At 68.8% G+C, this 113,543-nt stretch carries 107 protein-coding genes, 2 tRNA genes and 3 pseudogenes (2 of these 112 only partly in view); 43 read left to right on the plus strand and 69 right to left on the minus strand.

Features of this window, described 5'->3' with window-relative positions:
• Together OG698_RS17365 and OG698_RS17370 are read left to right on the plus strand one after the other, a co-directional pair.
• Window positions 1-698, plus strand: partial view of a carbohydrate ABC transporter permease gene (locus tag OG698_RS17365; protein ID WP_406111119.1) — the 3' portion only. 208 nt of this gene lie to the left of the window's left edge; only the last 698 of its 906 coding nucleotides appear in the window; its start codon lies off the left edge, out of view; it ends in the stop codon at window positions 696-698.
• Window positions 699-1,529 carry a carbohydrate ABC transporter permease gene (locus tag OG698_RS17370; protein ID WP_399969475.1) on the plus strand — a complete coding sequence of 277 codons (831 nt, stop codon included), beginning with the start codon at window positions 699-701 and terminating at the stop codon, window positions 1,527-1,529.
• Window positions 1,530-1,581: 52 nt separating this feature from the next.
• Here OG698_RS17370 and OG698_RS17375 read toward each other — a convergent pair whose 3' ends face one another.
• Complete coding sequence (locus OG698_RS17375) at window positions 1,582-2,268, minus strand: DUF2848 domain-containing protein (protein WP_329570209.1); 687 nt, start codon at window positions 2,266-2,268, stop codon at window positions 1,582-1,584.
• Between the two features lie 135 nt (window positions 2,269-2,403).
• Here OG698_RS17375 and OG698_RS17380 point away from each other — a divergent pair, with 135 nt between their 5' ends.
• Together OG698_RS17380 and OG698_RS17385 are read left to right on the plus strand one after the other, a co-directional pair.
• Entirely contained in the window at window positions 2,404-3,759 is a 1,356-nt protein-coding gene (locus OG698_RS17380; protein ID WP_406103908.1) for an MFS transporter, read from the plus strand.
• Window positions 3,760-3,807: 48 nt separating this feature from the next.
• Window positions 3,808-4,602 (plus strand): carbon-nitrogen hydrolase family protein, encoded by a 795-nt coding sequence (locus tag OG698_RS17385; protein ID WP_383092198.1) that lies wholly within the window; start codon window positions 3,808-3,810, stop codon window positions 4,600-4,602.
• Between the two features lie 188 nt (window positions 4,603-4,790).
• Here the strand turns inward: OG698_RS17385 and OG698_RS17390 are convergent, their stop codons facing one another.
• Complete coding sequence (locus tag OG698_RS17390; protein ID WP_100595808.1) at window positions 4,791-5,417, minus strand: GntR family transcriptional regulator; 627 nt, start codon at window positions 5,415-5,417, stop codon at window positions 4,791-4,793.
• 129 nt (window positions 5,418-5,546) lie between these two features.
• Between OG698_RS17390 and OG698_RS17395 the strand changes: the two genes are divergently transcribed.
• Entirely contained in the window at window positions 5,547-6,242 is a 696-nt protein-coding gene (locus tag OG698_RS17395) for a helix-turn-helix domain-containing protein (RefSeq protein WP_406103909.1), read from the plus strand.
• A gap of 15 nt (window positions 6,243-6,257) precedes the next feature.
• Here OG698_RS17395 and OG698_RS17400 read toward each other — a convergent pair whose 3' ends face one another.
• Entirely contained in the window at window positions 6,258-7,283 is a 1,026-nt protein-coding gene (locus OG698_RS17400; RefSeq protein ID WP_406103911.1) for an ATP-dependent 6-phosphofructokinase, read from the minus strand.
• Between the two features lie 284 nt (window positions 7,284-7,567).
• Here OG698_RS17400 and pta point away from each other — a divergent pair, with 284 nt between their 5' ends.
• The 3 genes from pta (at window position 7,568) to pyk (ending at window position 12,404) form a co-directional block, all read left to right on the plus strand.
• Complete coding sequence (pta, locus tag OG698_RS17405) at window positions 7,568-9,643, plus strand: phosphate acetyltransferase (RefSeq protein ID WP_399969485.1); 2,076 nt, start codon at window positions 7,568-7,570, stop codon at window positions 9,641-9,643.
• A 23-nt stretch (window positions 9,644-9,666) separates the two neighbouring features.
• Window positions 9,667-10,899: an acetate kinase gene (locus tag OG698_RS17410; RefSeq protein WP_406103913.1), complete on the plus strand. Its 1,233-nt coding sequence runs from the start codon at window positions 9,667-9,669 to the stop codon at window positions 10,897-10,899.
• A 74-nt stretch (window positions 10,900-10,973) separates the two neighbouring features.
• On the plus strand, window positions 10,974-12,404 hold the full coding sequence (gene pyk, locus OG698_RS17415) for a pyruvate kinase (protein WP_399969487.1): 1,431 nt from the start codon (window positions 10,974-10,976) through the stop codon (window positions 12,402-12,404).
• Window positions 12,405-12,529: 125 nt separating this feature from the next.
• On the opposite strand, the gene OG698_RS17420 is transcribed toward pyk, so the two are convergent.
• From OG698_RS17420 to OG698_RS17435, 4 genes are all read right to left on the minus strand, one after another.
• Window positions 12,530-13,789 carry a hypothetical protein gene (locus OG698_RS17420; protein ID WP_406103915.1) on the minus strand — a complete coding sequence of 420 codons (1,260 nt, stop codon included), beginning with the start codon at window positions 13,787-13,789 and terminating at the stop codon, window positions 12,530-12,532.
• Window positions 13,779-14,336 (minus strand): DUF6114 domain-containing protein, encoded by a 558-nt coding sequence (locus OG698_RS17425; protein ID WP_406103916.1) that lies wholly within the window; start codon window positions 14,334-14,336, stop codon window positions 13,779-13,781. Before OG698_RS17425 ends, OG698_RS17420 begins: the two co-directional genes overlap by 11 nt.
• A gap of 136 nt (window positions 14,337-14,472) precedes the next feature.
• Window positions 14,473-15,090: a DUF6230 family protein gene (locus tag OG698_RS17430; protein WP_326774051.1), complete on the minus strand. Its 618-nt coding sequence runs from the start codon at window positions 15,088-15,090 to the stop codon at window positions 14,473-14,475.
• Between the two features lie 627 nt (window positions 15,091-15,717).
• On the minus strand, window positions 15,718-16,686 hold the full coding sequence (locus tag OG698_RS17435) for a tetratricopeptide repeat protein (protein WP_399969493.1): 969 nt from the start codon (window positions 16,684-16,686) through the stop codon (window positions 15,718-15,720).
• A 316-nt stretch (window positions 16,687-17,002) separates the two neighbouring features.
• Between OG698_RS17435 and OG698_RS17440 the strand changes: the two genes are divergently transcribed.
• A complete protein-coding gene (locus OG698_RS17440; RefSeq protein WP_406103918.1) occupies window positions 17,003-17,629 on the plus strand; it encodes a TetR/AcrR family transcriptional regulator in 627 nt (208 codons plus the stop codon).
• Between the two features lie 15 nt (window positions 17,630-17,644).
• On the opposite strand, the gene OG698_RS17445 is transcribed toward OG698_RS17440, so the two are convergent.
• From OG698_RS17445 to OG698_RS17475, 7 genes are all read right to left on the minus strand, one after another.
• Complete coding sequence (locus OG698_RS17445; RefSeq protein ID WP_406103920.1) at window positions 17,645-17,773, minus strand: hypothetical protein; 129 nt, start codon at window positions 17,771-17,773, stop codon at window positions 17,645-17,647.
• Between the two features lie 10 nt (window positions 17,774-17,783).
• Window positions 17,784-17,933: a hypothetical protein gene (locus tag OG698_RS17450; protein ID WP_406103921.1), complete on the minus strand. Its 150-nt coding sequence runs from the start codon at window positions 17,931-17,933 to the stop codon at window positions 17,784-17,786.
• A 105-nt stretch (window positions 17,934-18,038) separates the two neighbouring features.
• Window positions 18,039-19,748 (minus strand): methylmalonyl-CoA mutase, encoded by a 1,710-nt coding sequence (locus tag OG698_RS17455; RefSeq protein ID WP_399969496.1) that lies wholly within the window; start codon window positions 19,746-19,748, stop codon window positions 18,039-18,041.
• Window positions 19,749-19,832: 84 nt separating this feature from the next.
• A complete protein-coding gene (locus tag OG698_RS17460; RefSeq protein ID WP_406103923.1) occupies window positions 19,833-20,171 on the minus strand; it encodes a DUF3817 domain-containing protein in 339 nt (112 codons plus the stop codon).
• A 43-nt stretch (window positions 20,172-20,214) separates the two neighbouring features.
• Complete coding sequence (locus OG698_RS17465; RefSeq protein WP_100595820.1) at window positions 20,215-20,724, minus strand: MarR family winged helix-turn-helix transcriptional regulator; 510 nt, start codon at window positions 20,722-20,724, stop codon at window positions 20,215-20,217.
• Window positions 20,725-20,847: 123 nt separating this feature from the next.
• Window positions 20,848-21,144, minus strand: a complete 297-nt coding sequence (locus OG698_RS17470; protein ID WP_100595821.1) for an MTH1187 family thiamine-binding protein — start codon at window positions 21,142-21,144, stop codon at window positions 20,848-20,850.
• Window positions 21,141-21,485 carry a DUF3817 domain-containing protein gene (locus tag OG698_RS17475; protein ID WP_406103925.1) on the minus strand — a complete coding sequence of 115 codons (345 nt, stop codon included), beginning with the start codon at window positions 21,483-21,485 and terminating at the stop codon, window positions 21,141-21,143. The genes OG698_RS17470 and OG698_RS17475 overlap by 4 nt, the downstream gene beginning before the upstream one ends.
• A 164-nt stretch (window positions 21,486-21,649) precedes the next feature.
• Here OG698_RS17475 and OG698_RS17480 point away from each other — a divergent pair, with 164 nt between their 5' ends.
• The 4 genes from OG698_RS17480 to OG698_RS17495 all read left to right on the plus strand — a co-directional run bounded on the left by OG698_RS17480 (window position 21,650) and on the right by OG698_RS17495 (window position 24,336).
• Window positions 21,650-22,288, plus strand: a complete 639-nt coding sequence (locus OG698_RS17480) for an AIM24 family protein (RefSeq protein ID WP_406103926.1) — start codon at window positions 21,650-21,652, stop codon at window positions 22,286-22,288.
• A 1-nt stretch (window position 22,289) separates the two neighbouring features.
• The gene (locus tag OG698_RS17485) at window positions 22,290-22,973 is read left to right on the plus strand and encodes an AIM24 family protein (RefSeq protein WP_406103928.1); all 684 of its coding nucleotides are present in this window, start codon (window positions 22,290-22,292) and stop codon (window positions 22,971-22,973) included.
• Window positions 22,970-23,743, plus strand: coding sequence for an AIM24 family protein (locus OG698_RS17490; protein WP_406103930.1), 774 nt, complete (start codon window positions 22,970-22,972; stop codon window positions 23,741-23,743). Before OG698_RS17485 ends, OG698_RS17490 begins: the two co-directional genes overlap by 4 nt.
• A 116-nt stretch (window positions 23,744-23,859) precedes the next feature.
• Window positions 23,860-24,336 carry a MarR family winged helix-turn-helix transcriptional regulator gene (locus tag OG698_RS17495; RefSeq protein WP_100595825.1) on the plus strand — a complete coding sequence of 159 codons (477 nt, stop codon included), beginning with the start codon at window positions 23,860-23,862 and terminating at the stop codon, window positions 24,334-24,336.
• Between the two features lie 42 nt (window positions 24,337-24,378).
• Here the strand turns inward: OG698_RS17495 and OG698_RS17500 are convergent, their stop codons facing one another.
• Together OG698_RS17500 and OG698_RS17505 are read right to left on the minus strand one after the other, a co-directional pair.
• On the minus strand, window positions 24,379-25,839 hold the full coding sequence (locus tag OG698_RS17500) for a sensor histidine kinase (protein ID WP_406103932.1): 1,461 nt from the start codon (window positions 25,837-25,839) through the stop codon (window positions 24,379-24,381).
• On the minus strand, window positions 25,836-26,501 hold the full coding sequence (locus tag OG698_RS17505) for a response regulator transcription factor (RefSeq protein ID WP_399969505.1): 666 nt from the start codon (window positions 26,499-26,501) through the stop codon (window positions 25,836-25,838). The genes OG698_RS17500 and OG698_RS17505 overlap by 4 nt, the downstream gene beginning before the upstream one ends.
• Window positions 26,502-26,641: 140 nt before the next feature.
• Here OG698_RS17505 and OG698_RS17510 point away from each other — a divergent pair, with 140 nt between their 5' ends.
• A complete protein-coding gene (locus OG698_RS17510; protein WP_406103934.1) occupies window positions 26,642-27,424 on the plus strand; it encodes a PepSY domain-containing protein in 783 nt (260 codons plus the stop codon).
• A gap of 37 nt (window positions 27,425-27,461) precedes the next feature.
• On the opposite strand, the gene OG698_RS17515 is transcribed toward OG698_RS17510, so the two are convergent.
• The 3 genes from OG698_RS17515 to OG698_RS17525 form a co-directional block, all read right to left on the minus strand.
• Window positions 27,462-28,712: an MFS transporter gene (locus tag OG698_RS17515; protein ID WP_406103935.1), complete on the minus strand. Its 1,251-nt coding sequence runs from the start codon at window positions 28,710-28,712 to the stop codon at window positions 27,462-27,464.
• 182 nt (window positions 28,713-28,894) lie between these two features.
• On the minus strand, window positions 28,895-29,851 hold the full coding sequence (gene meaB / locus OG698_RS17520; RefSeq protein ID WP_116509816.1) for a methylmalonyl Co-A mutase-associated GTPase MeaB: 957 nt from the start codon (window positions 29,849-29,851) through the stop codon (window positions 28,895-28,897).
• 107 nt (window positions 29,852-29,958) lie between these two features.
• Complete coding sequence (locus tag OG698_RS17525; protein ID WP_383092244.1) at window positions 29,959-31,161, minus strand: acetyl-CoA C-acetyltransferase; 1,203 nt, start codon at window positions 31,159-31,161, stop codon at window positions 29,959-29,961.
• 137 nt (window positions 31,162-31,298) lie between these two features.
• On the opposite strand from OG698_RS17525, the gene mce reads away from it, so the two are divergent.
• The 7 genes from mce (at window position 31,299) to OG698_RS17560 (ending at window position 41,101) form a co-directional block, all read left to right on the plus strand.
• A complete protein-coding gene (gene mce / locus OG698_RS17530; RefSeq protein WP_399969513.1) occupies window positions 31,299-31,739 on the plus strand; it encodes a methylmalonyl-CoA epimerase in 441 nt (146 codons plus the stop codon).
• Between the two features lie 247 nt (window positions 31,740-31,986).
• Window positions 31,987-35,976: a polarized growth protein Scy gene (gene scy / locus OG698_RS17535; protein WP_406103938.1), complete on the plus strand. Its 3,990-nt coding sequence runs from the start codon at window positions 31,987-31,989 to the stop codon at window positions 35,974-35,976.
• Between the two features lie 183 nt (window positions 35,977-36,159).
• On the plus strand, window positions 36,160-37,095 hold the full coding sequence (locus tag OG698_RS17540) for a cellulose-binding protein (protein WP_100595833.1): 936 nt from the start codon (window positions 36,160-36,162) through the stop codon (window positions 37,093-37,095).
• A 74-nt stretch (window positions 37,096-37,169) separates the two neighbouring features.
• On the plus strand, window positions 37,170-38,171 hold the full coding sequence (locus tag OG698_RS17545; RefSeq protein ID WP_406103940.1) for an ABC transporter ATP-binding protein: 1,002 nt from the start codon (window positions 37,170-37,172) through the stop codon (window positions 38,169-38,171).
• 3 nt (window positions 38,172-38,174) lie between these two features.
• Window positions 38,175-38,945, plus strand: a complete 771-nt coding sequence (locus tag OG698_RS17550) for an ABC transporter permease subunit (RefSeq protein WP_406103942.1) — start codon at window positions 38,175-38,177, stop codon at window positions 38,943-38,945.
• A gap of 123 nt (window positions 38,946-39,068) precedes the next feature.
• Entirely contained in the window at window positions 39,069-40,247 is a 1,179-nt protein-coding gene (locus OG698_RS17555) for an ABC transporter ATP-binding protein (RefSeq protein WP_398375222.1), read from the plus strand.
• The gene (locus OG698_RS17560; RefSeq protein ID WP_406103944.1) at window positions 40,244-41,101 is read left to right on the plus strand and encodes an ABC transporter permease; all 858 of its coding nucleotides are present in this window, start codon (window positions 40,244-40,246) and stop codon (window positions 41,099-41,101) included. The genes OG698_RS17555 and OG698_RS17560 overlap by 4 nt, the downstream gene beginning before the upstream one ends.
• A 12-nt stretch (window positions 41,102-41,113) precedes the next feature.
• Here the strand turns inward: OG698_RS17560 and OG698_RS17565 are convergent, their stop codons facing one another.
• A complete protein-coding gene (locus OG698_RS17565) occupies window positions 41,114-41,455 on the minus strand; it encodes an ATP/GTP-binding protein (protein WP_399969522.1) in 342 nt (113 codons plus the stop codon).
• A 213-nt stretch (window positions 41,456-41,668) separates the two neighbouring features.
• Here OG698_RS17565 and OG698_RS17570 point away from each other — a divergent pair, with 213 nt between their 5' ends.
• Entirely contained in the window at window positions 41,669-42,697 is a 1,029-nt protein-coding gene (locus tag OG698_RS17570) for an LLM class flavin-dependent oxidoreductase (RefSeq protein WP_406103947.1), read from the plus strand.
• A gap of 99 nt (window positions 42,698-42,796) precedes the next feature.
• Here the strand turns inward: OG698_RS17570 and OG698_RS17575 are convergent, their stop codons facing one another.
• Window positions 42,797-43,189, minus strand: a complete 393-nt coding sequence (locus OG698_RS17575) for an SCO5389 family protein (protein WP_100595840.1) — start codon at window positions 43,187-43,189, stop codon at window positions 42,797-42,799.
• A gap of 243 nt (window positions 43,190-43,432) precedes the next feature.
• Between OG698_RS17575 and nucS the strand changes: the two genes are divergently transcribed.
• A complete protein-coding gene (gene nucS / locus OG698_RS17580) occupies window positions 43,433-44,104 on the plus strand; it encodes an endonuclease NucS (RefSeq protein WP_199841896.1) in 672 nt (223 codons plus the stop codon).
• A 68-nt stretch (window positions 44,105-44,172) separates the two neighbouring features.
• On the opposite strand, the gene OG698_RS17585 is transcribed toward nucS, so the two are convergent.
• The 4 genes from OG698_RS17585 to OG698_RS17600 all read right to left on the minus strand — a co-directional run bounded on the left by OG698_RS17585 (window position 44,173) and on the right by OG698_RS17600 (window position 49,096).
• Complete coding sequence (locus tag OG698_RS17585) at window positions 44,173-46,740, minus strand: ATP-binding protein (protein ID WP_406103949.1); 2,568 nt, start codon at window positions 46,738-46,740, stop codon at window positions 44,173-44,175.
• A 217-nt stretch (window positions 46,741-46,957) separates the two neighbouring features.
• On the minus strand, window positions 46,958-47,281 hold the full coding sequence (locus OG698_RS17590) for an STAS domain-containing protein (RefSeq protein ID WP_100595842.1): 324 nt from the start codon (window positions 47,279-47,281) through the stop codon (window positions 46,958-46,960).
• 168 nt (window positions 47,282-47,449) lie between these two features.
• Complete coding sequence (locus tag OG698_RS17595) at window positions 47,450-48,298, minus strand: 3-hydroxyacyl-CoA dehydrogenase family protein (protein ID WP_406103951.1); 849 nt, start codon at window positions 48,296-48,298, stop codon at window positions 47,450-47,452.
• Window positions 48,299-48,457: 159 nt separating this feature from the next.
• Complete coding sequence (locus OG698_RS17600) at window positions 48,458-49,096, minus strand: TetR/AcrR family transcriptional regulator (RefSeq protein ID WP_398375231.1); 639 nt, start codon at window positions 49,094-49,096, stop codon at window positions 48,458-48,460.
• Window positions 49,097-49,257: 161 nt separating this feature from the next.
• Between OG698_RS17600 and OG698_RS17605 the strand changes: the two are divergent.
• The 3 genes and pseudogenes from OG698_RS17605 to OG698_RS17615 all read left to right on the plus strand — a co-directional run.
• Window positions 49,258-49,959: pseudogene (locus OG698_RS17605) on the plus strand (ABC transporter ATP-binding protein); the annotation flags it as partial.
• Between the two features lie 5 nt (window positions 49,960-49,964).
• Entirely contained in the window at window positions 49,965-50,720 is a 756-nt protein-coding gene (locus tag OG698_RS17610; protein ID WP_406103952.1) for an ABC transporter permease, read from the plus strand.
• Between the two features lie 13 nt (window positions 50,721-50,733).
• Entirely contained in the window at window positions 50,734-51,306 is a 573-nt protein-coding gene (locus tag OG698_RS17615) for a cob(I)yrinic acid a,c-diamide adenosyltransferase (RefSeq protein WP_406103954.1), read from the plus strand.
• A 4-nt stretch (window positions 51,307-51,310) separates the two neighbouring features.
• Here the strand turns inward: OG698_RS17615 and OG698_RS17620 are convergent, their stop codons facing one another.
• Window positions 51,311-51,856 (minus strand): hypothetical protein, encoded by a 546-nt coding sequence (locus OG698_RS17620; RefSeq protein ID WP_406103956.1) that lies wholly within the window; start codon window positions 51,854-51,856, stop codon window positions 51,311-51,313.
• A 170-nt stretch (window positions 51,857-52,026) separates the two neighbouring features.
• Between OG698_RS17620 and OG698_RS17625 the strand changes: the two genes are divergently transcribed.
• The 3 genes from OG698_RS17625 to OG698_RS17635 all read left to right on the plus strand — a co-directional run bounded on the left by OG698_RS17625 (window position 52,027) and on the right by OG698_RS17635 (window position 55,866).
• A complete protein-coding gene (locus tag OG698_RS17625; protein WP_406103958.1) occupies window positions 52,027-53,220 on the plus strand; it encodes a sensor histidine kinase in 1,194 nt (397 codons plus the stop codon).
• Window positions 53,217-53,861 carry a response regulator gene (locus tag OG698_RS17630; RefSeq protein WP_399970344.1) on the plus strand — a complete coding sequence of 215 codons (645 nt, stop codon included), beginning with the start codon at window positions 53,217-53,219 and terminating at the stop codon, window positions 53,859-53,861. Before OG698_RS17625 ends, OG698_RS17630 begins: the two co-directional genes overlap by 4 nt.
• 148 nt (window positions 53,862-54,009) lie before the next feature.
• Entirely contained in the window at window positions 54,010-55,866 is a 1,857-nt protein-coding gene (locus OG698_RS17635; protein WP_406111121.1) for a glycosyl hydrolase family 18 protein, read from the plus strand.
• A gap of 71 nt (window positions 55,867-55,937) precedes the next feature.
• On the opposite strand, the gene OG698_RS17640 is transcribed toward OG698_RS17635, so the two are convergent.
• The 14 genes from OG698_RS17640 to OG698_RS17705 form a co-directional block, all read right to left on the minus strand.
• Entirely contained in the window at window positions 55,938-56,387 is a 450-nt protein-coding gene (locus OG698_RS17640; protein ID WP_100595849.1) for a DUF2550 domain-containing protein, read from the minus strand.
• Between the two features lie 189 nt (window positions 56,388-56,576).
• Window positions 56,577-56,951, minus strand: a complete 375-nt coding sequence (locus OG698_RS17645) for a F0F1 ATP synthase subunit epsilon (RefSeq protein ID WP_362908216.1) — start codon at window positions 56,949-56,951, stop codon at window positions 56,577-56,579.
• Between the two features lie 142 nt (window positions 56,952-57,093).
• Window positions 57,094-58,536 carry a F0F1 ATP synthase subunit beta gene (gene atpD / locus OG698_RS17650; protein ID WP_406103960.1) on the minus strand — a complete coding sequence of 481 codons (1,443 nt, stop codon included), beginning with the start codon at window positions 58,534-58,536 and terminating at the stop codon, window positions 57,094-57,096.
• Entirely contained in the window at window positions 58,536-59,453 is a 918-nt protein-coding gene (locus OG698_RS17655) for a F0F1 ATP synthase subunit gamma (protein WP_406103962.1), read from the minus strand. The genes atpD and OG698_RS17655 overlap by 1 nt, the downstream gene beginning before the upstream one ends.
• 20 nt (window positions 59,454-59,473) lie before the next feature.
• Window positions 59,474-61,066, minus strand: a complete 1,593-nt coding sequence (gene atpA / locus OG698_RS17660) for a F0F1 ATP synthase subunit alpha (RefSeq protein WP_399969546.1) — start codon at window positions 61,064-61,066, stop codon at window positions 59,474-59,476.
• Window positions 61,067-61,186: 120 nt separating this feature from the next.
• Window positions 61,187-62,008, minus strand: a complete 822-nt coding sequence (locus tag OG698_RS17665) for a F0F1 ATP synthase subunit delta (protein ID WP_406103963.1) — start codon at window positions 62,006-62,008, stop codon at window positions 61,187-61,189.
• Complete coding sequence (locus OG698_RS17670) at window positions 62,005-62,553, minus strand: F0F1 ATP synthase subunit B (protein ID WP_329570278.1); 549 nt, start codon at window positions 62,551-62,553, stop codon at window positions 62,005-62,007. Before OG698_RS17670 ends, OG698_RS17665 begins: the two co-directional genes overlap by 4 nt.
• A gap of 41 nt (window positions 62,554-62,594) precedes the next feature.
• Complete coding sequence (gene atpE / locus OG698_RS17675; protein ID WP_329570280.1) at window positions 62,595-62,834, minus strand: ATP synthase F0 subunit C; 240 nt, start codon at window positions 62,832-62,834, stop codon at window positions 62,595-62,597.
• A 75-nt stretch (window positions 62,835-62,909) separates the two neighbouring features.
• Window positions 62,910-63,680 carry a F0F1 ATP synthase subunit A gene (atpB, locus tag OG698_RS17680; protein WP_329581583.1) on the minus strand — a complete coding sequence of 257 codons (771 nt, stop codon included), beginning with the start codon at window positions 63,678-63,680 and terminating at the stop codon, window positions 62,910-62,912.
• Window positions 63,681-63,953: 273 nt separating this feature from the next.
• The gene (locus OG698_RS17685; RefSeq protein ID WP_329570282.1) at window positions 63,954-64,403 is read right to left on the minus strand and encodes a hypothetical protein; all 450 of its coding nucleotides are present in this window, start codon (window positions 64,401-64,403) and stop codon (window positions 63,954-63,956) included.
• 262 nt (window positions 64,404-64,665) lie between these two features.
• Complete coding sequence (locus OG698_RS17690; protein ID WP_406103965.1) at window positions 64,666-66,027, minus strand: MraY family glycosyltransferase; 1,362 nt, start codon at window positions 66,025-66,027, stop codon at window positions 64,666-64,668.
• A gap of 129 nt (window positions 66,028-66,156) precedes the next feature.
• Window positions 66,157-67,425: a serine hydroxymethyltransferase gene (gene glyA / locus OG698_RS17695; RefSeq protein ID WP_406103967.1), complete on the minus strand. Its 1,269-nt coding sequence runs from the start codon at window positions 67,423-67,425 to the stop codon at window positions 66,157-66,159.
• A gap of 112 nt (window positions 67,426-67,537) precedes the next feature.
• On the minus strand, window positions 67,538-68,179 hold the full coding sequence (locus tag OG698_RS17700; protein WP_383092293.1) for a protein-tyrosine-phosphatase: 642 nt from the start codon (window positions 68,177-68,179) through the stop codon (window positions 67,538-67,540).
• Window positions 68,176-68,823: an L-threonylcarbamoyladenylate synthase gene (locus OG698_RS17705; protein WP_100595861.1), complete on the minus strand. Its 648-nt coding sequence runs from the start codon at window positions 68,821-68,823 to the stop codon at window positions 68,176-68,178. Before OG698_RS17705 ends, OG698_RS17700 begins: the two co-directional genes overlap by 4 nt.
• A 37-nt stretch (window positions 68,824-68,860) precedes the next feature.
• Between OG698_RS17705 and OG698_RS17710 the strand changes: the two genes are divergently transcribed.
• Window positions 68,861-68,986, plus strand: a complete 126-nt coding sequence (locus tag OG698_RS17710; protein ID WP_406103969.1) for a hypothetical protein — start codon at window positions 68,861-68,863, stop codon at window positions 68,984-68,986.
• Between the two features lie 10 nt (window positions 68,987-68,996).
• Here OG698_RS17710 and prmC read toward each other — a convergent pair whose 3' ends face one another.
• From prmC to OG698_RS17770, 12 genes are all read right to left on the minus strand, one after another.
• Window positions 68,997-69,836, minus strand: a complete 840-nt coding sequence (prmC, locus tag OG698_RS17715) for a peptide chain release factor N(5)-glutamine methyltransferase (RefSeq protein ID WP_100595862.1) — start codon at window positions 69,834-69,836, stop codon at window positions 68,997-68,999.
• Between the two features lie 81 nt (window positions 69,837-69,917).
• Window positions 69,918-70,994 carry a peptide chain release factor 1 gene (prfA, locus tag OG698_RS17720; RefSeq protein ID WP_406103972.1) on the minus strand — a complete coding sequence of 359 codons (1,077 nt, stop codon included), beginning with the start codon at window positions 70,992-70,994 and terminating at the stop codon, window positions 69,918-69,920.
• 144 nt (window positions 70,995-71,138) lie between these two features.
• The gene (rpmE, locus tag OG698_RS17725; protein WP_100595864.1) at window positions 71,139-71,360 is read right to left on the minus strand and encodes a 50S ribosomal protein L31; all 222 of its coding nucleotides are present in this window, start codon (window positions 71,358-71,360) and stop codon (window positions 71,139-71,141) included.
• Between the two features lie 182 nt (window positions 71,361-71,542).
• On the minus strand, window positions 71,543-72,673 hold the full coding sequence (locus OG698_RS17730; protein ID WP_406103974.1) for an LCP family protein: 1,131 nt from the start codon (window positions 72,671-72,673) through the stop codon (window positions 71,543-71,545).
• A gap of 204 nt (window positions 72,674-72,877) precedes the next feature.
• Window positions 72,878-74,611, minus strand: coding sequence for a trypsin-like serine protease (locus OG698_RS17735; RefSeq protein ID WP_399969565.1), 1,734 nt, complete (start codon window positions 74,609-74,611; stop codon window positions 72,878-72,880).
• 142 nt (window positions 74,612-74,753) lie between these two features.
• Window positions 74,754-76,796: a transcription termination factor Rho gene (rho, locus tag OG698_RS17740; protein ID WP_406103976.1), complete on the minus strand. Its 2,043-nt coding sequence runs from the start codon at window positions 76,794-76,796 to the stop codon at window positions 74,754-74,756.
• A gap of 378 nt (window positions 76,797-77,174) precedes the next feature.
• On the minus strand, window positions 77,175-78,092 hold the full coding sequence (gene thrB, locus OG698_RS17745; protein WP_399969569.1) for a homoserine kinase: 918 nt from the start codon (window positions 78,090-78,092) through the stop codon (window positions 77,175-77,177).
• Between the two features lie 272 nt (window positions 78,093-78,364).
• Window positions 78,365-79,423 carry a threonine synthase gene (gene thrC / locus OG698_RS17750; protein ID WP_399969571.1) on the minus strand — a complete coding sequence of 353 codons (1,059 nt, stop codon included), beginning with the start codon at window positions 79,421-79,423 and terminating at the stop codon, window positions 78,365-78,367.
• Window positions 79,424-79,429: 6 nt separating this feature from the next.
• Window positions 79,430-80,719 (minus strand): homoserine dehydrogenase, encoded by a 1,290-nt coding sequence (locus OG698_RS17755; RefSeq protein ID WP_399970345.1) that lies wholly within the window; start codon window positions 80,717-80,719, stop codon window positions 79,430-79,432.
• A 130-nt stretch (window positions 80,720-80,849) separates the two neighbouring features.
• Entirely contained in the window at window positions 80,850-82,241 is a 1,392-nt protein-coding gene (gene lysA / locus OG698_RS17760) for a diaminopimelate decarboxylase (RefSeq protein ID WP_406103978.1), read from the minus strand.
• Window positions 82,242-82,260: 19 nt separating this feature from the next.
• Window positions 82,261-83,310, minus strand: coding sequence for an ArgS-related anticodon-binding protein NrtL (gene nrtL, locus OG698_RS17765; protein ID WP_406103980.1), 1,050 nt, complete (start codon window positions 83,308-83,310; stop codon window positions 82,261-82,263).
• Between the two features lie 102 nt (window positions 83,311-83,412).
• The gene (locus OG698_RS17770) at window positions 83,413-83,892 is read right to left on the minus strand and encodes a response regulator (protein WP_406103982.1); all 480 of its coding nucleotides are present in this window, start codon (window positions 83,890-83,892) and stop codon (window positions 83,413-83,415) included.
• A gap of 148 nt (window positions 83,893-84,040) precedes the next feature.
• On the opposite strand from OG698_RS17770, the gene OG698_RS17775 reads away from it, so the two are divergent.
• Window positions 84,041-84,112 (plus strand) — tRNA-Arg (locus OG698_RS17775).
• Window positions 84,113-84,339: 227 nt separating this feature from the next.
• A complete protein-coding gene (locus tag OG698_RS17780; RefSeq protein WP_406103984.1) occupies window positions 84,340-85,089 on the plus strand; it encodes a hypothetical protein in 750 nt (249 codons plus the stop codon).
• A gap of 107 nt (window positions 85,090-85,196) precedes the next feature.
• Here OG698_RS17780 and OG698_RS17785 read toward each other — a convergent pair whose 3' ends face one another.
• The 13 genes from OG698_RS17785 to OG698_RS17845 form a co-directional block, all read right to left on the minus strand.
• Window positions 85,197-86,570: a tyrosine-type recombinase/integrase gene (locus OG698_RS17785; RefSeq protein ID WP_406103986.1), complete on the minus strand. Its 1,374-nt coding sequence runs from the start codon at window positions 86,568-86,570 to the stop codon at window positions 85,197-85,199.
• Entirely contained in the window at window positions 86,567-86,737 is a 171-nt protein-coding gene (locus tag OG698_RS17790; RefSeq protein WP_406103988.1) for a helix-turn-helix transcriptional regulator, read from the minus strand. Before OG698_RS17790 ends, OG698_RS17785 begins: the two co-directional genes overlap by 4 nt.
• The gene (locus OG698_RS17795) at window positions 86,734-88,047 is read right to left on the minus strand and encodes a replication initiator (RefSeq protein WP_406103990.1); all 1,314 of its coding nucleotides are present in this window, start codon (window positions 88,045-88,047) and stop codon (window positions 86,734-86,736) included. The genes OG698_RS17790 and OG698_RS17795 overlap by 4 nt, the downstream gene beginning before the upstream one ends.
• Before the next feature lie 153 nt (window positions 88,048-88,200).
• Entirely contained in the window at window positions 88,201-88,500 is a 300-nt protein-coding gene (locus tag OG698_RS17800) for a SpdD protein (RefSeq protein ID WP_406103992.1), read from the minus strand.
• 13 nt (window positions 88,501-88,513) lie between these two features.
• On the minus strand, window positions 88,514-88,708 hold the full coding sequence (locus OG698_RS17805) for a hypothetical protein (protein ID WP_329321222.1): 195 nt from the start codon (window positions 88,706-88,708) through the stop codon (window positions 88,514-88,516).
• Between the two features lie 10 nt (window positions 88,709-88,718).
• Complete coding sequence (locus tag OG698_RS17810) at window positions 88,719-88,910, minus strand: mobile element transfer protein (protein WP_329321224.1); 192 nt, start codon at window positions 88,908-88,910, stop codon at window positions 88,719-88,721.
• Window positions 88,907-89,095, minus strand: a complete 189-nt coding sequence (locus OG698_RS17815; RefSeq protein ID WP_329321225.1) for a hypothetical protein — start codon at window positions 89,093-89,095, stop codon at window positions 88,907-88,909. Before OG698_RS17815 ends, OG698_RS17810 begins: the two co-directional genes overlap by 4 nt.
• Window positions 89,096-89,113: 18 nt before the next feature.
• Window positions 89,114-89,791, minus strand: coding sequence for a DUF2637 domain-containing protein (locus OG698_RS17820; RefSeq protein WP_406103995.1), 678 nt, complete (start codon window positions 89,789-89,791; stop codon window positions 89,114-89,116).
• Window positions 89,792-89,870: 79 nt separating this feature from the next.
• Entirely contained in the window at window positions 89,871-90,986 is a 1,116-nt protein-coding gene (locus OG698_RS17825) for an FtsK/SpoIIIE domain-containing protein (RefSeq protein WP_406111123.1), read from the minus strand.
• Window positions 90,987-91,248: 262 nt separating this feature from the next.
• Window positions 91,249-91,599: a hypothetical protein gene (locus OG698_RS17830; protein WP_406103996.1), complete on the minus strand. Its 351-nt coding sequence runs from the start codon at window positions 91,597-91,599 to the stop codon at window positions 91,249-91,251.
• 162 nt (window positions 91,600-91,761) lie between these two features.
• Complete coding sequence (locus tag OG698_RS17835; RefSeq protein ID WP_406103998.1) at window positions 91,762-92,490, minus strand: GntR family transcriptional regulator; 729 nt, start codon at window positions 92,488-92,490, stop codon at window positions 91,762-91,764.
• 107 nt (window positions 92,491-92,597) lie between these two features.
• Window positions 92,598-93,032: an ATP-binding protein gene (locus OG698_RS17840; RefSeq protein WP_406104000.1), complete on the minus strand. Its 435-nt coding sequence runs from the start codon at window positions 93,030-93,032 to the stop codon at window positions 92,598-92,600.
• Window positions 93,033-93,320: 288 nt separating this feature from the next.
• A complete protein-coding gene (locus OG698_RS17845; protein WP_406104001.1) occupies window positions 93,321-94,061 on the minus strand; it encodes a GntR family transcriptional regulator in 741 nt (246 codons plus the stop codon).
• 80 nt (window positions 94,062-94,141) lie between these two features.
• Here OG698_RS17845 and OG698_RS17850 point away from each other — a divergent pair, with 80 nt between their 5' ends.
• The 9 genes from OG698_RS17850 to OG698_RS17890 all read left to right on the plus strand — a co-directional run bounded on the left by OG698_RS17850 (window position 94,142) and on the right by OG698_RS17890 (window position 108,078).
• Entirely contained in the window at window positions 94,142-95,239 is a 1,098-nt protein-coding gene (locus tag OG698_RS17850; RefSeq protein WP_406104003.1) for a DUF1152 domain-containing protein, read from the plus strand.
• A 1,152-nt stretch (window positions 95,240-96,391) separates the two neighbouring features.
• Window positions 96,392-96,940 carry a pentapeptide repeat-containing protein gene (locus OG698_RS17855; RefSeq protein WP_406104004.1) on the plus strand — a complete coding sequence of 183 codons (549 nt, stop codon included), beginning with the start codon at window positions 96,392-96,394 and terminating at the stop codon, window positions 96,938-96,940.
• 767 nt (window positions 96,941-97,707) lie between these two features.
• Window positions 97,708-98,265, plus strand: coding sequence for a hypothetical protein (locus OG698_RS17860; RefSeq protein WP_406104006.1), 558 nt, complete (start codon window positions 97,708-97,710; stop codon window positions 98,263-98,265).
• Window positions 98,266-98,412: 147 nt separating this feature from the next.
• Window positions 98,413-99,177 (plus strand): hypothetical protein, encoded by a 765-nt coding sequence (locus OG698_RS17865; RefSeq protein WP_406104008.1) that lies wholly within the window; start codon window positions 98,413-98,415, stop codon window positions 99,175-99,177.
• A 242-nt stretch (window positions 99,178-99,419) separates the two neighbouring features.
• Entirely contained in the window at window positions 99,420-100,082 is a 663-nt protein-coding gene (locus OG698_RS17870; protein WP_406104010.1) for a hypothetical protein, read from the plus strand.
• 664 nt (window positions 100,083-100,746) lie between these two features.
• Window positions 100,747-102,219 (plus strand): ATP-binding protein, encoded by a 1,473-nt coding sequence (locus OG698_RS17875; protein ID WP_406104011.1) that lies wholly within the window; start codon window positions 100,747-100,749, stop codon window positions 102,217-102,219.
• 72 nt (window positions 102,220-102,291) lie between these two features.
• Entirely contained in the window at window positions 102,292-105,084 is a 2,793-nt protein-coding gene (locus OG698_RS17880) for a Z1 domain-containing protein (protein WP_406104013.1), read from the plus strand.
• Window positions 105,081-106,085, plus strand: a complete 1,005-nt coding sequence (locus OG698_RS17885; RefSeq protein WP_406104014.1) for a PD-(D/E)XK motif protein — start codon at window positions 105,081-105,083, stop codon at window positions 106,083-106,085. Before OG698_RS17880 ends, OG698_RS17885 begins: the two co-directional genes overlap by 4 nt.
• Complete coding sequence (locus OG698_RS17890) at window positions 106,078-108,078, plus strand: AIPR family protein (RefSeq protein WP_406104016.1); 2,001 nt, start codon at window positions 106,078-106,080, stop codon at window positions 108,076-108,078. Before OG698_RS17885 ends, OG698_RS17890 begins: the two co-directional genes overlap by 8 nt.
• Before the next feature lie 66 nt (window positions 108,079-108,144).
• On the opposite strand, the gene OG698_RS17895 is transcribed toward OG698_RS17890, so the two are convergent.
• Window positions 108,145-110,082, minus strand: coding sequence for a DNA cytosine methyltransferase (locus OG698_RS17895; RefSeq protein WP_406104018.1), 1,938 nt, complete (start codon window positions 110,080-110,082; stop codon window positions 108,145-108,147).
• A gap of 596 nt (window positions 110,083-110,678) precedes the next feature.
• Here OG698_RS17895 and OG698_RS17900 point away from each other — a divergent pair.
• Window positions 110,679-110,772 (plus strand) — tRNA-Arg (locus tag OG698_RS17900).
• Window positions 110,773-110,904: 132 nt separating this feature from the next.
• Here the strand turns inward: OG698_RS17900 and OG698_RS17905 are convergent.
• The 3 genes and pseudogenes from OG698_RS17905 to OG698_RS17915 all read right to left on the minus strand — a co-directional run bounded on the left by OG698_RS17905 (window position 110,905) and on the right by OG698_RS17915 (window position 112,987).
• Window positions 110,905-111,525 (minus strand): tyrosine-type recombinase/integrase, encoded by a 621-nt coding sequence (locus tag OG698_RS17905; protein WP_406104020.1) that lies wholly within the window; start codon window positions 111,523-111,525, stop codon window positions 110,905-110,907.
• A 303-nt stretch (window positions 111,526-111,828) separates the two neighbouring features.
• A pseudogene (locus OG698_RS17910) lies at window positions 111,829-112,185 on the minus strand (ATP-binding protein); the annotation flags it as partial.
• 2 nt (window positions 112,186-112,187) lie between these two features.
• Window positions 112,188-112,987 (minus strand): annotated as a pseudogene (locus OG698_RS17915) (bifunctional DNA primase/polymerase).
• Window positions 112,988-113,351: 364 nt separating this feature from the next.
• On the opposite strand from OG698_RS17915, the gene OG698_RS17920 reads away from it, so the two are divergent.
• A protein-coding gene (locus tag OG698_RS17920) for a creatininase family protein (RefSeq protein WP_406111125.1) crosses the window boundary here: on the plus strand, window positions 113,352-113,543 show its beginning. 549 nt of this gene lie beyond the right edge of the window; the window shows 192 of its 741 coding nt (coding positions 1-192); the start codon lies at window positions 113,352-113,354; its stop codon lies beyond the right edge, outside the window.

Raw genomic sequence — 113,543 nt, forward strand, 5'->3', positions numbered from 1 at the left:
CGGCCGCGTTCAAGGACGACGCGTTCCTGAACGCGGTCTGGCTCACGCTCGTCTTCACGGTCCTGTCCTCGCTCATCGGCCAGAACACGCTGGGTCTCGCCCTGGCCGCGCTCATGCAGCGCGCGTCGAAGACGGTCCGCACGGTCACGGGCGCGGTCGTGGTCTGCGCGTGGGTCCTGCCGGAGGTCGTCGCCGGCTTCCTCCTCTACGCGTTCTTCCGCCGCGAGGGCACGCTGAACGCGATCCTGGACTGGCTCCATCTCCCCACCCAGAACTGGCTGTTCACGCTGCCGATCCTCGCGGTGTCCTTCGCGAACGTATGGCGCGGGACGGCGTTCTCCATGCTGGTCTACTCGGCGGCGCTCGGCGAGATACCCAAGGAGATCACCGAGGCTGCGGAGATGGACGGCGCGGGCGGCTGGCGCCGCATGTGGCACATCACGCTCCCGATGATCCGCCGCTCCATCGGCACGAACCTCATGCTGAACACCCTGCAGACGCTGTCCGTCTTCGGCCTGATCTGGGTGATGACGCGGGGCGGCCCCGGAAACCGCAGCCAGACCCTGCCCCTGTTCATGTACGAGCAGGCCTTCCAGAAGAGCATGATCGGCTACGGCACGGCGGTCGCCCTGCTCCTTCTGGTCGTCGGCTCGCTGTTCTCGCTGGTCTATATGCGCCTGCTGCGCTCGGAGGCCTGAGTGTCCTCACCCCGCACCCTCCGCCACCGCCTCGCGGCCGACGCCGGACTCCTGATCGTCGCCGCGGCGTTCGTCCTGCCGCTGGCGTGGGTGATCCTCTCCGCGCTCGACCCGCACGCGAACCTCCAGGTGAAGATCCCCGACGGGGTCACGCTGGACAACTTCGACGCGGTCCTCACCCCCGACATCACCTTCACGCCGCTCCTCAACAGCCTTCTGCTGTGCGGCGGCGCGACCCTGCTGACGGTGGCGAGCGCGGCGCTCGCGGCGTACCCGCTGTCCCGCTACCGCTCCCGCTTCAACAACCCGTTCCTGGCGACGGTCCTGTTCGCGACGTGCCTGCCCATCACGGCAATCATGGTCCCGGTCTACGCGCTCTTCGTGCAGGTCAACCTGATCGACACCATGCAGGGCACGATCTTCTTCTTCGCGGCGTCCCAACTCCCGTTCGCCATCTGGCTGATGAAGAACTTCATGGACGGCGTCCCGAAGGAACTGGAGGAAGCGGCCTGGACCGACGGAGCGTCCTCGTTCCAGTCCCTGCTCCGCATAGTGCTCCCCCTGATGGGCCCGGGAGTAGCAGTGGTCACGGTCTTCTCGTTCGTCATGATGTGGGGCAACTTCTTCGTCCCCTTCATGCTCCTGCTCACCCCCGAACAAATGCCGGCCTCGGTCAGCATCAACGACTTCTTCGGCAACCGGGGCACAGTGGTCTACGGCCAGCTCGCAGCCTTCTCGATCATCTACTCGACGCCGGTGATCCTGCTGTACGTCCTGGTGGCCCGGCGCTTCGGCGGGGGGTTCGCGCTGGGGGGTGCGGTCAAGGGCTGAACGGCCGCACCCTCGCGCACCGCATTGATCGACCGGCGAACCGGCCGCCCGCTCAGCCGATCGGCACCGGCATCCTCACCACGTCGTACGCCAGGTCGATCGTGTTGCCCGTGGCCGGGTCGGTCAGTTCCACGCGCCAGTGGGGGGCGAACTGGTCGACGCCCTCGGCCATCGGGATGGTGCCCGAGATCAGGACCGTGCCGGGCACCAGGTCGCCGCGCTCCCGGAGGACGTCCGCCCAGTAGGCGGGCGTGAGCAGTTCGGCCAGGGTGCCGTCCTGGATGAGGGTCTCCTGGCCGTCGTGGGTCACCCAGGCGCGCAGGGTCAGGTCGTCGAGGCGCTCCTGCACGTCGGCGAGGCGCCAGGCGCGGCGGGCGAGGACGTCGGGGCTCGCATTCTTGCTCCATGCCACGCCGTGCACCTCCAGCTCGCGGTCGGTGTGGTCGCAGGCGGCCGTCAGGAGCAGGTCGCCGTCCTGGTCGACGACCAGCGCCCACTCGGCCTCGCCCGAGGTGCGGCCGTGCTGGACGCGGACCTGCTCGGTGTGCTGGGCGAGGTAGGGGGAGACGGGGTAGAGCGCGGGGGTCACCGAGGGCGCCGGCACCCCCAGCTCGGCGAGTTCCGCCACGTGGGCGGCCACGTCGTCCTGGCTGCGTCCGGCGTACCCGGCGTTGAGCACCTGCACGACATCGACCTCGCGGGTGGTGCCGTCGGGCAGTTCGAAGGTCAGCAGCGCCATGGGGTTTCTCCACATCGTTCGCGATATCAGGGAGGTTAACTTTGCGCGGAAGGCTTGCGCATACGACCTGTATACAAGAAGTATGCCGGAAGGTCGACAGTTAACCTCACCCAAGGAACCTCAGGGACGGACGTCGTGAACCACACCAGCACGAGCACGGAAAAGACCCCGATCGGTGGGTCCGCGGTCCGCCGCGCCTTCTTCGCCAGCCTGACCGGAACCGCACTGGAGTGGTACGACTTCGCCATCTACTCCGTCGCGGCGGCGCTGGTCTTCGGCGATGTCTTCTTCCCCTCGGAGGACCCCGCCACCGGCACCCTCCTCGCGTTCTCCACGTACGCCGTCGGCTACGTGTCGCGCCCGCTCGGCGGTTTCGTCTTCGGCCGCCTCGGCGACAAGCTCGGCCGCAAGAAGGTCCTGATCGCGACCCTCGTCCTGATCGGGGCCGCGACCCTCGCGATCGGCCTGCTCCCCTCCTACGCGACGATCGGCGTGGCCGCGCCGATCACCCTCGTGATACTCCGCTTCGCCCAGGGCGTCGGCGTCGGCGGCGAGTGGGGCGGTGCGGTGCTGCTGTCCAGCGAGTTCGGCGATCCGCGCCGGCGCGGCTTCTACGCCTCGGCCGCACAGATCGGCCCGCCGGTCGGCAACCTCCTCGCCAACGGCGTACTCGCGGCCCTCGGCGCGCTCCTGACAGAGGCCCAGTTCACGTCCTGGGGCTGGCGCGTGGCGTTCCTGCTCTCCGGTGTGCTCGTCCTCTTCGGCCTGTGGATCCGCGCGAAGCTCGAGGAAACCCCGGTCTTCAAGGCGATGGAGGCCGAGCAGAAGCGCCCCGAGGCCCCGATCCGCGAGGTCTTCACGACGCACCCGCGCGCCCTGGCGGCCGCGATCCTCAGCCGTGTGGCCCCGGACGTCCTGTACGCGCTGTTCACCGTCTTCGTCCTGACCTACGCGACCGGCGAACTCGGCATGTCCCGCGGCTCCGCCCTGGCCGCCGTCCTCATCGGCTCCTCCCTCCAGGTCTTCCTGATCCCGCTCGCCGGCGCCCTGTCCGACCGCGTCAACCGCCGCGTCCTGTACGGGGTCTCGGCCGCGGCGGCCGGCGTGTGGCCGTTCCTGTTCTTCCCGATGATCGGCGGCGGGAGCTGGCCGCTGCTCGCCCTCGGCGTCGTGGTGGCCCTGGTCTTCCACTCCGCGATGTACGGGCCGCAGGCGGCCTTCATCGCCGAGCAGTTCTCCCCGCGCCTGCGCTACACCGGCTCCTCGCTCGCGTACACGCTGGCCGGTGTCATCGGCGGCGCCGTCGCGCCCCTGCTGTTCACGGCGCTGCTCGACGCGTACGACTCGTGGATCCCGCTGGCTCTCTACGTCGCGGGCACCGCGATCGTCACGATCGCCGGACTGTGCCTCGGCCGCGACGGCGACCGGAGCGACGAGGAACTGGTGAGCGGCGAGCCGGTCCGCTCCCCCGCCGCGTCCACGGCGTCCTGACCCCCCGGACCACGCATTCCCGAACCCCCACACGAGGAGGAACGTCTCATGCGTATCGCGCTGAGCCAGATCACCACCGGCCCCCGCCCCGAGGAGAACCTCGCGCTCCTGCGCGAGCAGGCCCGTCTCGCGGCGGACGCGGGCGCCCGCGTCGTCGTCTTCCCGGAAGCCGCGATGGCCTGCTTCGGGACGCCGCTGGCGCCGCTGGCCGAACCGCTCGACGGCCCCTGGGCCACGGCGGTCCGCCAGATCGCCAAGGAGGCCGGACTCGTCGTGGTCGCGGGCATGTTCACCCCCGCCCCGGACGGAAAGGTGGCCAACACCCTGCTCGCCACCGGCCCCGGCGTCGAGGCGGCCTACGACAAGATCCACCTCTACGACGCCTTCGGCTTCGCCGAGTCCGACACGGTGGCGCCCGGGTCCGAGGTCGTCACCTTCGAGGTCGACGGCACCCGCTTCGGGCTCGCGACCTGCTACGACGTCCGCTTCCCCGAGCTGTTCAGGGCCCACGCCGACGCGGGCGCGGTCGTTTCCGTACTGCCCGCCTCGTGGGGCGCGGGTCCCGGCAAGCGTGAGCAGTGGGAGCTGCTGATCCGCGCCCGTGCGCTCGACGCCACGCTCTGGCTCGCCGCCGTGGACCAGGCGGACCCGGCGGCGTCCGGCGTCCCCGCCGCGTCGAACGCCCCCACCGGCATCGGCCACAGCGCCGTCGTCGGCCCCGACGGAACCGTACGGAAGCACCTCGAAGAGGGCCCGGGGCTGCTCATCGCGGACCTGGACCTCGACGAGGTCGCCTCGGTCCGCCGCTCCATCCCGGTACTGGCCAACCGCAGGAGCCTGTGACGGGCGGGCGGGCCACCGGCACGCCCTGGGGGGGCCGGCGGATCAGGGTCGGACAGGTCGCGGCGCCTGGCGCGGTGCATCGCAAGGCTCCGGAGCGTCCTGACAGCGGAGCTGTTCGGACGTTTCGGCAACGCGGCGAGGTGCCGTGCCAGGCGCCGCGACCCCGGCCATGATCCGCCGGACACCCCCTAACCCGCGAGCAGCACCTTGAGCGTCGACTCCAGGTGGCTGTCGATCGCGGTGCACGCGGCCTGCCGGTCGCCGGCGGCGATCGCGTCGAGGATCGCCTCGTGCTCGTGGAGCACGGACTCCTGCCGGCCGTGCTGGTTGAACAGCGCCACCACCCCGGCCCGGATCTGGCGGCTGCGGAGCCCGTCGTAGTGGCGGTCGAGCAGGGCGTTGCCCGCGGCCGCCACGATCGTCGCGTGGAAGAGGTGATCCACGGCGATGAACTCCTTGGCGTGCTCGGCCCCGCTGAGCGTGCGCTGGCGTCCGAGCAGTGCGGTCAGCTCGGACACCGGAGCCTTGCCCTCGGCGATGACCCGCTCCGCCGAGTACCGCTCGACGATGCCGCGCAGCTCCATCAGCTCGGTGATCTCCCGCCCCGACAGCGGCACGACCTGCGCCCCGCGCTTGGGGACCAGCCGCACGAGGTCCTCGGCGGCGAGCAGCAGGAGCGCCTCGCGGATCGGGGTGCGGGAGACGCCGATACGGTCGGCGAGCTCCTGCTCGGAGAGGAACTCCCCTTGCCTGTCCGGGTCGGCGAGCACGTTCTCCTTGAGAAACGCGTAGGCCTTGTCCCGTCCCGACGTCACGACTGCCCCCAGGGTTGCATACAAGGAGTATACGGATCTGGTTACCGGGAGTCCCGTCCCCGTAGCTTCCTACGACAGGTAACGCAGTGCGAACAGACCGTAGCCACCGGCCTCACCCGCCCCTACCGTGTGCCCGTGCACCCAAGCGACTCCGCCCCGCCGTTCAACGCTCCGGCCGCCCGACGCCTCCGCGAGGCCCTGGGCATGGCGCCCGGGCATGTCGCTTACGGCATGCGCGCCTCGTACGGCCAGCATCACGTCACGCCCGACACGATCATCGCCTGGGAGCGTGGTCTCACCTCGCCGACGGCGACGGAACTCACCGCTCTCGCGGGCGCCTTGTGGTGTTCGCCGGGGGATCTCATAGGCACGGCGCGGACGCTGCGCGAACACCGGATGGCCCGCGGCATGGCGCCGGAGGACGTGGCGCGCACGGTGGGGGTGGAGATCCACTCGTACCTGCGGATGGAGGAGACCGGCGAGTGGCACGGCAACGAGCGCCAGTCGGCCACCCTCGCCGAGGTGCTCGGTCTGACGCCGCCCGACTTCGCGACCGTCACCGGCCGCAATGACCAACTGGCGGATCTCCTGCGCAGCGCGGTGACCACGCGCTGGCAGGCCTACACCCGCCCGATCGCCAAGCTCGTCCCCGTACACAAGGGGCAACTGGAGGAGGCGCTCCAGGAGATGCAGCTCGAGTACCAGGCGCTGATGGCCGCGACGCTCAGCTGGGGCGGCGGTTCGGGACGCGAGTCGGGCGAGGCCGGGCGGGAGTTCCTCGACGGGATCCTCGACGAGTTCTGGTCGAGGATGCACACGTCGTAGGACAGGCCGTTCGCCCTAGAACACCGATTCCGCCTCGTCCATGCGGTCCTTCGGCACCGTCTTCAGTTCGGCGACGGCCTCGGCGAGCGGGACCATCTCGATCTCCGTGCCGCGCAGCGCCGTCATGCGGCCGGAGACGCCCCGGTGCGCGGCCTCGACCGCGTGCCAGCCGAAGCGCGTGGCGAGGACCCTGTCGTACGCGGTCGGGGTGCCGCCGCGCTGGACGTGGCCGAGAATGACCGGCTTCGCCTCCTTGCCGAGGCGCCGCTCCAGCTCGAACGCGAGGGCCGTGCCGATGCCCTGGAAGCGCTCGTGGCCGAACCGGTCGATCGCGCCGGTCTGGTAGTCCATCGTGCCCTCGGCGGGGTGCGCGCCCTCGGCCACGCAGATGACGGCGAACTTCTTGCCGCGCGCGAAGCGCTCCTCGACCATCTTGACCAGGTGGGCCGGGTCGAAGGGCCGCTCGGGCAGGCAGATGCCGTGCGCGCCGCCCGCCATGCCGGACTCCAGGGCGATCCAGCCGGCGTGCCGGCCCATCACCTCGACGACCATGACGCGCTGGTGGGACTCGGCGGTGGTCTTCAGCCGGTCCATGGCCTCCGTGGCGACGCCGACGGCGGTGTCGAAGCCGAAGGTGCGGTCCGTGGCGGAGATGTCGTTGTCGATGGTCTTGGGCACACCGACGACGGGCAGGCCCGCGTCGGCGAGCATGCGGGCCGCGGTCAGCGTGCCCTCGCCGCCGATGGGGATGAGGACGTCGAAGCCGATCTCGGTGGCGAGTTCCTTGGCGTTCTCGCAGGCGGCGCGGAAGCGGTCGCGCTCGAGCCGGGAGGAGCCGAGGATGGTGCCGCCGCGGGCGAGGATGCCGCTCACGGCGTTCAGGTCGAGCGTGCGGTAGCGGCCGTCGAGCAGTCCCGCGTAACCGTCCTCGAAGCCGATCACCTCGTCGCCGTGGTGCGTCACGGCGCGGTGCACGACCGACCGGATCACTGCGTTCAGGCCAGGACAGTCGCCGCCGGCGGTGAGAACTCCGATACGCATCGTGCGTGTCTCCTGCTCGCTGTTGAGACTTGTGAGCCATTCCGATTCTTTCACGGCCGTGGGGGCGATGGCGGTCAGCGCCGGGCGCGGGGGCCCGTGCGGCTTGTGTTCCAGGGCCTTTCGCCCCCCGGACCAGGGCCTTTGCCCGGCGGGCGACCTAGCTACCCCCGGAGGTATTGTCAAGGGGGCACGGCTACGACTTTCATCAGAGGCCGGTTCAGCGGCCGAATCACTGCGGCAGAGGCCCCTTCTCTGCGGCCCGTCCAGCGAAAGGGAGAGCACGCGTGACGCGCAGCGTGTACGTGACCGGGATCGACCGGGGTGACGGCCGGCAGGTCGTGGAGCTGGGAGTCATGGAGCTCCTGACCCGGCAGGTCGACCGGGTGGGCGTCTTCCGCCCGCTCGTCCACGACGGTCCCGACCGGCTCTTCGATCTGCTGCGGGCGCGCTACCGCCTCTCCCAGGACCCGGCGACGGTCTACGGCCTCGACTACCACGAGGCGTCGGCCGTGCAGGCCGAGCAGGGCACCGACGAACTGGTCTCGCGCCTGGTGGACCGCTTCCACCAGGTCGCCCGCGACTACGAGGTCGTCCTCGTCCTCGGCACGGACTTCGCCGACACACAGCTCCCCGACGAACTGGCCGTGAACGCCCGCCTCGCCAACGAGTTCGGGGCATCCGTCATCCCGGTGGTGGGCGGCCGCAAGCAGACCCCGGAGTCCGTGCACGCCGAGACCCGCAACGCGTACCGCGCGTACGAGGTCCTCGGCTGCGACGTGCTCGCGATGGTCGTGAACCGGGTGGCGGCGCAGGACCGCGAGGAGATACGCGACCGCCTCGAGGCCCATCTCCCGGTGCCCACCTACGTACTGCCGGACGAGCCCGCCCTGTCCGCGCCGACGGTCTCGCAGATCGCGCAGGCACTCGGCGGCGAGGTGCTGCTCGGCGACGACGCGGGCCTCGCGCGCGACGCGCTCGACTTCGTCTTCGGCGGCGCGATGCTGCCGGCGTTCATCAAGGCGCTGACGCCGGGCTGCCTCGTCGTGACACCCGGGGACCGCGCCGACCTCGTGGTGGGTTCGCTCGCCGCGCACAGCGCCGGCACCCCGCCGATAGCGGGCGTCCTGCTGACCCTCGACGAGCGGCCGGGCGAGGAGATCCTGAGGCTCTCCGACCGCCTCGCGCCCGGCACGCCGGTGGTGGCGGTGCAGGGCGGCTCCTTCCCCACCGCGGGTGAACTGTTCTCCATGGAGGGCAAGTTGAACGCGGCGACGCCCCGCAAGGCGGAGACGGCGCTCGGCCTCTTCGAGCGGTGGGTCGACACGGCCGGCCTGCTGGAGCGCGTCTCGGCGCCGAGCAGCGACCGCGTCACCCCGATGATGTTCGAGCACAAGCTCCTGGAGCGGGCCCGCGCCGACAAGCGCCGCGTCGTGCTGCCCGAGGGCACCGAGGAGCGCGTCCTGCGCGCGGCGGACGTCCTGCTGCGCCGCGGGGTGTGCGACCTGACGCTGCTCGGCCCGGTGGAGCAGATCCGCAAGAAGGCCGCCGACCTGGGCGTCGACCTGGTCGACACGCAGCTCATCGACCCGGACACGTCCGAACTGCGGGACCGGTTCGCCGCCCAGTACGCGCAGCTGCGCGCCCACAAGGGCGTCACCGTCGAGCTCGCGTACGACGTGGTGGCGGACGTCAACTACTTCGGGACGCTGATGGTGCAGGGCGGCCTGGCGGACGGCATGGTGTCGGGTTCCGTGCACTCGACGGCCGCGACGATCCGCCCCGCCTTCGAGATCATCAAGACAAAGCCGGACGCCGACATCGTGTCGTCCGTCTTCTTCATGTGCCTCGCCGACAAGGTCCTCGTGTACGGCGACTGCGCGGTGAACCCGGACCCGGACGCGCAGCAGCTCGCCGACATCGCCGTCCAGGCGGCCGCCACCGCCGAGCAGTTCGGCGTGGACCCGCGGATCGCGATGCTGTCGTACTCGACGGGCACGTCGGGTTCGGGCGCGGACGTCGACAAGGTGCGCAAGGCCACGGAGCTGGTGCGCGAGCGGCGCTCCGACCTGAGGATCGAGGGCCCCATCCAGTACGACGCGGCGGTCGAGCCGTCGGTGGCGGCGACCAAGCTGCCCGGCTCGGAGGTCGCGGGCCAGGCCAGCGTGCTGATCTTCCCCGACCTGAACACCGGCAACAACACGTACAAGGCCGTGCAGCGTTCGGCAGGCGCCATCGCCGTCGGTCCGGTCCTGCAGGGGCTGCGCAAGCCGGTCAACGACCTGTCGCGCGGCGCGCTCGTGCAGGACATCGTCAACACGGTCGCCATCACGGCGATCCAGGCCCAGACGCCGGCCTCCTGACCCCTACGAAGAGGTAAGCACCTGTGACCGCCACGCCCAGCCGAGTTCTCGTCCTCAACTCCGGTTCCTCGTCGCTGAAGTACCAGCTGCTCGACATGGAGAGCGGCGCCCGGCTCGCCGTGGGCCTCGTCGAGCGCATCGGCGAGGAGACGTCCCGCCTCAAGCACACGCCGCTGACCGGGGACGGCGGCGAGGCGCGCGAGGTGAACGGCCCGATCGCCGACCACGACGCGGCCCTGAAGGCGGTCGCCGCGGAGCTGGCCGGCGACGGCATGGGCCTGGACTCCCCCGAGCTCGCCGCGATCGGCCACCGTGTGGTGCACGGCGGCATGTTCTTCACCGAGCCGACCGTCATCGACGACGCGGTCCTCGCGGAGATCGAGCGGCTGATCCCGGTCGCGCCGCTGCACAACCCGGCCAACCTCACGGGCATCCGCACCGCGACGGCGCTGCGCCCCGACCTGCCGCAGGTCGCCGTCTTCGACACGGCGTTCCACACGACGATGCCGGAGTCGGCGGCGCGCTACGCGATCGACGTGAAGACCGCCGACGAGCACCGGATCCGCCGCTACGGCTTCCACGGCACCTCGCACGCGTACGTGTCCCGCAAGACGGCCGAGCTCCTGGGCAAGGCCCCCGAGGAGGTCAACGTCGTCGTCCTGCACCTGGGCAACGGCGCCTCGGCGTCGGCGGTGCGCGGCGGCCTGTGCGTGGACACCTCCATGGGCCTGACGCCCTTGGAGGGCCTGGTGATGGGGACGCGTTCGGGCGATGTGGACCCGGCCGTCATTTTCCATTTGATGCGGGTGGGCAACATGTCCGCCGACGAGATCGACGTACTGCTCAACAAGAAGAGCGGTCTGGTCGGTCTCTGCGGCGACAACGACATGCGGGAGATCCGCCGCCGTATCGACGAGGGCGACGAGGAGGCGCGGCTCGCTTTCGACATCTACGTCCACCGTCTGAAGAAGTACATCGGCGCGTACTACGCGGTGCTCGGCCGGGTGGATGCGGTGGTGTTCACGGCGGGGGTCGGCGAGAACGCGGCGCCCGTGCGCGAAGCTGCCGTGGCGGGCCTGGAGGAGCTGGGTCTCGCGGTCGACGGCGAGCTCAATTCCGTACGTTCCGACGAACCGCGGCTGATCTCGCCGGAGTACGCGCGGGTGGCTGTCGCAGTCGTCCCGACCGACGAGGAACTGGAGATCGCGCAGCAGACCTACGCCCTCGTGCACGACTCCGCGTCCCGCAACGACTGAGCGCATCACCGCCCATTTGTAGATTCCACCAGACGGAATATTCCGTAGCGAAACAAACCGATAGGATCGCCCCCATGCGCCGTTCCAAAATCGTCTGCACGCTGGGCCCCGCCGTCGACTCCGAAGAGCAGCTCGTTGCGCTGATCGAAGCCGGCATGAATGTGGCCCGCTTCAACTTCAGCCATGGCACGCACGCCGAGCACCAGGGGCGGTACGACCGTGTCCGGGCCGCCGCGGAGAGCACCGGCCGCGCCGTCGGCGTCCTCGCGGACCTCCAGGGCCCCAAGATCCGTCTCGAGACCTTCGCCGAAGGCCCCGTCGAGCTGGTGCGCGGTGACGAGTTCACCATCACCACCGACGATGTCCCGGGCGACAAGTCGATCTGCGGCACGACCTACAAGGGTCTGCCCGGCGATGTCTCCAAGGGCGACCAGATCCTGATCAACGACGGCAACGTCGAGCTCCGCGTCATCGAGGTCGACGGGCCGCGTGTGAAGTCGATCGTCGTCGAGGGCGGTGTCATCTCCGACCACAAGGGCATCAACCTGCCCGGCGCGGCCGTGAACGTGCCCGCGCTGTCCGAAAAGGACGTCGACGACCTGCGCTTCGCCCTGCGGATGGGCTGCGACATGGTCGCCCTGTCCTTCGTGCGCAACGCCGACGACGTCCAGGACGTCCACAAGGTGATGGACGAGGAGGGCCGCCGGGTCCCCGTCATCGCCAAGGTGGAGAAGCCGCAGGCGGTCGACAACATGGAGGGCGTCGTCGCGGCGTTCGACGCCGTGATGGTGGCCCGCGGCGACCTCGCCGTCGAGTACCCGCTCGAGAAGGTCCCGATGGTGCAGAAGCGCCTCGTGGAGATGTGCCGCCGCAACGCCAAGCCGGTGATCGTCGCGACCCAGATGATGGAGTCGATGATCACCAACTCCCGCCCCACGCGCGCCGAGGCGTCCGATGTCGCCAACGCGATCCTGGACGGCGCGGACGCGGTCATGCTGTCCGCCGAGTCCTCCGTGGGCGCCTACCCGATCGAAACCGTGAAGACGATGTCGAAGATCGTCGTCGCGGCCGAGGGGGAGCTCCTGTCCAAGGGCCTCCAGCCGCTCGTGCCCGGCAAGAAGCCGCGCACGCAGGGCGGTTCGGTCGCCCGCGCCGCCTGCGAGATCGCCGACTTCCTGGGCGCCAAGGGCCTCGTGGCCTTCACCCAGTCCGGCGACACGGCCCGCCGCCTGTCCCGCTACCGCGCGGCCCAGCCGATCCTGGCCTTCACCACGGACGAGGGCACCCGCAACCAGCTGACGCTGAGCTGGGGCGTCGAGTCGCACATCGTGCCGTACGTCGACAACACCGACGCGATGGTCGACCTGGTCGACGCCGAGATGGTGAAGCTGAACCGCTTCAACGACGGCGACACCGTCATCATCACGGCCGGTTCGCCCCCCGGCGTCCCCGGCACCACCAACATGGTCCGGGTGCACCACCTGGGCGGCGGAGAGCGCGACTGACGCCTCGTCAGGCCCATCAGCCCCTTACGACACACTGAGGGCGCCACCTGAATCAGGTGGCGCCCTCAGTGGTGTGCGGCTCCCGGACGGGTCCGTGGGTGCGCGGGTCGGCAGGCTCGGTCGGCTCAGCCGGTGAGGTACTGGTGGAGACCCGGCACGTGCAGGTCGCCGCCGAACTGACCGGCCTGCTCGACCTTCACGTTCGTGAAGTAGATCAGGGGGATGTTCAGCGGCGGCGGGTGCTCGGCGTCGAACGTGATCGGGATGAGCCCCAGAAGGTTCCCCGAGATCGACTCCGTGTACATCGTGGTCTTGCCGCCCCGGATGGTGGACGTGGTGCCCTTGCCGGCCTGGACGTGGTACGTCTTGCCGTCCGGGCCGTCGACCGTCTGGTGCAGGTCGCCGATGTCGGTGCCGTTCGAGATGACGTACTTCAGGACCTTCTTGACCGTGCCGTTGGGCGTGCGCACGTTCACGACGCCCTGGTAGTCCGCGCCCTTGAGGGTCAGCGAACTGGCCTCAAGACGCCACGAGTCGTTCGGGACCTGAGCGGGGGTCTGCTCGTTGTCCCCCTCGGCGTCCGTGGCGACCGGGCAGTTGTCCGGCACGCCTGTCTCGCCCGACGACGGCGTGGGGACCACCTCGGTGGCCTTGTCCGCGGTGTCGTCGACGGCCTTTCCGGCCTTGTCCACCGTGTCCTTGACCGCGTCCCCGGCCTTGTCCGCCGTGTCCTTGACGGGCTCGGTGACCTTGTCGACGGTGTCCTTGACGGTGCCGCCCACATCCGTGGACTTGGACGCCGAGGCCGAGGGGGTCGGGGTCGCCGACTCCTTCTGATCCGGCGTCAGCAGGTCCTCGAGCGCGTCGCCGACACCCAGCGGGTCGAGCGGGTTCTTGGTCTCGGAGGGCGTCGGGGTCGGCGTGGCCGTCTTGCTGCCGGCCGTGCTGTCACCCGAGGGCGTGTCCGTGGACTTGGACGCGGAGGGCGACGGGGTGGGCTCGGCCTTGTCGCCCGAGTCCTCCTTGCCGTCCGAAGCGTCCTTGCTCGCGGACGCCGAGGGCGACGGCGTCGGGGTGGGCGAGGCGGACTCGTCCCCCTTGCCGTCGGTCGCGTCCTTGCCGTCCTCGGAGGCCTTGATCGCGTCGGCGCACGCCTTGTAGTCGTCCGCCGAGAACTTGGTGGGGTTGTCCTTGGCCTGCGCGAGCGTGGGGGTCAGCCCCATGCCCATGAGCACGGCCGTCGGCATCGCCGCAATGGCGATCGCTTTGCCCGCGGGCATGTGCAGCCTGGTGAACAGCGGCTTTCTGGGGGCTGCATGCCGCGGCCCGGTTCTCTCACGGAACTCTGCCGCAGAGTTCTCGTGGCGCACCTCGTCAGCCGGCACGGTGCCTCCCGTTCGTCCCGTCGTTACCGTTCGGGCTCGTTCCTGACAGATCGTCCGACGCACCGCCGAAGGCGTCGAAGGCTGCAGCCTCGCCCTTCAGGGCATCCGCGTCGTCCACGGACTTCCCGCCGCCCGCCTCCTGCTTCGCGGCCCGTGCGGGCCCCCAGGAGATGCCGAGAGCGCCGCCGAGCAGCGCCAGCAGGAAGCCGATGACAAAGCCACCGAAGTTGGAGACCACCAAGGAGACCAGGGCGAGCAGGATCGCAGCGACGCCCGCGAAGATGCGGGACATCGGCTGGAACCAGAGCGTCAGGCCGAGCACCACAAGCAGGACGCCGATGATCAGCGAACCGGCGCCGGCAGTCGTCGACATCCGGATGGTCATCGAGCCGAGCGTGAGGTTCGCGTACGGGAAGTACATGATCGGAATGCCGCCCAGCAGCGTCAGCAGACCACCCCAGAATGGGCGCTGACCGCGCCACCCTCGGAACGATCGGCGCGTCCGGCCGAGCCTGTCGCCCAGCCCTGCTTGCGCTTCGGCGCTCATGTCGTACAGCTCCTCGGGAATGGCGTTGTTCTGTGGTGATGGTGCGTGTCGGATACGGGCACGGGGACGTCCCGGAGCTTCCCGTTCGCCCCCGCGCCCGGCCGTTCAGCGCTGTGAGTGAACTAGACCCTGGGGCCTAGTAGCACTCGTGTGCGCCCTTCTGCACCTGCATGTGCAGGCCGGAGAGCTTGAAGGTGCCGGCCGTGGTCGCCCACGCGCGCTGCTTGACATCTTCGAAGTGCACCGAGTCGGCCTGCTGCGAGAACGAGTCCGGGACGTACTTGTCGCCCTTGGACGGACCCGGGCCCTTGGTGGTCGAGTCGATACCGACGCCGATGTCGATGTTCTTGAACGTGGCGTTGGTCGACAGGTCGTCGGCGTCGATGTAGAGCTTCTTCGCCTCGACGCGGGGGCCGCCCGCACCGCCCGCGCTGAGCTTCATCGACACGTCACCGAAGACCGGCACCGGCACGACGACCGACTGGCACAGGTTGGTGATCTTCGCCTCGTTGAGGCCGACGACGGCAACCGGGTGCGCACCCGACTTACCGGTGTCGAGCGCCCCGTACTGGACGAATCCCGTACCGTCGAGCGAGTCGGCCGTCACCTTGAACGACTGACCCGAAACACTGAACGATGCCGCAAGCGCACCCTGCGAGAGGGCGACGCCTATCGCGGCAGTCGCCGCGACGCTCGGCACCATGACTACGGCGAACCGCTTCCATCTGGTTCCGCCACGAGCCACGGACTCCATGACTTTCCTCCTTCTCGGACGTACATCTCCGGCCCTGACTGCACCCCTTGGGACGCTCAGCCGGGCAGGGATGGGAGAAGTGCTACGTCCTCGGGAAGGAGAGCGCCCGTATCGGGGGCGCGCAATGGCACCCGATTCACCGGCGATCACCCCCGAGCGACAACCACTGGTCGCACCTGACAGTCACGCGCAACCTGCTGGACAGGCCCTGCGGGAAGCAGAGACCCCCCTGCCCAAGGCCGACGGCACTGCTACCGGCCTGCTCGGTGGGGACCCTGAAACCCCGCGACCCGATTGGCTGTCGGACTGCGGGATGAGGACCGAGCGTCGCCGATCGTGGTGCATTCTCGGCGCGCGCACAAGGGGGTTCGTTACTCGCTAGTAACGGACGGATAACCGAACAACGACCCGATGGTGTCACCCGGCAACACAGGGTGCTGTCAAGCGAGTTACCAAAGCGCAGGAAGAAGGGGCGTAACCGGACAGAAGATGGTCTCTGACTTACTCCAAGTAACAGCGGCCGCCTTTACCAAGTTTTGGTAAAGCGCGACCGCTGTGTACCCGTGGCGACAGAACTTTCACCTGGGCACCACATCGCCCGGCGTTTAGGAACTGGTCAGAAACGGCTCAGAAGAGAACCCGGGCCAGAGCCGCACGGCCCGTAGTCACACGCGGATCGTCGGAGCCGACGACCTCGAAGAGTTCGAGCAGCCGCACGCGCGCGGCGTCCCGGTCCTCGCCCGCCGTGACCTTCACCGTGTCGACAAGTCGGCCGAACGCGTCCGCGACATGGCCTCCGACCAGGTCGAGGTCGGCCGCCGCGATCTGCGCCGCCACGTCGGAGGGCCGGTCCGCGGCGTCCTGACGGACCTTCTGCGGATCGAGATCCTGCACCCGCAGGAGCAACTCGGCCTGTCCCAGGCCCAGCTTGGCCTCGGTGTTGCCGGGGTCGTCGCTCAGCACGTTCTTGTACGCCTGGACGGCTCCGGCGAGGTCGCCGGCGTCAAGAGCCTGGACGGCGGCTTCGAGCAGAGCGTCGTAGGGACCGGCCGGAGCCTCCACGACCGGTGCAGATCCCTCCGCATCGGCGTCGACCGTGATGCCGGTCAGACCGAAGCGCTCCTCGGCGACCTGGATCAACTGGTCGAGCGTCCCGCGGATCTGCTCGACCGGCGCGGCTCCCTGGAAGAGCGGCAGGGCCTGTCCGGCCACCACCGCGAAGACCGCCGGGATCCCCTGGACCCCGAACTGCTGCATCAGCATCTGATTGGCGTCGACATCGATCTTGGCGAGCACGAACCGGCCGTTGTACTCGGCCGCGAGGCCTTCGAGCAGCGGGCTCAGCTGCTTGCACGGCTCGCACCACTCGGCCCAGAAGTCGATGACGACGGGCACCTCGGCCGAGCGCTGCAGGACCTCGCGCTCGAAGCCGGCCTCGTCGACGTCGATAACGAGGCTCGACGGGGAGACGGCCCCGCCGCCGCCCTGCCGCGCGGACTCGGCACGCGCCTGCTCCGCCTTCGCCTTGGCCTCCTGGGCCGCCTTCACCGCGGCGAGGTCGACGACTCCGCTCATGGACATGTTCCGTGGCTGCATGAGTACATCCTCCCCCTTCCGCGGTGCGTTGTGGGCCGGGACCGCCCGTCGCGGCCTCCCGCCGGACTGCGGGCGCCGTCAAGGTCGTGGTCGCGGACTTGGTCCGAGGCCCCGAGAAGGGCCGTTCTGCGGCCCGAAGGGGCCTGTTCGGCGCCGGGTCCCCACCCGGTGCCTCGTGGTTGTCGCAAGGCTCACTGAGCTTTCGCTACAGGTCGTAGCGTAACTCTCGCGCGGGGCGCGTGGGGAGGGGGTTCCGGTGATCTTCGCTGTGGTCTGCCTCACGGCGCTATCCCTACCGGCCGGTATGGTCCTTTTCATGCAGAGCCGCATTCCCCCGCCCCTCCCGAGAACGGGCCGCCCGCGAAGTGCCGCCGCCGACGCGGCGATCCTCGAGGCGACCCGTGCGGCGCTGGTGGACCTCGGCTGGTCCAAACTCACGATGGGGGACGTGGCGACGCGCGCGGGCGTCGCCAAGACGACGCTCTACCGGCGTTGGGCGAGCAAGAACGAGCTCGTCGTGGACGCGGTCGCGGTCCTCTTCGACGAGCTCGAACTCCCGGACAACGGCAGCCTCGCCGCGGACATCGGGGGTGTGGTCCTCGAGTTCGCGGCGCTCCTGAACCGCCCGGAGACCAAGACGGCGCTGATGGCGGTGGTCGCCGAGTCGACGCGTGACGAACCGCTGCGCGAGCGCATCCGCACCTCGATCGTGGACCGGCAGAAGCGCCTGGTCCTGGAGGGCCGCGCCCGCGCCCACGCGCGCGGCGAACTCCCCCTAGAGGCCGACCCGGCCGCCGCGGCCCGCACCGCCGACCTCATCTTCGACGTGGTCGCGGGAGCCGTGGTGCACCGCACGCTGGTGAGCGCGGAGCCGGTGGACGAGGAGTGGGTCGACCGGTTCACGGCGCTGCTCCTGGGCGGACTCGCCTCCGTACAGGCGTAGCCCGCCCAGGTTCTGTCACTTCTGCCAGGCGCAACTGCCCAGCGTGGCACGCTTCTTGGCGACCGGGCGGGCTGCCTCGTCCGCCGGGTGGGCCGTACGTCCGGAGGGCAGCTTCGCGGCGCGTACATCGGGGCCCGGAGGCACCCCCAGGCCCTTAAGGCACTGGCGGAGGGTCGAAGGTGTTCTGCACCTTCGGCTCGGCCGGCGGACTCGCGCTCACCGCCCCGGATCCGCCGAGGACCATCCCGCCGAGCAGGGCCAGGGCGGCGCATCCGACGGTGGTGGTGCGGTTGAGTCCGGACACGCGCACGCGAGCTCCAGGGCAGGCGACGATTGACGTGCCCGCGCCCACCCCGGCCGCACCCGGTGGCACCTGTCGGTCCCCAGGTGCCACCGGCGCGAACTCCCGTCAGAACCCGGCGGGTTCGGTGTACACGCCCCACTCGTCGCGCAGGACCCCGCAGATCTCGCCCAGGGTGGCCTCGGCGCGTACGGCGTCGAGCATGGGCGGGATCATGTTGCCGCCGTTGCGGGCGGCCTTCAGCATGTCGTCGAGGGCGGAGCGCACGCGGGCGTCGTCCCTGGCCGCCTTGCGGACGCCGAGCTCGCGCACCTGCTCGCGCTCGACCTCGTGGCTGACGCGCAGGATCTCCAGATCGCCGGTGACGGACCCGTGGTGCGCGTTGACGCCGACGACCCGCTTGTCGCCCTTCTCCAGCGCCTTCTGGTACTGGAACGCGGACTCGGCGATCTCGCCGGTGAACCAGCCGTCCTCGATGCCGCGCAGGATGCCCGAGGTCATGGGCCCGATGGGGTGCTGCCCGTCCGGGTGGGCGCGCAGGCCGCGCTCCTTGATCTGCTCGAAGATCTTCTCCGCGTCGGCCTCGATGCGGTCCGTGAGCTGCTCCACGAACCACGAACCGCCCAGCGGGTCCGCGACGTTGGCGACGCCGGTCTCCTCCATGAGGACCTGCTGCGTGCGCAGCGCGATCTCGGCGGCCTGCTCGGAGGGGAGCGCCAGGGTCTCGTCGAGGGCGTTCGTGTGCAGCGAGTTGGTGCCGCCGAGCACGGCCGCGAGCGCCTCGACTGCGGTGCGCACGACGTTGTTGTACGGCTGCTGCGCGGTCAGGGAGACCCCGGCGGTCTGCGTGTGGAAGCGCAGCCACTGCGCCTTGTCGGTCTTCGCCCCGTACACGTCCCGCAGCCAGCGGGCCCAGATGCGGCGCGCGGCGCGGAACTTGGCGATCTCCTCGAAGAAGTCGAGGTGCGCGTCGAAGAAGAAGGAGAGGCCGGGCGCGAAGACGTCCACGTCGAGCCCGCGCGACAGGCCGAGCTCCACATAGCCGAAGCCGTCGGCGAGCGTGTACGCCAGCTCCTGCGCGGCCGTGGAGCCGGCCTCGCGGATGTGGTAACCGGAGACCGAGAGCGGCTTGTACGCGGGGATGCCCGCCGCGCAGTGCTCCATGAGGTCGCCGATCAGGCGCAGATGCGGCTCGGGCTGGAAGAGCCACTCCTTCTGCGCGATGTACTCCTTGAAGATGTCGGTCTGGAGCGTGCCGTTGAGGACGGCGGGGTCGACGCCCTGCCGCTCGGCGGCCACGAGATACATGCAGAAGACGGGCACGGCGGGGCCCGAGATCGTCATGGACGTCGTGACGTCCCCGAGCGGGATGTCCTGGAACAGGACCTCCATGTCGGCGGCGGAGTCGATGGCGACGCCGCAGTGCCCGACCTCGCCGAGCGAGCGCGGGTCGTCGGAGTCGCGCCCCATGAGCGTCGGCATGTCGAAGGCGACGCTCAGCCCTCCCCCGCCGGCGGCGAGGATCATCTTGTAGCGCTCATTGGTCTGCTCGGCGTTCCCGAACCCGGCGAACTGGCGGATCGTCCACGTACGGCCCCGGTACCCGGTCGGGTACAGGCCGCGCGTGAACGGGTACTCGCCGGGCCATCCGATCCGCTCGAAGCCGTCATAGGTGTCCCCGGGACGTGGCCCGTAGACCGGGTCGACCGGGTCCCCCGAGAGCGTCGAGAAGTCGGCGTCCCGCTTGCGGGCGGAGTCGTACCGGGCCTGCCAGCGGCGGCGGCCCTCTTCGATGGCGTCAGCGTCCTTGCTTCCCATGCCTTCAAATTTACTTGGACGTCCTAGTAAATGTCGATGGCAAACCGCCCGCACATCGTGCGGGCGGTGGAGTGGCGCGGTCCGTCAGGCCTTGGCGACGGCGGGGGCGCCGTCGGAGACCTTGGAGTCCAGCTCGCGGGAGATCTTCCGCTCGACGAAGAACGCGGCGGTGGGGATCGTGCCGGCGATCAGGACCCACAGCTGCTTGCCGACCGGCCACTTCGCCTTGGAGCCCAGGTCGAAGGCGAAGACCAGGTAGACCACGTACAGCCAGCCGTGCGCGATGGCGACGACGCGCGTGACATCCGCCGCGCCGTCGATGCCGAGCACGTACTTGGCGATCATGCCGAGGCACAGCAGGACCAGCAGGACGCCCGTGACAAAGGCCATCACCCGGTACCGGGTCAGCACGCTACGTTTCATGCATACGAGCGTAACGGCCCGTTTTGCGCGATCTTCGCGCGGGTCAGCCCTCGTCGAAGTCGTGCGCGGCGACCCGCAGCGGCCGCAGCATCGCGAAGATCTCGCCGCACTCCTCGGCGTCGTACGCCCCGAGCCCGAAGTCCATCGCCATCAGGTCGCGGGTGGCGGCGTCGCAGACCTCGCGGCCCTTGGCCGTGATGGAGGCGAGCGTTCCGCGGCCGTCGTTCGGGTTGGGCCGCTTGTCGACGAGCCCGGACCGCACGAGACGGTCGACGGTGTTCGTCACCGAGGTCGGGTGCACCATGAGCCGCTCGCCGATCTTCGACATGGGCAGCTCGCCGGCCTTGGAGAAGGTGAGCAGCACCAGCGCCTCGTAGCGCGCGAAGGTCAGTCCGTAGGGCTTCACGACCGCGTCGACCTCGGCCAGGAGGATCTGGTGCGCGCGCATGATCGAGGTGATCGCACCCATGGACGGCACTGATCCCCAGCGCTGCTTCCAGAGTTCGTCTGCGCGGGCGATGGGATCGAAGGCAAGGCTGAGCGGCTTCGGCACGCCCAAGACCTTACCGGCCGGTCATATGCTGGTCAGCCCCGTCTCGCCCTTCGGTCCCGGCCCACGCGAAAGCCCCGGCCCGCCCGGGCCGGGGCTTTCCACGGAAGACAGTTCGCAGGGGTGTCACTCCCCCGCGAGGTGCCGCTCCACCGTCGCGACCTTCGACGTCATGCCGTCCGTCACACCGGGGCGGATGTCGGCCTTGAGGACGAGCGATACGCGCGGGGCCCGCGCCTCGACGGCGGCGACGGCGCGCTTCACGACGTCCATCACCTCGTCCCACTCACCTTCGATGGAGGTGAACATCGCGTCGGTGCGGTTCGGGAGCCCGGATTCGCGCACGACGCGGACGGCGTCGGCCACGTACTCGCCGACGTCCTCGCCGACGCCGAGCGGGGAGACCGAGAAGGCGACGATCATGCGTTCACGGCCCTCTCCTGGCGGGCGCGGGACGCGATGACCGCGGCCTCCGCCTCACGCTTCAGCTTGCGCTCGGCGAAGAAGCCGCCGGTCGGCAGGACGGAGAGGACGAAGTAGAGGGCGCCGGTCTTGACGCCCCACTTCGTACGGTTCCACGCGTCGAGCCAGAAGAGCACGTAGAGGATGAACAGGACGCCGTGCACCATGCCCATCACCGGGACGGCGTCGAACTCCGTGGTCCGCTTCAGCACCGAGCAGACGAGGAGCAGCAGGAAGGAGACCGCCTCAGGGGCGGAGACCAGGCGGAGTCGGCGGAGTGCGGAGGCGGTCTTGATGTCCACGGGGCACCTTCGGCAGAAGCGGTGAGGGGGGCGGGCGTTCGATCTTGTGAATGCAAGCACAAGCGCTGTCCATTGTGGCATCGGGGATGTCCCGGGGTTCGCTCAGGGTTCGTTCAGGGCCGGGACCCCTGTCCCGGGGGCATCTCGCCCATTACCGTCACATCGTGGCTACGTTCCGGCTTCAAGGCAGCAGAGTGCTCGCCGTCGACATGACGGGCGACAGCGTCAAGGCGAAGAACGGCTCGATGGTCGCGTACGACGGCCGGATGGCGTTCAAGAAGATGACGGGCAGCGGCGAGGGCATCCGCGGGATGGTGACCCGCCGCCTTACCGGCGAGGAGATGACGGTGATGGAGGTGAAGGGGCAGGGCACGTGCTGGTTCGCGGACCGGGCGAGCGAGATCAGCGTCGTGAACCTGCGGGGCGACAAGCTCTTCGTAGAGTCGAGCAATCTGCTCTGCACGGACGCGGGCCTGCGCACCGGCACGTCCTTCACCGGCGTGCGCGGCGCCTCCCAGGGCAACGGCCTGTTCACGACGACCGTCGAGGGCCACGGCCAGGCGGCGATCATGAGCGAGGGCCCCGCCGTCGTGCTCCGCGTCAGCCGGGACCACCCCCTGACCGTCGATCCGGGCGCGTACGTCGCACATCAGGGGAATGTGCGGCAGTCCTTCCAGTCGGGCGTCACGTTCCGCACGTTCATGGGCGAGGGCGGCGGCGAGGCCTTCCAGATCCGCTTCGAGGGCGACGGCCTGGTCTACGTACAGCCCAGTGAGCGCAACACGATCGCGGGGGATGTGTGAGATGCCCTTCCGTGAGATCAACTCGAAGATGGTCGAGGCGACGATCGCCCCCGGGCAGCGGATCTACAGCCAGCGCGGCGCGATGCTCGCCTACAAGGGGGACGTGACCTTCACGCCCAGCATCCAGGGCGGCCAGGGCGGGGTGATGTCGATGCTCGGGCGCCGCGTGGCGAACGAGACGACGCCGCTGATGACCGTGGACGTCCCCCAAGGAATTAATGACCAGGGCGGCGCCCCCGTCGGCACCGTCCTCTTCGGGCACGGCGGCCATCACGTCCAGGTGATAGCCCTCTCCGGAGACACCCTCTATGTGGAGGCGGACCGGCTGCTCGCCTTCGACGGGAGTCTTCAGCAGGGCACGATGTTCATGGGCTCGCAGGGCGGCGTCATGGGGATGGTGCGCGGCCAGGTCACCGGACAGGGCCTGTTCACCACGACCCTCAAGGGACACGGCGCGGTCGCCGTCATGGCGCACGGCGGCGTCATCGAGCTGCCGATCACCCCGGGCCGCCCCGTCCATGTCGACCCGCAGGCGTACGTCGCGCACCACGGCGACGTACGGAACAAGCTGTCCACGGCCCTCGGCTGGCGCGACATGGTGGGGCGCGGCTCCGGCGAGGCGTTCCAGCTGGAGCTCAGCGGCAGCGGCGCGGTGTACGTCCAGGCCTCGGAGGAGAAGCTGTGAGCACCCCGGTGATCTTCGACCCGGCCACCCTGCCCGCCGACGACAACGTGAACGCGTACACGTTCTGTGTGGAGCTCAAGGGCGGCAGCTGGTTCCTGCAGAAGGGCAAGATGATCGCCTACTACGGGCGCATCGACTTCAACGGGATCGGGCACGGCCGCCTGGACCGCCTCGTGCGGACGTCCTTCCACTCCCCGCTGCACGCGAGCGACTGGGTCGTGGCGGAGGGTTCGGGCAAGATGCTGCTCGCCGACCGGGCCTTCGACGTGAATTCGTACGACCTGGAGAACGGGAACCTGACGATCCGCTCGGGCAACCTGCTCGCTTTTCAGCCAACTCTCGCGCTGAAGCAGTCGATCGTTCCCGGCTTTCTGACGCTCATTGGCACGGGCAAATTCGTGGCGGCCTCGAGCGGCCCGGTGGTCTTCATGGAGCCGCCCATCCGCGTTGATCCACAGGCGCTGGTCGGCTGGGCTGACTGCCCGTCACCTTGTCACCACTACGACCACTCCTATCTGACGGGCGTGATCGGCGGTCTACGTGCGATGACGGGCATCGGAGGCGTCTCCGGGGAGGAGCACCAGTTCGAGTTCGTGGGCGCCGGAACGGTATTGCTGCAGTCCACGGAGACGTTGATGGCCGAACAGGCGACGGGCGCGATGCCGCAGCAGGCGGGCGTGCCGGGCGGTCACGGGGCACCCGGACAGCAGCCGGGAGTACCGCGCCTTCCCGGACAGCTCGGCGACCTCCAGCGTCGCTTCGGACTGTGAGCGGTAATCTGCGGAGTGTGACGTCGAACGCGTGACCCCTTTGTGTCACGAGGGGGTGGGAGGCGTCACACTCCCCACTTTCGTTCGCATTTCAACTTCTTAGGTAGAATCAATACATGGAGACCGAGACGGCCACACGCTGGCTGACCGACGAGGAACAGTGCGCCTGGCGCACGCACGTAGAGGTCAACAGAATGCTGACTTACCAGCTCGAGAAGGATCTCCAGCCGTTCGGCCTGACGATGAACGACTACGACATCCTCGTGCATCTCTCCGAGACGGACGACCACCGGATGCGCATGAGCGATCTCGCGACCGCCACCCTGCAGTCCAAGAGCCGGCTCTCCCACCAGATCACCCGCATGGAGAACGCCGGACTCGTCCGCCGCGAGAACTGCGAGTCCGACCGCCGCGGCCTCTACACCGTCCTGACCGAGGACGGCATGGCGACCATGAAGAAGGTCGCCCCTCACCATGTGGCATCCGTGCGGCGGCACTTCGTGGACCTGATCCCCTCCGAGGAGCTCGACGCCCTCCACAAGGCCCTGACCCCGATCGCCGAACACCTGCGTTCGCAGCGCGGCAAACCGTGACCATTGCGAACGGGGAACGCCGACCTTCCCCGTCCGCCGGCCTCAGGCCCCCGGCGCCACCGGCAGTCTGAGTTCGAAGAGCGCTCCGCCCGCGGGCGACGAGCGGACCGTCAGGGCGCCGCCGTGCCGCACGGCGACGTCCCTGGCGATGGCGAGTCCCAGACCCGCCCCGCCGTCGTCCCGGGCCCGCGCGTCGTCCAGGCGCACAAACCTCTCGAAGATGCGCTCCCGCTCCGCCTCCGGCACGCCCGCGCCGTCGTCGCCGACCTCGACGACCGCCCACGGCCCCTCGGCCCGTGCGGCGATGTCCACGCGGGACCGCGCGTGACGCTGCGCGTTGTCGAGGAGGTTCCCGACCACCCGCGCCAGCTGGCTGCGCGAGCCCGCGACTTCGACGGGTTCGAGGCGCGTGCGAACCGCGACGCGGCCCGCCGGGCGCTGCGACAGCTCCTCGCCGGCCAGCGCGGCCAGATCGACCCGCGCCTCCCCCGGCCGCTCCCCCGCGTCGAGCCGGGCGAGCAGCAGAAGTCCCGCGGCGAGCTCCTGGAGCCGCACCGTGTCGGCCACCGCCCCGTCCACGTCGAGCAGTTCGGGGTGGGCGGCACCCACTTCGAGCTGGGTGCGCAGCGACGCGATGGGGCTGCGCAGCTCGTGCGAGGCATCGGCGACGAACCGGCGCTGGCGCTCCACGGACGTCTCCAGCGCGGCGAGCGTCTCGTTCGTCGTCCGCGCGAGGCGCGCCACCTCGTCGTGCGTACCCGGCTCCGGCACCCGGCGCGCCAGGTCCTGCGAGGCCGTGATCGCGGACATCTCGCTCCGGATTCCCTCGACGGGGCGCAGCGCCCTGCGGGTCACCAGCCAGGTGACCGCGGCGACGACACCGAGCAGCACCGGGAAGCCGATCAGCATGACGGTCAGCGCGGTGCCGACGGCGCTCTGTTCGGCGGACAGCGAGGCACCCGCGTACACGGTGAGGTCGCCCTGCCGGGTCTTCTTCACCTCCAGCGCGGCGAACCGGTAGTCCCGGGTCTCCCCGTCGACGGTGGCCGAGCCCTCGCTCCGCTCGGCGTCGTCGGCGATCTCCCCGTACGCGTACGAGTCGTCCTCCGCGCCCTTGCCCCCATGGCGGTCGGAGCCGCCGTCGTCGTCATCGCCACCGTCGTCGTCGACGGGCGGGGTCACCGGCTTGACGGCGGGCGAGCCGGTCCCGCTGATCCGCTCCAGGTCCTCACTGGCCGCCAGGAGCCGGCCGTCGCTGTCGACGACCTGGACCGGGGTGTCGTCGCCGTCCGGGAGGTCGAGGCCGTTGGGCGCGGTGCCCGTCGCGATCGACACGGCGACCTTGCGGGCGGAGGACTCCGCCTCGCTCGACGCCTGGTCGGTGAGGTTGGACCGCAGCGCGAGCAGCACGGAGGCACCGGCGGCGAGGAGCGCCACGGCGACGACGAGGGTCGCGCCGAGCGTGGCTCTGGCCCGTACGGAACCGAACAGCCGCCGCCTCATCGCGGCGCCTCCAGGCGGTAGCCCGCGCCGCGCACCGTCCTGATCAGCCCCGCGCCCAGCTTCCTGCGCAGGGTGCTGACGTACACCTCGACGATGTTCGGGTCGCCCTCGTACGCGAAGTCCCAGACGTGCTCAAGGATCTCCGCCTTCGAGACGACCTCGCCGGGCCGCACCACCAGCTGCTCCAGGACCGCGAACTCCTTTGTCGTGAGCGGCACTTCGGTCTCGCCGTGCAGGACGCGGCGCGCACCGGTGTCGACCCGCAAGGGGCCGAGGGTGTGGACGGACGAGCCGCCGCCGGAGCCGCGCCGCCGCAGGAGCGCCTTCACGCGCGCGACGAGCACGACGTACGAGAACGGCTTGGTGAGGTAGTCGTCGGCGCCCGTGTCGAGCCCCTCCGCCTCGTCGTACTCGCCGTCCTTGGCGGTGAGCATGAGGATCGGCACGTCGTGGCCCGCGGCGCGCAGGGCGGCGCAGACGCGGTAGCCGTTCATGCCCGGCAGCATGATGTCGAGAACGACCAGGTCGTACGCGCCCTCGCCCGCCCGGTGGAGCCCTTCGAGGCCGTCGTGGACGACGTCGACGGCGAACCCCTCGGCGGTCAGGCCCCGGGCGAGGGAGAGGGCGAGACGCTTTTCGTCTTCCACGATGAGCAGGCGCATGGGGGCAAGGGTCGCAAACGGAACCTGAAGAAGTCTTCAGGGTCCTTCAGCGGGGCTTCAGCATCGGTCGGCCACTGTGGTCCTCGTCGAAGCGCACCGGATGTCCGGTGGGCCGGGAATCGTCTCGGGGAGGATCCCTCATGAAGCGCAACATCGTGATCGCCACCATCGCCGCCGTGGCTCTGATCGGCGGCGGCACCGCGACCGCCGTCGCGGTCTCGGGCGGCGACGACAGCACGGCGGCGGGCACGTCGACCGCGTCGCGGGGTACGGGGTCGACGGGGTCGGCCGGGCACGACGACGACCGCACGGAGCGCGTGACCGAGCTGAAGACCGCGAAGGTGACGGCTTCGGACGCCATCGCCGCGGCCCTCAAGTCGGTGCCCGGCACGGCGGTCTCCGCCGAGCTGGACGACGAGAACGACCGGGTGGTCTGGGAGGTCGAGGTCCTGAACGGCACGACGTGGCACGACGTACTCGTCGACCCCGCCTCGGGCAAGGTCACCGGCTCGCACACCTCACGCCACGACGACACGGCCCGCGTCACCACCATCCTGAAGGACGCGAAGACCACGGCGCAGGACGCGGCAAGGGCCGCCGCCGCGAAGGGGACGGTCACCGAGATCGACCTCGACGACGACGGCACGGCCCACGCCTGGGAGGCCGAGACCACGGCGGCCAACGGCACCGACGCCGACTGGCTCGTGGACCTCCGGTCCGGCGCGGTGACCCCGGACCGCTCGTCCCACGACGACGGGGACGACGACGGCCGCGACGACCACGCGACGCGCGCCACGCACGACGCGGGTGACGACCACGGCCGCGACGACGCCGCTACGCACGACGCCGGTGACGACCACGGCAACCACGGCCGGGGGCACGACTCCGACGACGACCACGGCCACCACGGCGACGACGACTGAGGTCCGCGCCCACAAACCCGGCTCGGCGCACGTCAGTTCAGCGCGCCGAGCCCGTCTCCTGAGCCGCGTCCGGGACACCGTCCCCGGGCGCGGCTTCCGGCGTCGTACGGGCGCCGCGCACACTCCGTACGCCCCACACCGCCGCCGCGACCGGTGCCGCCGCGGCCACTGCGAAGCAGGCCGCGAGCGGGAGGCGAGCCACCAGGAGGCCCGCTCCCGCCGTGCCGGCCGAGATACCGGCGTTCACCGCCGTGTTGACCCAGGCCCCGGCCTGAGTGCGCAGCGCCGGCCCAGCCGTCTCGTCCGCCACGAGATACGCGGTCGTCAGGGCGGGCGCGACGAAGAGGCCCGCGACCACGGCCGCCGCGCCGAGCGTCACCAGGCCCGGCGCGAGCGCCGCCGCCCCCAACGCGGCGGCGAGCCCCGCGGCCAGGAACGGCAGCCGGACGCGGGCGGGAGCGGACCAGGAGACGGCGCCGTTCGCGAGGCCACCGACCGCGCTGCCCGCCGAGAGCGCGGCCATCACCCAGGCCACGGCGTCGGCGTGCTGCCGGGCGTCGGCGAAGGCGAGGATGAGCAGGTCAAGGGCGCCGAGGGCAAGTCCGACCCCCACCGCGACGACCACCGGCTGCGCGAGGCCGCGCACCGGCGAGGTCCCGCCGGACCGCCCGCGCCGGACCGCGGCCCGGCCGGCGATGCCCCGTACGGCCGGGGACGCCACGAACGCGGCGGTTCCCACGGCCACCAGGACCGCGCTGATGGCGACGCCGAACGCCGCGGGGGCGAACTGCACGATCACGCCCACGATGAGCGGGCCGGACACGAGCAGCAGCTCCTCGGCCACCCCGTCGAGGCTGTACGCGCGCTGCAGCAACCCCTCGCGCTTGCCGACGAGTTCGCTCCACACCGTCCGCATGGTCGGGCCGAGGGGCGGGGTGCACGCGCCCGCGGCGAGGGCGGCCGCTCCGAGCAGCAGGCCGGAGGCCCCCGGCCGCCAGGTCAGTGCGGCGAGCACGCCCAGCAGGACCGCGTACGCCCCCGTCATCGGCGGGAGCGCGCGCCGCGGCCCGTACCGGTCGATGAGGAGCGCTCTCAGGGGTGAGAGGAAGACGCTCGCGGCGCCGAAGAGCGCCATGGCCGTGCCCGCGACGGCGTACGAGCCGGTGGCGGACTTCACCGCGAGCATCAGGGACAGGGACACGGTCCCGTAGGAGAGCCGCCCGAGCAGGGCGGCGCCGAAGGTACGGCGGGCATGGGGAACGCGCAGAAGCGCTGCGTACGACGACATGGGTGGGAGTTCCTCAGGACGAAGGGCACACGGACGCCGAGGACCGCGGCATCACCGTTCGACGGTGGCCGCGGCCGGGTCGTGCCCTACGCACAGAGAAGGAACATACGTCCAACGTAACAGCGGGGAGCGGGAGTTGGCCACGGATGACACCGTGGCGCGGCCCCGCCCCCACCATCCGCTCAGGCCTCCGTCAGGCCCTCCACCAGGGAGTCCGCCGCCCGATACGGGTCGAGCTCGCCCGCCACGATGCGCTCGGCCAGCGAGCTGAGGCGGCGGTCGCCGTGGAGGTCCGCGATGCGTTCGCGCAGGGCCGTGACGGCGATCGTCTCGACCTCGCGGGAGGCGCGGGCGAGGCGGCGCTCCTGGAGGACACCGTGCTCCTCCATCCACGCCCGGTGCTTCTCGAGCGCCTCGACGACCTCGTCGATGCCCTCGCCGCGGGCGGCGACGGTCTTGACGATCGGCGGGCGCCAGTCACCGGCGCCCCGGGACTCGCCGAGGCCCAGCATGTGGTTGAGCTCGCGGGCCGTCGCGTCCGCGCCGTCACGGTCGGCCTTGTTGACGACGTAGACGTCGCCGATCTCCAGGATTCCGGCCTTGGCCGCCTGGATCCCGTCGCCCATGCCGGGGGCGAGGAGGACCACGGACGTGTCGGCCTGCGAGGCGATCTCGACCTCGGACTGGCCGACGCCGACCGTCTCCACGAGGACGACGTCGCAGCCGGCCGCGTCGAGCACCCGGATCGCCTGGGGCGCGGCCCACGCGAGGCCGCCCAGGTGCCCGCGCGTGGCCATGGAACGGATGTACACGCCGGGGTCGGACGCGTGCTCCGACATGCGGACGCGGTCACCGAGCAGGGCGCCGCCGCTGAACGGCGACGACGGGTCGACGGCGAGCACACCGACCCGCTTCCCGGCCCGCCGGTACGCGCTGACCAGGGCGGACGTGGACGTGGACTTGCCGACGCCCGGCGACCCGGTGAGCCCGACGACGTACGCGTGCCCCGCGAGCGGGGCCAGCGCCGCCATCACCTCGCGCAGCTGCGGGGACGCCCCCTCCACCAGGGAGATCAGCCGGGCCACGGCCCTGGGCCGGCCTTCCCTGGCCTGGGCCACCAGGGTGGAGACGTCCTGCATCACAGCTCCGTTCACTCGGTTTCGTCCGACATACGTACCGACATCCGTACCGACGTACGTACCGGCACACGTACAGATACCCGCACCGGCATCTGTACCCGGAAGGGTTACGCCTTGGGTACGCGCACGATCAGCGCGTCACCCTGGCCACCGCCGCCGCACAACGCGGCCGCGCCGATACCGCCGCCGCGCCGCTTCAGCTCGAGCGCGAGGTGCAGGACGACACGCGCGCCGGACATCCCGATCGGGTGACCCAGGGCAATCGCCCCGCCGTTGACATTCACCTTTTCCGAGGACACGCCGAGGTCCTTCATTGACTGCACCGCGACGGCCGCGAAGGCCTCGTTGATCTCGATGAGGTCGACGTCCTCGACGCCCAGGCCCTCCTTCTTGAGGGCGTGCCGGATGGCGTTCGACGGCTGCGACTGGAGCGAGTTGTCGGGCCCCGCCACGTTCCCGTGGGCGCCGATCTCGGCGATCCACTCCAGGCCGAGCTCCTGTGCCTTCGTCTTGCTCATGACGACGACCGCGGCGGCGCCGTCGGAGATCTGCGAGGACGTGCCGGCCGTGATCGTGCCGTCCTTGGTGAACGCGGGCCGCAGCTTGCCGAGCGACTCGGCGGTCGTCTCGGCGCGGATGCCCTCGTCCTTGCTGAACAGGACCGGGTCGCCCTTGCGCTGCGGGATCTCGACGGGCGTGATCTCCGCCTCGAAGAGGCCGTTCTTCTGGGCGGCGGCGGCGCGCTGGTGCGACTGGGCGGCGATCTCGTCCTGCTCGGGGCGCTTGATCCCGAGGCGGGTGTTGTGCTTCTCCGTCGACTCACCCATCGGGATGTTCTCGAAGGAGTCGGTCAGGCCGTCGTACGCCATCGCGTCGAGCATCTCGACGGCGCCGTACTTGTAGCCCTCACGGGACTTGGGGAGCAGGTGCGGCGCGTTCGTCATGGACTCCTGGCCGCCCGCGACGACGATGTCGAACTCGCCGGCGCGGATCAGCTGGTCGGCGAGCGCGATGGCGTCGAGGCCCGAGAGACACACCTTGTTGATGGTCAGCGCCGGCACGTTCATGGGGATGCCGGCCTTGACGGCCGCCTGGCGCGCGGGGATCTGCCCTGCCCCCGCCTGGAGCACCTGGCCCATGATCACGTACTGCACCTGGTCTCCGCCGATCCCGGCCCGGTCGAGCGCCGCCTTGATGGCGACCCCTCCGAGGTCGGCTCCGGAGAAGGACTTCAGCGAGCCGAGCAGGCGGCCCATGGGCGTCCGCGCGCCCGCGACGATGACTGAGGTGGTACCGGTCGTTCCAGACATGAGGCACGGCCCCTTGGAGATGAGGAGTGAACGAGGGTTTACCCGAATGTACTGAGCAGTACCCCGCACGTCACCGGCCGAACGGTGTGATCGCGCGCACGTTGCGTAACCACCTCCGACCGCGCTGCACTTACAGCATGCTGACGCGAATCGACCACATCGGAATCGCCTGTTTCGACCTCGACAAGACCGTTGAGTTCTACCGCTCCACCTACGGCTTCGAAGTGTTCCACTCCGAGGTGAACGAGGAGCAGGGCGTGCGCGAGGCCATGCTCAAGATCAATGAGACGAGCGACGGCGGGGCCTCCTACCTGCAGCTCCTCGAGCCCACCCGGGAGGACTCCGCTGTCGGGAAGTGGCTGGCCAAGAACGGCGAGGGCGTCCACCACATCGCCTTCGGCACGGCGGACGTCGACGCCGACTCCGCGGACATCAGGGGCAAGGGCGTACGCGTCCTGTACGACGAGCCGCGCATCGGTTCGATGGGGTCGCGCATCACCTTCCTGCACCCCAAGGATTGCCACGGCGTACTGACCGAACTCGTCACTTCCGCACCGGTTGAGTCACCTGAGCACTGACCTCCGTATATCTGGGCCGGTAGGGTTGGGGGCGGCCGTCCGTCACACGGACGGCCGCGGGCCGGGGTCCGGGTTTCGGGGGGCGAGCGACGGGGCAGCAGCCCATGCTCCGCCGTTGATCTGACACCATTCCCCGGGGGCCCCGTTCGGCGGATGGACGGTGCTCGCTTGGAGAGACCTGCGACCAGGAGTGGGGTCTCCCCTGCTCGAACGCAGTTGAGAGCTTGGGGAAGGATGGGACCGCGCAGTGCGGGGCTACGAGAGCCAGGACAGCCGGCGGCCGGCTGAGACCGACCATCTCTCGCGGTTCGAGGCCGAGATGGACCGGCTGAAGACCGAGCGGGAGAAGGCGGTCCAGCACGCCGAGGACCTGGGCTACCAGGTCGAGGTGTTGCGCGCCAAGCTGCACGAGGCGCGCCGCAACCTCGCGTCCCGTCCTGCCTACGACGGCGGGGACATCGGGTACCAGGCCGAGCAGCTGCTGCGTAACGCGCAGATCCAGGCCGACCAGCTGCGCGCCGACGCCGAGCGCGAGCTGCGCGACGCCCGCGCCCAGACGCAGCGCATCCTCCAGGAGCACGCCGAGCAGCAGTCCCGGCTCCAGTCCGAGCTGCACGCCGAGGCCGTCTCGCGCCGCCAGCAGCTCGACCAGGAGCTGGCCGAGCGCCGCCAGACCGTCGAGGCACACGTCAACGAGAACGTGGCGTGGGCCGAGCAGCTGCGCTCCCGCAGCGAGCAGCAGGCCCGCCGGCTCGTCGACGAGTCCCGCGCCGAGGCCGACCAGGCGCTCGCCGCCGCCCGCGCCGAGGCCGAGCGGGTCGCCACCGAGGCCCGCCAGCGCCTGACGTCGGACGCCGAGACGGCCCGCGCCGAGGCCGAGGCCCTGCTGCGCCGCGCCCGCACCGACGCCGAGCGCCTCCTGAACGCGGCGTCGACTCAGGCGCAGGAAGCCACCGACCACGCCGAACAGCTGCGCTCGTCCACGGCCACCGAGTCGGACACGGCCCGCCGCCAGTCCGCCGAGCTGAGCCGCGCCGCCGAGCAGCGCCTGTCCGAGGCCGACACGGCGCTGCGCGAGGCGCGGGCGTCGGCGGAGAAGGTCGTCACCGAGGCGAAGGAAGCCGCGGCCAAGCAGCTCGCGAGCGCCGAGTCGGCGAACGAGCAGCGCACGCGCACCGCCAAGGAGCAGGTCGCCCGGCTCGTCTCGGAGGCCACCAAGGAGGCCGAGTCCACCAAGTCGGAGGCCGAGCAGGTCGTCACCGACGCCAAGGAGCAGGCCGAGAAGATCCTCGCCGAGGCCGGCGAGAAGGCACGCAACGTCACGGCCGAGGAGACCGCCTCCCAGCTCGCCAAGGCCGCCCGTACGGCCGAAGAGGTGCTCAACAAGGCGTCCGAGGACGCCAAGGCCACCACGAAGGCCGCCTCCGAGGAGGCCGAGCGGCTGCGCAGCGAGGCCGAGGCCGAGGCGGACCGGCTGCGTGGCGAGGCGCACGACATCGCGGAGCAGCTCAAGGGCGCCGCGAAGGACGACACCAAGGACTACCGCGCCAAGACCGTCGAGCTCCAGGAGGAGGCGCGACGGCTGCGCGGCGAGGCCGAGCAGCTGCGGGCCGAGGCGGTCGACGAGGGCGAGCGCATCCGCAGCGAGGCGCGGCGCGAGGCCGTCCAGCAGATCGAGGAGGCGGCCAGGACCGCCGAGGAGCTGCTCGCCAAGGCGAAGGCGGACGCGGACGAGCTGCGGGCCGGTGCGCAGACCGAGAGTGAGCGGGTCCGCACCGAGGCCATCGAGCGCGCCACGAACCTGCGCAAGCAGGCCGAGGAGACCCTGGAGCGCACCCGCGCCGAGGCCGAGCGGCACCGCGAGGAGGCCGCCGAGCAGGCCGAGGCCACCAAGGCGGAGGCCGAGCGGGGCGCGCAGGAGCTGCGCGAGGAGACCGAGCGCGCCGTCGCGGCCCGGCAGTCGGAGGCCGCCGACGAGCTGACCCGGCTGCACACCGAGGCCGAGCAGCGCCTGACGGCGTCCGAGACCGCGCTCACCGACGCGCGGGCCGCGTCGGAGCGCATCCGCCGCGAGACCGCGGACGAAACGGAGCGGCTGCGCGCCGAGGCCGCCGAGCGGATCCGTACGCTCCAGGCGCAGGCCGAGACGGAGGCCGACCGGCTGCGCACGGAGGCCGCGGCGGACGCGTCCGGCACCCGCGCGGAGGCGGAGAACGTCGCCGTACGGCTGCGGTCCGAGGCCGCGGCCGAGGCCGAGCGGCTCAAGTCGGAGGCGCAGGAGAGCGCGGACCGGGTGCGCGCGGAGGCCGCGGCCGCGGCCGAGCGGGTCGCCACGGAGGCCGCCGAGGCGCTCACCGCCGCCCAGGAGGAGGCCGCCAGGCGGCGCCGCGAGGCCGAGGAGACCCTCGGTTCCGCCCGCCAGGAGGCCGACCAGGAGCGCGAGCGGGCCCGCGAGCAGAGCGAGGAACTCCTCGCGGTCGCCCGCGCCCGTGTCGAGGAGGCGCAGGCAGAGGCCGTACGTCTGGTGGAGGAGGCCGACCGGCGCTCCACCGAGATGGTCGGCGCCGCCGAGCAGACCGCGCAGCAGGTGCGCGACTCCGTGTCCGGGCTCCAGGAGCAGGCGCAGGAGGAGATCGCGGGCCTGCGCAGCGCCGCGGAGCACGCGTCCGAGCGCACCAAGCGCGAGGCGCAGGAGGAGGCCGACCGGGTCCGCGCCGACGCGTACGCGGAGCGCGAGCGCGCCACCGACGACGCCAACCGCGTGCGCGGCGAGGCCGCCGCCGAGTCGGAGGCCGCCAAGTCCCTTGCGGAGCGCACGGTTTCGGAGGCGATCGCCGAGTCGGAGCGGATGCGGTCCGAGGCGTCGGAGCATGCCCAGCAGGTCCGTACGGAGGTCTCCGAGCGGCTCACGTCGGCCGAGCAGGACGCCTCGCGCACCCGGGCCGATGCCCGCGAGGACGCCAACCGGATCCGTTCGGACGCCGCGACGCAGGCGGACACCCTCATCACGGAGGCCACGAGCGAGGCCGAGCGCCTCACGAACGAGACCAACACCGAGGCGGAGCGCGTCCGGTCCGAGTCCGTCGCGCGTGCCGAGCAGCTCATCGGCGGCGCCACGACCGAGGCCGCCAGGCTGCACGCGGAGTCCACCGCGGCGGCCGAGCAGCTCACGAACGAGACCCGCGCCGAGGCCGAGCGGGTGCGCGCCGAGTCGGTCGCCCAGGCCGAGAAGCTCATCGCGGACGCGGCCGGGGACGCCGAGCGGCTGCGCGCAGAGGCGGCCGAGACCGTCGGATCCGCCCAGCAGCACGCCGAACGGATCCGCAGCGAGTCGGAGCGCGTCAAGGCGGAGGCGGCGGAGGAGGCCGAGCGGCTCACCTCCGCGGCCCGCGCCGAGGCCGAGCGGACCCTCGACGAGACCCGCAAGGACGCCAACAAGCGCCGCTCGGAGGCCGCCGAGCAGGTCGACAAGCTCATCACGGAGGCGAGCGCGGAGGCCGAGAAGCTGACGTCCGAGGCGCAGCAGTCCGCGCTGAAGGCGACCGCGGACGCCGAGTCGCAGGCCGACATGATGGTCGGCGCGGCACGCAAGGAGGCCGACCGGCTGGTCTCCGAGGCGACCGTCGAGGGCAACTCCCTGGTGGAGAAGTCCCGTACGGACGCGGACGAGTTGCTCGTCGGCGCGCGCCGCGACGCGACGGCGATCAGGGAGCGCGCCGAGGAGCTGCGCGAGCGCATCACCGGCGAGATCGACGAACTGCACGAGCGGGCGCGGCGCGAGTCCGCCGAGGCCATGAAGACGGCCGGCGAGCGGTGCGACGCGCTGGTGAAGGCCGCCGAGGAGCAGCTCGCCGAGGCGCAGGCGAAGGCCAAGGAGATGGTCGCGGAGGCGGGTTCGGAGGCGAGCAAGGTCCGGATCGCCGCCGTGAAGAAGGCCGAGGGTCTGCTCAAGGAGGCCGGGGCGAAGAAGACCGAGCTGACCCGCGAGGCCGAGCGCGTCCTGTCCGAGGCGCAGGCGGAGGCGGAGCGCACGGTCGACGAGGGCAAGCGCGAGCTGGAGGTCCTGGTCCGCCGCCGCGAGGACATCAACGCCGAGATCTCCCGCGTCCAGGACGTCCTGGAGGCGTTGGAGTCCTTCGAGGCCCCGTCCGCCGGCGGCGGGACCAAGGAGGGTGCCGTCAAGGCGGGAGCCGCAGCGGGCGCGACCCGATCGGGTGGCAAGGGGTCGGAAGGGTAGCCAGGACGGCAACGGGCGTGCTTGGTAAGGACCTTCGGCGCTGCCGCTGGCAAGCCATCCTGCGGTTAGCCACTCAAAAGGGGTGTCATTCTCCAGATCAAACGGGCATCTGCTCGATGACACGCCGCTTTGACCCCTAGGATTCCCCCTATCACCTCACCGGTCTCATTCGACAGGAACCCCATGAGCGACACTTCCCCCTACGGCTTCGAGCTTGTGCGGCGTGGGTACGACCGCGCTCAGGTGGACGAACGCATTTCCAAGCTCGTCTCCGACCGTGACAGCGCTCTCGCTCGTATCACTGCTCTGGAAAAGCGCATCGAGGAGCTCCACCTCGAGACGCAGAACGCCCAGGCGCAGGTGAACGACGCCGAGCCGTCGTACGCCGGCCTCGGCGCGCGCGTCGAGAAGATCCTCCGCCTCGCCGAGGAGGAGGCGAAGGACCTGCGCGAGGAGGCCCGGCGCGCCGCCGAGCAGCACCGCGAGCTCGCCGAGTCGGCGGCCCAGCAGGTGCGCAACGACGCAGAATCGTTCGCTGCGGAGCGCAAGTCCAAGGCCGAGGACGAAGGCGTCCGTATTGTCGAGAAGGCCAAGAGCGAAGCGGGCACGCTGCGCGCCGAGGCCCAGAAGGACGCTCAGTCGAAGCGTGAGGAGGCGGACGCCCTCTTCGAGGAGACCCGCGCCAAGGCCGCCCAGGCCGCCGCGGACTTCGAGACGAACCTGGCGAAGCGCCGCGAGCAGTCCGAGCGCGACCTGGCCTCGCGTCAGGCGAAGGCCGAGAAGCGTCTCGCGGAGATCGAGCACCGCGCGGAGCAGCTCCGCCTGGAGGCCGAGAAGCTGCGCACCGACGCCGAGCGCCGCGCCCGCCAGACGGTGGAGACCGCGCAGCGCCAGGCCGAGGACATCGTGGCCGACGCCAACGCCAAGGCCGACCGGATCCGCTCGGAATCGGAGCGCGAGCTCGCCGCGCTGACGAACCGCCGCGACTCCATCAACGCGCAGCTCACCAACGTGCGCGAGATGCTGGCGACGCTCACCGGTGCGGCCGTCGCCGCCGCGGGCGCGCCTGCGGAGGACGAGCCGATCTCGCGTGGGGTTCCCGCCCAGCAGACCCGCTGAGCAACCGAAGTCGGACACCGAAGCCCCTTGCCGCTCCAGTGGCAGGGGGCTTTGTCGCGTTCTAGCGTTGCCGCATGATCGAGCTCGAGGGGCTGACCAAGCATTACGGCGAGAAGCTGGCCGTCAACAACCTCACGTTCACCGTCAGACCGGGCATCGTCACGGGGTTCCTCGGCCCCAACGGCGCCGGCAAGTCCACGACGATGCGGATGATGCTCGGTCTCGACAACCCGTCAGCAGGCGACGTACGCATCGACGGGAAGCACTACGCGCAGCTGAAGGACCCGCTGCGGTACATCGGCGCGCTCCTCGACGCCAAGGCCATGCACGGCGGCCGCAGCGCCTACAACCACCTGCTGTGCCTGGCGCAGAGCAACGGCATACCGCGCACCCGCGTCGTCGAGGTCCTCGACACGGTGGGTCTGACGCCCGTCGCCAGGAAGAAGGCGAAGGGCTTCTCGCTGGGTATGGGCCAGCGCCTCGGCATCGCGGGCGCGCTCCTCGGCGACCCGCGGATCCTGATGTTCGACGAGCCGGTCAACGGGCTCGACCCCGAGGGCATCCACTGGATCCGCAATCTGATGAAGTCGCTCGCCGGCCAGGGCCGTACGGTCTTCGTCTCCTCGCACCTGATGAGCGAGATGGCGCTGACCGCGGACCACCTCGTCGTCATCGGCCAGGGCCATCTCCTCGCCGACACCTCGATGTCCGACTTCATCCAGCAGAACTCCCGCTCGTACGTGCGACTGCGCTCGCCGCAGCAGGAGCGGCTCCTCGATGTGCTGCACGAGGCCGGGATCACCGTCGTGGAGGCGGGCAACGGCACGCTCGAGGTGGACGGCGTCAGCCCCGAGCAGCTCGGTGACCTCGCGGCCGCCCACCATCTGGCGCTGCATGAGCTGAGTCCTCAGCAGGCCTCGCTCGAGGAGGCGTTCATGCAGCTCACCGCGGAGTCGGTGGAGTACCACGCGCACACGGACGAGCTAGGGGTGCCGCCGCCCGCCCAGCTGCCGCCACCGACACAGCAGCAGGGCTGGGGCGAGGGCTGGGACCGTACGAGGAACAAGGGAGCCTGACCGATGGCCACGACGCAGGTTCTCCGGTCCGAGTGGACCAAGATCAGGTCCGTCGCTTCGACGGTGTGGACGCTCGGCCTCGCGGCCGTGCTGACGATCGCGCTCGGCGTGCTGATCTCGATCCTGTCGAGGAACGAGTTCAAGAACATGGACCTGAAGGAGCGGCTGTCCTTCGACCCCACGTTCATCAGCTTCGCCGGGATGAGTCTCGGACAGCTCGCGATGATCGTCTTCGGCGTCCTCGTCGTCTCGAACGAGTACAGCACCGGGATGATCCGCACCTCGCTCGCCGCGGTCCCCCAGCGCGGCACGTTCCTGTTCAGCAAGGTCGCCGTGGCCACCGTCCTGGCGTTCGTCGTGGGCCTCGCCACGAGCTTCATCGCGTTCTTCCTCGGGCAGGCCGTCCTCGGCGAGTACCGGGCGCAGATCAGCGACCCGGGCGTCCTGCGCGCGGTCATCGGCGGCGGCCTCTACATGACCCTCATCGCCATGTTCTCGATGGGTGTCGCGTCGATGCTGCGCAGCCCGATGCTGTCGCTCGGCATCCTGATGCCGTTCTTCTTCCTGATCTCCAACATCCTGGGCAACGTGTCGGCGACGAAGAAGATCGGCCGGTACCTGCCCGACCAGGCCGGCAGCAAGATCATGCAGGTGGTGACGCCGATCGACGACGACACCCCGTACGGGCCGTGGGGCGGCCTCGGCATCATGGTGATCTGGGTGGTCCTGGCCCTGATCTTCGGATATGTGCTCCTCAAGAAGCGGGACGCTTAGGGGTTGCGGGCAGGCCCAGGGGCTTTGCCTTGTCTTGGCCGGAACCGTCAGCGCCCCGATATCCTCCTAACCCTTACGGGGGCGTGTGCCCCGATGTCCTGAACCTTTCGATGGGTGCGGAGAATGATCGAGGCAGTCGGCCTGACGAAGCGCTACGGCGCCAAGACAGCCGTGTACAACCTTTCCTTCCAGGTCCGGCCGGGCACCGTGACCGGTTTCCTGGGTCCGAACGGGTCCGGCAAGTCGACGACCATGCGCATGATCCTGGGTCTCGACCAGCCGACGACGGGCCAGGTGACGATCGGCGGCTACCCGTACCGCAAGCTCCCCAACGCCCCGCGCCAGGTCGGCGCCCTGCTCGACGCCAAGGCGGTGCACGGCGGCCGGCACGCCCGTAATCACCTGCTCTGCCTCGCGCAGCTGTCCGGCATCCCGGCCCGCCGCGTGGACGAGGTACTCGGCGTCGTCGGCCTCCAGGACGTGGCGAAGAAGCGCTCCAAGGGCTTCTCGCTCGGCATGGGCCAGCGCCTCGGCATCGCGGCCGCGCTGCTCGGCGACCCGCAGGTGCTCCTCTTCGACGAGCCGGTCAACGGCCTCGACCCGGAGGGCATCCTCTGGGTCAGGAACCTGATGAAGTCGCTCGCCGCCGAGGGCCGCACCGTCTTCGTCTCCTCGCACCTGATGAGCGAGATGGCGCTGACCGCCGAGCACCTGATCGTCATCGGCCGCGGCCAGCTCCTCGCCGACATGAGCGTGCGGGACTTCATCTCGCACAACTCGGCCGACTTCGCGCGGGTGCGCACGCCCGAGACGGAGCCGCAGCAGCGCGAGAAGCTGACGGCGGCGCTGACCGAGGCCGGCGGCCAGGTGCTGCCCGAGCAGGACGGCGCGCTGCGCGTCATGGGCCTGCCGCTCCCCCGCATCAGCGACCTGGCGCACGGCGCCGACGTACGCCTGTGGGAGCTCTCGCCGCACCAGGCCTCGCTGGAGGAGGCGTACATGCGGATGACGCAGGGCGCCGTCGACTACCGCTCGACCGTCGACCAGCGTGCCGGTCTTCAGCAGCAGCTCCCGCCGGGCGCGATGCCTCAGCAGCAGTTCCCCGCGCCCGGCCAGGGCCAGCCGGACTGGTACGCGCCGCCGCCGCCCCAGCAGGGCGGTCAGCCGTTCGCCCCGCCGCAGGCCGCGCCCGGCGGGCCGAACCCGTACGCCGCGCCGCAGCAGCCGCCTGCCGCGCCCGCGGCCCCGGCCCCCGCAGCCCCTGTCCCCGCCGACCTGAACAAGCCCGAGGACCCCCGATGACGACGCCGCCCCCGCAGCCGGCTCCGCAGGCCTACGCCCAGCAGAGCGCGCCCAACTGGCAGGGCGCGCCCGGCACTTCGTACACCTCGCCCATCCCGGTCACCCGCACGCACCTGGGGCACGCGCTCGCCTCGGAGTGGACGAAGATCAAGTCCGTGCGCTCCACGATCTGGACGCTCGGCATCTTCCTGTTCCTGGTCCTCGGCGGCGGCCTGTTCGTCTCCGCGCAGACCGAGGACCTCAACTACCAGGACCTGCCGTTCACGTTCCCGGCCTTCATCGGGCTGCTGCTCGGCCAGATCTGCCTGATCACGCTGGGCGTCCTCGTGACGTCGTCGGAGTACGGCACCGGCATGATCCGCACGACGTTCACCGCGTCGCCGCAGCGCTACCGCGTCTTCGCCGCCAAGATCCTGGTGTTCTTCGCGGTCTCGTTCGTGGTCTCCGCGGGCTCCATCCTCCTGGTGGGCCTGCTCACGTCGTCGATGCACAGCGGCCCCGAGGCGGGCGACGCGAGCTGGGGCGGCACTGTCCTCAAGGGCGGGCTCTACGTGTCCCTGCTCGGCGTCCTCGGCCTCGCCGTGGGCTCCATGCTGCGGCACTCGGCGGGCGCGATCACCGCGATGCTCGGCATCGTGCTGCTGCCGTCGATCCTGCCGGTCTTCCTGATGATCTCGCGCAGCACGCGGACGCTCGGCGAGAAGATGCAGGAGTACAACGCCATCAACGCCCTCGCCAAGATCTTCGGTGCGGACGGCGGGAGCACGGGCGGGTCCCAGGTGTGGCTGCTCGTCGGCGTCACGGCCGCGGCCGTGGTCGGCGCGTTCGTACTGCTGGAGCGGCGCGACGTATAGGGCCGGCAGCCCCTAGTAACGAGGCGCGTTCCTGGACCGCTGCACCCGTGTGGTGCGGCGGTCCTTCGCGTTCCAGCAGGCCTTGTGCCAGTGCCGGCGCTCGTCCACGCCCGAGTGCTCGGGCCAGGCCACCACGTGCGCGACCCCGGAGGGGATCTCCTGGTCGCAGCCGGGGCACCGGTACGTCTTGCCGGCGGCGCTCGCGCCCGCGACCTGGCGCACGCTCCACTCCTCGCCCTGCCATCTCTCCGTACGCTCGAATCCGCCGAAGCGGCTGCCCTGCTCCTCGTCCGGTGCCTGGCTGGACGGTCGGCCGCCGCGACGGGGCGACGACTGGTTTCGGCGCGGGGACACCGGCTCTCCTCTAGGACTTGTACAGGTGCCTGTACAGGGACTGGGGCTCACGTTCAGCCTACGCGGACGCCTCTCGGGTACCCGCACAACGTCACCCTCATGAGTTCTCCGGAAAATCTGCCAATCTCCATGGCAAGCCGTGCCCTTGGCACTTGTCAGCCGTTAATGCCCATGGGGGAGTGCCGCGTCGGTGCCAAGAAAGGCAGGAGTGCGATGCGCGTAGGGACTTTTGTACTGGCGGCCCAGTTCCCCGGCCAGGGGCAGGGGGAGGCGCTGCACCGGGCAGTGCGGTCCGCCGAGGCGGCCGAGGAGGCCGGGCTCGACTCGGTCTGGCTGGCGGAGCACCACTTCGTGCCGTACGGCACCTGTCCGTCCGCGGTGACGCTCGCGGCGTTACTGCTCGGCCGCACCCGGCGCATCCGCATCGGCACGGCGGTCAGCGTGCTGCCGACCGCCCACCCGGTCGCCCTCGGCGAGCAGGCGGCCCTGCTGCACCTGACGTCCGGCGGCCGCTTCTCGCTCGGCGTCGGCCGCGGCGGCCCCTGGGTGGACCTGGAGGTCTTCGGCTCGGGCATCAAGGCGTACCAGGAAGGGTTCCCGGAGTCCCTGGACCTGCTGCTGCGCTGGCTGCGCGAGCCCCGCGTCGAGGCCGAGGGGGAACGGTTCGCCTTCCGCGAGGTCGCCGTGGTCCCGCGCCCCGACGAGGCGCTCGACTCCCCCGAAGGCCCCGAGGTGGTGGTCGCCTGCACCTCACCGAACAGCGTGCGGCTTGCGGCCGAGCGCGGCCTTCCGATGCTGCTCGGCATGCACTCCGGGGACGAGGAGAAGGCCGAGATGGTCTCCCTGTGGCGCTCGCACGCGCGGGCCTCCGGCCGCAGCCCGGAGGAGATCCACGCCGCGGCGCACGTCTCGGCCGGGGTGGCCCAGATCGGCGACCGAACGGCGCAGGCTCGGGAGACGCTCCTCAAGGCGATGCCCGGCTGGCTGAAGCAGGGGCTCGACGCCCATGTGACGGTGGACGGCCGCACGCGGTCCATGCGGGACCCGGCCGCGTACACGGAACTGCTGTGCGGGCTGCACCCGGTGGGGACTCCCGGGCAGTGCGCCGACCGGCTCGCGGCGACCTCGGAGCGCACGGGCATCACGCGCTTCGCGCTGCTCGTCGAGGGCTCCGGAGATCTCGCGGCCACCGAGGAGAACGTGCGCAGGCTGGGCGCCGAGGTACTCCCCCGGCTCCGCTGAGTCGCGTAACGGCCGTGCGGCCCGTAGTCCACCGCTCCGTACTTGTGCACCTCCCGCGTACGGAGCGGCAGACCATCCGATTCCGCCGTCAACCGGCCGTCAGCAGTCCCTGAGTTCCGGGGACTGGTTCAACAGCTGGTTGCGGGCCGAGGTGAAGCGGGCCAGCGTGCCGTCCACCGACGGGTCCTGTGGGAACACCGCCACACGGTGACAGTTCTGGAAGGCCAGGCGTACACCGAAGTGCCGCTGCAGCGCGCCACGAATCGCGTCACTCGCGAGCGCACGCAGCAGCTGCCCACGTGCCTGCTCGTCCGGCGGAGGCGTCTGGTTGTCGGCGAAATCTCCGCCGTCGACCTTCAGCTGGGCCACCAGGGAGCTGATCATCTCCCATGCGTAAGGCAGGGAGGTCCGGACGCAGTCGACGAAGTCAGCTTCGTCGACCTCGCCTCGCTCGGCCTGTTCCAACAGTGCCGGTGAGACGTCGAGCGACATGGGTTCTCCTCTCGCACCCCCGCGGGGAGCGGGGGCTGACGGGCAGGTAAGGAGCGCGCGACGACGTACGACCACGAACACGCTGCGTACAGGCGTCGCGACCTCCCGCTTATACGTTAAGCAACGTCCGGGGCCCGCAACAGGGGATCGCAGGCACAGTCGGTCCACAACCGGCCAATAACGAACCCGGCAGTTCCAGGGCGAATCGCGTGGACCACTGGTCGTCGAGTAGCGTTGCCGACCATGCGTCTCGTCATCGCCCGTTGCTCCGTGGACTACGCGGGCAGGCTCACAGCCCATCTCCCGTCGGCTCCCCGCCTGATCCTCGTGAAGGCGGACGGCAGCGTCTCGATCCACGCGGACGACAGGGCCTACAAACCTCTCAACTGGATGTCCCCGCCCTGCACCCTGAAGGAGGGCACGGGCGACGACAGCGGCATCTGGACCGTCATCAACAAAGCGGGCGAGAAACTCATCATCACGATGGAGGAAGTCCTCCACGACTCCTCGCACGAACTGGGTGTGGACCCGGGTCTCATCAAGGACGGCGTGGAAGCGCACCTCCAGGAGCTCCTCGCCGACAGGATCGACACGCTCGGCGAGGGCTACACGCTCATCCGACGCGAGTACCCGACGGCGATCGGGCCCGTCGACATCCTGTGCCGGGACGGTGACGGCGCGACCGTGGCCATCGAGATCAAGCGGCGCGGCGAGATCGACGGCGTGGAGCAACTCACGCGCTATCTCGAGCTGTTGAACCGCGACCCGCACCTCGCCCCGGTGCGCGGCGTCTTCGCCGCCCAGGAGATCAAGCCGCAGGCCCGCGTCCTGGCCACGGACCGCGGCATCGGCTGCACGGTCCTGGACTACGACGCGCTGCGTGGCATCGAGGACGACAAGCTCCGCCTGTTCTGACCTGTCGGACATGACTGAGGGCCGGGTTCTGGTGAACCCGGCCCTCGGTCATGTGCTGCGTACGGCCGTCAGATCGTCGACGAGGCGTCCGGCCCGCCGGGCGTACCCGGCGCGCTGTCCGCCGGGCTGCTCATCGCGGAGCTGCCGCTCGGCGCCGGACCGCTCGCCGAGTCCGACGTGTCAGGGGACGACGGCGAGGTGGACGGCGTCCCGGACGACGGCGGCGGGGAGCTCGTCGGGGGCTTGGACGTCGGAGGCTTCGACGTCGGGGGCTTCGACGTGGGCGGCTTGGAGGACGGCGGCTTCGACGTGGTCGGCTTGTCCGACGGCTCGTCGGAGGGCTTGTCGCTCGGCTTGTCCGACGGCTTGCCGCTCTCGCCGGTCGACGGCCCGGTGCTGGGCGTCGGGTCGTCCGACGTGTTCGGGATGCCGTCCTTGCCCGGGTCGCCGGGCCGCTGCGTGGAGCCTGCGTCGCCGCCCTGGTCCGCCTGGTCGGCGCCGATGTCGCCGCCGTCCTCGCCCTGCGAGGCCGACGGGTTCACATTGACGCTGTCGGACGGGGTCTCGTTGTTCGACGTGGCGCCGAGCGTCACGACGGTGCCGAGGACGGCCGCGAGGAGCGCTCCGGCACCCGCGGCCACGAGGTTGCGCCGCGTGCCGGTGACGACGGCACGACGGGCCCCGCCGGGCTTGGCGCCGGGGCCGGACCCGGCCTGCCGGGAGACCAGTGTGTCGGGTTCCGGGGGCGGCGCGGGCAGCGCGAACGCGGCCGGCACCCCGCCGGGGGGCGACGCCGACTCCTCGTAGCGCGCGGCGGGGACCTCTTCGCCCGCCGCCGTACGCCCGCCGGGGGGCGCGCTGCCGGAGCGGTCCGCGACCAGGGCGAGGGCGCGGCGGCCCGCGATGGTGCCCCGCTTGTCGGCCAGCGCGCCGCGCAGGGCGATGGAGGCCTCCAGCTCGGCGCGGGCCCGGTCGAGCTGCCCGCCGAGCAGCGCGAGGATGCCCAACTCGTGGTGGAAATAGGCCTCTTCCGCCACGTCGCCGGAGAGCCGCGCGGCCTCCTGGCCGGACCGCAGGCACCGCTCCCACACGGTCCAGCTGAGCCCGGCGGCGAACGCGGGCGCGGCGGTACGGGCGAGCAGCACCGCGACGCTGCCCTCCTCGTCCGGCCCGGCCGGCGTCGTGCCGGGGACGAGTACGGTCAGTGCGGCGAGCAGGGCGTCGGCCTCGGCCGCGACCCGCTCGGGCCCGACCGAGGGATGCCCGGCCCACCACGCGTAGTGCTGCGCGGCGGTGTGCGCGTGGCCGCCGGTGTCGTCGGCGTATCCCGCGGCCGCCAGCTGGTCGTACACGCCGGAGGCCAGGCGGTAGCGGCCGCCGACCGGTGTGACGAGGGCGCAGCCGACGAGTTCGGCGAGGGCCGCGTCGGCGTGGGTGTCGCCCACGAGGGCGGGCAGATGGGCCTGGTGCGGTATCTCGCCGCCGAGCGCGACCGAGAACCGCAGGGTGGCACGGGCCGATTCGCTGAGCCGGGACGCGAGCAGGGCCGCGGGCGCGGCGCCGTCGGCGAGCGAGGGCAGCGGCACGTCGCGGCTGTCCTCGGCGTCGAAGGGCGCGTCTACGGGCGGGGCGCCGGGGCCTCCGAAGTAACCGAACTCGTCGAAGACGTTCGGGTCGGCGCGCAGCTGGTCGCGCTGCCGCAGGAGCGCGCCGGCCTGCACGAAGCGCAGCGGGAGCCCCTCCGACTCGAACCAGAGGTCGCCGGCCCAGTTCGCCTCCTCGTCCGTGAGGACGCGGCCGACGGACCGCTCCAGGAGTTCGAGCCCGCCGCCGCGGCCGAGGCCGCCGAGGAAGACCTCTTCGAGGTGCGAGTCGGCGGACGGCGCGGCGACGTCGGGTGTGGCCGCTACCAGGAAGGCGCACTCCGGCGTCGCTTCGAGGAGCTCGTCGAGCGCGGCGCCGCCGAACTCGAGGTCGTCGAGGACGACGACGGCGCCGATGTCGTGGACGAGTTCGAGGAGCAGGGCCCGGTCGGGCCGGTGCAGCGGCGCGTTGTACACGACCGCGAAGAGGTCGTACAGCAGGTCGTTCGACGAGCGGCGGTGTCCGGAGAGCCGGACGACGCCGTCGGGCGCGACGTCCGCGCAGTCCTCGGCGACCGTGTCGAGCAGCGCGGTGCGTCCGGAGCCCGAGGGTCCGGTGAGCCGCACGGAGCGCCCGCGCGCGAGGAGCCGGACAAGGCGCTCACGCTCCTCCTGACGCTCGAGGAGCGGCAGTCGGGGCAGCGGGGGCCCGGCCGGCAGCGGCGGACGTGCGGCGCGGGCCATCTCGGCGCGTTCCGCCGGTGCGTACTTGACGGGCCGTCCCGGCCGCTCCCCCGGCGGGCACGGCTCGATCTCGCTGCCGTCGACGGGATTGACGGTGAGCAGGGAGTCGCCGGACACGAGCTGCACGGTGCGGGCGAGCCCTTGTGAGGGCTGGCCGAAGTCAGGAGTGAGGGGATCCCTGGGCGGGCGCGGGCGGCTCGCCTGGGTGTCGCTCTCGTCGTCGTGGTGGCCACGGTCCGCGCGGTCGTAGGGATCCCCGCCGTACGGATCGTGCCCGAAGTCTTCCGGTCCCCGGTTCATCGGGTCCATGGTCAAAGCCCCCCAAAAGCGTGGTGTGCCGGTGCCCCTCCCGGCCTGTGCACACTGCGCTGTCGCTTCTGGTCCGGTGCCCGCGAGAGGGTCCGTCAATCCGCGGGCGACCGAACCCTAGACCTGGCTCAGTATCTCCGAACAGCCGGGGTACCGCGGCGTCCGAGACGTCACAGTCTCGTGAGGATTGTGGGCGCTGCGTACCGGAACGCCCGATTCATACCCTGGGCAGCGATTCGACCCCGATGCCGCCCTCGATGGCGAGGATCCGGTGCAGCCGCGTCGCCACCAGGAGGCGCTGCATCTGGGGCGGCACACCCCGCAACACCAGCCTGCGGCCGCACCGTCCGGCCCGCCGGTGGGCGCCCATGATGACGCCGAGACCCGTCGCGTCCCACGAGTCCAGCTCTGACAGATCGAGCAGCAGGTCGCCGACGCCGTCGTCGAGGGCCGTGTGCAGGACCGTACGGGCGTCCGCCGCGCTGCGGACGTCGAGGCGGCCCCCGACGACCAGCCCGGCGTGGTCGCCCCTGATGTACATATACGCTCCCCGAGAGTGCTTGTGTGCCGTGATTCCAGTGGTCTCTGTGTCGTACGGCGATCTGGGTATGTCACTGCAACTGACTGGCGCGGGGGCGCAGAAGTTGCCGTCTGTAAGCGAACCGATACCGAATTCACCCCGTGGGGTTACCCGTGGGGTGACGAGAGATCAGTGCTTATAGAACCCCTGCCCGCTCTTGCGCCCGATGTCACCGGCGTCAACCATCCGGCGCATCAGCTCGGGCGGGGCGAACTTCTCGTCCTGGGACTCGGTGTAGATGTTGCTGGTGGCGTGCAGCAGGATGTCGACGCCCGTGAGGTCGGCGGTGGCGAGCGGCCCCATCGCGTGGCCGAAGCCGAGCTTGCAGGCGATGTCGATGTCCTCGGCGGTGGCGACGCCCGACTCGTACAGCTTGGCGGCCTCGACGACGAGGGCCGAGATGAGCCGCGTGGTCACGAAGCCGGCGACGTCGCGGTTGACGACGATGCAGGTCTTGCCGACCGACTCGGCGAACTCCCGCGTGGTGGCGAGCGTTTCGTCGCTCGTCTTGTAGCCACGGACCAGCTCGCACAGCTGCATCATCGGGACCGGCGAGAAGAAGTGGGCGCCGACGACGCGCTCCGGGCGCTCCGTGACCGCCGCGATCTTGGTGATCGGGATGGCGGAGGTGTTCGAGGCGAGCACGGCGTCCTCGCGGACGATCTTGTCGAGCGCCCGGAAGATCTCGTGCTTGACCTCGAGCTTCTCGAAGACGGCCTCGACGACGATGTCGGCGTCGGCGACCGCGTCCAGATCGGTGGTCGTGGTGATGCGGGCGAGCGCGGCCTCGGCGTCCTGCGCGGACAGCTTGCCCTTGCTCACGAACTTGTCGTACGAGGCCTTGATGCCGTCGGTGCCACGGGCCAGGGCGGCGTCGGTGACGTCGCGCAGGACGACGTCCCAGCCCGCCTGCGCCGAGACCTGGGCGATTCCGGACCCCATGAGTCCGGCTCCGATGACGGCGAGCTTCCCTGCCACTGTGCGACTCCCCTTATCCGCTGACCGCGTACCACTTGCAACTGGCGGCTACCCGCTGTTCATGTCTCTTCGGCGGACATTAGCGCCCGCGAGGGGCCGTGGGGCGGCGAAGTAATGCGCGTCACGTCTCGAATGACGGACATCACACCGGACGGGCCATCAGGCGTCGCGTGCGGCGTAGTTGAGCACCGGCTCGCCCAGGAGGCCCTCCATCTCGTCGAGCAGGCCGAGCGCTTCGCGGGACACCTCCCCTGCCGGTCTTGCCTTGATCATCTCGGCGGCGATGCGGGAAAGCAGCGTCGTGTGGATCCAGTTGATCTGTCCGGCCATGAGGGCGGGCAGCGGGTCGTCGTCGTCCGCCCCGGTCTCCTCGCGCAGGGTCGCCTCCAGCAGCGTGAGCGACTCCTGCTGCATGTACCAGAGCCGGGCCCGCAGCCCGGCCGCCCCCTCGATGACCTTCATGAAGCGGTCGTAGCCCTCGATCAGGCCGACCTCGGGCGACACGGCGACGACTTCGCGGCGCAGCTCGCGCAGGACGGCCTCGGCCGCGGACTCGCCCCGGTCACGGGCGCGCACGAAGCGGGAGAGCCGGGCCACGCTGCCCTTGGCGCGGTCGAGGAACAGGTCCTCCTTGGCCTGGAAGTAGTTGTAGACGGTGTTGACGGAGACGTCGGCCGCTTCGGCGACCTCGGCGATCGTCACCTCGTCGAAGCCGCGCTCCAGGAAGAGGCCCGTGGCCACATCGGAGATGTGCTGCCTGGCCAGCCGTTTCTTGCGCTCACGCAGTCCCTCTGCCATGCGGACAGTCTAGCTTTCGTTGCGCTCACTTGAATTTTGGGGACATTGCAAAATTTCAGTGACTCTGTTTTTCTGGACGCATGGCAGTCATCAGCACGTCCGGCCTGGCCCGGACCTTCACCACCCCACGCGGCCCCGTCGAGGCGGTGCGCGGCATCGACCTGACAGTGCGGCCCGGCGAGATCCTCGGCCTCCTCGGCCCGAACGGCGCGGGCAAGACGACGACCCTGCGCATGCTCACGACGCTCCTGCCGCCCACCGGGGGCGCCGCCACCGTCGCGGGCTGCGACCTGGCGACCGATCCGGCGGGCGTGCGCCGCGCGGTCGGTTACGTCGCCCAGTCCGGCGGCGTCGACCCGAACATCTCGGTACGGGAGGAACTGGTCACCCAGGGACGGCTGTACCGGCTGCCCAAGGCGCGGGCGGTGGCGCGCGCCGGCGAGCTGGCCGAGGACCTCGGCCTCACGGAGCTCCTCGACCGCAGGACCGCCGCGCTCTCCGGCGGACAGCGGCGCCGCCTCGACATCGCGATGGGACTCGTGCACCACCCGAAGGTGCTCTTCCTCGACGAGCCGACGACGGGGCTCGACCCGGCCGGCCGCGCCGACCTGTGGGACGTCGTACGGAGACTGCGCGACGAGCACGGCACGACGGTCTTCCTCACCACGCACTACCTCGACGAGGCCGACGCGCTCGCCGACCGGATCGCCGTCGTGGACAAGGGAGTTGTGGCCGCGGAGGGCACTCCGGGAGCCCTCAAGCTGGCGTACGGCGGCTCGCTCGACGCGACGCTCCAGGACACCTTCCTCGCGATCACCGGGCGCGGCCCGGCTACCGCACCGACGACCCCCGTGGCGGTGTGACCGGCATGAAGCCCCTGCTCTCCGACACCGCACTGATCTTCGGGCGCTATGCCCGCCAGACCCTCAACTCCAAGTTCCAGATGCTCTTCGGCGTCCTGATGCCGCTGCTGTACCTGCTGTTCTTCGGGCCGCTGCTCACCGATGTGCCGCTGGGCTCGGCCGGCAGCTCCTGGCAGGTGCTCGTGCCGGGGCTGCTGATCCAACTCGCGTTGTTCGGGGGCCTGTTCTCCGGCTTCGCGATCATCATCGAGAAGAACTACGGCGTGGTGGAGCGCATGCGCGTCACCCCGGTCAGCCGTCTCGCGCTGCTGCTCGGAAGGGTGCTGCGCGACGCCGTGCTCTTCGTCCTCCAGGCGGTGCTCCTCGTCCTCGCCGCACTGGTGATGGGGCTGCGGGCGCCGCCGGCCGGCGTGCTCATCGGGTTCGCGTTCGTCGCGCTCCTGACCGTGGCCCTCGGCTCCATGTCGTACACGGTGGCCATGAAGGTCGACCGGCCGCAGGAGTTCGGCCCGATCGTCAACGCCGTGTCGATGCCGTCGATGCTCCTGTCCGGGCTGATGCTGCCGATGGCGCTCGCGCCCGGCTGGCTCGACGTCCTGTCGCACTTCATGCCGATCCGCTATCCGGTCGACGCGATGCGCGACGCGTACGTCGGCCACTACGCGACGGCGCACATGCTGTACGGGGTCCTGGTCGCCCTCGCCCTGGCGGCGCTCGCCGTGACGGTCGGCACACGTGGCTTCCGCAGGGCTGCCGCGTAACTACGCTGACCCCATGGTCAATCTGACGCGCATCTACACCAGGACCGGCGACCAGGGCACGACCGCCCTCGGCGACATGAGCCGGACCGCCAAGACCGATCTGCGGATCTCCGCCTACGCCGACGCCAACGAGGCCAATGCCGTCATCGGCACGGCGGTCGCGCTCGGCGGGCTCGACGAGGAGGTCGTGAAGGTCCTCGTACGGGTCCAGAACGACCTGTTCGACGTGGGCGCCGACCTGTCGACGCCGGTGGTCGAGGACCCGAAGTACCCGCCGTTGCGCGTCGAGCAGTTCTACGTCGACAAGCTGGAGGCGGACTGCGACCGCTTCAACGAGCAGCTGGAGAAGCTCCGGTCCTTCATCCTGCCCGGGGGCACGCCGGGTGCGGCGCTGCTGCACCAGGCGTGCACCGTGGTCCGCAGGGCCGAGCGCTCCACGTGGGCGGCGCTCGAGGTGCACGGCGAGTCGATGAACCCGCTGACGGCGACGTATCTGAACCGCCTCTCCGATCTCCTGTTCATCCTGGCGCGCACGGCGAACAAGGCGGTCGGGGACGTGCTGTGGGTCCCGGGCGGCGAGCGCTGAGGCCCTAACGCTCCACGGCGGGCGCCTTCTTCGGGAACAGCGTGTAGCTCAGCGCGATCACGAGATTGATGCCGATCACGAAGAGCATCTTCTGCTGCCACATCCGCAGCGAACCGATGTTCCCGTCGGCGCCCACGTACCAGATCGCGCCCTGGAGCAAGGCGAGCGCGACGGCGCAGGCGAGGATCCAGCGCGCGGCCGTCCGCCACTCGTGGGCGGCGCGCGCGGCCCCGTACCTCGGCGGCTTCACCGGGGGCGGTCCCCCGGCGAACCGGTGGGCGACCCGGGCGTCCACCCACTTGACGGTGGAGTGGCCGAGCCCCACGGAGAAGCCGATGTAGACGGCGGCGAGGCCGTGCTTCCAGTCCGGTTCGGCCCCGTTCTTGAGGTCCATCGCGGTGACGACGAACAGGACGACCTCCAGGAGCGGCTCGCACAACAGGACGCCAATGCTCGTGCGCGGCATCTTCGCCACGTAGCGCAGGGCGAGTCCCGCGGCGAGCAGCACCCAGAAGCCGATCTCGCAGGCGACGATCAGCGTGACGATCACGGCGGGCTCCTCGGGAGGGGTTCGTGGACTCCTTCCAGCCTCGGGCCGCCACACCCGCCGATCGTCGTCGCCTGTGACGAAACGGGACTGCATCCTTCGATGTACGCGGGCTGCGCGGGCCCGCCGGACAGGCGCAGGCGCCGTCCCGTCCAGCCGTATTGAATGGGGGCATGCCCCTGCCCCTGTCCCGCCCGCACCGCGACGACGTCCGTATCGCGGCGATCGGCCTGCTCGGCGGTCTCCTGCTGTGGGCGCTCGGCCTGACCAACAGCCAGGGCCGGCTGGTCCTCGGCGGCGGCTGGCTCCTTGTGCCGCTCTGCGCGATGGCGGGCCTGGAACTGCTGCGCAGGACCGCGCCCCAGGCCGCCCTGGTCCTCGGCACGTTCGTCCTGATCGCGGACCGGTTCACGCTGGGCAGCCTCGCGACGACGCTGATGTTCACGGACCTCGTCTACGCGGCCGTCCTGTACGGCACCCCGGCGGCCGCTCGCCGGATCCCGGTGACCACGGCGCTGATCACCATCGCGGTGACCCTGGGGTTCCTGGCCTGGTTCCGCAAGCCGGAGGCGCTCCTGATCGGGGTCGTCAGCGGCCTCGTGTCGTTCGCGCCCGCGGCCACCGGTGTCCTCGTACGCAACCACCGGGAGGCCGCCGAATCCGCGCGGCTGCGCGCCGAACAGACCGCGCTGCTCGCCGAGATGGACCGCACCCAGGCGGTCGTCGCCGAGCGGGCCCGGATGGCCCGCGAGCTGCACGACATGGTCGCCAACCATCTGTCCGCGATCGCCATCCACTCCACGGCCGCGCTCTCGCTCGACGAGCCGAGGACCACCCAGCAAGCTCTCACCGTCATCCGCGAGAACAGCGTGGAGGGCCTCGCCGAGATGCGCCGCCTCATCGGCATCCTGCGGGACGACAGCGGTGACTCCCAGGGCGAGCCCGTCGCCGCGCCCACACTGGACGGCCTCGGATCCCTCATCGAGCAGTCCCGCACCAACGGCCTCGACGTCACGCTCGCCGTCGGCGACGGCGTCGGCGGCCTGCCCGCGCCGATCGAGCTCGCCGCGTACCGCATCGTGCAGGAATCCCTCACGAACGCGCTCAAGCACGCGCCGCACGGCCCCGTCACCGTGGCCGTCCACCGCAGCGACGGGGCGCTGACGGTGCGGGTGACCAGTCCGTACGGGGATGTGGACGGCCCGCGCGCTCCCGGTTCGGGCGCCGGGCTCATCGGGATGCGCGAGCGCACCGCGCTGCTGCGCGGCACGTTCGAGGCCGGTCCCGAGAGCGGGCCCGGCAGCAAGATCTGGCAGGTCAGGGCCGAGCTGCCCGTCGACGCAGCTGACGAAGGAGTCTCCGAGTGATCCGCGTACTCGTCGCCGAGGACCAGTCCGCCGTACGGGCCGGGCTCGTCCTGATTCTGGGCAGCGCCCCCGACATCGAGGTCGTCGGGGAGGCGGCGGACGGCGAGCAGGCGGTGGCGATGGCGCGCGCACTTCGGCCGGATCTCGTCCTCATGGACATCCAGATGCCGCGCCTCGACGGCGTCTCGGCGACTCGTCAGGTGGTCTCCGAGGGACTCGCGGACGTGCTCGTCCTGACGACGTTCGACCTCGACGAGTACGTCTTCGGGGCGCTGCGCGCGGGCGCCGGCGGGTTCCTGCTGAAGAACACCGAGGCGAAGGACCTGATCGAGGGTGTCCGCACGGTCGCGCGCGGTGAGGGTCTGATCGCTCCGGCGGTGACCCGCAAGCTCATCGCGGAGTTCGCGGCGAAGCCCGTACGGCCGGAGCCGGGGCCCGCGCCCGCGGGGCTCGACACCCTCACGCGCCGGGAGCGGGAGGTGCTTTCCTGCCTCGGCGACGGCTTGTCGAACGCGGAGATCGCGGTACGACTGAAGATGGCGGAAGCGACGGTGAAGACGCACGTCAGCAGGCTGCTCGGGAAGCTGGAGCTGCGCAGCAGGGTGCAAGCGGCCGTCCTTGCGCAGGAGTTGGGGCTGTGAGGGGCCGATTCCTGTAATTGGTTTAGACCTTGACCGTTGGTCCAGACCTTTCTATTCTCACGGCACTGCGGTGAGCGCAGCCATGCACATGACCAGCACGGCGATGCTCACGGGCGGCGCAGGGTTCCACCCCCGTCATGTCCCCCGGATACCACCCGAGGAGCACCCCTTGCGCTTGAGACTCAGACAGAGAGCCGTGGCAGGCCTCACCACCCTGCTGCTCCCGGCCGCCGCCCTCGTCGGCCTCGCCACTCCCTCCCACGCGGCCGCCGCCGCGAGCACCGCCACCGCGACCTACGCCAAGACCCAGGACTGGGGCACCGGCTTCGAAGGCAAGTGGACCGTCAAGAACACCGGTACCACGGCCCTCAGTTCTTGGACCGTCGAGTGGGACTTCCCCGCCGGCACCAAGGTGACCTCCGCCTGGGACGCCACCGTCACCAACTCCGCCGACCACTGGACCGCCAAGAACCTCTCCTGGAACGGGTCGCTCGCCCCCGGCGCCTCGGTCTCCTTCGGGTTCAACGGCTCGGGCCCCGGCGCCCCCTCCGGCTGCAAGCTCAACGGCGCCTCCTGCGACGGCGGTGACGTCCCCGGCGACGCGGCCCCCTCCGCGCCCGGAACCCCAACCGCCTCCTCCGTCACAAACACCTCGGTCAAGCTCGACTGGACCGCGGCCACCGACGACAAGGGCATCAAGAACTACGACGTCCTGCGCGACGGCACCAAGGTCGCGACGGTGACCGGGACTTCGTACTCCGACACCGGGCTCACCGCGGGCACCGACTACTCGTACACCGTCCAGGCCCGCGACACCGCCGACCAGAGCGGACCCGCCTCCGGCTCGGTCAGGGTGCACACGACCGGCGGCGGCACCGACCCGGGCCCCGGCGGCAAGGTCAAGCTGGGGTACTTCACCGACTGGGGCGTCTACGGGCGCGCCTACTACCCCAAGAACCTGGAGACCTCCGGCTCCGCCGCCAAGATCACCCACATCAACTACGCCTTCGGCAACGTGCAGAACGGCCAGTGCACCATGGGTGACTCCTACGCCGACACGGACATGGCGTACACCGCGGCCAACTCCGTCTCCGGCGTCGCCGACACCTGGGACCAGCCACTGCGCGGCGCCATCAACCAGCTGCGCCAGCTCAAGGCCAAGCACCCGAACCTGAAGATCCTCTGGTCGTTCGGCGGCTGGACCTGGTCCGGCGGCTTCCCGCAGGCGGCGCAGAACCCGGCAGCGTTCGCCGACTCCTGCTACAAGCTGGTCGAGGACCCGCGCTGGGCCGACGTCTTCGACGGCATCGACATCGACTGGGAGTACCCCAACTCCTGCGGCCTGTCCTGCGACACCTCCGGCCAGGACGCCCTGAAGAAGCTGGCGTCCGCGCTGCGCGCCAAGTTCGGCTCCAGCAACCTGGTGACAGCGGCGATCACGGCCGACGCATCCACCGGCGGCAAGATCGAGAAGAACGACTACGCGGGCGCGTCCCAGTCCTTCGACTGGTACAACGTCATGACCTACGACTTCTTCGGCGCGTTCAACGCCCAGGGCCCGACGGCCCCGCACTCCCCGCTCACCTCGTACCCCGGCATCCCGCAGCAGGGCTTCAACTCCGCCGACGCCATTGCCAAGTTGAAGGCCCAGGGCGTCCCGTCGAGCAAGCTCCTGCTCGGCATCGGCTTCTACGGCCGCGGCTGGACCGGCGTCACACAGAAGGAACCGGGCGGCACCGCGACAGGCCCCGCCGCCGGCACGTACGAACAGGGCATCGAGGACTACAAGGTCCTCAAGACGAAGTGCCCCGCGAACGGAACGGTGGCCGGTACGGCGTACGCGTACTGCGGCTCCGACTGGTGGTCCTACGACACCCCCGCCACCATCAACTCCAAGATGGCCTGGGCCAAGAGCCAGAACCTGGGCGGCGCCTTCTTCTGGGAGTTCAGCGGTGACACCGCGGGCGGCGAGCTGCTGAGCGCGATCGACGGCGGCCTGAGGTAACACCGGCCGCACATGACGGAAGCCGGGTGAACGGGGCCGCCCCCTGTTCACCCGGCTTCTCCATGCGAAACTCAGGCCACATTCACTCTCTGGCCGGGAGGCGCCGCCTCCAGCCACGCCAGGAAGCCGGTCAGCGCGTCCTCGCTCATCGCCAGCTCGAGACGCGAGCCGCGGTGCGAGCACGCGAGGACGATCGCGTCCGAGAGCAGGGCCAGCTCCTCCTCGCCCTCCGGCGCGCGCCGCCCCGTCACCTCGATCGCCGAGCGCTCCAGGGTGCGGCGCGGCCTGACCGCGTAGGAGAAGACCCGGAACCACTCGATCCGGTCGCCGTTGTATCGGGCCACGCCGTAGCCCCAGCCCTTGCCGGAGGCGTCGCCGCCTTCGGGCACGTCCCACCGCAGGGAGCAGTCGAAGGTGCCCCCGGAGCGCTGGATCAGCCGGCGCCTCAGGCCGAAGACGAACAACCCCAGCAATACGAATACGACGACCGCGACCACGCACAGCACGAGAACGAGGACCATTCGTACCGACCTCCTCGCCTCATCTGATAACGGGCCCGACAGCGGATCCGATAACGGAACTGCAAAATTGACCAAGGATCGCCTCAGCCGCGACCCGGTCCGGAAAGGTTCTCCGGTCCTGGCCGCGGCTGAGTCATGTCACTCCGCGCTCCCCCATAGCCTAAAGGGCATGGGAGGTACCCCCAGGGCTCAGCGCGTCGCCACCGCACGCAGTCGGACGTCCGCTCGACGCTCGGCGGATGCGTCCGCATCCGACTGAGCACGCTCGAGCGCCCGCTCCGCACGCTGGACATCGATCTCGTCCGACAGCTCGGCGATCTCGGCGAGCAGGGACAGCTTGTTGTCGGCGAACGAGACGAAACCGCCGTGCACAGCGGCGACAACCGTCCCGCCGTCGCTCGTGCGGATCATCACCGGGCCCGACTCCAGCACACCGAGAAGCGGCTGGTGACCGGGCATGACGCCGATGTCGCCGGACGCGGTGCGCGCGACGACCAGGGTGGCCTCGCCGGACCAGACACTGCGGTCCGCGGCGACGAGCTCGACATGCAGCTCAGCAGCCAAGGTGGGCTCCTCGGGTCACCACCCGGCCGTTGCTGCCGGGTGTTGGGTCAAAGTCTAGTCGGCGTACGGAGAGGGACGGGACACACCCTGCGGGTATCCCCCGCCCCTCTCCCACGAGTCTGTGCTTCCGAAGAAGCCAGAATCAGGAGACGCCGAGCTCCTTGGCGTTGGCCTTCAGGTCCTCGATGCCACCGCACATGAAGAACGCCTGCTCGGGGAAGTGGTCGTACTCGCCGTCGCAGATCGCGTTGAACGCGGTGATCGACTCCTCGAGCGACACGTCCGAACCGTCCACGCCGGTGAACTGCTTGGCGGCGTGGGTGTTCTGCGACAGGAAGCGCTCGACGCGACGGGCACGGTGGACAACGAGCTTGTCCTCCTCGCCCAGCTCGTCGATACCGAGGATCGCGATGATGTCCTGGAGGTCCTTGTACTTCTGCAGGATCGTCTTGACGCGCATCGCGGCGTCGTAGTGGTCCTGCGCGATGTAGCGCGGGTCCAGGATGCGGGACGTGGAGTCCAGCGGGTCCACGGCCGGGTAGATGCCCTTCTCGGAGATCGGACGGGAGAGAACCGTCGTCGCGTCGAGGTGGGCGAACGTGGTGGCCGGGGCCGGGTCGGTCAGGTCGTCCGCGGGGACGTAGATCGCCTGCATCGAGGTGATCGAGTGACCACGGGTCGACGTGATGCGCTCCTGGAGGAGACCCATCTCGTCGGCGAGGGTCGGCTGGTAACCCACCGCGGAGGGCATGCGGCCGAGCAGGGTCGAGACCTCGGAACCGGCCTGCGTGAAGCGGAAGATGTTGTCGATGAAGAACAGCACGTCCTGCTTCTGCACATCGCGGAAGTACTCCGCCATGGTCAGACCGGCCAGGGCGACGCGAAGACGCGTGCCCGGCGGCTCGTCCATCTGGCCGAAGACCAGCGCGGTCTTGTCCAGAACGCCGGCTTCCTCCATCTCGACCATGAGGTCGTTGCCCTCACGGGTGCGCTCGCCGACACCGGCGAAGACGGAGACACCGTCGTGCAGCTTGGCCACACGGACGATCATTTCCTGGATCAGAACGGTCTTGCCGACACCGGCACCACCGAACAGACCGATCTTTCCACCCTTGACGTACGGGGTGAGAAGGTCGACGACCTTCAGGCCGGTCTCGAACATCTCGGTCTTCGACTCGAGCTGGTCGAACGCCGGGGCCTTGCGGTGGATCGTCCAGCGCGGGGCGTCGGCGACCGAGGACGCGTCGTCGTTCAGCACGTCGCCCAGGGTGTTGAACACCCGGCCCTTGGTCAGGTCACCGACGGGCACCGAGATGCCGGCGCCGGTGTCCGTCACGGAGGCCTGGCGGACCAGGCCGTCGGTGGGCTGCATCGAGACCGTACGGACCACGCCGTCACCCAGGTGCTGGGCGACCTCGAGGGTCAGCGTCTTCTTCGCACCCGCGGTGGCCGGGTCGTCGACCTCGACGTGCAGGGCGTTGTAGATCTCCGGCATCGCGTCGACGGGGAACTCCACGTCGACGACCGGGCCGATGACCCGGGCGACGCGGCCCGTGGCAACGGCCGTCTCAACAGTGGTCGTCATTACTTGTCACTCCCCGCGGTCGCGTCGGCCAGGGCTGCAGTGCCGCCGACGATCTCGCTGATTTCCTGGGTGATTTCGGCCTGGCGGGCCGCGTTGGCAAGTCGGGAGAGCGAGTTGATCAAGTCTCCCGCGTTGTCGGTCGCCGACTTCATCGCGCGGCGCGTGGCGGCGTGCTTGGAAGCAGCCGACTGGAGCAGCGCGTTGTAGATACGGCTCTCGACGTAGCGCGGCAGCAGGGCGTCGAGGACGTCCTCCGCCGACGGTTCGAAGTCGTACAGCGGAAGGATCTCGCCCTTGGACTTCGACTCCTCCGCCACCTCTTCGAGGCTGAGCGGAAGCAGACGGCCGTCAACGGCCGACTGCGTCATCATCGAGATGAACTCCGTGTAGACGATGTGGAGTTCATCCACGCCGCCCTCCGCCGAGTCCTTCTCGATCGCCTCGATCAGCGGGCCCGCGACCTTCTTGGCGTCCGCGTACGTGGGCTCGTCGGTGAAGCCCGTCCACTGCTCCGCGATCTTGCGCTCACGGAAGTTGTAGTGGGCGACACCACGGCGGCCGACGATGTAGATCTCGACCTCCTTGCCCTCGGCCTCGAGACGCGCGGTCAGCTTCTCCGCGGCCTTGATGGCGTTCGAGTTGAAGGCGCCGGCCAGACCGCGGTCGCTCGTGAGGAGCAGCACCGCGGAGCGCGTCGCCGTCTCCGGCTCCGTCGTCAGCGGGTGGTTCGTGTTCGAACCGGTGCCGACAGCCGTGACCGCGCGGGTGAGCTCGGTCGCGTACGGCGTGGAGGCCGTCACCTTGCGCTGCGCCTTGACGACGCGCGAGGCAGCGATCATCTCCATCGCCTTGGTGATCTTCTTGGTCGCGGTGACGGATTTGATGCGACGCTTGTAGACCCGGAGCTGGGCTCCCATGAGTCAGGTCCCTTCCGTCGTCACTTACCGGCGGCGGCCGGAGCGTCCTCGCCGAGAAGCTTCCCGTCCGAGGTCTCGAACTGCTTCTTGAAGTCCGCGATGGCGTCGGCGGTGGCGGTCAGGGTGTCGTCCGACATCTTGCCGCCCTCCTTGATGGAGGTCATCAGGCCCTGCTCCTTGCGGTGCAGGTAGTCGAGCAGCTCGCGCTCGAAGCGCCGGATGTCCACGACCGGGACGTCGTCCATCTTGCCGGTGGTGCCGGCCCAGACGGAGACAACCTGGTCCTCGGTCGCCATCGGCTGGTACTGGGGCTGCTTGAGCAGCTCGACCATGCGCTGACCGCGCTCCAGCTGCGCCTTCGACGCGGCGTCCAGGTCGGAACCGAAGGCGGCGAACGCCTCGAGCTCACGGAACTGGGCGAGGTCCACGCGGAGGCGGCCGGAGACCTGCTTCATCGCCTTGTGCTGCGCGGAACCACCGACTCGGGAGACGGAGATACCGACGTTCAGCGCGGGGCGCTGACCGGCGTTGAACAGGTCCGACTCCAGGAAGCACTGGCCGTCGGTGATGGAGATGACGTTGGTCGGGATGAACGCCGACACGTCGTTCGCCTTGGTCTCGACGATCGGCAGACCGGTCATCGAGCCGGCACCCATCTCGTCCGAGAGCTTCGCGCAGCGCTCGAGGAGGCGGGAGTGCAGGTAGAAGACGTCACCCGGGTAGGCCTCGCGCCCCGGCGGGCGGCGGAGCAGCAGGGACACGGCGCGGTAGGCGTCGGCCTGCTTCGAGAGGTCGTCGAAGACGATGAGGACGTGCTTGCCCTCGTACATCCACTGCTGGCCGATGGCCGAACCGGTGTACGGCGCCAGGTACTTGAAGCCGGCCGGGTCGGACGCCGGGGCGGCGACGATGGTCGTGTACTCCAGCGCGCCGGCCTCTTCCAGGGCGCCACGCACGGAGGCGATGGTCGAGCCCTTCTGGCCGATGGCGACGTAGATGCAGCGGACCTGCTTCTTCGGGTCGCCCGAGCGCCAGTTGTCGCGCTGGTTGATGATCGTGTCGACAGCCAGGGCGGTCTTGCCCGTCTGGCGGTCGCCGATGATCAGCTGACGCTGACCGCGGCCGATCGGGGTCATCGCGTCGACGGCCTTGTAGCCGGTCTCCATCGGCTCGTGCACCGACTTGCGCTGCATGACCGTGGGGGCCTGCAGCTCAAGGGCACGACGCGCGCTGGTCTCGATCTCGCCGAGGCCGTCGATCGGGTTACCGAGCGGGTCGACGACGCGACCCAGGTAGCCCTCGCCGACTGCGACGGAGAGCACCTCACCGGTGCGCTGCACCGGCTGGCCCTCCTCGATACCGGTGAACTCACCGAGCACGATGGCACCGATCTCGCGCTCCTCGAGGTTGAGGGCGAGGCCGAGGGTGCCGTCCTCGAACTTCAGCAGTTCGTTGGCCATGGCCGAGGGCAGGCCCTCGACCTTCGCGATGCCGTCGCCGGCAAGGGTGACCGTACCGACCTCCTCGCGCGAGGCCGCGTCCGGCTTGTACGCCTGGACAAAGTTCTCCAGCGCGTCCCGGATCTCCTCCGGCCGGATCGTGAGCTCCGCCATCTGGGTTCCCTGCTCTCCTTGTTGGGCCCGAAGTTTTCTTGGGGGGTCTGGGGTCAGCCCCCAGGAATCCTCTGCACGGCCCAACTAGGGCCGTAGGTACTACTACGTTGTGCGAGTCGGCTAGCCGGCCATACGGCGGCTGGCGTCCTCAATGCGGTCCGCGATGCTTCCGTTGATGAGCTCGTCGCCCACCTGCACGGTGATCCCGCCGAGGACCTCGGGGTCCACGTCGAGGTTCAGGTGCATCTGACGCCCGTAGAGCTTTGCCAGGGCGGCGCCCAGGCGCTGCTTGTGCGCGTCACTCAGCGGCACCGCCGTGGTGACGACGGCGACCATGCGGTCCCGGCGCTCCGCGGCGAGCTTGGACAGGGACTCGAGTCCCGTCTCCAGGCTACGTCCACGCGGCTGGGTCACAAGGCGCTCGACGAGACGCTCGGTGGAGGCCTTGGCGCGACCGCCGAGCAGGCTGCGCAGCAGCTCGCTCTTGGCCGTGCCCGTGGCGTTACGGTCGGTGAGCGCGGCGCGCAGCTCGGTGTTGGAGGCGACGATGCGGCCGAACCGGAACAGCTCGTCCTCCACGTCGTCCAGCTCGCCGGCCTGCTGCGCCGCGGTCAGCTCGGCGATGTTGGACAGCTCCTCGACGGAGTCGACCAGGTCGCGCGACGCGGACCAGCGGGAGCGGACCAGCCCGGCCACCAGGTCGGCGGTCGTGCCGCTGACCTGGCCGCTGAGCAGACGCTCCGCGAGCTCGGCCTTGGCCTCGCCGGACTGCGCCGGGTCGGTCAGGACCCGACGCAGCGACACCTCGCGGTCGAGCAGCGCGGTGACCGCGGCCAGCTCTCCGGCAAGCTGTCGGGCGTCGACCGAGGTGCTGTCGGTCAGCGCGTCGAGACGCTCACGTGCGGAGGCGAGTGCCTCGCGGCTCGCTCCGTGGGCAGTCATCGAACAGCCTCGGCCTTCTCCTCGAGGTCGTCGAGGAAGCGGTCGATCGTGCGCGACTGCCGGGCGTGGTCCTCGAGGGACTCGCCGACGAGCTTGCCGGCCAGGGTCGTGGCCAGCTGGCCCACGTCCTGACGCAGCGCCTGAGCGGCGGCCTTGCGGTCGGCCTCGATCTGCGAGTGGCCGGCGGCGATGATTTCCTCACGCTGCCGCTGGCCTTCCGCGCGCATCTCGGCGATGAGCGTGGCGCCCTGCTCCTGCGCCTCCTGGCGCAGACGCGCGGCCTCGTGACGAGCCTCGGCCAGCTGAGCCTTGTACTGCTCAAGAACGCTCTGGGCCTCGGTCTGTGCGGCTTCGGCCTTCTCGATACCGCCTTCGATCAGCTCGCGACGCTCTTCCAGCACCTTGTTGATGCGCGGGAGGAGCTTCGTGGCGAAGAAGAAGAAAACGATGGCGAAGGCGATGGTGCCGACGAGCAGCTCGGGACCGGCCGGGACAAGCGGGTTCTGCTTCTCCTCGGCCGCCAGCTGCACCAGGTTGGCGATCACATCAGTGCCTTTCGTCGAAATATGGTCAGTGAGGAGTTAGATCACTGGCCGTAAACGAACGGCATAACGATGCCGATGAGGGCGAGCGCCTCACAGAAGGCGAAGCCGAGAATCTGGTTGGCACGGATCAGACCGGCGGCCTCAGGCTGACGGGCCAGGGCCTGGGTGCCGTTACCGAAGACGATGCCGACGCCGATGCCGGGGCCGATGGCGGCGAGACCATAGCCGATGGAACCGAGGGAGCCGGAGACGCCAGCGGCGAGTTCGATGGTCGCGGACATGCCGTTACTTCCTTCTCTTCAACGAACCGGTGGGGGTTGGCCACCGGACGACAGGGGGTATGACGGGACGAGTACTCAGTGGTGCTCTGCGAGAGCGCCCTGAATGTAGGTGCTGGCGAGGAGCACGAAGACGTACGCCTGGACCGCCTGCACGAAAAGCTCGAAGAGGATCATGGCCATGGTCATCACGAAGGAGACGCCCGCGGCCGGGATCATCCAGCTGTTCAGCAGGTACCAGGAGGCGACGGTGAACATCACCAGCATCAGGTGACCGGCGAACATGTTGGCGAACAGTCGCACCGCGTGCGTGAACGGCCGGACGAGCAGGTTCGAGAAGAACTCGATGAACGAGACGAGCCACTTGATCGGGCCGAGCGAGCTGTCGTAGCCCGTGATGTTCTTCCAACCGCCCACGAAACCATGGCGCTTGAAGGTCAGCGGCACCCAGATCAGGTAGACGAGGACCGCGAGCACGACCGGGTACGCGAACACCGACGCGACCGGGAACTGAGTCAGCGGGATCACGGACCAGATGTTCATGATCCAGATGAAGAAGAACAGCGACACCATGAAGGGGACGTACTTCTCGCCCTCCTTCTTGCCCATCGTCTCGTAGACGATTCCGCGGCGTACGAAGTCGTACCCCGCCTCCACGGCCATCTGGAGCTTGCCCGGGACGACCTTGGCCTTGCCGAACGCCGCGTAGAAAACACTGACGACGACGAGGGTCGTCAGGAGGGCGAGCAGCATCACCTTGTTGAACTCGAACCCGCCGACGGTGAAGATCGGCTTGAAGAGGAACGAGTGCAGACCGGGAGCCGGAAAGCCGCAGCCGTTGTCGGACATGATCCGACAGCTCCAGTCAAAGGCGAGCTCAGTCTGGTCAGCACTCACCACGGGCTCCTTCGGCGTGACGCATAGGTACGGCAACCTCGTTGTGTCGTTGCGGCGCGCAGCCGCGGATCGGCACTGGTCTGGTGTTTCGGATGTGGGGGCGGCAGGCAGGCAGTGAGCCTCGCAGTCGAGCAGGCGTCAGCTCAGATGCCCGCGCCCGCAGTGCCGCAGTTGGCACCGGACGATAGCAGTTACACGAACCGCCACTTATCCCGCCCCTACCCCTCACGATGACGACCCCGATTTATTGGGCTTGTCGCTCTTCTCGGAGTCGTTCGCCGAGTCGGGATCGATATAGAAAATCTTGGCCTTCATGTGCGCACGCGCCTGCGCGGCCATCCATACGACGGTGGCGGCGACGAGTGAGGCGGCGAAGGCCTTGGGGTTGAACAGTGTCGTGTCCTTGAAGACGGCCACGAAGATCAGAAGCAGCAGCAGCTGGGCGACGTAGAGCATCAGCCCCATCGCCTGGAAGAGCTGCGGAAGCGATTTTGCCGTCCGCTGGAGGACGACCTGCCCGAGGCCCATGAAGACGATGACGACCACCGTGCCGATGACTGCACCGAGGGCCCCCTTGCCGCCGGCGACCACACCACTGATCACGGCGGCAAGCGCGCCGGCAATGGCTGTGGGCACAACGGCCTGAAGGAGGATCCGTGCGTCGTTGGAGGGCATGGCGGCAGCTCCCTTTACTGGGTGGGGGCAGGGTGTCGTCATGGACGAGCGTAGACCGGGGCCGAGAGGGAACTTCGGGCCAATGGACCGTCGCACTACGGTCCTTCGGCTCTATCCCCGGGTCTCGTGAACGGTATCACAAACTATTTGATGAGGTCTTTACCTCTGCAGTGTGCTCACTGTCACACGTGAGAGGTAATCCGCGCGTCTGTGCAAAAACACGGCCAACTTGTCTGGTAATGAGGCGTTTTCGTGTCTCGCGTCAGCGCGACGAGTGCGCCTTGCGCCGATCCAGGAAGCGCGCACGGGGGCCAATGGCCGTTGCCCCGTTGACTCCTGCGGGCATCGGCGTGCGCGCGCCCTCGCCCTCGGGTGCCTCCTCGGCCGCCCCGGCCTCTTCCTGAACCGCGTACGACGGCGACGTCCCGGGCACCTCGGCCGACGCCTGCGCGGCCCGCCTGCGCCGGTAGCGCGGCGGCACGAATGCCTCCGCCCAGCGCGGGGCGCGCGGCGTGAAGCGCGGCAGCAGAAGCAGTACGAGACCGACGAAGCTGAGCGCGACGATCGCCAGGACGATCCACATGGACGTCGAGTGGACGGAGTAGGCGACCGCTCCGAAGGCGAACAGCGCCGACCAGAAGTACATGATCAGGACCGCGCGGCTGTGGGAGTGGCCGATCTCCAGGAGCCGGTGGTGCAGGTGACCGCGGTCGGCGGCGAACGGCGACTGGCCCTTCCAGGTGCGGCGCACGATCGCGAGGACGAGGTCCGCGAACGGGATCGCGATGATCGTCAGCGGCATCAGCAGCGGGATGAAGACCGGGATCATCGCGTGGGTGGCGTCACGGGTGCCGCCGAAGTTCAGCTTCATCAGGCTCGGGTCGACCTGGCCGGTGATGGAGATGGCGCCGGCGGACAGGACGAGGCCGATCAGCATCGATCCGGAGTCGCCCATGAAGATCCTGGCGGGGTGCATGTTGTGCGGCAGGAAGCCCAGACACATGCCGATCAGGATCGCCGCGAACAGCGTCGCGGGGGCCGCCGCCTCGATGCCGTAGCCGTACCAGAGGCGGTACGAGTACAGGAAGAACGCCGACGCGGCGATGCACACCATGCCGGACGCGAGGCCGTCGAGGCCGTCCACGAAGTTGACCGCGTTGATGCTGATCACGACCAGGGCGACCGTGAGGAGCGTGCCCTGCCACTGCGTCAGCGAGACCGTGCCCACACCCGGGATCGGCAGCCACAGGATCGTAAGACCCTGCATGACCATGACGCCGGCGGCGATCATCTGGCCGCCCAGCTTGATCAGGGCGTCGATCTCGAATTTGTCGTCCAGGACGCCGATCAGCCAGATCAGGGCGGCTCCGGAGAGCAACGCCCGCGGCTCGTTCGACATCTCGAAGACGGGACTGAGGTTCGTCAGGTGGTCCGCGACGAGGAGACCCGCGCACAGACCGAAGAACATGGCGATCCCGCCGAGCCGGGGCGTGGGCTCCCGGTGTACGTCGCGGGCGCGGATCTCCGGCATGGCGCCGGCCACGATCGCGAACTTCCGCACCGGGCCGGTCAGCAGGTATGTCACCGCGGCCGTGATGCAGAGCGTCAGCAGGTATTCACGCACGGGCTTCCCCACAGATATCGCTGGCCATCTCAGCCCCACACCCTAGCTTCGCGCGCATGTGGTGAAGGACTGCCGGGTAGCGACGATGGTTGCACGAGTGACGGACCACCCTGGCCCGCCTACCCCTGTCTAGGCCGGATACGGCGGAAATCTTCCGGTGAGATCGCGCACTTCCGCGCGCGCTGTACGCGGATCGACCTCATCTCGCAGCACCCCCGAGAAGAGCACCGCGATGCGCGCCATCTCCGGTTCGCCCATGCCCTGGGTGGTGACGGCGGCGGTGCCCAGCCGCAGGCCGCGCCCGTCCCCGAAGGGCAGCGCGCAGGTGTCGAGGACCATGCCGGCCGAGGCGAGCCGGCCCCGGGCGGTCGGGCCGTCGACGCCCAGCGAGGTGGGGTCGGCGGTCAGCAGATGGGTGTCCGTGCCGCCCGTGGTGATCGCGAGGCCCTCGGCGTCCAGCGCGGCCGCGAGAACCCTTGCGTTGGCGACGACCTGACGGGCGTACGCGGCGAAGGCCGGGGTCGCCGCCTCGCCGAACGCGACGGCCTTGGCGGCGATCGTGTGCATCTGGGCACCGCCCTGCGTGAAGGGGAAGACGGCCCGGTCGATCCGCGCGGCGAGCTCGGCCCCGCACAGGACCATGCCGCCGCGGGGGCCGCGCAGGACCTTGTGCGTGGTGGCGCAGACGACATCGGCGTACGGCACCGGATTCGGCGCCGCTCCCCCGGCGACCAGGCCGATGGGGTGCGCGGCGTCGGCGATGAGGTAGGCGCCCACGTCGTCGGCGATGTCGCGGAAGGCCGCGTAGTCGATGTGCCGCGGATAGGCGATGGAGCCGCAGACGATCGCCTTGGGACGGTGGGCGCGGGCCAGCGCGCGGACCTGGTCGTGGTCGATGAGGCCGGACTCGGGGTCGACGCCGTAGGGCACGAAGTCGAACCAGCGGCCCGAGAAGTTCGCGGGCGACCCATGGGTGAGGTGGCCGCCGTACGAGAGCCCCATCGCGAGGACGGTGTCGCCGGGGCGCAGGAGCGCGGCGTACGCGGCGAGGACCGCGGAGGAGCCGGAGTGGGGCTGCACATTGGCGTGCTCGGCCCCGAAGAGCGCTCTGGCCCGGTCGACGGCGATGCGCTCCGCCATGTCGACGAGCTCGCAGCCGCCGTGGTGGCGGGCACCGGGGTAGCCCTCGGCGTACTTGTTGGCGAGCGGGGAGCCGAGGGCCGCGAGGACGGCCGGCGACGTGAAGTTCTCGGCGGCGATCAGCTGGAGCGACGTGGCCTGCCGGACCGCCTCGCCGAGCATGATCTCGGCGATCTCCGGGTCCTGCAGGCGCAGCACGTCGAAGCCGGCGTGCGCGTACGTCGCACCGGCGGGGGTTTGTTCAGTGGTGACCGGCATCTTGGGCTCCGGGCCTCGCGGGGGTGACCTCAAATCCAATGTAGGCCCGCAATGCCCGCGCCGCCCGGAACTCAGGTACGAGCGGGTACTCCGGCAGTCGCTGTACTTGAGTTCACCTGCACGCCGGAACACCCGTCAGCGCCGTCACCACGGGCTCCAGCGCTTCGCTGATTTCCTCGCCGACCGAGCGGAAGAAGGGCAGAGGTGCGCCGTACGGGTCGTAGACCTCGTCGGCCTCGGCGTTCGGGGCGAGAAGCCACCCGCGTAGAGCCGCCGCGGCGCGCACCAGGGCGCGGGCGCGCTCCACCACGCCGCCGTCCAGCGCATCGGGCAGCGTGGCCGGATCGATGGCCTGGACGAGGCGGGTGAACTCCTTCAGCGTGAAGGTGCGCAGGCCCGCGCTGTGGCCCATGGAGATGACCTGGGCGCGGTGGTCGCGGGTGGCCGTGAGGACCAGGTCCGCGCGGATCACGTGGTCGTCGAGGAGCTCGCGGCCCACGAAGCCGGAGGCGTCCGCCCCGAAGTCCGCGAGGACCGTCTCGGCGTTGGCCTCCATGGGCGCGCCCTCGTGGCCCCAGGTGCCCGCGCTCTCGACGATCAGACCGCGTACGAGGGGGTCGCCGAGCCGGTCCACCAGGGCATGCCGGGTCAGCCGCTCGGTGATCGGCGAGCGGCACACGTTGCCGGTGCTGACATGGAGGATGCGGAAGGAGTCCCCGTTGCCTATGCCACGCCCCGTCTCAGGGGCTGTCAATTCGCCACCTCGAGGTCGGGTACGACCTTGCGCAGCTCGTCCGCGGTCAGGGCACCCGCGCGCAGGAGCACCGGAACCTTCCCGGTCACGTCGACGATCGAGGACGGGACGATGCCGGGCGTGGGGCCGCCGTCGAGATAGACGGAGACGGAGTCGCCGAGCATGTCCTGCGCGGCGTCGCAGTCCTCGGGGGCAGGGTGCCCGGTGAGGTTCGCGGAGGACACGGCCATGGGGCCGACCTCGGTGAGCAGCTCGATCGCGACCGGGTGCAGGGGCATGCGCACGGCGACGGTGCCACGGGTGTCGCCGAGGTCCCACGCCAGGGACGGCTGGTGCTTGGCGACGAGCGTGAGGGCGCCCGGCCAGAACGCGTCGACGAGTTCCCAGGCCATCTCGGAGAAGTCCGTGACGAGGCCGTGCAGCGTGTTCGGGGAGCCGATGAGGACGGGGGTCGGCATGTTGCGGCCGCGCCCCTTGGCGTCCAGGAGGTCGGCGACCGCCTCGGAGGTGAAGGCGTCGGCGCCGATGCCGTACACGGTGTCGGTGGGCAGCACGACCAGCTCACCGCGGCGGACGGCGGACGCGGCTTCACGCAGACCGGTCGTACGGTCCGACGCGTCGTTGGTGTCGTATCGCCGAGCCATTTAGCGGGCCTCCTCGTACACGAAGTACACGTAGTCCATGCGAGAGATGCGGGAAGTGCTGGTGCTGCCGGTACTGCTGGTGCTGCCGGTACTGCTGGTGCTGCCGGTACTGCTGATGCTGCCGGTACTGCTGATGCTGCCGAGCCTGCTGGTGCTGCGCTGATTCTGTCGCGTCACGGCATCGCCTTGCGGGCGGTCGCGAAGCGCGGACGGTTGTTCAGGTCGGGGTGGTCGGCGGCGTCGGCCCAGCCCCGTTCCTCGGTGAAGATCCACGGGACCTGGCCGCCCTGGGTGTCGGCGTGCTCGACGACGACGACGCCTCCGGGCCGCAGCAGGCGGTGCGCGGTGCGCTCGATGCCGCGGATCAGGTGGAGCCCGTCCTCGCCTGAGAACAGAGCGAGTTCGGGGTCGTGGTCACGGGCCTCGGGGGCGACGTACTCCCACTCGGTGAGCGGGATGTACGGCGGGTTGGAGACCACCAGGTCGACCTGGCCGTCGAGCTCCGGGAAGGCCTCCAGGGCGTCTCCCTGGCGCAGGTCGACCCTGGATCCCTCGACGTTCTTGCGCGTCCAGCGCAGGGCGTCCTCGGACAGCTCCACGGCGTGCACACGGGAGCGCGGGACCTCCTGCGCGAGGGCGAGCGCGATGGCGCCCGAGCCCGTGCACAGGTCGACGATGAGCGGCTCGACGACGTCCATGGCCCGTACGGCGTCTATGGCCCAGCCGACCACGGACTCCGTCTCGGGCCGCGGCACGAACACGCCCGGCCCCACCTGGAGTTCGAGGTAGCGGAAGTAGGCGCGCCCGGTGATGTGCTGGAGCGGCTCGCGGGCCTCGCGGCGCGCGGTGACCTCCCAGTAACGGGCGTCGAAGTCCGCGTCCTTGACGAGATGCAGCTCGCCCCGCTTCACGCCGTGCACGAAGGCGGCGAGCTCCTCCGCGTCGTTGCGCGGCGAGGGCACGCCCGCGTCGGCGAGGCGCTGGGTGGCCTGGGCGACTTCCGCGAGCAGCACGCTGCGGGGGTTTGGGGGTCGCCCCCCAAGATGTTGCTGCACGCTGGTCCTCCGGGGCTGAGCTGGTCTTTTGGGCGTGGCTTAGGCGGCGGCGAGCTTGGCGGCCGAGTCGGCGTCGACGCAGGCCTGGATCACCGGGTCGAGCTCACCGTCGAGCACCTGGTCCAAGTTGTACGCCTTGAAACCGACTCGGTGGTCCGAGATGCGGTTCTCCGGGAAGTTGTATGTACGGATCTTCTCGGAGCGGTCGACGGTACGGACCTGGCTGCGGCGCGCGTCCGCGGCCTCGGCCTCGGCCTTCTCCACCGCTGCCGCGAGAAGCCTGGAGCGCAGGATACGCATCGCCTGCTCCTTGTTCTGGAGCTGGCTCTTCTCGTTCTGGCAGGAGGCGACCACTCCGGTGGGCAGGTGCGTGATGCGCACCGCGGAGTCCGTCGTGTTGACGGACTGGCCGCCGGGGCCCGACGAGCGGTAGACGTCGATGCGGAGGTCGTTCGCGTGGATCTCGACGTCGACGTCCTCGGCCTCGGGCGTCACGAGGACGCCGGCCGCGGAGGTGTGGATGCGGCCCTGCGACTCGGTCGACGGCACACGCTGCACGCGGTGCACGCCGCCCTCGTACTTCAGACGGGCCCAGACGCCCTGGCCGGGCTCGGTCGCGCCGTTGCCGCCCTTGGTCTTCACGGCGACCTGGACGTCCTTGTAGCCGCCCAGTTCGGACTCGGTGGCGTCGATGATCTCGGTCTTCCAGCCGACGCGCTCCGCGTACCGCAGATACATGCGCAGCAGGTCGCCGGCGAAGAGGGCCGACTCGTCGCCGCCCGCGCCCGCCTTGACCTCGAGGATGACGTCCTTGTCGTCGTTGGGGTCCCGGGGGACCAGCAGGAGCCGCAGCTTCTCGGTGATCTCCGCGCGCTGCTTGTCGAGGTCCTTGACCTCGGCGGCGAAGTCCGGGTCGTCCGCGGCGAGTTCGCGCGCGGTCTCGATGTCGTCACCGGTCTGCTTCCAGGAGCGGTAGGTGGCGACGATCGGGGTCAGCTCGGCGTAGCGCTTGTTGAGCTTGCGCGCGTTCGCCTGGTCGGCGTGGACCGAGGGGTCCGCGAGCTTCTTCTCGAGATCGGCGTGCTCACCGATGAGGTCCTCGACGGCCTCGAACATCTCCGGCTCCTGAAGTGAGGTACAGCGAAAGGGAACGGCCACCGGCCGACCGGGGAAGACCCCCGGGTCCCCGGCCAACCAAAAACAAGCACGCCGGTCCCGGCCCGCCCCGAAGGGCGGCCGTGGACCGGCGCAAGTGGCTCGCTACTTGTTGGCGGCAGCAGCCTTGCCGAAGCGGGCCTCGAAGCGGGCCACGCGGCCACCGGTGTCGAGGATCTTCTGCTTGCCCGTGTAGAACGGGTGGCACTCGGAGCAGACCTCGGCACGGACAGTGCCGGACGAGATGGTGCTACGGGTGGTGAACGACGCGCCACAGGTGCAGCTGACCTGCGTCTCGACGTACTCGGGGTGGATGTCGCGCTTCAAGGTGTCTCCTATGATCTCGGAGGGCTCCGGGTCGCTTCCGCGGATTGCGGGCGCGTGAACCGGGGCCGACGTACCAGTCTGCCAGGACTGGCCGTATCCCCCAAAACCGGGGTCGGGGCGGAACTATTCCCGAAGGGTCACCGGCACGTGGTGACCGGCGGCCGATGACGGCCGGTGACCGGCTAGTGGCTGGTGACGACGGAGCCCGCGGAGCCCTTGTCACCGGCGGACTTCTTGATCGCGGAGGCCGGAACGGGCTGGTCCGCCTCGAGCGCCGCCCATACCCTCGCGCCCGCCTTCTCCAGCGGGAGTACGCGGTTCGGATCGGCGGGGTCGTACTGGACGGGGAGCGTCACCATCTTCATGTCGCCGGCGCCGATGCCCTTGAGGCCGCCCGCGAAGCCCGTCAGTTCCTTGACCGAGTTGAGCTCGGAGTCGGTGGTGACGGCGCTGGTGGCGGTGTCCGCGAGGTCGTAGAGCTTCGTGGGGCTGGTGAAGACGCCGACGTCCTTGATCTGGTTGATCAGCGCCTTCATGAAGGCCTGCTGGAGCTGTATTCGGCCCAGGTCGCTGCCGTCGCCGACGGCGTGCCGGGTACGGACGAGGCCGAGCGCCTGCTCGCCGGTGAGGGTGTGCGTGCCGGCCGCCAGGTGCAGATGGCTCTTGTCGTCGTTGATGGCCTGCTGGGTGGTGACGTCGACGCCGCCGAGGGTGTTGATGAGCTTCTTGAAGCCCGAGAAGTCGACCTCGACGTAGTGGTCCATGCGGATCCCGGACATCTTCTCGACCGTCTTGACGGCGCAGGCCGGGCCGCCGACCTCGTACGCCGTGTTGAACATCTGCTGGCTGCCGCCCGCGACCGTTTTCCCCGCGCTGTCGGTGCAGGTCGGCCGTGTCACGAGGGTGTCGCGCGGTATGGAGACCACGCTGGCCTTCTTGTGGCCCTTGTACACGTGGACGACCATCGCCGTGTCGGAGCGGGCGCCGCCGCCGTCCTCGCCGTACTTGGCGTTCGCGCCGGAGCGCGAGTCCGAGCCGAGGACGAGGATGTCCATCGAGCCGTTGTCGACGTTCGTGGGGCGGTCGGTGCCGAGCGCGGCGTTGATGTCGACGCCCTTGATGTTCCCGTTGAGCTTGAAGTACAGGAAGCCCGCGCCCGCGCCCGCCACGACGACGAGTCCCGCCGCGGTGCAGGCCGTGATGACGAGTGCCTTGCTGCGCTTGGCGCGCGGCTTGCGCCGTCGGCCGCCACCTCCGCCGCCGCGGGTGGGGCGGCTCGGATCGGTGGTCGCGGGGCTGCTCTCGTCTGGCATGTGCTCCTCAGTCCTCAACTGCTCGTTTGTTCGGTTACCCCCTGTTTGCAGGGTCAGGCTCGATCGGACGTCTCTTCGTCCGTGCCCTCACAGGACGTGGAAACCGGGAAGAAGGGTTGCACAACGCGCTGTGCCCGCCGCGACGGTCGCGACGGGCACAGCGAATGCTGACGAAGGCCGATCGTCCGGCTCTCACCTGCGGGTTTATCCGAAGACGTTGTACTGCGTGTAGCCGGTCCCGATCTTGATGCGTGTGGCAAAGATCTCCGAGGAGGCGGTCCCCGTGCCCGGGTACAGATAGAGCGTGCCGCCGGGCGTGCGGGCCACGTAGTCGGCCTTGCCGTCGCCGGTCACGTCACCCGGCGCCGCGAACGCGTTGTACCCGTCCCAGGTGCGCACCTGCACGCCGGTCTCGAAGGGCGCGGACGCCTTGCCGGTGCCCTTCAGCAGGTACAGCTTGCCGCCGCTGCCGCGGGCGATCAGGTCGCTCCTGCCGTCACCGGTGAAGTCGCCCTTGCCGCGCAGGGAGTTGAAGACCTGGTAGCCGCTGCCGACGGTGGTGCGGGTGCCGTACGTCCCGTCGCCCTTGCCGGGGTACAGGTAGAGCGTGCCGCCGGAGGTCGCCGAAAGCAGGTCGGGATACCGGTCGCCGGTCACGTCACCGGGCGCCACGACGAACTTCCGCGTCGCCCAGTCGCTCGCGATCTTCGTGTCCGTGTACGTCGAGCTGGACGCGGACCGGTGGCGCCAGTAGACGGCCCCGTCGGACCGGCGGCGGATGATGAAGTCCTGGTACCCGTCGCGGTTCATGTCGGCCTGGAGGACCAGGTTGTACGCGCTCCAGGACCCGGTCAGCGTCTTGCGCGTGGCGAACCCGCTGCCCGTGGACTCCTTGACGTACCCCTTGCCGCCGGACGAGGCGCGGACGAAGAGGTCGGCCTTGCCGTTGCGGCTGATGTCGGTGTCGTCGATGCGCGGACGGACCTTGGGCTGGTACGTGGAGACCTTGGTGAACGCCTCGTACGTGCCGGAGACGTTGCAGACCTGCTTGCCCTGGCTGATGCCCCAGGACACGATGCCGACCACCTTGTCGCCCACGACGAGCGGGCCGCCGGAGTCACCCGGGCACGTGGTTTTGCCGGTGCTGTCGTCGCCGGTGCCGAGCTGTCCGGCGCAGATCATCTTCCCGGCCTGGAAGTACGGGTCGAGGTTCTGGGTGCAGGCGTCGTCGGAGTTCAGCGGCAGGGTGACCTTCTGCAGCTGGGACGCGATGTCGGCGGTGTCCTCGTTCGAGCTGGTGAGGCCCCAGCCGTACACGGTGGCGTTCGTGCCGGCGGCGTACAGCGCGCTGTCCCCCTCTCCGGCCAGCTCCAGCGTGGTCTGGGCGACCGGCTTGGCGAGGGTGAGCAGGGCGACGTCATTCGTGATGGCGTCGGGGTCGTAGCCGTCTCGCACCCAGCTGCGGGTGACGTCGATGTACGTGGCGCCGTTGCCGGCGACGGTGACGCTCTTGCTGGTGCCCACGGCGACTTCGCCGTACTTGCCCCAGTCCTGCCGGTTGCCGTTCTCGTCGTGCAGGCAGTGCGCGGCGGTGAGCACCTTGTTGGGCGCGACCAGGGTGCCGCCGCAGACGAAGTACGAGCCGCCGGCGGGGTCGTTGTAGACGAGCTGCACCATCCAGGAGGCGGCGCTTGTGGTGCCGCCGATGATGCGGGGCGTGACCTTCTTGTCGCCGCTCGGCGACGGGGAGGACGCCGCAGGCTCCGCGGTCTTCGCACCGGGCGGCGGCTGCACGACCCGGCCGGTGTCGGACTCCCCCGCATAAGAGGTGACGGCGAACGCGCCTCCGCCGATCAGCGCGAGCCCGGCCGCGGCGGCCGGCAGCATCTTGCCGAGTCTTCGACGGTGCCGGCCGGAGCCGGATACAGATATGTCCACGCAAGTCCCCCCAGGGAGCGATGAGTTGAACGTTGGATGAAGAGCGTGATCGTACAACCCTCCCCGAACAGCACAAAGGGCCGCCCCCGTCACGGATGTGACGGGGGCGGCCCTTGAGCGGTGCTACCGCAGAGCGAAGCTCTTAGTCGTTGCCGTTGCCCGGCGTCGGCGTCGTCTTCGCGATCTGCATCAGGAACTCGGCGTTCGACTTCGTCTGCTTCATCTTGTCGAGAAGCAGCTCGATGGCCTGCTGCGAGTCGAGCGCGTGCAGCACCCGGCGCAGCTTCCAGACGATCGCCAGCTCTTCCGCGTTGAGCAGGATCTCTTCCTTACGGGTGGAGGACGCGTCGACGTCCACCGCCGGGAAGATGCGCTTGTCGGAGAGCTTGCGGTCGAGCTTGAGCTCCATGTTGCCGGTGCCCTTGAACTCCTCGAAGATCACCTCGTCCATGCGCGAGCCGGTGTCGACCAGCGCGGTGGCGAGAATGGTCAGCGAGCCGCCGTCCTCGATGTTGCGCGCCGCACCGAAGAAGCGCTTCGGCGGGTAGAGCGCGGTCGAGTCGACACCACCGGACAGGATGCGGCCGGAGGCCGGCGCCGCCAGGTTGTAGGCACGGCCCAGACGCGTGATCGAGTCGAGCAGGACGACCACGTCGTGACCCAGCTCCACGAGACGCTTGGCGCGCTCGATGGCGAGCTCGGCGACCGTGGTGTGGTCCTCGGCCGGGCGGTCGAAGGTCGAGGAGATGACCTCGCCCTTCACCGACCGCTGCATGTCGGTGACCTCTTCCGGACGCTCGTCGACCAGGACGACCATCAGGTGGCACTCGGGGCTGTTGACGGTGATCGCGTTGGCGACCGCCTGCAGGATCATGGTCTTGCCGGTCTTCGGCGGGGCCACGATCAGGCCTCGCTGGCCCTTACCGATCGGCGACACGAGGTCGATGATGCGGGTGGTCAGGATGCCCGGGTCGGTCTCCAGACGGAGGCGGTCCTGCGGGTAAAGGGGCGTCAGCTTGTTGAACTCCGGCCGCCCGCGCCCGGATTCGGCCGCCATGCCGTTCGCCGAGTCGAGGCGGACGAGCGCGTTGAACTTCTCGCGGCGCTCGCCGTCCTTGGGCTGACGGACCGCGCCGGTGACGTGGTCACCCTTGCGCAGGCCGTTCTTGCGGACCTGGGCGAGCGACACGTACACGTCGTTCGGACCGGGCAGGTAGCCCGAGGTCCGGATGAACGCGTAGTTGTCGAGGATGTCCAGGATGCCCGCGACGGGGATCAGGACGTCGTCCTCGGAGACCTGCACCTCGTTGCCGAAGCCGGCCTCGTCGCGGCCACGACGGCCACGGCGGTCGCGGTAGCGGCCACGGCGGCCGCGGCGGCCACCCTCGAAGTCGTCGTCGTCCTGCGGACCGTTGTCGCGCTGACGGTCCTGGCGTCCGCCGCCCTGCGGCTGGCGGTTGCCGCCCTGCTCCTTGCCCTGCTCGTCGCCCTTGCCACGGCGGTCACCGCGGTCACGGCCACCGCGCTCACCGCGGTCGCCGCCACGGTCACCGCGGTCGCCGCCACGGTCACGACGGTCACGGCGCTCGCGACGGCCCTCGGCGCCGTTGTCACCGGCGTCGCCCTTGGCCTCGCCCTGCGCGTCCGTCTTGGTCTCGGTCTTCGCCTCGGCCGTGACGGTCTCGGGGCTGCCGGCCTCCGAGGTGGCACGCCGACGACGGCGCTCGCCGCCCTTGTCGTCGCTCGCCGGCTGACCGGGGATGTCGATCTGCTGCTGAGCGGCGGCGTCCTTCGCGGCCTTGGCGTCCGCGGCCTTGACGGCCTTCGCCGGGGCCTCGGTGCCGTTCGCCGCGGCCTCGTCACCGGTGCGCGCCTTGGAGGTGGCGCGGCGCTTCGGCTTGGTCTCGGTGGTGTCGGCGCTCTTCGCGGGAGCGCCTCCCCCGGCCTGCGCCTCCTTGATGACCTCGATCAGCTGGCTCTTGCGCATACGCGCGGTGCCCCTGATGCCGAGGCCCGATGCGACCTGCTGGAGCTCGGCCAGCACCATGCCCTCGAGGCCGGTACCGCGGCGCCGCCGGGAGCCCGAAGCACCGGCGGCAGGCGCAGCAGAGACATCCGCATCGGCGGAGGGCGCGGCAGCGGAGCTGTCGGCGCTCACGCCCATCAGATCGGTGGTGTCGCTCACGAAGGGTCCTTCCCTGGAGCGGACGTCGGCCTGTCTGGCTCGGCGACCGGTTGTGCTGTCCGGCGGTGGTCCTGTCGGTATGGACCGTGCCGGGGCGGTGGTCCGCCAACGCGGCGGAAGAATTCATTGGTGACGGCGATTCCCGAAGCCGCGGGTTCCACTGGAATGTCTGTGTCACCCGGCTCGATCACACCGGTTCCGGAGCATGCTCGAAACGGCTCAGTGCACGGCACCGAGCAATTTGCGGGGCTCCTGGAAGAATGGTTGTCCCGGAGGGGGACACACAGCACCTCGCCATGGTGGGGTCGGGTGCAGACTTGAGGTTAACACTACCGGATCCAACAAATATTCCCCCTCTCGAATTCCGGCAACCGTGTATCAGTGAGCAAGCGGCAGCACACTCGCTCCGTCGACATCGAGGTCGAGGCGGTTCGCCGCCCATCCCTCACCGGCCAGCCGGGCGACCTTGTCGGCCGCTTCCTTCTCCACAAGGGCGAGGACCGTGGGGCCCGCCCCTGAGATCACCGCGGGTACGCCGTCGGCCCGCAGCCGCTCCACAAGTGCGAGGCTCTCCGGCATCGCGGGAGCCCGGTACTCCTGGTGGAGCCGGTCCTCGGTGGCGGGCAGCAGCAGCTCGGGGCGCCTCGTCAGGGCCTCTACGAGCAGGGCCGCTCGGCCCGCGTTCACCGCGGCGTCCACATGGGGGACGCTGCGCGGCAGGAGACCGCGTGCGGTCTCGGTGAGTACCGGCTTTCCCGGTACGAAAACCACCGGAACGATGGAACCAGCGGGGTCCATCCTGATCGCCCGGGCCGCGCCGCCGTCCATCCAGGAAAGCGTGAAGCCGCCGAGCAGGCAAGCCGCGACGTTGTCCGGGTGCCCCTCGATCTCGGTCGCGAGCTCAAGAAGGGCCGCGTCGTCGAGCCGGGCGTCGCCGCCTATCGTCACGGCGCGCGCGGCGACGATGCCGGCGCAGATGGCGGCCGACGAGGAGCCGAGGCCGCGGCCGTGCGGGATCCGGTTGGCGCAGACGATCTCGAGGCCGCGCGGCTGTCCGCCGAGCACGTCGAAGGCGGTGCGCAGGGAACGTACGAGCAGATGGGACTCGTCGCGCGGGAGGGTGTCGGAGCCCTCACCCGCGATGTCGATGTTCAGGCCGGAGTCGGCGACCCGGACGACCACGTCGTCGTAGAGACCCAGCGACAGGCCGAAGGCATCGAAGCCCGGGCCGAGGTTGGCGCTGGAGGCGGGGACGCGCACCCTGACGGCGGCGGCGCGGAAGGCGGGACCGGCCATCGCTCGATGACACTCCTTGAGCTGCGGTTCTTGCGTGATGAACGAGGTGACTGCGGTAGAGATCCGATGATTGCTGCCCGTGTGAGAACCCGAAGGCCGCGAGGGCTACGACGACGCCTGCGGCACCGCGGCATATGCATGTGCGGCGGGGTGGGTTCGGTACAGCCTATCGAAGGAAGGTTCTGTGGCGACATAGGGCGCACAGGAGGCGCACGATGCGTGTCGCAAGCCCCCTGTGCACCCCCTGTGCGGAGTTGACCGGCCCTTTCCGGTTACGCCAGGCCGAGGCGCTCGGCCGCGGTGGCCGCGTCGACCGGGACGGTGACGGGCTGCGGGGCGCCCGCGACGGCCCAGTCGGGGTCCTTGAGGCCGTTGCCCGTGACGGTGCAGACGATCTTCTGCCCCCTGTCGACCTTGCCCTGCTCGGCGGCCTTGAGCAGACCGGCGACGGAGGCGGCCGACGCGGGCTCCACGAAGACACCCTCCTGGGACGCCAACAGCTTGTAGGCGCGCAGGATTTCACGGTCCGTCACTTCATCGATGAAGCCGCCGGACTCGTCACGGGCGGCCAGCGCGAAGTCCCATGACGCGGGGTTGCCGATGCGAATCGCGGTGGCGATCGTCGACGGGTCCTTGACGATCTCGCCGCGCACGATGGGCGCGGAACCGGACGCCTGGAAGCCCCACATGCGCGGGGTGTGCGTGGCGATGCCGTCCGCCGCGTACTCCTTGTAGCCCTTCCAGTAGGCCGTGATGTTGCCGGCGTTGCCGACGGGAAGGACGTGGATGTCGGGCGCGTCGCCGAGCGCGTCGACGATCTCGAACGAGGCGGTCTTCTGGCCCTCGATACGGAACGGGTTGACCGAATTGACCAGCGCCACCGGGTAGTTCTCGGAGAGGGCGCGGGCCAGGTTCAGGCAGTCGTCGAAATTGCCGTCGACCTGGAGGATCTTCGAGCCGTAGACCAGCGCCTGGCCCATCTTGCCGAGCGCGATCTTGCCCTGCGGGACGAGCACGGCGCAGACCATGCCGGCGCGCACGGCGTAGGCCGCGGCCGAGGCGGACGTGTTGCCGGTGGAGGCACAGATGACGGCCTGCGCGCCCTCCTCCTTGGCCTTCGTGATCGCCATCGTCATGCCGCGGTCCTTGAAGGACCCGGTCGGGTTGGCACCCTCGACCTTGAGGTGGACCTCGCAGCCCGTGCGCTCGGAGAGCACCTGGGCGGGCACGAGCGGCGTGCCGCCCTCGCGCAGCGTGACGACCGGCGTGGTGTCGGACACCGGAAGCCGGTCGCGGTACTCCTCGATGATTCCGCGCCACTGGTGGGTCATTGCTCGTTACTCCCCTTCAACACGCATGATGCTGGCGACACCACGCACGGTGTCGAGCTTGCGCAGCGCGTCGACGGTCCCGGTGAGGGCCGCGTCCGCCGCACGGTGGGTGACCACGACGAGGGAGGCCTCGCCGTCCTTGCCCGATTGGCGCACCGTGTCAATGGATACGCCGTGCTCGGCGAAGACCGTCGCGACCTGGGCGAGAACACCCGGCTTGTCGGCCACGTCGAGGCTGATGTGGTAGCGCGTCACGACCTCGCCCATGGGCGAGACGGGCAGCTGGGTGTAGGCGGAGTCACCGGGTCCGGTGGCCTCGCCGAGCTTGTTGCGGCACACGGCCACGAGGTCGCCGAGCACGGCCGACGCGGTGGGCGCGCCGCCGGCTCCGGGCCCGTAGAACATGAGCTGGCCGGCGGCCTCGGCCTCGACGAACACGGCGTTGTACGCGCCGCGCACGGAGGCGAGGGGGTGGTCGAGCGGGATCATCGCGGGGTGCACGCGCGCGGTGACGGACCCGCCGTGCGCCGCCCGCTCACAGATCGCGAGCAGCTTGATGGTGCAGCCCATCTCCTTCGCGGAAGCGAAGTCGGCTGCGGTCACCTCGGTCATGCCCTCGCGGTACACGTCGTCGAGACGGACGCGGGTGTGGAAGGAGATCCCGGCGAGGATGGCGGCCTTGGCGGCGGCGTCGAAGCCCTCGACGTCGGCGGTGGGGTCGGCCTCGGCGTAGCCGAGCGCGGTGGCCTCGTCGAGGGCCTCCTGGTAGCCGGCTCCCGTCGAGTCCATCTTGTCGAGGATGAAGTTCGTGGTGCCGTTGACGATGCCCATCACACGGTTGATCTTGTCGCCGGCGAGGGACTCGCGCAGCGGCCTGATCAGCGGGATCGCACCGGCGACGGCGGCCTCGTAGTAGAGGTCCTTGCCGTGCTCCTCGGCGGCGGCGTGCAGCGCGGCGCCGTCCTGCGCGATGAGCGCCTTGTTGGCGGAGACGACGGAGGCGCCGTGCTCGAACGCCGTCGTGATGAGGCCGCGGGCAGGCTCGATGCCTCCGATGACCTCGATGACGACGTCGATGTCGCCCCGTTTGACCAGCGCGGTCGCGTCCGTCGTCACGAGCGCGGGGTCGATGCCCTCGCGCACCTTCGACGGGCGCCGGACGGCGACCCCGGCCAGTTCCACGGGGGCGCCGATCCGGGCCGCGAGGTCGTCGGCGTGCGTCGTCATGATGCGCGCCACCTCTGAGCCGACTACCCCACAGCCAAGGAGCGCCACCTTCAGCGGACGCGTACGCATCATCGACCTGCGCCTTTCATTGAACCCAGCTCAGAGAGCTCAGCCTGCTTGATACTGCCTCAGTGGACCAGTCTCACCCACCGGACCGGGGTTTCTGCCCCCGGTCCGAATCCTGAGACGTGTATTTCATTTATCCGACGTCGAGACGCAGGAGATCTTCCTCCGTCTCACGCCGGACGATCACCCGCGCCTCGCCGTCGCGCACGGCGACGACGGGCGGGCGAAGTGCGTGGTTGTAGTTGCTGGCCATGGACCGGCAGTACGCGCCGGTCGCCGGCACGGCGAGCAGGTCACCGGGCGCGAGGTCGGCCGGCAGGAAGGCGTCCTTGACCACGATGTCGCCACTCTCACAGTGCTTGCCCACCACGCGCGCGAGCATCGGCTCGGCGTCGGAGGTCCGCGAGACGAGGGCGACCGTGTACTCGGCGTCGTAGAGGGCGGTGCGGATGTTGTCCGACATGCCGCCGTCCACGGAGACGTACGTACGAAGGGTTTCGAGCGGCTTGATGGTGCCGACCGTGTAGAGCGTGAAGGCGGTCGGGCCGACGATGGCGCGGCCCGGCTCGACGGAGATGCGCGGCGTGCGCAGACCGGCCGCCTCGCACTCGCGCGTCACGATCTCGCCGAGCGCCTTGGCGATCTCGTGCGGCTCGCTCGGGTCGTCATCGGAGGTGTACGCGATGCCGAGACCGCCGCCGAGGTCGATCTCGGGCAGCTCGACACCGTGCTCGTCACGCACCTCGGCCAGCAGCGACACGACGCGCCGCGCGGCGACCTCGAAGCCCGCCATGTCGAAGATCTGCGAGCCGATGTGGCTGTGGATACCGATGAGCTCGAGACCGTCGAGCTTGAGCGCACGCCGTACGGCCTCGGCGGCCTGGCCCCCGGCGAGCGCGATCCCGAACTTCTGGTCCTCGTGCGCGGTGGCGATGAACTCGTGCGTGTGGGCCTCGACACCGACCGTCACACGGATCTGCACGGGCTGGCGCTTGCCGAGCCGCTCGGCGATGTGCGACACCCGCACGATCTCCTGGAACGAGTCGAGCACGATCCGCCCGACCCCGACCTCGACGGCCCGCTCGATCTCTTCCTCGGACTTGTTGTTGCCGTGGAAGGCGATACGGGCCGGGGGCATCCCGGCGGACAGGGCGGTGGCGAGCTCGCCACCGGAACAGACGTCCAGATTGAGCCCTTCCTCGTCCAGCCAGCGCACCACGGCGCGGGAGAGGAAGGCCTTGCCGGCGTAGAAGACGTCGGCGTCGGGGCCGAACGCGTCGCGCCAGGCGCGGCAGCGGGCCCGGAAGTCGTCCTCGTCGAGGAAGTAGGCGGGGGTGCCGAACTCCTCGGCGAGCCGGGCCACTTCGATGCCGCCGACGCGGACCGCGCCGTCGCCCTCACGGGTGACGGTCCGCGACCACACCTTCGGGTCGAGGGCGTTGAGATCGGCGGGCGGAGCGGCGTAGTGCCCCTCGGTCAGGACATCTGCGTGGCGGGGCCCGGCGGGGTGTGCGGAACGGCTCATGACTGTCTTCTGCGCTCTCTCAGAGATGTTCGGGTGCGTCGATACCGAGCAGGGACAGGCCGCCGGCGAGCACCACCCCGGCGGCTTCGGCAAGCGCGAGCCGGGCACGGTGGGCGGCCGAGGGTTTCTCCTCCCCCTGCGGAAGCACGGTGTGCTGAAACCCGAGAAACGCGTCGGCCACCACGACGAGGTGCCGGGCAAGCCGGTCGGGGGCGTGGTGGGTGGCGGCGAGGGTGAGGGTGTGGGGGTGGGCGGACAGGGCGGTGTGGAGGGGGGCCGAGGCGTTCGCCTGGGCAGGGGTGGCGTCCCCCGAGCCGGTCGCCGTGCCGTTGTCGCGTACGTCGCCGGGTTCGGCGGTGAAGCCGAGGGCGGCGGCGTTGCGGGTGAGGGCGCGGGTGCGGGCGTAGGCGTACCGGACGCGGAAGAGGGGGTTGCTCTCGCGCTGGGCGAGATGTTCGTCGCCGATACGGGGCCGGTCGTGCGCGGCGGGCAGGAGCAGGGCCCAGCGGGACGCGTCGCCGCCGAGGACGGCGGGGTCGCAGGGAGCGGGCACGGGCCGCACATTCACGACGTGCGCCTCCCCCTCCTCAGGCTCGGGCGTCTCACCCTGGACGACACGAGCCTCGGCACCCTGCGTGGCGAGAATCCGCCGAAGCGAATCGGCGACGACCTCGGCCCTGACCTCGTAAGGAACACGAACCTCAAACCGCCGACCTGCGAGAACATCACCGCACCCATATCCGTCACCCCGGGCGAGAATCTGGCGGGCGAGGGCGCCGGGGCCGTCGTCGGCGAGAGTGAGATTGAGGAATCCAGGGCCGGTGACCTCGACGCCGGCGATGCCGGGGCTGTCGGCAAGGCGCCGCGAAAGGAGCTCGGCGACGTGCCGGGGCGGGCGCCCGGCGGGCCCGGCGAGCTGCAGAGCGACGTTCGTGGAGTAGTCCCCGCACCCACCGGGCCGCGGCCGCTCGACCACGACGCGTGCCGGCACGGCCACGCTCAGCTCACCGTCGTCGACCGCGCGGCGCACGGCGCGCTGGACGGTACGTGAGAGCTCGACGGGGGTCACGGGACAAGCGTATGGGAGGAGGGGGGTGGGAAAGCGACCCGGTTTACGGGATGGTCCGACATGCGGACACACTCGGCTCCCCCGCCTACTCCCCCGTACCGGTCACCCTCCGGTACGCCCGGCGCGCTCGGCCTCTTCCGCACCACGACCGCCCTCGCGCGCCCGCTCGCTCAACTTCCTCACGACCCGGACGAGTTCACCGGGCTCGAAGGGCTTGGCGAGGAAGGCATCGACCCCGACATCGAGTCCGGTGTCGACCTCGTGGTGGGTACAGGCGCTGACGATCACGATGGGGACGCCGCGCGTATGGGTGTCCGAGCGAAGCCGCGCGGCGGTCCGCAGTCCGTCGAGTCGGGGCATCACGACGTCCAGAGTGATCACATCAGGCCGAACCTGATGGACCACATCCAGACATTCGGCACCATCGGCCGCGGTCACGACCTCGAAGCCCTCCAGCTCGAGATTGACCCTGATCAGCTGCCGAATCACCTTGTTGTCGTCCACAACAAGCACTCGGCCGGACGCGCCTGGCACAACTCGAGAGTAGGTCCGCAAGCGCCACCGCGTCCGGGTTTTCCCCACTTCCGCCCCGTACAGGGGACTAGCACCCTCCCGTGGCCCCGTGCGCAGCCCTCCCGGGACGCCATCTCAACAGCGAAATAACTGTTCATGGGGACCCCGACGGAGCTGGTAGGGTTCTACCCGTCGCCACGCCAGCCGCGGCGAACACGCCCCCGTAGCTCAGGGGATAGAGCAACGGCCTCCGGAGCCGTGTGCGCAGGTTCGAATCCTGCCGGGGGCACCTTGTATGAGGTGCCCAAAGACCCCGTCACCAGCGGAAACGCTGAGGCCGGGGTCTTCGCGTATGTGCAGCCAGATGCCGCCCGGAGCGGCCGTATGTCGGGGTCCGTGGACGAGGCGTGGACGGGATCTTGGCACATCGCTGCAGGTCACTGTCGGATTCCAGAGACGGCCGCCGAAGGCGACCTCCCCGGCATCGTGCCGCGCTCGACTGCTTAGATCATCGGCATGACGGACTGGTCTCGGCTCCACCACGCCTACGGCACGGCAGAAGACGTTCCCGGCCTGCTTGACGCAGTGGGTCCGGACGCGCAGGACCCCGGCTGGGACAAGCTCTGGTCCCGGCTGTGTCATCAGGGCACCGTCTACTCGGCGAGCTACGCGGCCTTGCCCGCTCTGACGGAAATGGCGCGTCAGTGGTCAGCGGTGGACCGGAAGGCGCCCCTCTACCTGGCCAGCTCCATTGTGGCCAGCACAGATCAGCCGTACGGCGACGAGGATCCCCAAGTGACCTACGCCTCCCAGATATCCGACCTGGCGCAACTCACCGAGGAAGCCCTACAGGACCCGGGACTTGCCGACGACCCCACGAATTACGTCGACTTGCTGGGCACACTGCTGAGTTTCCAGGGCGTCGAGATCTGGGGCGAGCAGCTCGACGGGCTGAACGACGAGGAGTACGAGGTGCCCTGCCCTGCGTGCAGTGCGGAGAACTTCATAGCCTTCGGCAAGTACGGCTTCTTCTCGACCACCGACAGCATGTACATGGAGCCCTCCACCACGGTGAGGCAGGTGCCGCTGCGACCTCAGGCGCCCGCAGCTTTGGAGGGGCTGGCCCAACGGCTCTACTCCCGCGCACTCGCAGACGGCCATCCGGACATCGCCCGCAAATTGACCTACGTCTTCGGTATCGCGCAGTGCGCCGAGTGCGATGCCGTGTTCAGCGTCGAGGAAGCCATCCTCTCCCGGTGGGGCTGATGACACTGTGGTCGCCAAGCGCCACGGGCCGAACCGATGGAGTCCGCCCGGGAACAGCGAAGCCCCTGAACAAAAGTCCAGGGGCTTCAATCTTGGGCCGGGCCGTGTCACTCGTATTCGCGAAGCAGGTCCTCGATGCGCCGGTTGGCTACGTCCTGCCGCCCATCAAGGCACTTCGCGTAACGGGTCAGCAGGACCTCAACGCTGTTGCCGGCGCGCTCGGCCACCTCGGTGGGATCGACGCCAGCGTTGAGCCACGTCGACAGCGCCGAGTGCCGAAGGTCGTACGGGCGACTTGCGAGCGGCGAGGACGCGGCGGCCGGCGGGAGGGCAAGGAGCCGAGCCTCCTGCCAAACCCGGTAATAGGTGGAGGACGGGACGACCGAGCCCTTCTCGCTGAAGAAGAGCCGCCCGTCATCCGCCGTGCCGAAGGTGGCCAGGTGCTCACGGAACACGGCCACGAGGTGGGGCGGGATAGGCACCCGCCTGACGTCCTCGGTCGGTCGGTTCTTGAGCCCGCGGTCGTCGTGGGTCTCCCCCGAGTCGGTCCACTGCTTGCCGACCGACGGGCGAGTCCGATGGAGCAAAGCCGATCCCCAGCCCTGCTCGGGAAGGACTAGATCCGTCTCAACGAGGCCGACCGCCTCAGCCGGCCGGAGCCCGCCGAAGTACATGGCAGCGAACAGACCCACAAGACGCCGGCCACGAGCACGCCGATAACCGCCCACGTAGGAAACGGCCGCCAGGAGATTGCGAGCCTGCTCCGGGTTGGCGACGACCCGAGGATCGACCTGGTTGGACACCTTCGGCTTCTGCCAGCGGACGGCCGTAATCGGGTTCTCACGCAGCTCCCCCAAGTCAACCGCGTAATTGGCAGCGTTGACGAGCGTCCGACGCTTACGCCGCACGGTCTCAGCTGCCGCGGCCGTGCCGTCGAGCTTGAGCTTGAGCGAGTCCAGCACGCCACGGGCCGTGGCCGGCTCAGCGAGATCGGCAAGCGGCCGCGACGCCTTCGAAACCCAGTGCAGGACGTTCCGCACATCGTCCGGGACCTCTCGCACATCAGGCCCCGGCAACACGAAGGCCCAGTTCCGGAGCGCTTTACGGATGGTCTGGTCGGACGGCCGTCCAGCCCTCTCGTCGAGGAGCTCCACAGTCACGCTGGTGAGCGATTCGTTGATGCCATCCCGCGTATTGGGGGCGGCATGCGGCCACTTCATCGCCAGGTACCTGAGGGCGAAGTCGTACCAAGACACAGCCGACTTCTTCTGTTCCATCGAGGCCGGGAGACCGGACCCCTCATCGAACTCCTCTCCGTCCCGCATCGCCCGCATGAGCTTCGTGCGGTAGTGATCGGCAAGCGCCTTGGTGCGGAAGGAATCGGAGAAGACGTTGCCCGCCACAGACCAGCGAACGCCGTATGAGGGCGTCTTGGTATCGCGCTTGCGCACGGCCCAGACCTTCACATCGAGAGACTTCACGCCGCGACCTCCAACTGCCGTAGCCACGTGCGGAAGTCGCTCCGCCAGACCCTCAGCTCTCCGTTGGGAAGCTTGAAAGCCGCAGGCCCGTGTCCCAGCTCGCGCCACCGGTAGAACGTGCGGCGGGAGACGCCGCCGAGTTCGTCGAGAACCTGTCGGACAGTCATGAGTTCGTCTCGACCGCGGTCCATGTCGGTTCCCCTTCTGTTCCGGGAGCGGGTGGGAGAGATGCGGACAGCCAGGCTTCGGCACCGGACAGGCCGGTTCCGGCGAAGACCCAGTGCGAGAGGACGAGCGTCGTATCCGTCTCGCCGTCGACGGCCGTCGAGGCTTGGGCGCGGCGCCACTCGGCACGGGCATCACGCAGAGCTCCGAGGGTCGTGGAGTAGCGACGCGTCTTCGTCGAGAAGTGACCGCGGAAGCCGAGCATGTGTGCCCAGGCACGGAGGCGGAGGTGATCCAGGTCTCTGCGTGCACCCAGCGTCCACGCGGTGCGCACCAGGCGCCGTGCATGGTCGCTGAGATCCATTTGGGCCAGCTCGGCGAGGAACTTGAGCGGTCGGTCCAAGGTGCCCGTCGTAGCCTCAGCGCCCTTGGTGGCGTACTTGGCGATGTACGAGGCCACGGCGCGTTCCGTGAGTTCGGTGGGGCCGTCGAAGTCGGCGGACCGGATCGGCCGTACGTCGAGCTGTCGGCCGAAGACGAACGTGTGCGCCCGGCTGTCGATGACGGGACCCGTGACGGTCGCCCTGGACGCAGCCGAGGCAATGGCGCCCGCCAGGAGCTCCGTCGTGGCCCAGCCGGGTGGATCGCTGGCCCCGCCTTCCGGACCGTCGATGCGGATGACCGCGTGGAAGTGGACCGCGCCGCGTTTCTGGAACTCGGCGACCTTGGCGAAGGAGACGCGCGCGAAGTGCGGGAACTCTCGCTGCGTGAGGCCGGCCCGCTTGGCGATCTCGCGGCGCAGGTGGATGGAGAAGCGCCGCCACAACAGCCCGGCATGTGCGTTCCAAAGGACCGCGCCCTCGTAGTCGTACGTCGAGGGGTCCAGCGGTGTGCCGAGTAATGCGTCCTCGGCGTCGTGCAACAGACCGCAGCGACAGGCCCGGATGACTCCGCGGCGGTCGGCAGGCCGGTTGTGGACGGGGCCGAAGCCGGGGGCGGTGAAGGTGGCGAACACCTTGGGATGCTGGGTGACCGCGGCAGGTGTGCCCTTGCCGCCGCGGAGTCCGGCAGTGATCAAGTGGAAGGTGTCCCGGCGGTAGACCTCGGCACAAGCCGGGCAGCGGCTCGCGCGGCGGTTGTTGCAGCGCACCAGGAGTTGGCCGGCGGGAAGCATCGCCGAGTCGAGCCGGTGGAGCACGCGGCCGATCTCACCGGTCCTTGGGTCTACGGCACGTTCGGTGCGGTGACCGTCGAGGCGGACGGGCCGGGTGCAGCCGCCGAGGCTGCGAAGCTGATTGACGAGGGCGGGCATGCCTCCCAGAGAGACGAGCGCGCCCAGTTCTTCGAGCGGGGGCGGAACGTGTCCGGTAGTAATGGAGCTGTCCTTTCGACTGATGTCGGGAGGGTCCGTGCCTGCCGGGGCGGCGGGATGCTTGGCGGTATCGAGGCCGCCCCGGCAGGCTGGTCAGCGCCTGTTGGCGCCGTTGAGCAGAGAGCGCAGCACCAGGGCCGCGATGGAGACGAAGACGGCCGTTATCGCGACCGTGGCCAGGAGCGCGGTCAGCACGACGCCCACAACCAGGACGGTGGCGAGGGCGCCCGCTCCCCGGCTGACGAACGGAGTGACCGACCTGCCGGCGGAAGGCACCGCGACGTGCGACGTGCACGAGCAAGCCGCCGGGGCGTGGTGGGGCTGGGCCGGAGTGATCGGTATGTGGCCCACGGGTACGGGCGCGGCGTCGGGCATCTTCGGGCGGAGCAGCATGGTGTTTCTCCCTTCAGTGGTTGGTGCCATCGATGACGTCGACTCCGGAGCGGGTGCCGGACTCGACGACGGGGGCGAGGAAGGTCTGAGAGAGCCAGAAGCCGAAGAGGGCGATCACTACGGCGACCCAGAGACGGATGCCGAGGAACTTGATCGCGGCCCAAGCGATGACTCCGAGGACGAAGACGAGCGGTAGGCCGACAGTCACGGAGCTCTCCTCAACGGGCGGTGCAGCGGTGGGAACGGGCGGCCAGCTCGGCAGCGGCGCGGCTGTCGTAGTCGGCGGAGAACCCGCAACGCGGAGCCGTGCAGGCGGCGGTGTGCTTCTCCCGGCCTCGACCGTCGTAGAAGGTGCCTACCTGCACGGGGCCGATGCGGATCACGCGGCGGAAGCGGCGGTCGGCGGTCATGTGTGGTTCTCCTTTTCTCCGGTGAAGTCGGCGACGTGGTCGGCAAGCCAGGCGCGGATTTCGTCGCCCTCGCCGACGTCGGCGGTGAGGATCACCGGCTCGGCGATCAGAACGGCTTCGGTGAACTTGTTCTGGCGGGTCAGTTCGGCAGCGCGTCGAAGGGCGCGCAGGGTGGACGGTCGCAACAGCGGATTCCTTGTCGATCAGATGAGTTGGGCGGCGATGGCCTCGGCCAGCGGGGCCGGGACACCGAGCCGGGCGCGGAGGGTGGCTGTGTCGATAGGGGCGCCCGTACGCGTGTGGTGCTCAGCGGCGACTTTTCGGGCGTGGTCGACGAGAGCGGCCGGGACTGCGCCGCTCGGAGAGGCGGTGAGCGGGGTGCGCGGGACAGTGGCGGGAGAACTGGACGCAGCCTCGGAGACCCGCGGGCTCTGTTGCGCTGCTTCCACCGCCGGCTCGTCGTGTTGTTCAGCAAGCACCGGAGCCGAGTCGACGGGGCTGTGGGCAAGCAGGGTGCCGCCGAGGAAGGCGACCGCCGGCCAACCGGCTACGGCTATGCGGAGCCAAGCGGGAACGTGGTCGAGGTCAAGGAGTCCAGCCGTCGCGACGTTGGCGCCGAGACTGGCAGCCAACGCGACCAGGAACCACGACCACCCGGCCGCCCTGGACTCCCCCGACCTCAGCCGCTTCCATGCGGCTACCAAGAGCAGGTCGACGCTGATCGGGTAGGCCCATGCCTTCCAGCCGTCCTGTCCCGCGGCGACGGCCAGGTCATGGAGATGGGCGAAAGACAGCGCGGCGGCGATGCCCGCCTGAATAAGTACGGCGTCCACACGGCCCGGAAGGGCGCGCGATGCGGAGCGCTCGGCCACCCTGATCACGTCCTCTCATTCGGTTTTGGGCATGGGGGCGGTAGGGACTTGGTGCGAGGCGGTCACACCGGCCTGTGAGGCAAGGAGGTCAGCCGGCCGCGGGATGCGCCTTGGCCACGGAGATCGGAGAAGAAGCGGACGTTGCCGGGACCCGCGGGCGGAACGGCTCCAGGGCCGCTATGCCGGGGGCGAGTTCGGCAGTCTCGCGGCAGATCGCCGCGGCGTCGGCGAGGGACAGATACGGAGTACGCATGCGCCCCCAGCCACCGGAGGTGTCGCCGGACACCGCCAGGCCCGGACGTTCGGCCGGGATGGTGGCGGCGACGCCGACCGCCTCGGGTGAAATGTCTCCGAGCGCCATCTTTGCCGAGGCCTCGTCGTTGACGCGGTGGCAGACACGTCCGGTGAGCTGTGCGCGGAGCATGGTTGCTCCCTTGCCGAGCTCGGCGCCGAAGCGCTGGCCGCAGATCTCCAGATAGATGCCCGCCGCACGGCCGAGCTGGGCAAGACGGATCAGGTGAGTCACCATCTCGTCGCGATGCTCCTCATCCTTGCGCGTGGCCACGAGAAAGAGTTCGGCGACCTCGTCCACGAAGAGCACGATCGGAGCGGGGCGTTCGTCGTCGGGCAGGCCCCACACGTCCGAGGTGATTTCCTCATCCGCGGTACCAGCCGCGATGCCCTGTCGGGCTTTGATCAGGTCGTAGCGATCCTCCATCTCCTGGACCAGGACGGGCAGCAGTTCGGCAGCCTCATCAGAGTCGGTGGCCAGGGCGGAAAGCCTCGGGGCGAAGGGCGCCAGCTCCACACCCCGCTTGCAGTCGATGCCGACCAAGGCCACAGGCTGGGAAGCCAGTTCTGTCAGCAGATTGCGCAGGAACATCGACTTCCCCGACAAGGTGGCGCCGAGGACGAGTTCGTGAGGTACAGCTCGGTAATCGCGGACGAACACCGTCCCGTCCTCCCGCAAGGCCACTGGCACTGCGAGAAGGTCACGCTTGGCGCGACGAGGCACCTTCACCTTGCGCAGTACATCGAACCCGACCAACCGCAGCTCGACCACGCCGGGCTTGATATCGCGTACGTGCACAGCGTGGACGCCCCAGGCGTGCCGAAGACGCTCGCACGAGGCGGCCATGTCCGCCGGCTCCTGACCGGGAGCCAGCCGGAGCCGAACGCGCAGGCCCGTGGACGTCGGGCGGATCAGACCCCGGCGAGGTGGCACAGGGCGAACCTCTCGGCGAGTAGCGGCTCGCACCGCCAGAGCCCGCAGCCTGGACGGCGTGACGGTCAGCCCGCACGCCTCCATGGTGGAGCTGTACGAGGCCATTAACCGGGCCACCGACGACGGCAGCCCGACCAGCACCCAGTACAGCGCCGGATGTGCCTTCCGGGTGTAGACCGCCCCGCCTATCGCGGCGAGGGGTCCACCCAGTTCGACCAGCGTCATCAGCTGGGACACGAGATCAGTTCTCCTGTCCGGCGGGGAAGGCGCCGGGGACCACGGCGGCCGCCCGGTAGGCGATGCCGTGACGGGCCTGCCCGCTGAAGACGCTCTCCCAGGGACGGGCGATGAGGCCGGGGAGGGATACCGGAGCTCCCACGGCCAGACCGTCCGTGATCCCGCTCTCCGGAACGGTCACCGCGATGAGGGACGACTCCCCCTCGTCGATGTAGACGACGCCGACCTTCATCAGCGCTTCACCGCTGACAGCGTCCTTGGCGATCTCGCCCGTCTGACGGTCCTTGACCTTCGGCTCAGGCGCCTCGGTCAGCAGGATCGTCGCGGACGAGGTCTCAACTCGGATCACACGCACAGAACTTCTCCTTCGTAGGCACCCATCAGACAACCTGACAGGTTGACTTAGCAAGTCCGAAGTTAGAGATGCCAGGTTGACTTGTCAAGTGGCTGGAGTAGCTTGACGACCAGTCACCGGCGGGCGTTGACGCACCAGGACGGGCGAGAAGGCGCCAGTCCGTCAGTCGAGCCGGTAGGTGTCTTCGAGCTCCTGCCGGTCGGCCGGCAGGAGCACGTCCGTGACCTGCAAGGCCTGCCCAGACACATCACAGGCAACCACGAGGACGCTGAGGACCGGCTCGCCCTCAGGGAGCCGGAGGAGTTCCGCTTCCTCCCTGCTCGGCAGACGCGCCGAGACCCGCTCTGTCACGTGGTCAAAGCGGATCTTCTTGCGCGCCTCCAGGTGCGCGCGGTGCCCCTCCGGAAGCGGGGCCAGATCGGCAAGACTCGTGCCCTCCACAAGACCGGCGGGGAAGTACGAGGAGGTCAGCTCCACGGCCTCTCCGTCTTCCTCGACCAGGAGTCTCCGAACGAGCACCTCGGTTCGCTTGGGAACACCGAGGAGTGAAGCGACCCTCGGAGGCACGGGTACTTGATCAACCTCGATGAGACGTCCGGCGGCAGTCGATTCCGCCCGCTCAAGCGTCTCCCGGCCTCGCTGGCTCTTCCGCTCGATCACTTCGGGTCGCCCACGGACGATCGTGCCGAATCCCTGCCGGGACTCCAACCACCCGTCCCGCTTCAGGAGTTCCAACGCACGGACGACGGTGGGGCGGGACATGCCGAAGGCCTGGACCAGCTGGTTTTCACTCGGAACCAGGCTCCCAGGCGGGTACGTGCCGTCTTCGATACGCCCCTGGAGCGTCTGCGCCAGCCGCACATATTTGGGTGCAGCCACCTCGTACGCCATAGTCCCGCCTAGTCCCGATCAGCCAAGTCAACCTGTCAACCAGACTACTCACGTTAGTAGGCACTGAACACCCAAGGACCCGTGGGCGCTCATGAGGTAGATCGATTTCACGGCTTCCACGCGTCGTCGACCTGGAAGGACACGACGGTGCCACCGAAGCGGCTGGGGCCGGCACTCCACGAGTCCGAGAGCGCGTCAACCAGCAGCAGCCCCCGCCCATGCGCGTCATTGGCACCCGGTTCGCGCAGCAGCACATCAGCGGGGAATCCAGGGTTGTGCACGTTGACCCGTAGGGCTTGCCCCACGCGGCACCATTCGACACGCACCCGCCAGGGCTCCTCCGCCTCTCCATAGAGGATGGCGTTCGTCACCAGCTCGGAGAGCATCAGTACGCAGTCGTCGATCGAGCACACCAGGTAGTACGGGGCGGTGAACTTCCGAAACCAGCGCCGAGCCCGGTGAACAGACTCAGGTACCGGATAGAGGGTCATCCCCCCGATCGGGGACGCCGCCGCGTCAGGCTCGTCATGCGCATCCAACATGAGCACCCCTACTCCTTACCGGTGCCGTCGCAGTCGAGACAGCGCCGCCTAGACGTGGGGCGGATGCGAGCGTCGGCCGCGGACGCTGCCAGGACCGAGCGGGAGCCGACACGCTTCCACCCTCGTCCCCGGCATCCACGGCAGACCGCTTCCTGCGAAACGTGCCGTAACTCCGCCTGATCCTGGCTCACACCATGCCCCTTCCCATCAAGTGGCCTTAGCCACTTACTGGATAGTGGCATTAGCCACTCGAAGCCACAAGCGGTTCACACAGAGAGGAGCGACTTTCTAGCTGATCGGGTAGCCCTGCTCGAACGCCCAACGACCGGGCGGGTAGGTGGCTTCGGCGAACTCGATCGGGCGGTCCTGCAGGTCGTAGACCACGTGATGGACAATCAGGACAGCGGATCCGGGCTCAAGTTCGAGATCCGCTGCCTCATCCTCCGTGGCCAGCCGGGCGCACATCCGGTCTTCGGCATAGCTCCCTTGCCGGCCGGTCATGTTCTCGACGTACATGAGCGTGCCCTCCTGAATCCGGTCAGGATCAAGGAGCTTGGGCGCACGCTCACCGATGTCGACACCGAACCACGAGGTGGAGATGGTGATGGGTCCGGTCTCGTTCTTGGTCACTCGACGGCGATGAGCCGCCCGTCCACCAGGCGCCAAACTCAGCGCTTCAGCCACATGGGCAGGGGCCTCAAGCCACCCGGCCGAGGTGATCACGGCGTACTCACCGGCCGTGTAGATCTTGCCGGTCTGCTTCGCCCGCCCGTAGAGCTCCCGGGCCCTCCGATTCACAGCGAGACCACGCACATAGGTGCCCGACCCTTGGCGCTTCTCGACCAATCCCTGATGGCTCAGCGCTTCCAGCGACCGCGCGGCCGTCGGCCGTGAGACGCCCCAGTCAGCCGCCAACTGCCGTTCCGACGGCACCTCATCACCAGGCCGCAAGTCGCCCCGCAAGATCTGATCGCGGATGTGGTGCGCGATCTGGAGGTACTTGGGCTGGGTCTCTTCGATCTGCGGCATCGGAGCCCCTTCCCTAAGTGGCTATGACCAGTAGCCACTATAGGGTGAGTGGTCAATACCGGAACCCGTAGGCTGGTCGCGTGACGCGCTTGATCGTGGCAGCAGGAGGCGGGGGCGACGCCGTCGCCGCCGCGATGCTCGACGCAGCTCTCTATGGGAGCGACGGAAGTCCGGCAGTGATCCTCACCTACGCGTGGGACCGTCTGCTGATCGACCCCGCACCAGGGCCCCGAGGGCCGGCGAACTTCACGGGCCTCCACCCTCTGACCCCAAGCGTGTGGTCGGTACCGGCCGAGGCGAAACCGGTAGCTCCCGCGGGGTCCACACTCCCCCGGCTGGCGGGAGAACTTCCGAACCGCGTCGCCCTGATCGATCCACACCACGGGGCCGAAGGCATCACCCGTCAGCTCGAAGAACTGATCGAGCACCTGGCCCCGGAATCGATCGACCTCCTGGACGTCGGCGGCGACATCCTCGCCAAGGGCGACGAGCCCACGCTCCGCAGCCCACTCGCAGACGCCCTCACCCTCGCCGCGTGCTGCCAAGTCAACGCGCCGATAAGGCTCTTGATCGCCGGCCCGGGATTGGACGGCGAAATCCCCGCTGAGGTCCTACACGACCGCATGGGCCCAGCCGTCCTGACCCTCACGGGCGATCACGTCGAACCCGTCAGCTCGGTACTGGAATGGCACCCTTCTGAGGCGACCGCGATGCTGGCCGCCACAGCGCGAGGAGTACGGGGCCTCTGCGAAGTCCGGGACGCCGGCCTACCGGTCCCGCTCACCGACGAGGGGCCGACCGTCCATGAAGCCGACCTCGACGACGCGCTGAATCGCAATGAGCTCGCCCGCGCCATCCTGGCGACGGAGAGCCTGGCCGAAGCAGAGCAGCACAGCCGGGAAATCTGCGGATATTCGGAGATCGACTACGAGCGCAACAAGGCCAGTTGGCTCAGCGGCCAGCTGGAGCAGAAGCTCGACCCGGAAGCCACGCTCCACCAACTCGCCGACTTCGAGGCGCAGGCTCGCAGCCGCGGCGTCACGCACACGACGTTCCGCAGGATCACCGAAGCCCTCGGCCTCAACGGCTCACAGCGCCAGGGCCTCAGAGCTCTCCTACTGAACAGCCGGCCGGAGCAGTACGAAGCTCCGCTCTGGCACATCCCAGCCGAAGCCTGAGTAACAACTTTCTCTACTGGTTCAAGGCACCCGGCTGCGCTCCGCTCCGCCGGGCGCGCTTACCGGCTCCGCTCTGGGGCGCCGCTCCTGCCTTCGGCCCGCTCCGCCCCCGGCTGCGCCGACGCGCGCCCACATGGATGGGCCGAAGGCCAATCGGTGATCACCGCATGAAGCGGACCCAGGCCAGGGCATGCCTCCGGCGGGGGCGCTCAGACTCTGGGATGGCGTGGGCGCCGTACGCGACTGCCGGCCCGTCGTGGCGTGCGCGGGGAGCTCCCATCCCGTCCGCCATCGACCCAGGCAGAGCCGAGCAGACGCGGCCCATGGCGTCCAGGTCGTTCGTACAGTGGCGCGCTCCACCTGGACGCCATGAACCACGCCCGCTCCACGGTGTGTGGGTCGACGGCGGACGGGATGGAAGCGGGGGAGAGTGGTGGGGAAAGGTGAGGCCCTGCGAGCCAGGTTGTTGGAGCACCGCCGCATCGGTACGTTGCTCATCTCAGAGCCCTGGGGGAGGAGTTCGCCTTGGCGCGCGGCGACAGGTGGTCTGCACGGCTACGGACGATGGCCACATTGCTTGTGGTGCTCGCTGTCGCTGTGGGCGTCGCGTTCCTCCTCCTTCAGTTGGTTCCGCATTGGCTAGCTGATACGGAGGCCAAGCAGTTAAAGCCGTCTCAGCGTCTCACTCATCTGAACAACGTGCGTGGCATGGTCCTACAGACGGCAGGCGGACTGGCCGTCATCGGAGGGCTCATCTACACGGCACGTGGGTACGTGCTCTCACGACAGAGCCAGATCACAGACCGGTATGCCGGCGCTGTAAGCCAACTGAGCAGTGAGTTTCTGGACGCCCGCCTGGGCGGGGTTTTCGCTCTTCAGAGGCTGGCGAGTGACTCCTGGCGAGACGTGGGCTCCATCACGCAGGTGCTCTCTTCGTTCGTTGTGCGTCGCCGTCCAATTACCCCAGCTCTGAGTCAGCGCGTCACTTCGTCCGAGGTCCCAAACCAGCTCGCGCAGGCTCCCAGGCTAGAGGCAGACGTGCAAGCGGCACTTGACGTACTCGGGTCGATGAAACGAACAATGCGACCCGAATTGGCCGAGTCTGACCTAAGGGGAGCCGAGCTACAGGGGCTGTCATTCGAACGTGGGGACATGCAGCGCTGCCTTCTCCGGTCAAGCAACCTGCGTCAAGTTATCTTGCGCGAGGCGGAACTCGACAACACAGACCTAAGAGGTGCGCGCCTCGACGGTGCCGACCTCACGGGGGCACGTCTCTCAGGCGCTGATTTGCGTGGGACTGAGATTAAGGGAGCCGTATTCACGAACTGCGCTCTGTCGTCAGCTCGCCTGGACGACACTTTGGCATCGTCGGTATCCATGCGCGGGGCGGACCTCTTTTCCGCGAGACTGGACAGGGCGCGGCTGGACAGTGCTGATCTGCGCGACGCAACATTAATCAACGCTAGTCTTGCACGGGCTGATTTGACGGGTGCCGATCTCTCGGGAGCCGATGTACACGGTGCCGACTTTTCCGGCGCCGTACTCGTCGCCGCTAACCTCAGTTCCGTCCAGTCACTAACCCGTGAACAGGTTAATTCAGCTGTGCTGGGCCAGCTGACGCGCTTGCCCGCAGAATTGACTTATCTTTTGGACGGCCGAGCCATGCCCGATGATTCCGGCATCGGAATTGTGATCACTTGACGGAGAATTATTTGAGCACCGCGACCGCGCAGCCACCAAACTCCTCGGACCCATCCAATAATTCTGACGCCAGAAGCCCATCGACACTTCGAACCTTCGCCCGTCAGCCACGGCTTCTCCCCTCGGACGTCCCAGGGGATCCCGTGATGCTACGACCGCCTCCCGTCTGCAAAGAAGTCACCTGGAGGCAGAAATGGCGACTCCCAATACTGTTAACCGCTCCCGGCTTTTGCTCCTCTGGACTACTAATCCTCACCGCGAATGGCCCAGCTAACCAGCTCGCCGGTTCCTTCGCCTTTATATCTAGTGCGACCATCGCCCTCGTTGTCGTGCTAACGCGCAACTCGGACGACGACGCAGCGCACACTAACCAGCAGCGGCAAGCGTATCTCCGCTACCTTACCGACACTCGTCGACAGGTACATCGGACCGCCCTTCTCCAAAGGGAGGCGCAGTTGTGGTTGCATCCGGAGCCGTCAGAGTTGCGTGCCGTAATAGCTCGTCGGGGGCAGCTTTGGGAGAGGACGCACGAATACCCAGATTTCATGCAGGTGCGGGTTGGCACAGGGAACCAGTCCCTCGCCACTTCGCTGGTCTCTCCGGACATTCCTGCGGGATCCGATCCAGTGTGCGCCGACGGCCTGAATTCTCTCATTCAGGAGTACGGAACCTTGGCGGACCTTCCTCTAGCGGTTAACCTCCGCGCATTTCACCACATTCACGTATGCGGCACAGTTGAGGAACGAAGCCGCAATCTCCTACGAAGCATGGTGGCGCAGCTGGTAACACTCCACGGGCCTGATGAATTCCGGGTCATTGTCCACGCTCCCGTGGAGCAGTCAGATGAATGGGAATGGATTGACTACCTGCCGCATGCCAAGCCCCTTCCCGATGCCGAGTTGCCTTCTCTCGTAACCGGCTTGGCAGACGACACTGCGAGCTTCATCCAGCTCCTGACTGGAGTTCGTGACAGGGATCAATTCCGTCGCGAGGAACTGAACGAGGCCCCCCTATACCCGCATGTCCTCATCATCTGCGACACTCTCCCCATTCCATCGGAGGCGGAATGGCTTCTGAACGAAGGCCGAATTGGTGTCACTGTCATCAGCCTCGTTCCAGACACTCAAGCGGGCACCGAAGTCGCACTGGAGTTCACGGTCACGGACGAGGACTTGAGCCTGCAAACCCCTAGCGGCAGCACCTACACCGGCCAGCCGGACGCTCTGACATCTCGCCAAGCGATCCGCCTTGCCCGTGACCTGTCCCGTTTCCGCCTTGCGGAGCGCCGCGAGGAGTCCGCATCCGGACCAACCAACCAGAACTGACACAGACGGACGCTGCTCAACCCTGACTCTCGTCACGACGGTTTTCAAGTTTGCTGATCCCTTGACTCCGCCACTGAGAATCCGCCGACCTCTGACGCAGATCACACAGGAAAAGAGCAGCACCTCTGAAATAGGGGAGAAATCGGCATGGAGATTGCCCGCCTCGTCATCGACATTTTGAAAATCGCAATCTGGCCAATGACCCTCATTTCCCTCGTATTGCTATTCAGGAATCCCATTAGATCCGCCTTGGAACAGAGAGATGTTCGCTTCGAAGCTCTGGGGATGAACGTTGAGATAACTCGCCAAGCCGAATCAGCGACGGAAGCGCTGGATACATCTTCGGGTTTTACAGCAGAAACGCTCAGCTCAGAGGCAAGGGCGACTGAACCTGATGCACTGCCCAAGGACCGTCTTGGCTCCGCTGGCCGTAGAGCACTTGAAGGATTCCCCGAGGTTCCATATATGCAAATATCAATGTCCAATCCCGCACGCGACCTCCTGCCCATGTGGAACGAGATCAACAAATCCGTGAGATCCGTCCAAGATTCCTTTGAGTTGGGTTGGGAGAGCAACTGGGGGAACTCGATGAGCCACGTGACTGGGAACCTGAACTGGACCGAGCTTGGACTCGCATGGACCCGCGTCAAAGAAGCCGTGAAGCTCTTCGCCCACCCGATCGAATCCAATACAGGGCCCTGGCGTCTAACGGAATCGCGCCCCCCAATCGCTGATTCAGTGGCGAAGATGCTACTGAATTCGATGCGGGCTCTATACGACCGTCTCCTGTCTGAGGTGCAGCGCCTCTCCGCCATCGACATCGCACCAACGGAGCTCTTAAATCAAGATCACGGACCTACGATTCCGCTGCCCTCAACGGCTGCAGATAGCGAAGAGCCGGCAGTCCCCTAAGACGGACGCGGCTAGGCAGACGGCTTCTAGGCCCCAGACCTGCTGCAACGTACGAGTCGCAGGGGCCCTCCGAAGCTGCGTCCTCAGGTTTGGGCCAGCCTAAAGCAGCTCAGTATGTATCTGGTCCGCGGTCACGCCACTGCTGGGCTCAGGCACGACTACCGTCGCCGCGCTTTCTGCCGGGGGAAACCGTTACATTGTCAATCTTAACGATCACAGGGCCAATCGTCGGTGCCGTAGTCGTGGCAGTCATCACGTACCTCACCTCACGACCTCGGATGCGGGCGGAAGTTCGGAAGCTGGAAGCCGAGTCGGAGCGCACAAAAGCCGAGACAACCAAGATCCTTTCGGAGTTCCAGGCTCGCCCCTCGAGCGTCGCTGGCAATAACGCTTTGCCGACGGGCTGGTATGTGACAGGGGCGCGGCCTGAGGACTACGAATTCGGCATTGACACGCAGATTTTCCAGAGCGGTCGCGCCAGTGCCTTCATCCAAGCCCGCCCCGGTGCGAAGGAGTTCGCCTCTATCGCCCAGGTGTTCAAGGCAGACGCCTACCGAGGAAGGCGGGTACGTCTGTCCGCCATGCTCAAGACCAGAGACGTTGCCAAGTGGGCGGGGCTTTGGCTCCGCGTCGATGACACCCTGCACAAGGTGATGGAGTTCGACAACACTTCTGACGGCCGAAGCATTTCGGGCACCCAGAGCTGGAGTCGACGTGATGTTGTCCTTGATGTGCCCGGCGAAGGCGCGACCATCCGGATCGGTTTCATTCTCTCAGGTGACGGGCGCGTCTGGTGCGACGATGTGGCATTCGAAGAGGTAGGCCTCGACATACCCGTTACCCGTAACATCGAAGACGTGCGAGACCACCCAGAGAATCTGGACTTTGAGGCTGGAACCAACTGACGTCACGTCACCTGACACCAGGACAGGCTTACCAACATCCCGTGTCGAATACATGTCGATATTAGCCAGGCATACACGGCCAGCGCTGGCGACTCCCCAGGTTGGGTGTGTACGACCTACTGCAAGAGCAGGCGCCTTCTAAGCGCTTGGCCGCAGGTTCGAGATCTACCAAGGCCCTATCAACACCCCCGTCTAGGCAGGCCCCTTCTGCAAGTCAGAGTGGCTGCATCCACTTGCGGAGGCGGGCCGAACCACTCCCAGGTTGTCGCGGAGCGTGACCGAAGCTGTCTGGGTATCTGGTCACGCGCAGCCGGGAAGCTTGGGGAGGCGCCCTTGTGCCTCCATGCGGCCGGCGCAGAACGCCAACTAGACCAGCGCCCTACTGCCCCACACAACCTGGGCGCCGTGCGTACTCACACCACTCCCCCGTCTCGACACCTTTCACCTTGATGACAGCATTCGCGATGCTTGCACGCTATGGACGCTTGCGCAGGTTGCCGACATGATGGTCAGTCACTCCGGCAACAACGCCATGCGGTGGCAGGAAGCGCCCATGCACGTCCTCCCACTCAGGTTCGTCTCGCACGCACAGGCACAGTGACTAGACACGAGGGAATGTCTTCCTTCGTCGTCCCCTTAGCCGAAGGGCAGGACCAAGTACCACATGGCGTACGACCTCGCGCCTCCCGAGCCCGTTGGGATGGTGGCCTCGCTGAGCTCTCTGGGCTACTCGCTCCCGGACGCCATCGCAGACTTAGTGGACAACAGCGTCTCGGCTGGGGCAGGGACGATCGACGTGGAGTTCACCTGGGACGGGCGCTCGTCGTGGGTCGCCGTGATCGACGATGGCCATGGCATGTCGGAGGCGTCCTTGGTCGCCGCGATGACCGTCGCGGCGCGCTGGTCAGCGACTGATCGCAAGTCCACGGATCTGGGCCGGTTCGGGGTGGGGCTGAAGTCAGCTTCCTTCTCTCAGTGCCGTCTGCTGACGGTCTGCACGGCGGAGGCCAACGGCTCCTGGTGCTCACGGACATGGGACTTGGATGTGGTCGAGCAGACCGGTGAATGGCGGTTGCTCCGACAGCCGCCGGCCGAGGCTGCGGTAGCCCTAGAGCAACTCACCGCCGGACGCTCCGTCGGCACAATCGTTCTGTGGCATCGACTCGCCGGATACCGGGGGGTCACCGCTGTCGATCGCAGGTCCCAACGGCAGTACTACGACGAGACCGAGAAGGTCCGCAGCCACCTCGGTCTCGTCTTTGCCCGGTTCCTCACTGGCTCAGCAGCGTTGACTCTGCGTGTCACGGGCTTGGCTGTTGAGCCGTGGGATCCGTTTCTGTCCAGCCACCCTTCGGTGCTACGCCACCCGGTGGAGAATCTGCCGCTCGACGGGCACAAGGTCAGAGTCGAGCCCTACATCCTGCCCGGACTGCAGCGGCTAGCCCCTGCCGAGGCGGAACGCGTCGGAGGACCCAGGGGATGGCTGCGACAGCAGGGTTTCTACGTGTACCGCCGTAACCGTCTCATCCTCGCGGGGAGTTGGTTGGGCATACGCGGACTCCGGCGCGAGGAAAAGTACAACCTGGCTCGCATCGCCGTCGACATTCCGGCCGAGACCGACACCCAGTGGCAGGTCGATGTCCGGAAGGCGACAGTGGTGCCGCCGGTCGCACTGCGCCAGCATCTCCAGCGTATAGCGCGCACAGTCCGTTCCGCCGCAGCCGAGACTGTCCGCAACCGAGGTCAAATAGCGGCACGGCAGCGCGCGGAGAATCTGTCATTCGCGTGGAACGTACGGCGAGACGAGAACACCGTCCAGTGCCGGATCAACCGGAAGCATCCCCTCGTCCAAGCGGTGCTCCGGGAGGGGGGCGGCGATCCGGCGAACATCCGAGCGCTGCTGCGGCTGTTGGAGGAGACCGTTCCTGTGCCGGCGCTGCGCATTCTGCACGAGACCGACACAGCAGACGATCCTGAGCCCTTCGGCGGTCCGGGGAAGGCCAACGAAGAGGCGACCAACGTGGCCCAGCGCATGTTGGATGTGCTCGTTGCCCAAGGCCGCCCTCCGGATGCAGCACGACAGGTCATCCGCACAACGCAACCATTCGACCAGCTTGATGGATTCTGGAACAAGTGACCGAGTGTCGATGGTGGGGCGTAGCCTCCTGTTCCCGACCATCAAGTTACGTATCTCCGGGGGGAGACATCTGTGGATCTGGCCGGCAGCAAGGACCTGTCCTATGCGTTGAAGGTGGCTATTCAGTTCTTGCCGGAGGATCGGCAGGCTACTCCGGACGAAGTGACCAAGGCTGTTGAGACGGCCAAGATGGTCTCCGGCCTCAACGGCGTGATGGTAGATGTCGCCGATCTACGCAAGCTGGTCGAGTCCCGCACCACCACCTTTCAGGAGAGTTCAGCGGGGCTGAGTAACAGCGAGGACCACGTCCCGTGGCTGCCCGATGCCAAGAACGACCGCTCGTGGGCCTTCTGGACCCGGTACGAACGGTTCCTGAAGCATTCGCGGGGCATGCCGCTCCAAGTGGTGAACAGCATCGACCGGACCACAGACGAAGTTCTTGGAGAGCTGGAAGATCCGCACCGGCCCGGTCCCTGGCGTCGGATGGGGCTGGTGATCGGCCAGGTACAGTCCGGGAAGACTGGCCAGTTCATCGGTCTGGCAGCGAAGGCTGCCGACGCTGGATACCGACTGATCGTTGTGTTCGCTGGTGTCCTCAACGACCTACGCGCGCAGACCCAACTCCGGATAGACGAAGGTCTGCTGGGATTTGACACGCAGTACCAGCTCCGTTCCGATCAAGAGGGTGCCGACCGTTACATCGGGGTCGGTGCCATGGCCGGTGAGCCGCGTCTCCACATCGCGTCACTGACCAATAGCACTGAAAAGGGCGACTTCGATCGGAAGACCGCATCCAAGGCGAATCTGCCGATCGGCAACTTCCCGGTGGTTCTCGTAGTCAAGAAGCATCCGAGGATCATCGACTACCTGCGTACCTGGGTGACGGAGGTCCACGGCGTTGAGGACCCCAAGACGGGCCGCAAGATAGTCCAGGACATCCCACTCTTCGTCATCGACGACGAGGCCGACAACGCGTCCGTCAACACGGCCGGTGACGGGGCTGACCCCACCAGTATCAACACCGCCATCCGCAAGCTGCTGACCAGTTTCGACAAGTCGTCCTATGTGGGTTACACCGCGACTCCTTACGCGAACATCTACATAGATCCGGATGCTGACCACGACAGCCTCGGCGGCGACCTGTTCCCCGAGAGCTTCATCCGAACGCTGCGTGCACCGTCTAACTACCTCGGTCCGGAGCGCCTATTCGGTCTGCGTGCCCACGCGGAAGAAGACGACATCGACCCGCTGCCGCTGGTACACCATGTCGACGACGCCGAGCACTGGGTTCCCGAGAAGCACAAGTCCGGCTTCACAGTGACCGCAGAGCTGCCGGATTCGTTGCGGCGCACCATCCATTCATTCGTCCTGACCTGTGCCGCCCGCCGCGCGCGGGGGCAGGTGGATGTCCACAACTCGATGTTGGTGCACGTCACCCGCTTCACCAAGGTGCAGGGGCAGGTACGGGACCAGATCGACGACTATGTGAGGCTGCTCCGGAACGGCCTCAGGGACCGCTATGGGGATGCATCCCGTGCGTATATGAACGAACTGCGGGCTCTGTGGGAGGAGGACTTCGAGGCCACCACGGCCTTCTTCACCGCGGACGAGGCCGAACGGCTGTCCTGGGAGCAAACCGCGGCCGAGATTCTCCCCGCGATCCAGAAGTTCGAGATCAAGGCCATCAACGGGGTGGCCAAGGACGTGCTGGACTACTACTCGAACCGGCACACAGGCATGTACGTCATCGCTGTGGGCGGGCAGAAGCTGTCGCGTGGCCTTACCCTTGAGGGCCTTTCGGTGAGCTACTACCTGCGCTTCGCCAAAACCTACGACACCCTGCTGCAGATGGGTCGCTGGTTCGGCTACCGGCCCGGCTACGAGGACCTGTGCCGGCTTTACACGACCGCACAGTTGGTGGGTGCCTACGAGGAGATCACGGCCGCAACTGACGAGCTCCGCCGGGACATCGAGGAGATGGCCGCGATCGGCTTCACCCCTCGTGAGTTCGGTCTCAAGGTGCGCACCTCTTCTCTGGGTCTGAGCATCACAGCCGCCAACAAGATGCGTCAGGGCACGCGGGTGCGGCTCAGCTTCTCCGGCGAACTCGCCGAGACGACCATCTTCCCTCTCACCAATGGGGTGCCGAAGCACAACTTCGACAGGCTGCAGGCATTCGCTGGCATGCTCCTGGAGCAGGCTTCACCTGAGGTCGACTCGAAGACTGGCAGCCTCGTGTGGTCGGACGTCCCTGCAGAGGTGGTGGCGGCCGGCTTTTTCGACCGCTACAAATCTGCGTCGGAGGCGAACAGGATCCGTCCGGACGCCATCTCTGCCTACATCCAGCAGTGTGCCAAGGCCGGGGAGCTCGGCAAGTGGACCGTCCGGGTCGTCTCCCGCCAGGGAGCGGACATGCCCGTCGACCTCGCGGGACACACGCTGGGTGCGGTCACACGAGCAGCTTCCAAGACCGCCCGTCCGGACTCCACGAAGCACACCATCAAGCGCATCCTGAACCCCAAGGACGAGTCGCTCGATCTCGACCACCCGGAGCAGTACGACGCCGCCTTGGAGGCGACGAAGAAAGCCGCTGCGGGGCGCAAGAACCGCAACGGCGAACCGCTCGCACCCACCCTGCCGACGGGTGAACCACTGCGCTGGCAGCGCCGACCCGATCAGGCTCACCTGCTCATCTACATGATGGAGCCACCGGAGAAGGCGAACCTCGATATACCGCTGATCGGATTCGCAGCCAGTTTCCCCTTCTCTCGGGTCCACACCGCGACCGAGTACGTCGTGAATGTTCCCTGGTGGAAGGACGACTCGGACGACCTCAGCTACGAGGACGGGGCCGAGGACGCATGATCGACGAAGCGCTGTGGCAGGAGCTCGAAGCACCACAGCCTGACCGGGGACGCTCCACCCGGCGGTTGTTCCCCGAGAGCGGGCACGACATCCACGTGGGTGTGACGCACCCGGGGCACCAGCGCATGCTACTGGTGAGAGGTGGTTCGCGGGCAGTCGACCGTGCGCGCCCCCTCCTTGTCAACCTGCGGGAAACCCACGGCCTGAGCCTGTCCTGCAGCTCGGTGAGCAATCGCGAGTTCGAGCTTCAGATCTCCCTAACCGCGGGTGAACTGCGGGAGGTGTTCACACCCCTCGCGGAGGACATCGCGCGGACCTCGAAGGACGCATCGTCGGAGACTGTCCTCGAGCGGGCGGTTCGACGGTTCACGCACTGGCAGCAGCTCATGCGTAGTGTCGGATCCCAGGGCCTGGGCAGAGAGGCCCGGCTGGGACTCTACGGGGAGCTGCGCTACCTGCGTAGCCACCTACTCGCCGCCCTCCCGACGCATGCGGCGGTGGAGGCTTGGACCGGGCCAGAGGGCAGCAGCCAGGACTTTCAGCTCCCGTCCGTTGCCATCGAGGTGAAAACTACCGCCAAGAAGAACCCCAGCACGGTCCGGATCGCGAACGAACGGCAACTCGACGATCGTGGAGTCGGCCGCCTAGTGCTCGTGCACCTGGCCCTCGACGAGCGCCGGGGTGGTCTGGGCGAGAGCCTCAACTCGGTGGTGGACGACATCCGCACCGCCGCCGGCATTGCCTCGGCATCCGCCCGGTTCGAGAGCCGCCTCATACAGTCCGGCTATTTGCCGCACCAGCGGGACCTCTACGACGAGCCGCGCTACACACTTCGTCGCGCCGACCTGTGGACCGTCGACGAGGGGTTCCCGCGCATCGTGGAGACCGACCTTCCCGACGGGGTCGGCAACTGTGCCTACGACATCAGCGTCATCGCGCTTGAGAAGCACCGCACCACGACCGAAAAGGTCACCGAAGTAATCAGAGGTACTGATGGCTGAGCTGCCCCTTGCCGACTACGCCCGTACGCTCACGGGCGATATACAGACCCTGGCAGAAGCAGAGGACGGCTCGATCCCAAGGACGTTCACCCGTTGGGTGCTCGAGCAGTTGGAGGAGTCCGGGTTCGTCGCCAACATGACGGTCGCCTACCACAGCGGGCATGGCGTCATGGTGTACGGCTTCGGATACAGCGACGACCGCTCGGTCCTCGACCTCTACACCACCGAGTTCAGCCTCGACCCCATGGCCGACGGGCTGACCAAAGCCGACGTGACACGGCACTTCCGCAGGCTGCTCGCCTTCCTGCAGAAGGCCGGCAGCATACGGGGCAACTTCGATCAGCCAACCGAGGTGCACCAACTGTGCGAGGGCGTCGAGAAGCTGCTCGCCAACGCCTCGAAAGTACGCTTGTTCCTGTTCAGCAACTGCGAGTCGACGGCCCGCACGCAGCCGGAGCCCACCGACTTCCAGGGCCTCCCCGTCGAGCATCACCTCTGGGATCTCGCCCGGCTCTACCGCCACCAGACGTCCGGTGCTGCCAGCGAGCCGATCGTTGTGGAGTTCGACCCGCCGATCAGCTGCCTGTCGGTGCAGAGCATCGAGCCCAATCTCTCCGTGACCCTCGCCGTCGTTCCCGGGCGCCACCTCGCCGAGCTGTACGAGGAGCACCGGACGCGTCTCCTCGAGCTCAACGTGCGCGCGTTCCTGCAGGCCCGTAGCACGGTCAACCGGGGGATCCGCCTCACCCTGCTCAATGAGCCGGGGCGGTTCCTGACCTACAACAACGGCATCACGGCGACGGCGACCGACGCGGAGTTCGTCGAGGACACGGCCGGAGGCCGCGTCGGCATCCGCAAACTCACCGGCCTCCAGATTGTGAACGGCGGACAGACCACCGCCACCCTCCACCACGTCTTCAAACGGGACAAGAGGGACCTGACCGGTGTCAGCGTCCAAATGAAGCTGATGCTGATGGGCTCGGACGAACTAATGGAAATCGTCCCGAGCATCTCGCAGTACTCGAACACTCAGAACAAGGTTACGCTGGTCGATCTCTCGGCCAACGACAAGTTCCATGTCGAGTTCGAACGAACCAGCCGCACCTTGTGGGCGCCTTCAACCACCCCTGGCGGTCCGCAGACACGCTGGTTCTACGAGCGTGCCCGCGGTTCGTACGCTGTGGAGGAAGCGAAGCACACGGCAGTCGTCGCACGGCGCAAGTTCAAGGCCGAGAACCCGGCCGCCCAGCGATTCGCCAAGTCTGACCTGGCCAAGTTCGTCAACGCGTGGAACGGGTTGCCGCACCTAGTGAGCCGCGGAGCGCAGAAGAACTTCGCTGCCTTCCAGGCTGACATCAAGAAGCAGCCCCCAGTCATTGATGCGGACTACTGCCGTCGGACGATCGCCATGGGCATCCTCTTCAAGGCGGTCGACAAGGTGGCCAAAGTCCACGACGCAGGAAGCCACAAGGCCCTGATCACTGCTTACACGACTGCCCGCCTCTGCGAGGAGACCGGGCGGCGCATCGACCTCAACCGCATATGGCGTGAGCAGAAGGTGAGCGATGCGGTCGTCCAAGCCGCCCACGATCTGTGCCCACTGATCATGGATATGGTCATCCAGGAGGGCAAGCACGTCACCGAGTGGGCAAAGAGCAGCAAGTGTTGGGAGGAGGTCTCCCTCATCCCCTGGACCGTTCCAGACGAACTGGACGAGGAACTGCTAGCGCGGCCTGTCGAGTTCGCGATAGACACCCGGGAGGAAGAGGAGGAACAGCTCTCCCGGCTCAAGCAGATCGAGTTGAGCGAGTGGGAGATGCTAGCTGACTGGGCCCGGGAGACACGCGCCTTGGAGTTGGCCGAGCAGCAGATCGCCACGACGATCGCCGCCAAGCTGGCGACCAACGGCACCATCACGGCGGCCCAGGTCAGGAAGGCACTGGAGGTCTACGACAGGGCGATCGAAGAGGGCTTCAGCGCGTTCGCACCGTAGGACGGCTGACGACGGGCCTGCTCTCGAGGCAGATAGCAATCTGGAGCAGGCCCTCGCCCTCCTTGATCAGGACGCGGCCCGGCCGCCGTCCTCCTCAATGAAGGTCTGGCTGTACAGATCGTCCGCCGGGGGCTTGCCGACGCAGTGCTTGCGCAGCGGGCACCACGGGCAGCCGGGCTGAGTGACCTTGCAGTACGCGTTGCCGATCACGCGGAGCGCGGCCATACGCAGCGACGAGTCCTTGCCTGCGCCGACGAGACGAATCAAGTCAACGCGACCGTCGGTCAGCTTGTTGACCTGGTCGCCCGTGCTCCCGTTGACCCTGGCTCCGACCCGGAGTGCGCCCTGCGTGATGAGCAGGAGGTCCTGCTCTCCCAAGAGGAGTGTGTACAGGGCCTCTTCGGCAGGCTTGAAGCCGAGACGTTCCGGAACGCTGTTCTTCTTCGCCTCACCCCATGCATTCCGGTCGTCGACCAGTGGTTGCAGACGGCTCAGTCTGTCCTTAGCCGACGCCGTGGGGGCCCTCTCTATGATCTGTTCGAAGAGTCGGCTGGTCACAGCCTTCCTGCCACGGACGACTTCCATGATGTCGCGGATCTCACTGCTCTTCATGCGACTTCCCGCCAGCAGAGCCATCACCGCGGCCTGGGGCGCAGCCATCTCATCCCCCGGGAACTGGTACCAGCCCTCCTGCTCCCGCGCGGAATCCGCCCACTTGCCAAGGTCGTCCCGTACCTGCCGCCAATGCGGAACCAGCCCCGAGTTCTCGGGCATTCCCTCGACGGGGAGGACCACCTTGGCTGCCGCGTGTCCGAGGAGAGGCGGCACCGCGTTGCCGATTTGCCGGAAGGCATCGCTCCGCGTCCCAGCGAACCGGAATCTGTCCGGGAACGTTTGAATTCTGGCAGCCTCTCGCACCGTCAACGTTCGGTGATCCTCAGGGTGGATGTACCAGTAGCCGTCCTTGGCAATGTGGGCCGTGATTGAGCGACTGAGTTCATTCCAGGCCAGACGCTTGTATTTGTCCGTGAAGTTGTCCGCACGGTAGCGACGCAACTTCTCGGGAATATCCGAGTACAAGGTCTTCGATGTCATGTGTTCGGAGAAGATCTCCAGGTCGTCGCTACGCACCCGCCGAGTCATGTGGTCATGAATAAAGGCCCCCGGAGCACCCTCCCGCATCCTGCTGGCGAACTCGGATAGATCCACGGGTTCCGCGTAGGGCAGTTCCCGCTCCCCAACGCGCGCCTGTGCCTCCACCTGGAAGCGTGGGAGGTCGGAGATCGCCTGCTGCAGGTTGACGGCCGTCTCCACCTTCGGCTGCCAGTCGAAGCGCTCTACGTCGTTGCGAGCCAGCAGTATCAGTCGCTTGCGGTGCTGCGGGACGCCGTACTGCCATGCGTCGACGAGGCGGACCTGCGTCGCGTACCCGAGCTCCTCGAGCTTCTCCTCGATGATCCGCACAACTGCGAAGTCATCCCCCAGCCCCATGTCTGGGACGTTCTCCATGAGAACGGCTCTCGGGCGGACGCGTGTCACGATGTCCAGGTACGCCTGCCAGAGCTGCTTCCGGTGGTCCTGCGGATCCCGGCCGTAGTTGCGCACAAGGTCTCGGATCTTGCTCCGGCCGGCCCGGCTGAACGGCTGACAGGGAGGCCCGCCTGCAACGAGGTCGATTTTCGCCTGGGACAGCAGCTCCACCAGGGCGTCGCGTACCTCCGGGTCACCCAGGTCCCTCCGCAGGCTGAGACCGGGAAAATTGTGGGCGTGGGTCTCCAAGGCGCGCTCGTCGAAGTCGACACCCGCAGCCATGGTCCAGCCTGCTTCTTGGATACCAAAGCTCAGCCCACCGGCACCGGTAAACAAGTCCACGGCCAAGAGGTCATCTTGATGACGGCTGAGCCAGTCGGAGAAATCATCCTGGGTGCAGTGATCGTCGTGGGGGTCGAGTCGGAGGTAGTCCGACCGTTCCAGAGGGACTCCGTACCATCCCTTAGTGCTCATGCTGCCCTCCACGCCCACGAGTCGGCGATCACTCTGAGCGCGCAAGCATCCACTGAGAGCAGTGGCCCCCGTGGTGAGAGACTCTACGTGGCGCCAGGCCCGTCGCCGACCCAAACAGCAGAATCCGCGGGTGGTTTCGCTCGAAGAATTCAGCGAATCATTCGAGGGAACGAACCACCCGCGGAAGCCACAACCAACGATCTACGAGTCCACCGATCGTACTCGAAGCACCCAAGATTACCTAGCCAGTCTCCGCTCCTCCAGCCCGAACTTTCGGCCTTGCATGTCGCGTTGCGCGCAACATCGCGGCCGGCCCCACCGAGATCCGTCATCTGGCCCGCAGCATCCACAGGTGACCGACTGCCACAGGCATGGTCGACGAACGCCACCAGCGAGTGGTGTCCAAACCTCTCCAGGTCTCGGCGGCACCCTGCTTCTGCGAGTGAGCCAGGACGAGAGCCCCGTCGCTGTCCACAATCATCTGCGCGCCTGTGTCCGCATCCCTACAGCGCGCTCCTGGATGACTCCGGCGAATGACCTTCGCGGGACTGAACAGGCCTCCACGTCTGTGGACCATTCGCGGACGGGGCGCCAACGCCGGACGAGTTGCAACGCCCTGACCAGTGAGAACAAGGTGAACCTTAACGGCCTCCGGAGCCGTGTGCGCAGGTTCGAATCCTGCCGGGGGCACTTCGCAGCAACCAGGGTGATCAAGCCTCTGACCTGCGCAAGTGCCAAGCATGAAGAGCCGGACCCAGTCCCACTGGGTCCGGCTCTTTGTCGTTCTCAATCGCTGATCGCGAGTGAGTGGCGAGTGAGAAATCAGGACGCTTCCTCGCCCCACCCCATCGCCTTCTCGATCTTCTTGTTGTTCACCTCCTCATGGCCGTCGATGCAGCCCTCGTAACGGCGGTGGATAACCTCGGGCGAGTTGCCCGCGCGTCGGGCGACCTCGGCAACGGGGACTCCCGCGTTCAGCCAGTTCGTGATGCAGGTGTGCCGCAGGTCGTAGGGACGATGCGCGAGCGGCGAGTCCACCTTGTCCGGCGGGAGCGCGATGGGGCGGGCGTCCTGCCAGACCCGCCAGTAGCTCGACGTTCCCAACACCTCGCCTCGCTCATTGGCGAAGATCCGGCCGTCCGTGGCCACCCCGAACTCCCTGATGTGCTCGCGCAGCATCGCGACCAGCGGGGGCGGGATGGGGACCGGCCGGTCCGCCTTGACCTCCCGGGACTTGAGCCCGCGCTTGTCGTGCCGTTTGCCCGAGTCGGTCCACTTCTTGCCCGAGACCGGACGGGTCTCCTGGAGGGTGAGAGTCCCCCAACCCTTCTCGGGCAGGTAGCAGTCCCTTTCACGGAGACCAACTGCCTCGGCCGGCCGCATGGCGGCGTAGAGCTGGCAGGCGAAGAACGCCACGAGACGACGGCCGCGGTTGCGATGCACTGAGCCGACGTACGAGACCGCCGTGAGGAGCTGGCCGCCCTGCACACTGCGTTCACCAAGACCCGGGGGTCCACGACGTCTCCACGGGTCGCGCCGGCGCGCTTCACTCCCGCGAGGGGGTTAGCGTCCAGATAGCCGCACTCAATCGCGTACTCCATGGCGGTGTTGAACCCGCGGCGACGGCGCTTGTAGGTCTCCCCCGCCGCCGGGCTGTCATCCAGCTTGAACGACAGGCGGTATTGAATGTCCCGAATCACTCGGGGGTCCGAAAGAGCCGACAGAGGGAACGATCTGTGCTGAAGCCAATTGCAGGCTGCCGCTAGGCCCTCGGGAGGCTCCCAGCCAGGTCGCCCCGTCAAAGCCGGGGGCAACCCGGATGTGGACCGGCTGTACGTCCTCGCTCAGCGCGAGTGCCTCGATCAGGTCCAACGCCTCCTTGATGGCGCTGCCGTTGAAGACGCCTTTCCCGTCGCGGAACAGGCCGACCATGAGTTCCTGCCGGTGGCTGCCCGTGGTGCCCTGAGAACGGATCGGACGGGCCACCGGGTGGCCCTTCTTCTGCGCGTAGACGGTGCCGTCGGGAGTGCGGAAGTACCGGAAGTGCTCTTGGGCGTAGTCGGTGATGACCTCGCGGGCGGGGGTCTTGTCGTCGTCTGCCATGGTCACACTCCCAACGTGGTAAGGGCATTGGCCCATGCTTCGGCGCAGTGCCGGGCGCTCTCGCCCTTGGCCTGAGCGGCGCTGAACAGTCGGCCGACGTGCGCGTCGGTGAGGCAGCCGCACCTGCCGTGTGTGGAGAGCACGGCCAGGAAAGTGCGGTACACGGCGTTGTGCACGCCGCTGGTGGCCTCGGTGATGCGCTGCTCCGGCATCGCGATGCCACGCTCCAGGAACGCGGGCGTGCGGTGGCGGCACTCCCCACCCCCGCCCGGCACGGGCACGGTGACGGCCGGCGGCGCGGGCCGGGGCGGGGTGGGCTTGCTCGATGCGAGCGCGCGCACGGTATCCGGCAGGTAGGCCAGGCCATCGCGCCGGCGCCGAACCCGAGCCAGCGGGCGTAAGCCATAGTGGACTTGATGTCCACGCCCGGCCGCACGCCGTTGGCTGACTGCATCCGACCGAGGTAGAGCCAGTGCTCGCCCCGGGTGGTGGGCACGGTCTGCGTGACGGGCAGGTGCTCGCGAGCCCACGTAATGGCGTCGGCATTGTCGAGGTCCACGACCGTCAGCCCGGCCCCGCCCGGGTGGTAGGCGACCGCGCTCGCGCGGAGCCAGGCGCGCCGCCAAGGGCCGCAGCCGATGACGTCCGGGTCGGTGGTCGCGGCGGCCCACGCATGGCAAGGCCCGGGGCAGGCGCACGACCCGGGGTTCTTCATGTTCGGCCGGCCGCCACAGCACTGTGTCCGGGTCTCGATCGCTCTTGGGGCGAACCCAGATGAGGTGCAATTGCCGAGTGGCGGCATCCCACCCGCGCCGCACCCTGGAAGAAAACTGGGAGAAGATCTTCTCCCAGATGCTTATGTCGCCGGCTCGAATCCGGAGAGGACCGGACCCGCGACGGGACTCCTGCGTGCGTCTGGCAGGCCGCCGCGGGCGATACCGGCCGGCCTCCGGGGTGGATGCGGCTCAGCCGATGAGGCGGTACGAGCGCTGCCGTCGGTCGTCGTGCACCACGATGCCCTGGGCTCTAGTGGACTCGCCTGACTCTGACCAGACGGCGACGCGGGGGCAGCAAGGATCTTGGCAAAGCTGACGCGTCTGCAAACGCACCTGGCACCGTTCCGCAAGCTAGTGGAGATTGCTGAACTCAGCCGGGCTGTGCGCAGGATGAAGGGCACCTGGCGAGACCTAAGGAGAGCCGTGAAGCTGCTTCCCGCGATCACCACCACTGACGTCCAGGAACAGGAACCGCGAGTCGCCATTCTTCCGATCGGTTCGTACGAGCAGCACGGCGCCTACCTGCCGCTCATCACGGACACGGCCATCGCGTGCATCATTGCCCGCGAGATTGCCGCCGCC

This window comes from Streptomyces sp. NBC_01003, from assembly GCF_045162695.1.
GTDB lineage: Bacteria > Actinomycetota > Actinomycetes > Streptomycetales > Streptomycetaceae > Streptomyces.

Excerpts from the sequence above, each read along its gene's own strand:
- OG698_RS17865 (WP_406104008.1), top strand. The coding sequence starts at position 98,413 with ATGGAGATTGCCCGCCTCGTCATCGACATTTTGAAAATCGCAATCTGG.
- OG698_RS17755 (WP_399970345.1), bottom strand. The coding sequence starts at position 80,719 with ATGCGTACGCGTCCGCTGAAGGTGGCGCTCCTTGGCTGTGGGGTAGTC.
- OG698_RS17610 (WP_406103952.1), top strand. The coding sequence starts at position 49,965 with ATGAAGCCCCTGCTCTCCGACACCGCACTGATCTTCGGGCGCTATGCC.
- OG698_RS17550 (WP_406103942.1), top strand. The coding sequence starts at position 38,175 with ATGGCCACGACGCAGGTTCTCCGGTCCGAGTGGACCAAGATCAGGTCC.
- OG698_RS17895 (WP_406104018.1), bottom strand. The coding sequence starts at position 110,082 with ATGAGCACTAAGGGATGGTACGGAGTCCCTCTGGAACGGTCGGACTAC.
- pyk (WP_399969487.1), top strand. The coding sequence starts at position 10,974 with ATGCGCCGTTCCAAAATCGTCTGCACGCTGGGCCCCGCCGTCGACTCC.
- OG698_RS17575 (WP_100595840.1), bottom strand. The coding sequence starts at position 43,189 with ATGTCGCTCGACGTCTCACCGGCACTGTTGGAACAGGCCGAGCGAGGC.
- OG698_RS17600 (WP_398375231.1), bottom strand. The coding sequence starts at position 49,096 with ATGGCAGAGGGACTGCGTGAGCGCAAGAAACGGCTGGCCAGGCAGCAC.
- OG698_RS17625 (WP_406103958.1), top strand. The coding sequence starts at position 52,027 with ATGCCCCTGCCCCTGTCCCGCCCGCACCGCGACGACGTCCGTATCGCG.
- OG698_RS17885 (WP_406104014.1), top strand. The coding sequence starts at position 105,081 with ATGATCGACGAAGCGCTGTGGCAGGAGCTCGAAGCACCACAGCCTGAC.
- OG698_RS17845 (WP_406104001.1), bottom strand. The coding sequence starts at position 94,061 with ATGCCGCAGATCGAAGAGACCCAGCCCAAGTACCTCCAGATCGCGCAC.
- OG698_RS17485 (WP_406103928.1), top strand. The coding sequence starts at position 22,290 with ATGCCCTTCCGTGAGATCAACTCGAAGATGGTCGAGGCGACGATCGCC.
- OG698_RS17615 (WP_406103954.1), top strand. The coding sequence starts at position 50,734 with ATGGTCAATCTGACGCGCATCTACACCAGGACCGGCGACCAGGGCACG.
- OG698_RS17790 (WP_406103988.1), bottom strand. The coding sequence starts at position 86,737 with ATGACTGTCCGACAGGTTCTCGACGAACTCGGCGGCGTCTCCCGCCGC.
- OG698_RS17655 (WP_406103962.1), bottom strand. The coding sequence starts at position 59,453 with ATGGGAGCCCAGCTCCGGGTCTACAAGCGTCGCATCAAATCCGTCACC.
- OG698_RS17435 (WP_399969493.1), bottom strand. The coding sequence starts at position 16,686 with ATGCAGCCACGGAACATGTCCATGAGCGGAGTCGTCGACCTCGCCGCG.
- OG698_RS17685 (WP_329570282.1), bottom strand. The coding sequence starts at position 64,403 with ATGCCCTCCAACGACGCACGGATCCTCCTTCAGGCCGTTGTGCCCACA.
- OG698_RS17800 (WP_406103992.1), bottom strand. The coding sequence starts at position 88,500 with ATGCTGCTCCGCCCGAAGATGCCCGACGCCGCGCCCGTACCCGTGGGC.
- OG698_RS17525 (WP_383092244.1), bottom strand. The coding sequence starts at position 31,161 with ATGTCTGGAACGACCGGTACCACCTCAGTCATCGTCGCGGGCGCGCGG.
- prfA (WP_406103972.1), bottom strand. The coding sequence starts at position 70,994 with ATGTTCGAGGCCGTCGAGGACCTCATCGGTGAGCACGCCGATCTCGAG.
- OG698_RS17890 (WP_406104016.1), top strand. The coding sequence starts at position 106,078 with ATGGCTGAGCTGCCCCTTGCCGACTACGCCCGTACGCTCACGGGCGAT.
- atpD (WP_406103960.1), bottom strand. The coding sequence starts at position 58,536 with ATGACGACCACTGTTGAGACGGCCGTTGCCACGGGCCGCGTCGCCCGG.
- OG698_RS17570 (WP_406103947.1), top strand. The coding sequence starts at position 41,669 with ATGCGCGTAGGGACTTTTGTACTGGCGGCCCAGTTCCCCGGCCAGGGG.
- glyA (WP_406103967.1), bottom strand. The coding sequence starts at position 67,425 with ATGCCGGTCACCACTGAACAAACCCCCGCCGGTGCGACGTACGCGCAC.
- OG698_RS17855 (WP_406104004.1), top strand. The coding sequence starts at position 96,392 with ATGCAGCGCTGCCTTCTCCGGTCAAGCAACCTGCGTCAAGTTATCTTG.
- OG698_RS17560 (WP_406103944.1), top strand. The coding sequence starts at position 40,244 with ATGACGACGCCGCCCCCGCAGCCGGCTCCGCAGGCCTACGCCCAGCAG.
- OG698_RS17540 (WP_100595833.1), top strand. The coding sequence starts at position 36,160 with ATGAGCGACACTTCCCCCTACGGCTTCGAGCTTGTGCGGCGTGGGTAC.
- OG698_RS17875 (WP_406104011.1), top strand. The coding sequence starts at position 100,747 with ATGGCGTACGACCTCGCGCCTCCCGAGCCCGTTGGGATGGTGGCCTCG.
- OG698_RS17430 (WP_326774051.1), bottom strand. The coding sequence starts at position 15,090 with ATGGAGTCCGTGGCTCGTGGCGGAACCAGATGGAAGCGGTTCGCCGTA.
- OG698_RS17375 (WP_329570209.1), bottom strand. The coding sequence starts at position 2,268 with ATGGCGCTGCTGACCTTCGAACTGCCCGACGGCACCACCCGCGAGGTC.
- OG698_RS17840 (WP_406104000.1), bottom strand. The coding sequence starts at position 93,032 with ATGTTGGATGCGCATGACGAGCCTGACGCGGCGGCGTCCCCGATCGGG.
- OG698_RS17495 (WP_100595825.1), top strand. The coding sequence starts at position 23,860 with ATGGAGACCGAGACGGCCACACGCTGGCTGACCGACGAGGAACAGTGC.
- OG698_RS17500 (WP_406103932.1), bottom strand. The coding sequence starts at position 25,839 with ATGAGGCGGCGGCTGTTCGGTTCCGTACGGGCCAGAGCCACGCTCGGC.
- OG698_RS17440 (WP_406103918.1), top strand. The coding sequence starts at position 17,003 with ATGCAGAGCCGCATTCCCCCGCCCCTCCCGAGAACGGGCCGCCCGCGA.
- OG698_RS17810 (WP_329321224.1), bottom strand. The coding sequence starts at position 88,910 with ATGACCGCCGACCGCCGCTTCCGCCGCGTGATCCGCATCGGCCCCGTG.
- OG698_RS17780 (WP_406103984.1), top strand. The coding sequence starts at position 84,340 with ATGACGGACTGGTCTCGGCTCCACCACGCCTACGGCACGGCAGAAGAC.
- OG698_RS17710 (WP_406103969.1), top strand. The coding sequence starts at position 68,861 with ATGCGAGAGATGCGGGAAGTGCTGGTGCTGCCGGTACTGCTGGTGCTG.
- OG698_RS17705 (WP_100595861.1), bottom strand. The coding sequence starts at position 68,823 with ATGGCTCGGCGATACGACACCAACGACGCGTCGGACCGTACGACCGGT.
- OG698_RS17555 (WP_398375222.1), top strand. The coding sequence starts at position 39,069 with ATGATCGAGGCAGTCGGCCTGACGAAGCGCTACGGCGCCAAGACAGCC.
- OG698_RS17515 (WP_406103935.1), bottom strand. The coding sequence starts at position 28,712 with ATGTCGTCGTACGCAGCGCTTCTGCGCGTTCCCCATGCCCGCCGTACC.
- OG698_RS17455 (WP_399969496.1), bottom strand. The coding sequence starts at position 19,748 with ATGGGAAGCAAGGACGCTGACGCCATCGAAGAGGGCCGCCGCCGCTGG.
- meaB (WP_116509816.1), bottom strand. The coding sequence starts at position 29,851 with ATGCAGGACGTCTCCACCCTGGTGGCCCAGGCCAGGGAAGGCCGGCCC.
- mce (WP_399969513.1), top strand. The coding sequence starts at position 31,299 with ATGCTGACGCGAATCGACCACATCGGAATCGCCTGTTTCGACCTCGAC.
- OG698_RS17545 (WP_406103940.1), top strand. The coding sequence starts at position 37,170 with ATGATCGAGCTCGAGGGGCTGACCAAGCATTACGGCGAGAAGCTGGCC.
- OG698_RS17400 (WP_406103911.1), bottom strand. The coding sequence starts at position 7,283 with ATGCGTATCGGAGTTCTCACCGCCGGCGGCGACTGTCCTGGCCTGAAC.
- OG698_RS17470 (WP_100595821.1), bottom strand. The coding sequence starts at position 21,144 with ATGATCGTCGCCTTCTCGGTCTCCCCGCTCGGCGTCGGCGAGGACGTC.
- OG698_RS17640 (WP_100595849.1), bottom strand. The coding sequence starts at position 56,387 with ATGGTCCTCGTTCTCGTGCTGTGCGTGGTCGCGGTCGTCGTATTCGTA.
- OG698_RS17795 (WP_406103990.1), bottom strand. The coding sequence starts at position 88,047 with ATGCCCGCCCTCGTCAATCAGCTTCGCAGCCTCGGCGGCTGCACCCGG.
- OG698_RS17590 (WP_100595842.1), bottom strand. The coding sequence starts at position 47,281 with ATGTACATCAGGGGCGACCACGCCGGGCTGGTCGTCGGGGGCCGCCTC.
- OG698_RS17860 (WP_406104006.1), top strand. The coding sequence starts at position 97,708 with ATGGTGGCGCAGCTGGTAACACTCCACGGGCCTGATGAATTCCGGGTC.
- lysA (WP_406103978.1), bottom strand. The coding sequence starts at position 82,241 with ATGAGCCGTTCCGCACACCCCGCCGGGCCCCGCCACGCAGATGTCCTG.
- thrB (WP_399969569.1), bottom strand. The coding sequence starts at position 78,092 with ATGGCCGGTCCCGCCTTCCGCGCCGCCGCCGTCAGGGTGCGCGTCCCC.
- atpA (WP_399969546.1), bottom strand. The coding sequence starts at position 61,066 with ATGGCGGAGCTCACGATCCGGCCGGAGGAGATCCGGGACGCGCTGGAG.
- thrC (WP_399969571.1), bottom strand. The coding sequence starts at position 79,423 with ATGACCCACCAGTGGCGCGGAATCATCGAGGAGTACCGCGACCGGCTT.
- atpB (WP_329581583.1), bottom strand. The coding sequence starts at position 63,680 with ATGTCCGACAACGGCTGCGGCTTTCCGGCTCCCGGTCTGCACTCGTTC.
- OG698_RS17425 (WP_406103916.1), bottom strand. The coding sequence starts at position 14,336 with ATGAGCGCCGAAGCGCAAGCAGGGCTGGGCGACAGGCTCGGCCGGACG.
- OG698_RS17730 (WP_406103974.1), bottom strand. The coding sequence starts at position 72,673 with ATGCCAGACGAGAGCAGCCCCGCGACCACCGATCCGAGCCGCCCCACC.
- OG698_RS17835 (WP_406103998.1), bottom strand. The coding sequence starts at position 92,490 with ATGGCGTACGAGGTGGCTGCACCCAAATATGTGCGGCTGGCGCAGACG.
- OG698_RS17505 (WP_399969505.1), bottom strand. The coding sequence starts at position 26,501 with ATGCGCCTGCTCATCGTGGAAGACGAAAAGCGTCTCGCCCTCTCCCTC.
- OG698_RS17585 (WP_406103949.1), bottom strand. The coding sequence starts at position 46,740 with ATGGACCCGATGAACCGGGGACCGGAAGACTTCGGGCACGATCCGTAC.
- OG698_RS17385 (WP_383092198.1), top strand. The coding sequence starts at position 3,808 with ATGCGTATCGCGCTGAGCCAGATCACCACCGGCCCCCGCCCCGAGGAG.
- OG698_RS17460 (WP_406103923.1), bottom strand. The coding sequence starts at position 20,171 with ATGAAACGTAGCGTGCTGACCCGGTACCGGGTGATGGCCTTTGTCACG.
- OG698_RS17510 (WP_406103934.1), top strand. The coding sequence starts at position 26,642 with ATGAAGCGCAACATCGTGATCGCCACCATCGCCGCCGTGGCTCTGATC.
- OG698_RS17665 (WP_406103963.1), bottom strand. The coding sequence starts at position 62,008 with ATGACTGCCCACGGAGCGAGCCGCGAGGCACTCGCCTCCGCACGTGAG.
- nucS (WP_199841896.1), top strand. The coding sequence starts at position 43,433 with ATGCGTCTCGTCATCGCCCGTTGCTCCGTGGACTACGCGGGCAGGCTC.
- atpE (WP_329570280.1), bottom strand. The coding sequence starts at position 62,834 with ATGTCCGCGACCATCGAACTCGCCGCTGGCGTCTCCGGCTCCCTCGGT.